The sequence below is a fragment of the Candidatus Rokuibacteriota bacterium genome (genome assembly GCA_030647435.1).
GTDB lineage: Bacteria > Methylomirabilota > Methylomirabilia > Rokubacteriales > CSP1-6 > AR37.
Genome location: JAUSJX010000008.1, coordinates 1 through 95340 on the forward strand (window position 1 = coordinate 1; position 95340 = coordinate 95340).

Consider the following 95340-nt stretch of genomic DNA (forward strand, 5'->3'; position numbering starts at 1 on the left):
TGAACTGCTTGCTCGCGTCCTCTACCCCGATCGTCGTCGCCAGCAGCCCCGGCCGCAGCGTCACCGCCGCCGCCCCCGCGGTCACCGTCCCCTGCAGGTCCACATCCGCCGCCACGATCGTCGCCGCACCACTGGACACCGCTGATCCTCCGTTGTTTTGGGAATAGGCGCCGGTGCCGTTGCTGTCACTGTCCGCGTTCGCCGTGTACGCCCCCGTCGTCGTCACATCCGCCGCCGCCCCCGCCAGCGTGATCCCATTGGCCGCCATCAGGTTGACCGCGCCCGACCCGGAGCTGAGCGCGTCAGTTGCAGTGATTGAGCTCGCCGCGCCTGCTGCGGTGAGAGTCACCGTTCCAGTGCCATTCGCCGAGATCGCTTCGCTCGTCGTGATGGAGGTACCCGTTGTCGTGACACTGATGGCGCCGTTGGAGGAGGTGGAAATACCGGTCAGGCTGCCGAGCGTGGCGCCGCCGATGTTCACAGGCAAGGTCGGCGAGGTGAAGAACGCGCCTCCGGATTGCGAGCGAGCCTCTAGATTGGTGACGCTCACGCGCATCGGCGCCCCAGCCGTGCCGATGCCGCCACCGCCGGCCGCCCCATTCACATCCAATGCGGCGGATGTCGCGGTGATCAATTCATTGGCCGATGTCCGCCGAATCCCGCTGCCGGCCGTGGGCCCATTGTTCACGACCAGGACATGTCCGGCACCGGCATTGACCCCCTCGAGCGTGATGTTGCCGCTCGTGCTATTCGTCAACCCCGCGCCGGTGTTCGTCGTGACCGTGATGTTCGCCCCCCCGGAGCTCAGCAACGTGCCCGCCGCCATCGTGATGGCCGCTGTCCCGACGTCGCGGTTCGCGTTCTGGACGCCGTTCGCCGTAGTCTCATTTGCCGTCAGGCTGATCGGCGCGTTGTTCGTGGCGACATTTGCATTGATGATGATGGAGCGCCCGGCCTGCGCCGTCAGGCCGATGCCGGCCCCGACGATTGAGACCGCGTTCGTGAACGTAATGTCGTTGTTGGCCTGCAAGACGACATTGGCGAGCGCTGCATTGATCGCCGCCGGCGCGATGGTGGCATCGGCGGCGGGGGCGTCGGTGAATTGATCCACGTCGGTCAGCGGAGCGGCTCCCCCCGTCGCCACAACGATATTGTGGGGATCGAGCAGGAGCGTGCCTGTCTTGCCCAGGGGCGCGAGGGCGTCCACGGAGGCGGCGAATCCCAGGCCCTCCTTGCCCGATACCTCGACGAAGCCGCCATTGCCCCCCGCCTCGCCGCCCCGCGCCACGATCTGCGCGCCGGAGGCAGCGGTCGTGTTCTTGTCGGACCAGGCCGTGACGCGGCCACCGTCGGCGCTGCCGCGGCCGCTGACGTCGATCGTGCTGCCCCCGAAGAGGATGGTGCGCTCGGTGGACGTGATGGTCACGTCACCGCCGCGCGCCTGGTCGGCGCCGCGCGCGTCGATGGTCCCCATCTGCCCCACGCGCTCGCCCAGCATCACCACCTGGCCCGGCGCGGCGCCGCGCTCGGCGGCCGACACGTCGATCGTGCCCGAGTTGGTGACGGCGCCCGCGACCGTCCCGGCGGGCCGTACCGCGCCGCTGGCGGTGGCTACGGCCGTGGCGTCCTCGCCGCCGATGAGGCGTACCACGCCGCCCTGATTGACGAGGGAGCGGGCCTGGATGATCCCGCTGTTATTGACCACGCTCTGGAGCACATCGCCCGCGGCCTTGGCCGTGAGCTCCACGCGTCCGCCGTCAGCCTGGATGCGCCCGTCGTTGCTCACGCGCGAGGCGAGCGTCCGGCCGTCGGCGCCAAGGGGCTGGCCCGCCAGCGCGCCGTCCACGGCGAAGCGGACGAGGCCGTCGCCGGCGAAGTCCACGGTGAGCTGCTGTCCGGAGGAGAGATGCACCGTTCCCAGCTGGGCCGAGATGGTGCCCTGGTTGATGACCGCGGGGGCCGAGAGCGCGATGAGGCCCCCGGGGGCCGCGGTCAGTGTGCCCTGATTGATGATTGTTCCGAGGCCTCCCGGGCCCTGCTGGAAGATGTAGCGCCCGGTGACGAGGTCGATATCCTTCATGTTGAGCGTGGTGGCGATGAGGCCGCCCACGTTCACCAGCGAGCCGGGACCGAAGCTGATCCCAGAGGGGTTATTCAGGATGATCCGGCCGTTGGCGGTGATCTGGCCGAGGATGGACGAGGCGCCGCCGCCGATCACGCGGTTGACCGCCACCGACATGGCGCCGGGCTGGAGGAAGCGCACCAGCTCATTGGCCGCAACGCTGAAGCCGCTCCAGTTAACGATGATGTTGGAGGTGAACTGCTGGATCTGCAGCGTCGTCGGATTTACCTGAGAGATCGACGCCTTGCCAGACACCACCTGCCCCCCCTGGGGCAGGGCCCCGGCAGGGCCAGCCAGCATGAGCCCGGCCAGCAAGGCTGCCAGCGTGCGCTTGATCCAGGATACCCGGGAGGCGTTTAGCATGGTCCTGCACATGTAGGAGCAAATGTGGTGCCGCTCCAAGATATATCCAGGATCGTCGTATTACCAAGTACTTAGGTTCGATGTCAGAAGGGTGACGGGGGCGGGAACCTCATAGGGAGGATTCTAACCGACAATTTTTGTAGCTCAGAACCACTTGACCGCAAGGAAATACACGTAGTTGTCGAGGCCGTTGCTGGTCTGGGGCCCGCTGGTGGGATTGATCACGGGCTTTGCCCACTCGACCTTGAGCAGGAAGTTATCGGGGACGGCGATCTGGGCTCCGATGCCGGCGCCGGTCAGCGTCTGGCGGCGCGGCTGACCCGGCTGGGGATTGATCAAGTTCGCCTGGCCGTTGTCGATGAAGCCGTAGAACTGCAGGATGTCGCCCCATTTCTTGCCGAGGAAAGCGGTCTTGTCGCCGAAGCCCGGCGCGTTCCAGCGGAACTCGAGGGTGGCCGCGTACCCGCGGTCCCCCGCGAACTGGGCGACGGGATAGCCGCGCACCGTCCCCTGGCCTCCCACGATGTACTGCTCGGGGGAGACCAAGCTGGTGCTCGCCCACTGCCCTCCCGCCCTAAGGAACACCGACGTGTAGGTCGTGATCTGCTGGGAGCGGGATGCTTCGCCCGTCAGCTTGGTGAAGGTGCCGCCGGCTCCGGGCACACTCGCGTGCGAGTCATTGCTGCCGTGCAGCCCACCCAGGAAGTCCCCCACCCCCTGGAAGAGCGTCAAGGAAAGGTTGTTGGCCCCGCGCCAACGGTCCACCGAGTCCAAGAAGCCCCCTACGGAGAAGACCCGCAGTCTGTCCTTCTGGGTCTGGCCCTCCTGCTCGGCCTCCAAGCTGTTGGTGAAGTCCTTGTAGTCGAAACCCGCCTGGCCGTAGAGGTTGAACTCGCGGCTGCGGACGAAGGGGTGGAGGAGGTAGAGGCTGCCGATGTCGCCGTTGCCGCGTACCGTGATATCACCGATGGTCGACCCGACGTCGGCGCCGACCTGCGAGTGGGTGTAGGCGCCGCCGATCTTGGTGCCGAGGGTGCTGATGGGGATCGCGTAGGACAGCCGCACGAGCCAGAGCGCCCCGCCCACGATGGACGTGAGCCCGCGAAAGGCCAGGACGTCGCCCAGACCTGACGGGTTGTTGAGGTTCAGCGCGACGCCGAAGCGCTCGTAGCCCGTTTCCGGGGAGCCGTAGTTGTTGGCGTCGATCGCGCCCGTGATGAGACGGTCCTTCTCCACGTCGAGGACGATGTCCGTGGTGCCCGTCCCCGCCCCGGGCCTGAGCGTGCTCTTGACGACGAGACCGGGCAGGTCGTTGAGGAGGAGGAGGCCCCGCTCGAAGTCGCTCGCCTCGAAGACGCGATCCGGGGACCGGGGCTCGACGTACCGGCGCAGGTAGTCGGCGCTGAAGTGGCGCAGTCCGGTGATGTCGATCTTCGCAACGCGCCCCTCGACAACGGCGATCTCGACCACGCCCCCGCGCATCTCCTGCGGCGGCACGTAGGCCCGGGCCAGGATGTACCCGTGCCCCCGGTAGAAGGCGGTGATGAGGGCGGCGAAGTCCTTGATCTGGGCGAGCGTCAGCTCGCGCCCCTCCCCCTCCGCCAGCTGGGCTTGAAGCTGCGCTTGGGGAAACACGGTGGCGCCCGTGACGACGAAGCGGGACACGACGACCCGCGTGTCGTCGGGGGAAGGGGCCTGGGACTGGGCGCGGGCGCCTGGCGCCAGGGCGGGAAGGGCCAGCAGGGTCAGAACCGAGGCCGCCAGATACCAGTGACGCCGGATTACTCTATGAGTATCCAGTGGGCCCTGCACTGGAGAAGTTTAACGCATTTGCCGCATCAGATCGCCAAAAACGATCCCTCACGGGCCCGGACGGCGGTAGAATGCGCGCGCCGTGCCCGTGTACTCCCACTCCCGACTCGGCGTCTACGAGACCTGCCCGCGCCAGTACCGCTTCCAGTACGTGGACAAGGTGCCGGTGCCCGAGGTCAGGACCGTGGAGATGTTCCTGGGCAGCCAGGTCCATTCGGCGCTGGAAGATCTCTACCGCGACGTGACGCGCGGGAAGGTCCCGCCCCTCGAGGAGATCCTCGACGGCTATCGCGCGCGCTGGGCCGAGGAGTGGATGGAGGACATCGTGATCCGGCGCGAGGGCGCGTCGGCCGGCGAGTACCGCCTCCAGGGCGAGGGGCACCTCGCGTCCTACTACGGCCGCTATCACCCGTTCGACGGCGAGCGCACCGTGGCCGTCGAGCGGCGCGTGATGTTCCCGCTCGCGGAAGCGCGGAAGATCTGGATGCAGGGCTACGTGGATCGTCTCTCGGTCACGCGGGACGGCCTCTGGCAGATCCACGACTACAAGACGGGGCGCTGGGTGCCGACGCAGGAAGCGCTCGACCGCGACCGCCAGCTGGCGCTCTACCAGATCGGCGTCCAGCGCGATTTCCCGCGCGAGGCCGAGCGCGTCGAGCTGGTCTGGCACTACCTGGCTCACGATCTCGAATTGCGCTCCCGCAGAGAGCCCGCGGCGCTCGAGAGCCTCGCGGCCGAGACGCTCGCCCTGATCGACACCATCCAGGCCGACACGACATTCGAAACGGTCACGGGCAATCACTGCGACCGCTGCTCCTACCGCAGCATCTGCCCCGCCTGGGCTATCCCCGCAGATCCTCCAGGAATTCTGACGCCGGATTGACGCCCGTCACCAGCAGGTGATCGCGCGCACGGGTACACACCACGTAGAGTAGGTGGCGCTCGGTGTCGTACACTTCCTCGAGGTCGCCTTCATCCGTGACTGCCTCGATCCGTGCTTGCAGCGGCAACACCTCGTCGTCACAGGCCATGACGGCCACCGAGCGAAATTCCAGTCCCTTGCTCAGGTGCATGGTTCCGACGGACACGTGGTCGCGCACCGTCTTCACGTCGTCATCGAGCAGCGCCGCGAGCAGCCCCGCCGTCTCTACCGCCGCGCGCGCCCTCGGTAGTTCGGCGGGGGAGCGGACGAAGACGGCCATTTCCCCAGGCGTCACGCCCTCCAACGCGCGCTCCGCCAGCCAGCGGCCCACCATCGTGGACTCTTCCTCGGCGCTGTCAAGCACGCGGATTACCGGGTCCGCCCCATTGAACACGGAGATCGCGCCGCCCCGGTCCTCCGTGTTGCCGTCCACGTCGGTGACGTGCTTTCCGAGCAGGCGGTCCGCCTGCGCCCTGATCTGGTGCGACGTCCGGTAGTTGATGCGCAGCGTCCCCGACCGTCCGCGGATGTCCACGCCGAGCGACCGCCACGAAAAGGGCAGTTGGAAGATCCGCTGCCCGAGATCACCGGCGAAGAAGAGGGCGTCCGGCCGGCCGCCGCCGAGCGCGGCGACGAAGCGGAGCTGCGCAACGCTCACGTCCTGCGCCTCGTCCACGATCACGAAGTCATATGGCAGCCGCTCACCCGCGGCGAGGTGCCCTGCGAGCCGGCTATACAAGTCCGCCTGCGTCACGAGCCTCCGCTCGTTCAGTCCCGCCCGCACCCGCTCGAAGATCGCCCAAAGCGCCTGCCGCTGCTTCTCCGGCAGCCGCGTCTTCCGCCCGAGGCGGGCCACGTCGCGGTACGCCTCCCACGAATCGATCTGCCACGCGTCCACGACCTCTCTCCACTCCGATAACAGAAAGGGCAGTGAGAACTTCTGGTCCACGCTCTCCAGTGCGACCTCGCGCACGAGGTCGCGCATCACTTCGCGCGACGCTACCTCCGCCCGGCCGAGCAGGCGGTCGTAGAGGCGCCGGGCGACCGCGTCCAGCGCATCCACGTCAATGCGCTCCCGGAGGCGCGGCTCGGTGCCGATCAGTCGCACGAGCTTGGTGCGCAGCGCGCTTGCCAGCGTCTCCGAGAATGTGGTGAGGAGAATGCGCGCGTCGGGGTTGGCGCGGGCCAAGTGCGCCGCGCGGTGGAGCGCGACGACGGTCTTCCCCGTACCGGCCGAGCCGGCGATGCGCGCCGGCCCGCCAAACCGGCGCTCCACCAGCTCGCGCTGCGCGGGGTGCAGAAAAACCGTCCACCGCTCCCACGGGTACTCCAGCGCGCGGGCCAGCTCGTCCACGTCGGTCACCACGCGGAAGCGGCGCCGCGCATCGGGGTGATCGAATGGGCCGGCCGCCGGCAGCGCGGGCCGCGGCTTGTGCGGCGTTCCTCCGGTCGCCAGCTCGAGCAGCGCCTCGGCGGCCTCCGCCGGTAGGTGGTCCGCCAGCCCGAGCACCGTGTCCTCGGTGGCCTGCCGCACGTCGGCCAGCCACTCGACCGGCACGCCATAACCAAGCAGCTCTTCGTCGGGCACGTGCGCGAGCAGGGGCTTCTTCGTGGCTACCGTCTGCGGCTGTTGGACATACGTGGGGAGGGTGATCTCCTGCACTCGCTCGCGGATCTCCACGAGCTGCGCCGCGCCCGTGGTGGGGTGCGTTTCCAGCTTGCGGCGCTCGGCCCACGCGTAGGCCTTGTCGTGGTGGTCCACGTAGCAGAGCAGCAGGCTGTCCGCCGTCCGGTGCACGATCAACCGGAGGTCACTGCCGACCCGCACCGACCAGAACCGCTTGTCCTTGGCCTTGGCGAGCTTGTGGAAGCTCATCCCGGGGTTGGCCGGATTCAATTGTAGGTCGAAGGCCGTGGTCTTGACCGCCTTCTGCTCGTCGCCGGTGAGCCGCGCGAGGCTGCCCGTGAATGTGTCAGCGATGCGAAACTCCATGGTGCTGCCGCTCACGTCACAGGCGGGAGTTTATGGACCGCAGCCGCGACGGTCTTGCACGCATTGATCAGGTCGGTAAGCAGGCGCTTGTCGATAGACAGGTCGCCCTCGTACTCTCCGCGATTGCGGAGTTCATGGCACCGGGCAAGTACCCGCCACACTTCAGGACCGAGCCCGAGCGTGTGTTGGAGGGCCTGAAACACGATGTATCGGTTCGCGGAGCGATACCCGGATCTGCGCAACGCCGCGAGGGATAGCGCATGCGCGGCGTTGTAGGCGAGGTCGAATCGGCTCTCCAGGGAATTTGCCTCGTTCTGCGCATCGGCAAGGCGCGTGAGGCCTGAACGCTCGAGCCCGGCGAACTCCTTCGCGTCCGGCGCCTCCTTGCGCAGGGGTTGGCCAGGCCCGCAGAGGTTTTCAAGCGGCGAGGTCACTCTCACCACCAATCAGCCACAATTTGGGTTGCGCCAGGACTCGCGTCACGAAGACATTGTCCTGTTTTACGCGCTTCGACAGCTCCTTGGACGAATAGATCGTGGGAGCGACTTTCCGTCCGAGTTGTGAGGACGCTTCTTCCAGCGCAGAGAACAGGTCTGCATATGTCAGGCGGTCGCTAATCACCATCAGATCGATGTCGCTCGCCGCGGTGTCCTGGCCTTTCGCGATCGACCCGTAAACGAACGCCGCGCGGATGCTTCGGAAGACGGGTGCCAGCGCCGCACGCAACACGTCGGCCAGCGCGAAGGTCTTGAGCACCAGCGCTCGCAGCTCCTCGAACACTGGCGAGCCGGCGTTTGCCTGATAGTGCTTCTGTTTGCCGACGCGGTTGACCGTCACGAGGCCGGATGCCTCGAGCCGAGCAAGCTCCCGCTGCACAGCGCCCGTACCGGAGCGTGCCAGACCGATCACCTCGTTTGCATAGAAGCTCCGCCGGGGATTGCCGAAAAGTACGCCCAGTACGCGCTGCTGCACCTTGGCGAACAGGGCGTCGGCCAAGCCCGAGGATGGAGTCCTGGGACGGGGCTTCCGTGCGGCGATCTTCATTCCCATAGTGGGTATAATACACCCCTATTTGGGTATATCAAACAACCCAGAGGAACCTTCACCCCTCGTCTTACGCAGCACCGCGTTGAGCCACACGTGCTCGTCAGACAGCCGATGTAGTTGCTTTCCTCGTGTAGTGCTTGTCGAACTCGGCAAGGACAGTCGGGCTATAGAAGTCCTTCTTACCGCTCTTGGGGTTATCCGGATCGAGATATCGACGTCTGACGAACTTTGGATCTGCCATGAGCGGTTTCTTGATCCCCGTGAACTTGTTGTTGATCTTGAAGTCGGTATACCGTTTCTTCAGCTGCTCGATCAGCTGTTGGTAGGTCCACTTGTAGATCTTCTTGAAATCGTCTTCGGTCAGCGTCACCTGGGGCGCCGATGGATCGTTCGTAATTGCGACCGCCATCGCACTGGCTGCGGTACTCCGCTTGAAGGAAAGGTTCACCTCGAGCGTCACGTTGAATGGGCTCTTTGCCCCCTGCGCCGCGGTGCTGGTAAGTTGGGCAATGTAAGCAATGAGCCGCGATTCGTCCTTTGACAGGTCGATGGCAGAGACCGAGTGTGGCGTATCGACAAAGCCGATCGGCATCAAGAAGAAATGACGCCCTGAAAGGTCGTGTTGAAACCATAGACGGGCCAGTTCAATGAAATTCCGGACGGCCGCTGTTCCCACCTCCAAGACCTGCTTTGCCAACTGCGGGCTCGCAATTACGAAGTGAACGGCATTGTCCCGAATCTCGGTCAGAGCTTCGAGGTTCACCTTGATCGCTCCATCCACCTTGATTGTTGTTCGATTTTCAAGCTCCGAGATCGTCTTCCAGAGGCCGTGACTAAGTGCGGCGCCTGAGCGGTTCCTCTTGAGATAGAGCTTGGTCGATAGCTCGCCGTTTTTCAGAGGCCGTCGCTCGAATACATACAGGCAGCGAGGTTTGTTCCCATGTTCGGAAAGCAGCTTAGCTTTCACAAGAAGTTCCCAGGCGTTCAACGCCAGGATCGCAAACGTCTCCTCTCGATAGGCGAAGGTCGGGCGGTTGTAGACTTCGATCGACGACACCAATGCTGCCTCCGCTTTCTGAAGAAACCGTACTGACCGGGCAAGCTTGGACATGGATGCGCCTTGCCTCAGAGAGCGGTATCACCCGTGGCGAAGGGCCAGGAAGACGTCCGGGTCGATGGTGTTGGCAGGGCAGCCCGGGTTCCGGTCTGAAGGCATGCCCGGGCCAACGGCTTTGGCGGACGCCAGAAGGACGGAGAAGTCGAAGTCGTTCTCCTCCAAGAAAGCTGACCCGACCGGCAGAGAATAGCCCGACGATTGCCCGCCCATACCCAAGAGGTCACGCGCAATCGCTGGAGGAGATCCATGGTCCGAGAATCTCTACTCACGCCACCCGGAACACCTTCATCACCTCGTCACCCAGGTGGTTGATCACCTTCACGGCGATGCGGCCCGACTTCGGCTTGTCGAAGGCGCGCGAGGTGTCGCTGTGGAGGGTGGCCCAGGCCTCCTCGTTGATCTCGGCCTTCAGCGTGGTCCTGAGCGCGCCGTAGGGGTCGTTGGCGCCGAGGAAGTAGGCGTGTCGGACGAAGAAGCTCTCCTCGTTGTAGTCGGTGTCGATGAACCAGCAGGCGATCCCATCGGGCCCGTCGCTGCGCACCTCGCCGGTGTTGGGATCGAAGACGTCGACACCGTTGACTTTCACCCGCATGCGGTCGCCCTCGGCAGGCAGGAGGGTGATGTCGGGCTCGCCGAAGATCACGAACAAATTCCCCTTGCCGGTGTTCTTGAGATCCTCGGCCATGTGCAGATCGGCGTTCATGCGCGCCTTGAGCACGGGAATGCGGCCGAGCTTGCTGAACTCCGTGGCGTGCGCCTCGTAATTGAACGCGCAGGCGATGAGCACGTCGAAGCCGGCGTCCCCCGCCTCGCGGGCGGCGGCCACCAGGTCGGGGCGGGTCACGGTGCCGAACTCCGGCCCGATGAAGATCGCGGCGCGCCGCTCGACGGCCGCTGCGCCCTCGCCCTCCATGTAACGCCCCTCGGCGGCAACGAGATCGCCCGGCCACGGCGCGAGCGCCGTGAAGGTGATGCGCGCGTCCTTGTGCGCCTGTTGCACACCGGCGGTACGCAGATTCTCGAGGATCATCTGCGGGAACGTCTGCCTGGCCGCGTACTCCGCGCGGGACTCGGAGGCCGGATCGATCAGCTCGTCGTTCTCGTCCACGCCGAGCACGCGGTGCGGCGACAGGCTCTCGACGGTGAAGGGGCCGGCGACGCGAACCTTCCGGTTGTCCGGGTAGGGCTTGTCGTAGAGGTACTCGAACTCCGCCTTGGCGGCGATGGAGGCGTCGATCTCCTTCTGCCGCGCGATGCGTGCCTGCCACCAGTCGGCGTGGAGCTTCTTCGCGACCTCGGACCACTTGGCATCGGCGTCGCGTGGGATCTCCCATTCCCCCCACTGTTTCTTCAACATGGCATTGAGCTTCTCGCGCAGCGGCTCCACCGTCGCCTGCCACTTCTCCCAGATGACGTCGATCTCGGCGTTGTTAGCGACAAACTTGAGGTTGATGTGCGGCACCCGCTCGTAGACGAAGCCGTGGCGGATGTTCCCGCGGATCGGCTGGGACGAGGGCGCGGTGCGGCTGACCTCGGCTTCCTTGAGCTGGCCTTCGCGCGAGTCGGCGAGCAGGTAGTACGGGTAGCGCGCACCCATGATGCGGGCGCGTGCCAACGCAAGCGCGACGCGCGAGGTATCGATGGTGATCCAGCGGCGACCCCATTGCTCGGCGACGGTGGCGGTAGTGCCGGACCCGCAGGTCGGGTCGAGAACGAGGTCACCGGGGTCGCTCGACATGAGAAGACAACGCTGGACTACAAACTCGTTCGTCTCGACGACGTAGCGTTGATCGCGGGCCCCAATCGTATCCGTCCAAGTTAAGTTGAGCTTGGTGGTGTCGTCATCCGACAGCTTCATCACGTATCGAAGGAAGTTGCCTTCGATCTCGAGACGATCGGCCTTTCCGATACGCTCGAGTTTCTCTATACCAGACGGGTAGCACTGACCCGGGGCGGGGGGCCATATTTTCCCACGAAATGGCACACCATACACGTCTTTCGGACTGAACGTCGGTGGCCACATCGACACTAGCCTGAGTGGGTCCCCTGCCGGGTTCTCATTCAGCTCTCTCGTCGACAACTTCGTGCGCGTAGTGACGTCAACTTGCCGCCAGTTCCAGTGAAAGTCGCCCGTGATGTCAATCGGCTTGAAAAGCCGCCGAAACTTCGTCCGCGATGCGTCTTTGCTGCACCAGATGATGTAGTCCCCCATCCGCTCAAGGAACGTCGCACCAAGTGGCATGGTCTTCTTGCGGAACCATATCAACCCGATGAAGTTCTCTTCCCCGAACACCTCATCTATCAGTGCACGAACCCGATGAACGTTCTCATCGCCGATCTGCACAAAGATTGACCCCGACTCCGCCAGTAGATCCCGCGCTACCGTCAGCCGGTCGCGCAGATACGTCAGGTAGGAATGAATCCCGTCCCGCCACGTGTCGCGGAAAGCCTTCACCTGCTCCGGCTCGCGCGTGATGTGCGCCGCGTTGCCGTCCTTCACGTCGCGACTCGTCGTACTCCACTGGAAGTTGCTGTTGAACTTGATGCCGTAGGGCGGGTCGATGTAGATGCACTGCACCTTGCCGCGCAGCCCCTCGCGCTCGGCCAGGCTCGCCATCACCTGGAGCGAGTCTCCGAGGATCATGCGGTTGGACCAGTTCTGGTCGTGCTGGTAGAAGTCGGTCTTGTCCGCGCCCTCGGGCAGCCCGTTGAAGTCGGCGAAGAGGTCGGGCTGCGCCCCGCTCGCGTCTTGCCGAGTGTCCCGCGTCTGGCGCAGCAGGTCGCCGATCAGGGCCTTGGGGTGCACCTTCTCCTGTATGTAGAGCGGCGGCGCGTGGACAACGAGGTCGCTCCAGTCCTGCTCGTCTTTACCGCGCCAGACGAGCTGCGGGTCCAGGTCTCGGTTGCGCCGCTCGTAGGCGACGCGCACCGGGTCCTGCGCCTCCTTCTCCAGCACGCTCTGGTACTCCGCGGTCGGGATGTTCCTGCGCGTCGCCTCCTCGTGGCGGAGGGCCTCGACGGTCTTGACGGAGGGCTGCTTGACCTTGCGGGGCATGGCGTCTACTCCCAGGCCAGATTCAGATCGATGGCAACCGCCGCGAGGCGCCTGTCGCGGGTCCACAGGCGAGCCGGGGCGGCGAGGGCCGCCGAGGCCAGCAGGTGCACGTCGACGAACCCGATGCCGCGCCCCATCAGGGCGCGCCGCTCAAGGAAGTCGAGCGCCTCGGCATGCGTGATGGGAGCCTGCCGAGCAGATCGGATCACTTGCCCTTCGCGCTTCGGGCGCGCCGGCGCGGCGGCACCCGGAGTGACGGCTCGGTGGCTCCCAGCCGCGCGAGACGCCGGGCGCTCTCGCGCTGGATCAGGGCGCGCAGGCCCTCGTGGATGAGAGCGGTGCGCTCCGTCATGCCCGTGAGGCGCAGCGCCTCACCGAGCAGGTCGTCGTCGAGGTTGAACGTGGTGCGCATGGCGCGCCTCCCGTCGTATGCACCAACCGTACATCAGATGATGATTCTGCCTCGCACGCAATCTGCAAGCAGAGGCGATCATCCCGTTCCCACGGCTCGCGCGGCCAGGGGATGCAGGACGTCGATCGCCCAGCCCAGATCCAGACGCTCCCCGAGCCAGCCCGGGCACGCCGTCCGCGCGTGGAGGCGGAGCCCCTGCGCGTCGTGCTGTGCCCGGAGGGCCTGAACCGGATCGACGGGCATCGCGACTGGCGGCGGGACCTCGGGCAAGGGCCGGCCGTTCGGCCGGCGGAACCGGAGCGCGCCGTCGGGCTGTCGATCGACCTGGTAGCCCTCCTCGTGGACCGCGCGGTGGTGCCGGCGACAGAGCAAGGCGAGGTTCGAGAGCGTGGTGGGGCCGCCTTGGGCCCAGTGGCGGACGTGATGCCCCTGGCCGAACGGGAGCCCGCAGCCCGGGAAGCGGCAGCCCCGGTCCCGGTGGAGGAGCGCTCGCCGCAACGCCGGGGGGATCGTCCGGGTCCGGGCCCCAATTTCCACGAGGCGCCCGTCCTGATCGTGCCGCATCACCACCCGGCTCGCGTCGCACGCCAGACGCCGCGACGTTTCCGCGGAAACGTGCGCCCCGTCCTCGAGAACGGACTGGCCGGGCTGATCCGGGTCCGCGAGCGCCGGGGCATCGACATGGACCACCACCTGGTACCGCTCTCCCGGCGCGCCGGGATCGATCCCGTGGTGGAGGGCCGTCTCCGCGAGCAGGGCCAGCGCGTCCGCCTGCTGCTGGGCCATGGTCGGGGCGTCCGCGGACGCGTCAGCCGGGCGGGTGGCCGCCCCCTCACCCCGCGCCCGCTGGTACAGCGTCTCGCGGGCGGCTGCCAATGCCCGCAGGAGCAGTGCCCCTACCTCCGGCGCGAGCCGCCCTCGAAGCACCACCGTGCCGTCCTCGTCCTCGTAAACGTGAAGCGCCCGGCTCGCGTGCTGCCGCGCGGTCTCCCGGGCCTCGGCCTGCCGGTCCACGCGGCGCCAGCCCCGCACGATCCGCTCGACGTGGGCGGCCGTGCCGGCCAGCCCGACCCCCAGCAGCCTCTCTTCCGTTTCCGGCGTGGCGACCCGGGTCAGGGCCCGGACCTTGGCGTACGAGAGTTCCCCGCGGGCGAGGGCCTGGGCCAGGAGCGGCAGCGTCCCGAGCGCGCGCGCCACGCGGACCTTCTCCCGGGCGGCACCGAGGTCGAGCCCCACCCGCCAGCTCAGCCAAGCGGCGCAGGAGCGGAATCCGGTGTTCCAGCCCCCTCGGGCGTTGAACTCGCGGATCAGGTCGAGGAGGCGCGCGGTGGCGGCCTCGAGGTGCGCCGACAGCTCGGCGATCTCGTCGCCCAGCCGGTCCAGGTTCGCGACGGGCTCCAGGGTAGCGGGGATGTCTGGCGAGTGGATCTCCATGGCGAGTCCCCCTTTATTAGGGCGACTCTACACCCGGCTTTCGGAGCCACCTGGGAGCGTCCAGGGCGGGCGATTCCGGGACGAGCGATGATTTTCGGTCCGATGACGCCCGGGTGCCCATCGCCGGGCCGGTGCGGGCCGCTGGGCCGGGATCCGCTGGGCGCAGCCGACACACGGCCATTCTCTCCGCACGAAGCTGTCAAGCGGAAAATGCAGGCGGCACGCCGCCGGCCCGGGCGATCATCTCGTCGAAGGCGCTCTCCACCTTCGCCTTGAAGTCGGATTCGATCTGGTAGATCTCGGTGAGCTCGGCGAACGCCCAGCGGCCGAGCGTGCCGAGGTTGTTGACGGCAGGCACCCAGTACGTGTCCATCGTGGCCTTCTTCTCCTTCGCGTCCTCGCGCCGGTAGCCCTTGATCTCGACGACAAGGTGCAGCAGGTCGTCGTCACCACGCCCGTCGTCCACCAGCACGATGAAGTCGGGGAGATAGCGCCGCATCTCGGAGCCGTAACGGTACGGCACCTCGAGGCCGAGGTTGTGGTTCTTCACGTACGCCTTGACCCTGGGATGCGACTCGGCTACGCGGCAGAACTCGGCCTCCCAGTCGCTGTCCAGCACTACCCAGCTCACGTGGCAGCGCGCGGGGTCCGTCTGCCAGCGGTGCGTCCTGGACGTGTTGAAGCGGACGTGCGCGGTAGAGCCCACCGGGTTGTACGAGTCGAGCACCGCCTTGATTGGGCGCTCGCCCGCGAACGCGGCCGTGATTCCCGCGGTGATGCGGTTGCACGCCATGTCCGCGAGCTCCTGGTATATGAGCTGCGCCGGGTAGGTGCCGCCCTCGCACACGAGGTGGTTGTCGAGCCACTCCCTGGTGACGCGCTTGAGCTGGCCGAACAGGTGTAGTTTGGGCGCCTCCCCCGCGTCGCGCCACTTGGTGTAAAGCAGGCGCTGGGTGAGGTGGAAGAGCAGCGTGGACGGCCGCATGTCCCCGAGATGCTCCAGGGTCAGGTTCACCCCCTCGCCGACGATGCCCTGGTTCCGCGTGATGGACGGGCCGACGAGGTCGGGGGTGAGCACGAGCGTCGAGTCGTCGTTGAACGTGGCCGTCAGCCGCTCCTCGGGCAGCTCCACGCGATAGCCCGCGACACGCGGGAAACGGATCTCGAGCGCGTCGCGCTCGGGGCGCACGGCCTGGACCTGAACCGTCTCGCGGGGCGGCTGCGGCGGCGCGACGACCGGCTTCGCAGTGAAGTCGAAGGGGATGCCGAGCACGTCGGCGTACTCCACGTTGAACAGCCCCTTGTCGGGCCCGTCCTCGTTCAGGTCGTACGATTGCCGGCGCAGCGCGCGCCCGATCACCTGCTCGCACAGGAGCTGCGTGCCGAAAGCACGCACGCCGAGCACGTGGGTCACCGTGTTGGCGTCCCAGCCCTCGGTAAGCATGGCCACGGAGACCACGCAGCGGATGGAGCCGCCCAACTGACCGCGCTTGCCAACCGTGTTCATCACCTCGCGGAGCAGCGTCACGTCGTCGATCTCCTTGCCCTTCTGCAGCTCACCGGCGAGCGCGCCGCCGCGCTCGATGATCTCGCGGCGGAAGCGGTCGATCTCGTCGGCCGCCATGCGGCGGAAGTCGTCGTCGAGCGCCTCGCCGCTCTCGAGCTGCTCGCTGTCGATGAGGATCGTGTGGGGCCGAGCGAGCGGGTTCCCGTATTCGTCGTCGAAGTTGCGGAAGAGGGCGAGGCGGCCGTTCTCCAGCGTGCTGGAACCGTCGTCGTTCTGCCGGTGAAAGCCGGAGACGAAGTCGTAGACTAGCTTGGAGGTTGACGTGTTATTGCAGACGATGATGAAGCAAGGAGGCACCGAGACCCGCCGCTCCTTCCACAGCTTGAACGTCTTCTCGTAGTGGCCGTAGAGCGCCTGGAGCGCCGTCTGGAGCCGGGTGGGAAGGGCGAGGGGATCGAGCCCCTCGGCCTTGCCGCGTCCCTTCTTTGGCATGTCTTTGCGGATGTTCTCCCACAGGTTGCGGAACATGGGCATGTCGTCGCCGGGGATGTTCTCGGCCACGGGGACGCGCGGCAGCTTCACGATGCCGCACTCGATGGCATCCATGAGCGAGAAGTCGCTCATCGTCCACGGAAAGAGCGTTCCCTCAGCGTATCCCGACCCGCGCAGGAAGAAAGGGGTCGCGGAGAGATCGATCACGCGCGCGAGCCCGAGCTTGCGATTCACCGTCTCCAGGCCGGAGATCCAGAGGCGGGCGGCCTCGTTGTTTCTCTCGGCCTCCTTTCGCTCGTCACCTTTCAGGTCATCGTCCCCGTCCTCGTCGCGCGGCTTCTCTCGGTAGCAGTGGTGCGCCTCGTCGTTGAGGACGAGAATGTTCTTCAGCCCCATCAGCTCCGGCATGACGCGCTGGAGCATCTGCCCTTCGGTCTCGAGCGTGTCCAGACCGTCGCCGACGCGCCCCTGGAGCAACGCGCGCCCGCCCTTCGAAAGCTCCACATGCTCGCGGCGCTTGAAGGCGTGGTAGTTGGTGATGACGATCTTGGCGCGGTTGACGTCGTCCAGCATGTCGCCCGGCACCAGCTCGCGGTCGGCATAGTAGCTGTCCGGGTCGTTCGGCTGGAGGACGCGCAGGCGATCCTTGATCGTGATCCCCGGTGTGACGACGAGAAAGCCGCGGGTGAAGCGCTTGCTCTGTGGCCGCCGGACGGCGTTGACGGTCTGCCAGGCGATGAGCATGGCCATGACCGTCGTCTTTCCCGCACCCGTGGCGAGCTTGAGCGCGAGGCGCATGAGCTCCGGGTTGGCGTCATTGTTCGCGTTCGCCAGGTGCTCGAGGAACCCTTTCCCCTGCCTCTCGTTCGGCGCCACCTCGGTGAGCCAGATCGCGGTCTCGACCGCCTCAATCTGGCAGAAGAAGGGGCGGACCCCGGTGAACTCGTGGTGTCGCCAGTGCTGGAGCAGCCGCGCCGTCTCCGGCGTCACCCCCCACGCGCTCGAGTTGTTGATGCCGCGCCACTGGTCGACGCGGAGGCGCAGCGCGTTGATGATCGGGGTCGGGTCGTACTGCTGCTTGGCGGTCGAGACGCCTGCCCCCTCGTCGAACACCAACCGCTCCTGCCCTGCACTTCGCTTGTGCTTCTTCGGCCTGGGGATGGGCGTGATGAACTGGGCCGTGCGACGCGTCTCGATGATCTCCCCGGTGGGCTGTCCCTGGGCGTCTAGCTCCCAGTAGCGCGCCGGGTACGCGTAGGGGGAGTTGAGGATCGGCCGTTCGAAGAACCGGTTATCCATGGTCAGAATCAATGCTGCGACGAAGCGGATCTGAGGTCACAGCGCGGATAAGGCACCGCATCTCGCGCCGATCCTGTCAGAGCCCTCGTGCAAAGTCAAACCGGGCCTTCGACCCGGCCGCCAGCGCCTCGTCACTTGCGGTTCGAAGGGTCTTGGCAAGCGGAGTTCCGCTGCCTGTGGCTGGCCTGATCCTAGCGGCGCTGGTGCACAACGGCATGTATCTGATAGCCATTGGGAGCGGCGCGGATGATCCTGTCGCTTACAGGATAAATAGGTTCACCGGGAGGTAACGTCAGTGGGTGTGTAAACGAAGAGAAGGCGGTGGATAGTGCATCTGGCCACACTTGCCCTTGCCTTGTCGCTCCTGGCCTCGCCGCTCGCCTCCGAAGGGCAGCAACCGGGGAAGGTCTATCGCGTCGGCATCCTCGCGGCGTCTCCCCCGGCTCACCAGGGTCCGCGGGCATCTGGGAGGCGCTTCTTCAGAGCCTGCGTGAGCTCGGGTACGTTGAAGGTCGCAACCTCACCATTGAGGGCCATCGCCGCTAAGATAAGTGACCGGTCAACCACAGGCCCTTGGGGCCTCTCCCTCGTGGAGGCGCTACCGAGGGAGCTCGTCCGTAGTCGGCAACACCAGCTAGTGTGCATGTGATCCGTAACCCCGCGTTTCTATTCGAGACGCTGGCTCGGATCATCGAAGTTATCTTAGTGGCGATGCCATTGAGGGCCGGTATTCGCGGGGCCGGGACGGACGGCTCCCGGGGCTTGCCGCGGACCTCGTGCGGCTGAAAGTGGACGTCATCGTCGCGCCCTCCACGCCTCCGGTCCGTGGCGCTGGATGCCCGACTCAAGGCCTTGGCCTCACTCTTCAGGAAGGAGGATCGGGGCGGCTGGCTGGAGCGAAAGGCCAGATCGAGGAACGTTTCTCCCTTGACTTGGGCGAAGGAATAGGTACCCTCGGTTTGCTGTGGGTAAAGACAAAGTTCGCCTAAAGAAAACGTCAGCTCAGCGCATCGTGCATGACATGTTCACAAAGCTCGCGCCGACTCTGCGCGTCCTTCGAAGCAAACAGCAGTTGTCGTTGCGGAATGTTGCTGACGCCGCCGGGATCACCCCAGGGTATCTCAGTCTGATCGAGCGCGGGGCTGCGGTGCCGTCCGTCGTCGCGCTTGAACAGATTGCGAACGCGCTCGGCGTATCACTGGCGCAGTTCTTCCAAGACGGGCGCGTCGCAAACGAAGCGCCGCGATATGTGGTTCGCCCCCACGAGCGCCGCGTGATGGTGTACCCCGATACCGACATTCGCCACGAACTGTTGGTCCCCGATTTTCGGCGGCCGCGGGCAACCGGATGAAGCCCCGGCGAGCCAGCCGCAGCAACAGCAAGCGGCACGAGCTAACCGCGAACTGCCCGTTGGGCCGCGCCCACTGAAATCGTCGGCAGACCTCCCGCGCGATCGCTTCGCGCAGCAGCCCCGGCCGCCCCTCGATGACGCGCTGAATCCGCGCGAACTCCCGCGCCCCGAGCCGACTGCCGCGATAGAAGACGGTTCGGGGGGCCCCGCTGCTGGCGCTTGCCGCGCTCTGGGTGACCGCCACCCGCTCACTGTGGCACACCGGGGCCGGCCGAGTCCAGCGCTTTCTGGCTATTCCCCCGAAGACTTCATGGGTTCGCGCCGATCATGACGAGGCCCTGGCAACTGACGCCATAGCACTTGACACAGCGACTGTTTGGGCAGATCCTCGGGCGCATGGAGCGACTCACGTGGCACCTCACCTGATCGCGAGCCGCACACTTGGTGCGAGGGCGATGAGGAGCGGGTTTCGAACCGGCGGAGGTGTCTCCGGAAGGCGCGGCCGGAGCCAAAATATTCAGACGAAAGGGGGTGAACTCGGGCCCTACTTCACGAAAAGGACTTCCGTCAACGGCGTTGGGAAGGGCGACCGAGCTGACCGGGGGATGGGCCGCTCGTTCGGCGCCAACGAGGGGACCGAACTGGGTCCATATCGGAAATCCCGGTTCACAGGTTCCGCCGGTCGAGTCATAGTTCAAAGAGTTCAATAATTGGGGGCGCTGGGGGAATGACGACCAGCTTGGTACCCTCAACCTCATCGCCCCGGCTAAACAGGAGCGAGTTCGTGAACTGGTCAAGACGGGCCGGGCTTGGGTCGCTGGCGCGCGACATCGGGCCGCACGCAGAAACGACGTACCACGTCGCCTTTCCCGTGAAGCATGAGCGGACCGACGTGGCATGGGACCGGTTCATCCATCGAAGCGGACGGGGAGTTGGTCTGGACATGGTCGAGGCTCCCAGAACTGAAGGAGGGAAATCCGGTCAACCTCGAAAGCGGGATGGTTGTCGGGTTCGAACCGAGTATCTATCGCGCCGGCTTTGCCGCCCGTGTGGAAGGTACAGTCCTGATGACTGCGGACGGTCCAGAAGTCTTGACGTCGGCGCCACCGCCACTTCGTCGACTCATCCGATAGAGAGCCGGCGACGCAGCGTTCACTGGGTAATATGGTGAGGGGGGCCAGTTATGGGCGCACAAGCACTCGACTCGAACCACACGAAGCCGCTGCATATGACCCGCCGCCAGTCCCTGATCGCGCTGGCAGGCGGCATCGCGGGTGCTGTGGGGCCGGCAGTGATCGGACGCGCGCAGCCAAAGGGCAAAGGAAAAGTCTTCATCCGAACCTCGGGCGGGTCGGCTGAGGAGGGCTTCCGAAAGGCGTGGTACGACCCGTTTACCAAGGAAACGGGCATCGAAGTCGTTTCGGCCGTGTTCGATGCGGCCAAAGTCACTGCAATGGTTCAGACGGGCAACGTCGCGGTCGATATCGGAACGTTCACAGCGCCCCAGCTCACCATTCTTGCTCGCAAGGGCGTCATCGAAAAGCTCGATCGCTCCAAGTTTAAACTGACAAATCTGAATGACATCGACCGCGTGGATGACTATTGGCTCTCGAAGAGCGTCTACGCGACCGTCATCGGGTATAACACCGAAGCGTTCCCGAATCGCCATCCAACAAGCTGGAAGGAGTTTTGGGACGTCAAGACGTTCCCAGGCCGCCGCATGCTTCAGGATGCGTCCAGCGAATACCCAGATCTCGAGGCGGCTCTGCTCGCCGATGGCGTTCCGATGAACAAGCTGTACCCACTCGATGTGGATCGGGCTTTCGCGAAGCTCAAGGAGATCCGCAAGTCGATTGCGAAGTGGTGGAATAGCGGCGCCGTCTCAGCTCAGATGCTTTCTGACCGCGCCGTGATCGTTGGGAGCATTTGGGAAAGCCGGATCACCCCCCTCATCCTCGCCGGGGCGCCGCTCGCGATCGAGTGGAATCAAAACATGCGTAACCTGTACGGCATGGCGGTTGTCAAGGGTGCTCCGAACCGAGACGCGGCCTATCTCCTCATGGATTACGGCCAATCGCCGAAGGTTCAGGCGGCGATCGTTCAAGAAGTTCGGATAGCGCCGCCCAACCGCAAAGCCTATGACTACATCGACGACAAGATCGCACGAACGTTGTCGACCTATCCTGACCATGCCCGTAGGGGCTTCGTAAACAACAGCGACTGGTGGGTCGACAATCTTGAGAGAGTCGCCGAGCGGTGGCGTGAGTTTCTGCTCGAAGGGTAGCTGTGCCCGCAACGGATTGTGCGGCGATCGCTAGAACCTTGGGCGCGACGTTGGGCACCGGAGCGGGGCCCATAAGATGTGGGCCGGGGATAGCGCCGCGACGACTACGCGCTGATCTTGGCGGTGGACGGGGCTCCGTCCACTTGGATCGCCTCTGGAAGGTCTTCGGGGCGCGCGACGGAAGCGCAGCGGTGTCTGACGTCACCTTGACGATCGACGCCGGGGAATTTCTGACGCTCCTCGGGCCTAGCGGCTCGGGCAAGACAACGACCCTTATGATGGTCGCCGGCTTTGTTCCGCCGACAAGCGGTGAAATCTATATCGATGGCCAGCCCGTGACGAAAATCCCCCCGCAACGGCGTAACCTCAGCATGGTATTCCAGAGCTATGCCCTGTTCCCGCACATGACTGTGGAACGGAATATCGCATTCCCCCTGGAGGTGCGCCGAACAACACGCACCGTCATCCGGGAGCGCGTCCGAGAGGCGCTGGAGATGGTGCAGCTCGCTGGTTACGAGCAGCGACGTCCCCATGAGCTTTCAGGGGGCCAGCAGCAGCGAGTGGCTCTCGCCCGTGCGCTAGCCTTTGAACCCCGCGCTCTTTTGATGGACGAACCGTTGGGCGCGTTGGACAAGAAGCTTCGCCAGCACATGCAACTCGAAATCAAACGCATTCAACGGTCACTTGGGTTGGCAGTCATCTATGTCACCCACGATCAAGAAGAAGCGCTGACGATGTCGGATCGGATCGCCATAATGAACGAGGGCCGAATCGAGCAGGTAGGACCACCCGAAGAACTCTATGATCGCCCGATCAACAGGTTTGTTGCCGATTTTGTCGGCGAGTCGAACTTCCTCGAAGGAACAGTGAGGGGGGTCGGCGAGGACGGTCTCGTAACGCTCGAGCACCCAAGCGGTCAAATCGTGCAGGCATTCCGGGACGGCCCAGTCCAGCGAGGCACGAAGGTCATCGCGGCGATTCGACCGGAACGGATTTCGCTCACAGACGCGCCGGGCCTCGACGGACCGGATGGCTGGCGGGGGCAGATCAGCGACATCATCTATGGTGGAGACTTCACGAAATACAAGGTCGATGTCGGCGGCCAGTACCTGATCGTGAAAGTCCAGAATCACGATGACGGCCATGCCCGGGCCGTCGGAGATATCGCCTGCATCAGCTGGGCGCCGCTCCATCTGAAAATCCTGGATGGCTGAGACGGAATGCCTGCACAATCGGCGCTGACTGAGAAGGCGACCCTCGGGAAAACGGCGGAACCGCCAGTGCGGGCGGCACGTTGGCAGGGGCGACATCAGGTGATGCTTGTGCCCCTCCTGATCTTCTTAGCAGTGTTTTTTGCCTATCCGCTGCTTGATACCTTTTTGCGGAGCATCGGAGCCCCTGATCAGCCTTTCACTTTAGCCCACTATCGACGAGTCATCGATCGTCCTGTCTATCTCCGACTATTCCAGATCACTTTCGAGATCGCCTTCAGCACCAGCGCCGTGACGCTCTTCCTCGGTTATCCTGTGGCGTACCTCATGACGCGCGCACGACCCCGCGCCTTGAGCCTCTGCCTGGTCTGCGTCCTGACACCATTCTTCACGAGTGTCTTGGTGCGCACATACGCGTGGATGGTCATCCTGAGCCCAGAAGGCGTCCTGAACCAGAGTTTGGCCAAGCTCGGCCTTGGCCGGGTGGAACTCATATACAACCGCCCGGGCGTTTTGATTGCGATGACGTATACCCTTCTTCCGTACATGGTGCTAACGCTTTACAGTGTCTTCCGCGGTATCGACCTAAAACTGTTTCTCGCTGCCTACAACCTCGGCGCCTCGGACTGGCAGGTATTCCATCGGGTGTTCTTGCCTTTGAGCCTCCCCGGCGTGGCAGGGGGTTTTCTCCTGGTTTTCATCCTTGGCCTCGGTTATTTCATTACGCCGAGTCTCATGGGCGGTCCTGGAGACCAGATGGTGGCGATGGTGATTTACGAACAAGTCGAAAGAACTTTGAACTGGCACTTTGCGTCTGCTTTGTCGATAATTCTACTCGTCGTGACTCTGGCTGGCTTCCTCCTCTATGATCGGGTGGTTGGCCTTCGCACGCTGCTCGAGAGCAAGTTCTAATGAGAGTTAGCGGATGAATCGCGCTTTCATTGGAATCCCTTCGACGCTCATCTTGATCTTCCTCTTACTCCCAATCATCGTCATAATTCCCATCTCGTTTAGCTCTGCTCAATATCTGACGTTCCCCCCTCCCGGCTACTCACTTCAGTGGTACCGTCGGCTTCTGGATCGCCCCGAGTGGGGTCGCGCACTCTGGGTGAGCTTCAGAGTCGCATCGCTAGCGACCCTCGCAAGCATGACTCTTGGGACCCTCTCCGCCTTCGCGTTAGTCCGCGGGCGCTTTTCGGGGAAGACGGCGCTGTATGCTGCGATTCTCGCGCCGATGACCCTACCGTCCGTCATTATCGGCCTTGGCTGCTACTTTCTCTTTGCGCGGCTCAACCTCGCGGGCACTGTCTGGGCTTTGGCTCTCGGCCATACCGTTATCATTCTTCCGGTCGTCGTCATAATCCTGTCGGCGACGCTCCAGAACTTCGACGAACGCCTTGAGCAGGCTGCGATTATCCTCGGTGCCTCGCCGCTGGTGGCCTTCCGTCGTGTCACCTTGCCGTTGATCAGTTCCGGGGTCATCTCGGCGGCTCTGTTTTCTTTCCTGCTGTCATTCGACGATCTTGTGCTTTCGCTGTTTCTCGCTGATCCGAGCTCCGTCACCCTGCCGATTCAGATTTGGAACCACACCGTGATGAAGATTGAACCCACCATTGCCGCTGTCAGCTCCTGTTTGATCGGTGTTGCAGTGATCATAGGGCTCCTCAGCAGAATCTGCGGCGCAGCTTGGAGCAGGTAGGCCCGACAGGCCTCCTCCGTGCGGAACCAGTCTTCGAACTCCAGCAGGGTCTCGGGGTAGTCCTTCCCCACCCCGTCATGCCCCCAAGAGGTTGACTCAAGTGGATATGCCTCTACTACCTAACTGGATATCGCACGCAGGGCCTTGTCCCTGATCTCTTCCTGGCTGTTCCCTCCGATAGCCGGCCTCTTCTCGTGACACGCGAGATCGATCTCGGAAATATCTTCGCCGATGTCGATGAGGCGTTGGTTGGGGGCTGGACTGTCTACAGAGATGACGCGGGAGCACCTGATGCTATCGATGTGATGGCGGATTTAATTCGCAAACAGCGGCAGGCGCCGGCGCGTGTTGGCGTTGAAGAGCGAAGCATCTACGTAACGGTGAATCAGTACAAAAGGTTTCAGGCGAAGTTCCCGAAGGCAACGTTTAGTGATACAAGTGCGCTGGTCGAAGGCCTACGACTTATCAAGTCCCCAGCCGAGCTCGAGTACCACAGACAGGCTGGGCATATCTCCGTGATCCGGATGCGATCGGCACTCGAGGCGTTGCGACCGGGTGTACAGAACGGTGACGCCGCCGCCGCAGGGATTGCCGCCCTCATTCGCGCCGGCTGCTCTACCCGCTCGGCGGCCTCCTCGTGTACGGCCCGCTCAAGGACAACCTCGGGATGCGCCGGATCCGCCCCGCGTATACGGCGGAAGAGGCGATCGGCCCGGAGACCTTCGTGTTCTTCCTCTCGCTCGGGATCAATGTCGCGCACCGACAGATACCGGATATCGGTTCGGCTTCGTGATGGACAAGCAGGGATGCCGGAGAACTCGTTAAGGGGCAACAACACGAATAAGGTGACCGCCGCTGAGTGACGTTCTCACAATTGCTGACGACCAGTTCGTCCGGAGGAGACACGTAATGGAGTCATCATTACTGACGAGAGACCTCAGGAGGTCCTATCCCGTCGTCGATCGCGGCGAAGGGATGTACTTGTACGACCGAGACGGCAGACGCTACATCGACGCAGTCGGCGGTGCTATGGTTGTGACGATAGGACATGGTGTCAAGGAAGTGGTGACCGCAGTGGCCGCTCAAATGGAGCGCGTTGCCTACGCCTACACGGGTCAATTCGTGACCGAGGCCCTCTTGTTGCTTGCTGAGCGCGTAATTTCAATGGCTCCCGCAGGTATGTCGAAGGTCTATTTCGTCTCGGGCGGCTCAGAGGCGAACGAGATAGCCATCAAGCTCGCGCGTCAGTACTTCGTCGCACAGGGACAGGAAAGTAAGTGGCGGGTCATTGCGCGGTGGCAGAGCTATCACGGTACTACAGGGATTGCGCTTTCCGCGACCGGACGGAGGCCGGCACGCCGAGGCTACGAGCCTTATCTGCTCGCGTTTCCGCATATTCCACCTTGCTACTGCTATCGCTGTCCCTTCGACAAAGCGTACCCTGATTGCCGAGTAGCGTGTGCGGAGGAGTTGGAACGAGTGATTCGGCTTGAGGGGCCGGAAACGATCGCGGCGTTCATCGCTGAGCCGATCGTTGGCACGTCGGCCGCGGCATTGACGCCGCCGCCCGAGTACTTCCAACGGATCCGTGCGATCTGTGACCGCTACAACATCCTGTTTATCGCTGACGAGGTCGTAACTGGCTTTGGTCGAACGGGAACGAACTTTGCCATCGAGCAGTTCGGCGTGACGCCCGACATGATCACGATGGCGAAGGGCGTGAGCTCCGGGTACGCCCCGTTGGGCGGAGTCATCATCCACGAGCGGATTGTGCAGGGCTTTCTCAAGAGCGGTGCGAGCCCGGTATTGCCGCTCACGTACGCGGGAAACCCTATGGCGGCAGCGGCGGGGTTGGCGGTCCTTGACTACATCACCGCCAACCGGCTGCTTGAGCGGGTGCGGGAGATCGGGCCGTACTTTTTCGATCGTTTGCGAACGCTTGAAACCCTCCCGTGGGTTGGGGAAGTCCGTGGCCGGGGACTCATGGCGGGCGTCGAGCTCGTGCAGGACCGGCCGTCCAAGGCGACGTTTCCAGAGCAGTGGCGTGTCGCACCGCGTGTCGTGGAGGAGGCCATGCGTCGCGGGCTCATCATCCTTCCGGGGCAGCCCGGCATGGTGGATGGAGTGGCGGGAGATCACCTTATGCTGACTCCGCCGTACATCGTGAAGGAGGGAGAGATAGATGAGATTGTTGCGATTCTTCGCGCTGCGATAGAGACGGTGGTCACAGAACTGGAGGCGGCGAAGCGGGCTGGATGAGAGTTGCGGGTGCCGTAAGTGAATAAAGCCCATTCTTGGGCGTGGCGCTGCCCTTGGGGGCCATCCTCACAGTGCTGACAAGGAAGGCCCAGGGGGGAAGACTCTCGGGCGAGGCGGGTCATGACTGAGAACGGGCTTTATGTTATCGAGAGTCATTAGGCGCCAGCGGGTTCGAGCAGGCGCGCCGCAGCGTCTTCACCGGAGCGGACGCAGTCGGAGATGCCGACGCCGCGGTAGGCGCCGCCCACCAGCGCAAGCCCCGGGTGAGCGCGAAGACACCCCTCGATGGCCTCGACGCGGGCCAGGTGCCCCACGTGGTACTGCGGCATGGCCTTGGGGTAGCGGCTCACGCGTGAGAAGAGCGGCGGCGCCGTCACTCCCAGCAGCTCTCCCAGCTCGGCGCGCGCGACGCGCGTCAGCGTATCGTCGTCGCCCTCGAGGATGGCCTCGTTCAGCGCGCCGCCCATGAACACGCGGAGCAGGGCGAAGCCGTCCGGGGCGCGGCCCGGGTACTTCACGCTCGAGAAGGTGCAGGCGATGATGGGGCGCCGCTCGATCTGCGGCACGACGAAGCCGAAGCCGTCGAGCGGATGCGGGATGTCGGCGCGCCGCCAGCCGAGCGTCACCGTCGCCGACGACGCGTACGGGATGCCGTCGAGCAGGTGCGTCAGTGACGGGTCCGCGTAGCGCAGCATGCGTCCGGCCTGATGCGACTCGGTGGCGATGATGACCGCATCCGCCGTCGCCGGCGGGCCGTCCCGGAGGCCGAGACGCCAGCCCGAGCCCTCGCGCGTGATGTCCGTGACGCGCGCCTTGAGCCGGACGGCCTCGGGCGGCAGGCGGGCACCCAGGACGCGGATCAGCTCCTCCATCCCCTCGGCGAACGTCACGAAGAGCGACCATCGCGCCCCGCTCGCGCCTGCCGCTCCGGCTGGCATCTTTCGCGCCCCGCGCCAGAGCCCGAGGATCAGGCTCCGCTCCCTGCGCTCGAGCTCGAGGAAGCGCGGCATGGTGGCGGCGAGCGAGAGCGCGTCGGGATCGGCCGTGTAGATCCCCGCCACGAGCGGCTGGGCTACCCGCTCGAGCGCCTCCCTGCCGAGCCTGCGAGACACGAAGGCTCCCAGGCTCTCGTCGGGATCGCCGCCGCGGGGCAGCACGAGATCCATCGCCATCCTGAGCTTGCCGGGCCAGGAGAAGAGGCCCGAGCGGATGAATGGCCCGAGCCGAGTTGGCGCCAGGAGCTGAAAACCGTCGGGCAGCGGGTGGAGCCGCCCGCGGAAGGCGACGTAGGTACGGCGGAAGCGGTCGTCGGTGCGCACCAGCCGGTCTTCGATGCCGAGTCGCTTGCAGAGCTGGAGCGCCCAGGGCTTCTCCGAGAGGAATGAGTCGGGGCCGCACTCGACCAGAAAGCCCTCGTAGCGATCGGTCTGGATGGTGCCGCCCAGCCGGTCACCGGCCTCGAAGAGCGACAGCTCGAGCCGCCGGCCACGCTCCCGGGCGAGCTCGACGGCGCGATGGGCGGCCGCCAGCCCCGCGATGCCGCCGCCCACGACCGCCAGTCTCACCGCGGCCCCCGCGTGACGAGATCGGCGAGCATGGCGATGAACGCGGGATGATCGTTGGCGGCCTGCGCCCGGTGGAAACGCAGGCCCACCTCGGCGGCGACGGCGCGCGCCTCGACGTCCAGATCGTAGAGGACCTCGAGGTGGTCGCAGACGAAGCCGATCGGGACGACGACGACGTCCTCGATCCCCTGCCCCTTCACGCCGCGAAGCGCGTCGCAGATGTCGGGCTCGAGCCACGGATCGCTCGGCGCGCCGCTCCGGCTCTGGTAGGCGACCTGCCAGCGCGCGTGGCCGAGACGGCCGGCGATCACGAGCGCGGCGGCCTCAAGCTGGCGCGCATAGGGCGAGCCGCTCGCCATGGCGACGGGAACGCTGTGGGCGGTGAAAACCAGGAGCGCATCCGCGCGCTTCGGCGCGGAGACCTGCGCGAGCGCGTCGGCACCGCGCGCCACCATGGCGTCGATGAAGCGCGGGTGCTCGGCCCAGGGCGGCGCGTAGGCGACCTCGGGAGCGCCGGCGCCCACCTTCTCGCGAGCCGCCTCGACATCGGCCACGTAGCGCTCCCACGACGCCTCGGTCTGGAAGGAGGAGAGGATGATGCCGAGCGCCCGGCGGCGGCCGCGGTCGCGCATTTCGGCGAGCGTCTCGTGCAGGAACGGGTGCCAGTTCCTCATGCCTACGTAAACGGACGTCGGAATGCCGTCCCGCTTCAGGGCCCGGCGGAGGCCCTCGGCCTGTCTCATCGTCAGCTCGTTGAGCGGCGAGCGGCCGCCGATCAGCTCGTAGTGGTGCGCGACCGCCTCGAGGCGCTCGAGCGGGATGCGGCGCCCCGCCGATACGATCTCAAGGAAGGGCCTGATGTCCTCGCGCTTCTCCGGCCCGCCGAAGGCGATCAGCAGGACCGAATCGAAGTCGCTCATCGAGCCGACAGCTCGTGCACGATGTCTACGAGCGCCTTCACGTTCTCGACGGGCGTTTCCTGGTGGACGCCGTGGCCGAGGTTGAAGATGTGGCCTGGGTGCTGCGCGGCGCCGTCGAGGATGGCCTTGGCGGCGCGGCGGATCTCGCCGGTGCTCGACAGGAGCACGGCGGGGTCGAGGTTGCCCTGCACCGCCACGTCGTAGCCGAGCCGCTCCCATGTCGGGCCCAGCTCGACGCGCCAGTCGAGGCCGATGACGCCGCCCCCCGCCTCCTTCATTAAAGGAAGGAGCGTGGCCGTGCCCACCCCGAAGTGGATAACGGGTATGCCTGGAGTCAGACGCTGGATGACGGAACGGCTGTGAGGCAGGACGAACTCGCGGTAGTCGGCCGGTGAAAGCGTGCCGACCCACGAGTCGAAGAGCTGCACGGCCTGGGCGCCCGCGGCGATCTGGCCATTGAGATAGTCCGCCGTGATGCCGGCGAGCCGTCCCAGCATCGCGTGCCACGCGTCCCGCTCCGCGCGCATGAAGCGCTTGGTCAGCAGGAACTCGCGGGAGGCGCCGCCCTCGATGAGATACGAGGCGAGCGTGAAGGGCGCGCCGGCGAAGCCGATGAGCGGGACGCGTTCGCCCAGCGCCTTGCGCGCGAGCCTGACCGTCTCGAAGACGAAGCCCACTGAAGCCGCAACGTCTCCCCCGCCGAGCCGCGCCACATCATCGGCGCCCCGGACGGGGCGCACGATGTGCGGCCCCTCGCCCCTGGTGAACTCGAGCCCGACGCCGAGCGGCTCGAGGACCAGCAGGATATCGGCGAAGAGGATGGCCGCGTCCACGCCCAGCCGCTCCACCGGCTGGAGCGTCACTTCGGCCGCGGCCTGCGGGTTCTTGCACAGCTCCAGAAAGCCGTGCCGCTCGCGCATGGCGCGGTACTCGGGCATGTAGCGCCCTGCCTGGCGCATGAGCCAGATGGGGGTGAACGCGGTCTGCCGGCGCCGGCACGCGTCGAGAAACACGGAGGGCGGTGCCATCGCCGCCGAGCGTACAGGCCGCCTCTGGCGCAGTCAAGGAAGCGGGCGTATGATCCTCTTTCGGCGCGCCGCGTGGCGCGCCAGCCGCGGGCGAGACTGTCACCCTTGGGAGGAGTCTCCGATGCCCTTCACGTCAGGCAAGCAGGCCTTCCTCGAGATCCTCAAGCAGGAAGGCGTCGAGATCATGTTCGGCAACCCCGGCACGACCGAGCTGCCGCTGATGGACGGCCTCGCGCGCGAGCCCGGCATCCGCTACATCCTGGCGCTGCAGGAGTCGGTCGCCATCGCGATGGCCGACGGCTACGCCCAGGCGAGCGGCAAGCTTGCCGCCGTCAACGTCCATACGTCCCCGGGGCTCGGCAACGCCATGGGCATGCTCTACGACGCCATGAAGGCGGGCTCGCCGCTCCTCCTCACCGCCGGCCAGCACGACCAGGCGATGAACCTGACGGAGCCCATCCTGTGGTCGGACCTGCCGCCCGTCGCGCGCCCCTACGTCAAGTGGTCCTACGAGATCACGCGGCTCGAGGACCTGCCGCGCGCCGTGCGCCGCGCCGCCACGACCGCCAAGGCGCATCCCACGGGCCCCGTCTTCCTCGCGCTGCCCGTGGACGTGCTGAACGCCGAGCGCCAGGTCGATCTCCTCGAGACGACGCGCATCGCCCCGCGCATCCGCGGCGACAAGGCGGCGATCGAGGCCGCGGCGGACCTCCTCGTCAAGGCCCAGCGCCCCATCCTGATCTCCGGCGACGCGGTCGCTCACGGCGATGCGCTCGCGGAAATGGCGGAAGTCGCCGAGCTGCTCGGCGCGCCCGTCTACGCCGAGTGCGTGCCCTCGACCTGCTCCTTCCCGTTCACTCACCCGCTCTACGCCGGCGCCTTCCCGCGCCTGGGCCCGCCGATCCGGGCGCTCCTCATGAAGCACGACCTTGTCTTCTCCGTGGGCGGCGACATGTTCACCCTCTCGCTGCCGTCGGACGTCGAACCGATGCCGGAAGGACTGCCGCTCATCCACCTGGACCTGGACCCGTGGGAGATCGGCAAGAACTACCCGGCCAAGGTCGCCATCCAGGGCGATCCCAAGGCGACACTGCCGGATCTGGCCGAGGCGCTCCGCCGGCGCCTCTCCCCCGACGCCGTCAAGGCGGCGAAGGCGCGCGCCGGAGAGCTCGGCAAGGCGCGCGAGGCCAAGATCGCCGACCTGCGCACCCGCGCCAAGGCCGAAGCCGGGCGCACGCCCATCACGCCGCTGTCCCTCGTGGCGGCGGTCGCCGACGCGGTGCCCGACGACGCCGTCGTCGTGGACGAGAGCATCTCCTCGGGCGGCGGCCTGCGCGAGCTGCTCAAGTCGCGTGACCCGAAGGGCTACTACGGCCTCCGCGGCGGCGGGATCGGCTGGGGGCTGCCGGCCGCGCTCGGCATCAAGCTTGCCCAGCCCGGGCGCCCGGTCGTGGCGCTGGTCGGCGATGGCAGCGCGATGTACACCATCCAGTCGCTCTGGACGGCCGCCCACGACTCGATCCCCGTCGTCTACGTCATCTTCAACAACGCCTCGTACCGCATCCTCAAGCAGCGGACGCTCGCGCTCAAGGGCTTCTCCGCCGAGGACGACAAGTACGTCGCCATGGACCTGGTCAACCCGCGCCTCGATTACGTGGGTCTCGCCAAGTCGATGGGCGTGGCGGGTGAGCTCGTGGAGAAGTCCGCCGACGTCGGGCCGGCCATCCACCGCGGGCTCGCCTCCAGCGGCCCGTATCTCATAGACGTCCGCATCGACGGGTCCTTTAAGTCTTGAGCGGCGGGCAAATCGTGAGCGGACGGCTCAAGGACAAGGTCGCCATCATCACCGGCGCGGGGTCGCGCGGCCCGGGGCTCGGCAACGGCAAGGCCGCGGCCATCCTCTTCGCCCGCGAGGGCGCCCGCGTCCTCTGCGTGGACGCCAAGCCCGAAAACGCCGAGGAGACGGCCAAGCTGATCGCCCAGGAGGGCGGCGAGGCCGCGGTCTTCACCGCCGACGTGACGCGCAAGGCCGAGTGCGAGGCGATGGTCAAGGCGGCGCTCGATCGCTGGGGCGCCGTGGACATCCTCCACAACAATGTCGGCATCGAATCGCGCAAGACGCTCTTCGAGGTGACGGAAGAGGAGTGGGACCAGGTCATGGCCGTCGACCTCAAGTCCATGCTCCTCGCGACCCAGGCGGCCGCCAGGCCCATGGTCGAGCGCGGGCGGGGTGCCATCATTTGCGTCTCGTCCGTCGCCGCGCTGCGCGGCCACGGCCGCACCGCCTACGCTGCCGCCAAGGCGGGCGTCATCGGCTTCGTCCGCACCTGCGCGGCCCAGCTCGGCCCCAAGGGCGTGCGTGTCAACGCGATCGCTCCCGGCATGGTCTGGACGCCGATGGTCGAGAGCGTCGGCCCAGAGCTAAGGGAGAAGCGGCGCAAGGCGAGCCCGCTCGGCACCGAGGGCGAGGGCTGGGACGTCGGCTGGGCGGCCGTCTCCCTCGCCAGCGACGAGGCGCGCTGGGTGACGGGCCAGACGCTCGTAGTGGATGGCGGTTTGACGCTGACAACGCGCTAACTCTCACTGGAGACCGGAAAATGGTGATGCCTTCGGGATGCACCTGGGACACGTGGGCGGGCCGATGGCCGATATGCGCAAGCTCTGGCGCTTCGCGGACGCCAACGGCTTCGACTGGTTCTCCTCCGCCGATCACTTCCAGGAGTCGCCGTACCGCGACGGTAACGGCCCCTGCTTCGAAGCGATCAGCACGATGACGGCCATCGCGCTCGACACCAGGCACGTGCGCGTGGGCTCGCTCGTGATCTGCGTCAACTACAGGAACCCCGGCGTCCTCGCCAAGGCCATCTGCACCATCGACCACCTCTCCGGCGGCCGCTGCGAGATCGGCATCGGCGCCGGCTGGCACCAGCACGAGTACGAGGGCTACGGCATCCCCTTCGAGCGCATCGGCATCCGCCAGGACCACCTCGAGGAGGCGGTGCAGATCCTGCGCATGCTCTTCGACCAGCCGATCTCAAACTTCAAGGGTCAGTACTTCCAGCTCAACGACGCGCGCTGCAACCCCAAGCCTCTTCAGAAGCGCCTGCCCATCTGGGTGGGCGGCCAGGGCGAGAAGCGCACGCTCCGCACGGCGGCGAAGTACGCCGACGGCTGGAACGCGCCCTACATCGACCCGCAGGTGTGGAAGGCCAAGAACGCGATCCTCGACGACTGGTGCGCCAAGGAAGGCCGCGACCCCAGGACGCTCGCGCGCTCCGTCAACGTCGGCTTCTACCTGGGCGCCGACGCCAAGGGGGTCCAGCGCGGCGAGGCGATCTTCAAGTCCCACTGGGGCGAGAACCCGGAGCGCAAGGGTTTCTTCCGCGGCACGCCGAAAGACGCGCTCGAGATGTGCCAGGCCTATCAGGCGGTGGGCGTCCAGCGCGTGAACCTCGCTTTCCGCGAGGGCCCCTACGACTTCGACGCGCTCCAGGGCTTCGTCGAAACGGTCCTGCCGGCCTTCGGCATCAAGCGGCCGGCCTGAGAGGAGACAGAACATGGCTGAAGGCACCCAGCTGATCCGCGGCCTCGAGGGCGTGGTCGCCGCCGAGACCGAGCTTTGCGACCTCGACGGCACGAACGGCCGCCTCGCCTACCGCGGCTACGACATCGACGACCTCGCGCGCAAGGCGACCTTCGAGGAAGTCGCGTATCTCCTCTGGATGGGCGAGCTGCCCAATAAGAGCCAGCTCGATCGCTTCATGGCCGAGCTGGCGGCGGCGCGACCGATCCCCGGCGATCTCGTCAAAGCCTACGCGCTGATGCCCAAGCAAACCGATCCCATGCGCGTGCTCCAAGCGTCCGTCGCGATCCTGGGCATGCACGACCCCGACACGAAAGACAACTCGCACGCGGCCAACCTGCGCAAGGCTGTGCGCCTGACCAGCCAGTTCGCCACGGCGATCTGCGCCCACCACCGAGTGCGCAGCGGCCAGGAGCCCGTGCCGCCGTCGAAGGACTTGTCGCTTGCGGCCAACTTCCTCTACATGCTGACGGGGAAGAAGCCGAGCGAGGTCACGACCAAGGCCTTCGACGCGAGCCTCGTCCTCTACGCCGAGCACGAGCTGAATGCCTCGACCTTCACGACGCGCGTGATCGCGGCGACCTTGTCCGACATGCACTCCGCCGTGGCGGGAGGCGTCGGCGCGCTCAAGGGCACGCTCCACGGCGGCGCCGGCGAGGCCGTGATGCGGACGCTGCTGGAGATCGGCAAACTCGACAACGTGGACGCCTTCGCGGACAAGGCGCTCGCCGAGAAGCGGCGTCTCATGGGCATGGGCCACCGCGTCTACACGGCCGGTGACCCGCGCGCGGCCATTCTCAAAGGCATGGCCGAGGCGGCGTGCCGGGAGACGGGGCAGGCGCTCTGGTACGACCTTGCGGTGAAGCTCCACGCCAAGGTCCACGCCGTCAAGAAGCTCATCCCCAACGTGGACTTCTACTCGGCGCCGCTCTTCTACTCGATCGGCATCCCCGTGGACCTTTTCACGCCGGTCATCGCGACGTCCCGCATCGCTGGCTGGACGGCCAACCTCCTCGAGCAGTACGACGACAACCGGCTGATCCGCCCGCGCGCCGACTACAAGGGCCCCGGCAGAAAACCGTTCGTGCCAGTAGAAAAGCGATGAGCCGGCCTCACACTCCACCCTCACCCTACCCTCTCCCTGGAAGGGAGAGGGGGGTCAGATCTACCCTCTCCCCCTGGGGCAGAGGGCCGGGGGCCAGATCTACCCTCTCCCCCTGGGGCAGAGGGCCGGGGGCCAGATTTCCCCTCTCCCCGAGTGGGGGAGAGGGCAGGGTGAGGGGGTAAGGTTCGCTGATGCCAGGAAAGAGCGTCGCGCGGAAGCTGTTCGAGTCGCACCTGGTCGCGGGCAAGACCGTGGCCGGCGAGGAGGTCGGGCTGCGCGTGGACCAGTGCCTGCTGACCGACACCAACGGCAACATGGCGTGGCTGCAGTTCGAGGCCATGGGCTTTCCGCGCGTGAAGCCGTCAAAGGTCGTCAGCTACATCGACCACAACGTCAACCAGACGGACTCGCGGAACACGGACGACCACCGGTATATTCAGACCGCGTCGAAGCGCTACGGCTCTTGGTTCTCCAAGCCAGGCAACGGCATCTGCCACCAGGTGCACTTCGAGACCTTCAGCGTCCCTGGGCAGTTCGTCCTCGGCACCGATAGCCACACGCCGCTCTGCGGCTCGACGGGCATGCTGGCCATCGGCGCGGGCGGACTCGACATCGCCGTCGCGATGGGCGGCGGCGCCTATCACCTGCCCATGCCCAAGGTGGTCCGCGTCTGGCTCACGGCCCAGCTCAAGCCCTGGGTCCACGCCAAGGACGTGATCCTGGAATTGCTGCGCCGCTACTCGGTCCGCGGCGGCAGCGGCAAGATCTTCGAGTACGCGGGGCCGGGCGCGGCGACGCTGTCCCTGCCCCAGCGCGCGACCATCTGCAACATGGGCGCCGAGCTGACGCTGACGACCAGCGTCTTCCCCTCCGACGAGGCGACGCGCAGCTACTTCGCCCTCCTCGGGCGCGAGAAGGAGTGGCAGCCTTTCGCCGCGGATGCCGACGCCGAGTACGACGAGCAGATCGAGCTCGATCTTTCGGCCCTCGAGCCGCTGGTCGCCCTGCCCTCGTCGCCGGACAAGGTTGTGCCGGTGCGCGAAGTCGAAGGCACCGCGCTCGAGCAGGTCATGGTCGGCTCCTGCACCAATTCTTCGTGGGAGGACATGTGGGCCGTCGCCCGGACGATCCGAGGCGAGCGCGTGGCGCCCTCGGTCTCCTTCGTCGTCTTCCCGGGCTCGAGCCGCATCCTCGAGATCATGTCGCGCGAGGGGCTCTTGACCGACCTCCTCGCCGCCGGCGCCACGGTGTCAGAGCCCACGTGCGGCTCCTGCGCCGGCATCGGGCACGTGCCCGCGGCGGGAGGCAAGAGCCTGCGCGCCTTCAACCGCAACTTCTCCGGGCGGAGCGGCGTCAAGGACGACCAGATCTACCTCTGCTCGCCGCTGACCGCCGCCGCTTCCGCTCTGACCGGCGTTATCACCGACCCGCGCAAGCGCGGCGCCGCGCCCGAGCGCCACTATCCGGCATCCCTCATCGCGTCCAACGCCGGCCTCGTGCCTCCGGCGTCGGAGAGCGAGGCGTCATCCACCACGGTGCTCAAGGGCCCCAACATCAAGGAAGTGCCGCGGGGGCGTCCCGTCGAGGCGACGCTCCGCGCGCCGGTGCTGATCAAGCTCGGCGACAAGGTCTCGACCGACGATATTTCGCCCTCGGGGACGGCCGCGCTCGTCTTCCGCTCCAACGTCCCGGCCATCGCCGAGTTCACCTTCAGGAACACGGACGCGGAATTCGTCGCCCGCGCCAAGGCCGCGGGCACGGGCGTACTGGTGGGCGGCGAGATCTACGGCCAGGGCTCCTCGCGCGAGGCGGCGGTGCTCGGCCCGCTCCACCTCGGCGTGCGCGCCGTCCTCGCCAAGAGCTTCGCGCGCATCCACCGAGCCAACCTGATCAACTGGGGGCTCGTGCCGCTCGAGTTCGACAACCCCGCCGACTACGAGGCGATCCAGCGCGACGACATGCTCCGCTTCGACGATCTCCGCGACGCGCTACTGGCGGGGCGGAAGATCGCGGTAACCAACGAGCGGACCGGCACGAGCTTCCAGACGCGCTGCGTGCTGACGCCGCGCGAGCGCGACATCCTCCTCGCGGGCGGTCTCCTCGCCCAAACCGCCGCCGCGAAATGACCCAAGCGCGCGTCCCCAAGTCTCCCTCTCCCCCACCGGGGGAGAGGGTAGGGTGAGGGGGCGATGACCCAAGCGCGCGTCCGCGCCGTCTACATGCGCGGCGGCACCAGCCGCTGCCTGGTCTTCCACGAGCGCGATCTGCCGCCGGCCGGCGTCGAGCGCGACTACATTCTGCTGGCGGCGCTCGGCAGCCCCGATCCCTACGGCCGCCAGCTCGACGGACTGGGCGGCGGCATCTCGTCGCTCTCCAAGGCCTGCATCATCGGCCCGACCACCCACCCAGGCGCCGACGTGGACTACACCTTCGCGCAGGTCGAGGTGGGCAAGGCGCACGTGGACTACACGGGCAACTGCGGCAACTGCTCCTCCGCCGTCGGGCCCTTCGCCATCGAGGAGCGCCTGATCCAGCCCATCGAGGGCGAGACGCTCGTGCGCATCCACAACACCAACACCAAGAAGCTCATCGTGGCGCGCGTGCCCGTGGCGGGCAGCGAGCCCGCCGTCCACGGCGACTTCGAGCTCCCCGGCGTGGCGGGCACGGGCGCGCGCATCGCGCTGGACTTCCTCGAGCCCGGCGGCGCGGGCACAGGCCGGCTCCTGCCGACCGGCAAGACACGTGAGATGGTCGAGGGCGTCGAGGCTTCGCTCGTGGACGCCTCCATCCCCATGGTCTTCGTCCGCGCCCGCGATCTCGGGCTCACCGGCACCGAGACGCCGCAGGCTGTGGACGGCGACAAGGCGCTCTGCGCGCGCCTCGAAAAGATCCGTGTCGCCGCCTCGCACCTCATGGGCATCCCGGGCAGCGCCGCCACGCCGAAGATCGCCATGGTCACGGCGCCTGTCGAGTACACGGCCCTCGACGGCTCGCGCGTCGGCCGCGAGCAGGCCGACGTCGTCGCTCGCGCCATCTCCATGGGCAACTGCCACCGCGCCTTCCCGCTCACCTCCTCCATGTGTCTCGCCGTAGCAGCGCGCATCGAGGGCACCCTGGTCCACGAGTGCTCGACTGCCAAGCCCGGCGCCGACGTGCGCCTCGGCCACCCGTCGGGCGTGCTGCCCCTCGACGCCGTCGTCGCCAAGCAGGCCGGCGAGTACCACGCCGAGCGCGTCACCGTCTACCGCACCGCGCGCCGCCTGATGGAAGGCTGGGTCCGCATCCCCTGATGGACCGCCGCGCGTTCCTAGGCCTCGCGGCAACCGGCGTGGTCGCGGCGCCCGGTGTCGCCCGCGCTCAACAGGCGGGCAAGGCCCACCGCATCGGCTTCCTGTCCCTGGGATCCGGCCCGGCCGCCCCGGTTGAGGCCTTTCGCGAGGGGCTGCGCGAGCTGGGCTATGTCGAAGGGCGCAACCTCACCATCGAGTACCGATGGGCGGCAGGCAAGGCGGGGCGCCTGCCGGAGATGGCGGCAGAGCTCGTGCGGCTCAAGGTGGAGGTCATCGTCGGGGTTACGACGCCGGTCATCGAGGCAGCCAAGCGCGCGACCAGTACCATCCCCATCGTCATGGCGGCGGTGGCCGATCCCGTCGGCAGCGGCCTCGTCGCCGGCCTCGCCCGCCCGGGCGGCAATGTCACGGGCCTGACCCTGATGTCCACCGAGCTCGTCGGCAAGCGGCTCCAGCTGGTGCGCGAGCTCCTCCCCAAGGCCACGCGGGTTGCGGTGCTCTCCTACCACGGTTATACCTCCGCCACGAGGCCCTACCTCGAGCAGATGCGGGCCGCGGCGCAGCAGATGGGGATCCAACTCGTCGTCCAAGAAGTGAACGAGGCTAGGGACCTGCCCGACGCCTTCACCGCCATGCAGCGCGAGCGGGCCCAGGCGCTCGACGTGCGGGCCAGCCCGTTCAGCACTGAAAACGCCAAGCGCATCGTGGAGCTGGCGGCGCAGCACCGCCTGCCCGCCATGTACGACGTTCGAAGCTTCGTGGAAGCGGGCGGGCTCGTCTCCTATGGGCCGAGCGGCCTCGAGATATTCCGCCGGGCCGCCTTCTACGTGGACAGGATCCTCAAGGGCGCCAAGCCCGCCGACCTGCCGATCGAGCAGCCCACGAAGTTCGAGCTGGTCATCAACCTGAGGGCGGCGAGGGCGCTCGGCCTGACCATCCCGCCGGCCCTGCTGGCGCGCGCGGACCAGGTGATCCAGTGATGGACCGGCGGGCATTCCTTGCTGGCACGGGTGCGGTGCTCCTTGCTGCGCCCCGCGCCGCCGAGGCGCAGAAGTCAGAGAAGAAGGCTCGCGTGGGAATTCTTGGCATCGGTCCAGCTCCGAGCCCACAGGAGCTGGCGAAGTCAGTCTCGACAAACCCGTTCTGGCTGTCGATGAGACAGCTCGGCTGGGTCGATGGCCAAAACATGGTCGTCGAGCGACGGTTCGGCGAATCAGCCGATCAGCTTCGCACAGGCGCCGCTGACCTCGTGCGCCTCAAGGTCGACGTACTGTTCGTTTCGGGCGCGGGCCTGGCAAAGATCCTTCAACTGGAAACGAAAACCATCCCCATCGTGGTCGGTCGCGCCGACAATGATCTTGTTGCCGCAGGACTCGTCGACAGCCTCGCAAGGCCTGGGGGCAATATCACAGGGTCACAGCTCCTCAACGATGATCTCATCCCAAAGCGTCTCGAGCTTCTCAAAGCGCTTGTACCGAATCTCTCAAAGGTCGCGCTCCTTCGAGAGGATGTCACAACCTCGGCACTCCCCCAGATACGCGCTCGGTTCGATGAACAGGTCGCGATCGCGGCTCGGAGCCTCGGCATAGAGGTTCATACGTTCATCGTGCGCCGAGCGGGGGACTTGGCTGCCGCTTTCCTCGGCATGAAGAAGAATCACGACCAGGGTGTAGTGGTGACGTCGCCAGCGTTTATGTTCGTGCATAGAAAGGCCATCGTCGATCTTGCGGCCGCGCATCGGATCGCCGCAGTCTATGACCTCCAGGTGTTTGTTGAGCCAGGTGGGCTCATGTCCTATGGAGTAAATGTTGCCGAGATGCAGCGACGTGCTGCGGTCTACGTGGACAAGATCCTCAAGGGGGCCAAGCCCGCCGACCTGCCTATCGAGCAGCCGACGAAGTTCGAACTGGTCATCAACCTCAAGACGGCGAAGGCGCTCGGCCTCACCGTCCCGCAGTCTCTGCTTTCGCGTGCCGATCAGGTGATCCAGTGATGGACCGCCGCGCGGTGCCCGGCTGTGCCGCCGCTGTTGTCGTCGCCGTCGTAGTCGCCTGCGGGTTCAGCTACGCGGCAGGGCAGTCGCGCGAATCCATGCCCCGCGTCGGCATGCTCACGCCGGCCCCGTCTGCGACAGCGAAGCCGTTGTGGGATGCGTTCCGCGAGGCGATGAAGGAGCTCGGCTATGTCGAGGGGAAGAGCGTCGTCTACGAGTACCGGTCGGCGGAAGGACAGCTCGATCGGCTCCCTCAACTGGCAGCCGAGCTGGTCAAGCTTCCGGTGAAGGTCATGGTGGTCGCGAACACTCCGGGCAACCTCGCGGCCAAGAATGCTACCGCGACCATACCCATCGTCATGGTGGGGGTCGGAGACCCCGTGCGGGTGGGGCTCGTCTCCAACCTGGGGAGGCCGGGCGGGAACATCACGGGGTTCACCACCCTCACCGGCCCGCTCACCGCCAAGCGGCTCCAGCTCCTCAAGGAGCTGGTCCCGACCGCCACACGCATCGGGCTCATCGGCAACCCCGGCGTCCCCAACACGCTGATCCAGATCCAGGACGCCGAGGCCGCCGCCCGTGAGTTGAAGGTTCAGCTCCGCGTCTTCACGGTCGAGGAAGCGGCGCAGCTCGAGCCCGCCTTCGAGGCGGCGCGGGGCTGGCGAGCTCAGGCCCTGATGCGCCTGGCCGAGCCGCTCCAGGCTTCCCTTCGGGCGCGGACGATCGAGCTTGCCGCCAAGACCCGGATCCCTGTGATGTACACGTCCCGGGCCGACGTGGAGGCGGGCGGGCTCATAGGGTATGGGGTCGAGCCCGTCGACACCTACAAGCGTGCCGCCGCCTACGTGGACAGGATCCTCAAGGGCGCTAAGCCCGGCGAGCTCCCCGTTCAGCAGCCCACGAAGCTGGAGCTTGGCGTCAACCTGAAGACCGCCGCGGCCCTGAACATCAAGATCCCTCAAGCCATTCTCGCGCGGGCCGACCAGGTGATCCAGTGACGGCGCGGAACATGACCGACTACGCGGCGACGATGCGGGACTTCCGCCTGGAAGTGCCCGCGCGCTTCAACTGGGCCTTCGACACCTTCGATGCGTGGGCGCGGGATCCCTCGAAGCTCGCGCTGCTCTGGGTGTCGGCCGACGGGCAGCCGCGGCGATTCACTTTCGCAGAGCTCGCCGAGCGCTCGAAGCGCTTCGCCAATGCGCTCGCGGGCCTCGGCGTCAAGCCTGGCGAGCGGGTCGTCGTCATGCTCCCGCGCGTCTATCAGTGGTGGGAGATCCTGCTGGGCTGCCTGCGCGCGCGCACCGTGTCCGTTCCCGGCACCACGCTCCTCACCACCAAGGACATCACCTATCGCCTCCAGGCCGCCGAGGCGAGCGTGGTCATCACCGACGAGGACAACACGCACAAGGTGGACCAGGTCCTGCTCGAGTGCCCGACGGTGAAGCACCGGATCGTGCTGGGGCGTGCAGGCGGAGGCTGGCAGGAGTACGAGCGACTGATGGGCCTCGCCTCGTCCGAAATGGCGCACCCGAGAAACGCGAGCGGCGACCCGATGATGGTCTACTTCACCTCGGGGACGACCGGCTTCCCGAAGATGGTGCTGCATACCCACGCGTCTTACCCCATCGGCCACATCATCACGGGCAAGTTCTGGCTCGACAACACGCCAGAGGACCTGCACTGGACGATCTCGGACACGGGCTGGGCCCAGGCCGCGTGGACTTCCTTCTTCGCGCCCTGGAACATGGGCGCGGCCATCTTCGTCTGGGACGCGCGCGGCAAGAAGTTCGACTCGCAGGAGACGCTCGCCATGTTCGAGCGCTTCCCCATCACGACCTTCTTCGCGCCGCCGACGGCCTATCGCATGATGGTCCAGGAGCCGCTCCGCAAGTACCGTTACCCGACGCTGCGCCACTGCATGGGCGCGGGCGAGGCCGTCAACCCCGAGGTGATCGAGGCCTGGCGCGAGGGCACGGGGCATCACATCTACGAGGGCTACGGTCAGACCGAGAGTGTGCTGGTGGCCGCGACCTTCCCGGCCACGCCGTGGAAGCCCGGCTCCATGGGCCCGGCCGCGCCGGGGCACCATCTCGCCATCGTGGGCGAAGAAGGGCGCGAGCTGCCGCGCGGCGGGGAGGGCGACCTCGCCATCCGCGTGAAGCCGGAGCGGCCCGTGGGCATGTTCCAGGAGTACTGGAAGAACGCGGAGGCCACCGCGAAATGCCACCGCGGCGACTGGTACATCACCGGCGACCGCGCGTCCATGGATGAGGAGGGCTATCTCTGGTTCGTCGGCCGCGCCGACGACGTGATCAACAGCGCGTCCTACCGCATCGGGCCGTTCGAGGTGGAGTCGGCCCTGGTGGAGCACGCCGCCGTCGCCGAAGCCGCCGTCATCGGCAAGCCGGACGCGCTCCGCGGCGAGATCGTCAAGGCCTTCGTGGTTCTCGCCCCCGGTCACACCGCCTCCGACGCCCTCGCCACCGAGCTCCAGGAGCACGTCAAGACGGTGACCGCGCCCTACAAGTACCCGCGCGAGATCGAGTTCGTCGCCGACCTGCCCAAGACCATCAGCGGCAAGATCCGCCGCACCGAGCTCCGCCAGATGGAGCGCGACCGGAGCAAGCCGCGATGACGCTCGCCCAGACTCCCTCTCCCTCGCTCTGGGAGAGGGCCGCGGTGAGGGTGCCGAGACTGCTCCTACTCGCCCTCATCTTCCTCGCGGCACCCCTCGGCGCCGAGGCGCAGCAGGCGGGGAAGGTGTGGCGGATCGGCTACCTTCAGACGTCGCCGCGGGAGGCCCAGCTCCACCTGATTCAAGCCTTCGAGGGTGGCCTCCGCGAGAGGGGTTACACGCCCGGGCGCGACATCGTGATCGAGTACCGCTTCGCAGATGGACGCGTCGAGCGGCTCCCCGAGCTGGCGGCCGACCTGGTCCGGCTCAAGGTGGACGTGATCGTCACCGGAGTCAACCCCAATACTATCGCTGCCAAGAAGGCGACGACCACGATCCCCATCGTGATGGCCGGCTCGTACAATCCGGTGGAAGATGGGCTTGTGGCGAGCCTGGCCCATCCTGGCGGGAACGTCACCGGCCTGACGCTGAATGCCGGCGCAGAGATCCAGACCAAGCGCCTGCAGCTTCTCAGAGAAATCAACCCCGAGCTCTCCCGCGTCGCCACCTTGTCGGGTATCGGCATGTCATACAACCCGTCTCAGGTGAGAGTCCTCGAGGATACGGGTCGCGGCTTGGGGATCACGATCCTGCCGGTCGAGTTCCGGGGGGCCGGCGATGTCGGAGATGCCTTCGCCAAAATCGGCCGTGCGCGGGTAGGTGGGCTCATCGTTTTTGGCGGCCCCCTCGTCCTCGAGCAGATGGCCAGAATCGCCAGCCTGGCGGTGAAGAGCCGACTCCCAGCCATCTTCAATGGCCGACAATACGCCCGCGATGGGGGCCTCATGTCGTACGGTGCGGACATTGCTGATCAGTGGCGGCGTGCCGCAGGGTACGTTGACCGCATCCTGAAGGGCGCCAAGCCCGCCGACCTGCCCGTCGAGCAGCCCACCAAGTTCGAGTTGGTCATCAACCTCAAGACCGCGAAGGCGCTCGGGCTCACGATCCCGCAGTCGCTGCTGCTGCGCGCCGACGAGGTGATCCAATGAGGCGCCCCCCTCACCCTGCCCTCTCCCCAGAGGGGAGAGGGATGCGGAGCCCGGAGGAAAGAGGCTAAGTCTGATGTTCACCGAAGAACACGGGATGCTGCGGAAGAGCGTGCGGGCCTTCGTGGAGAAGGAGGTCGCGCCGCACGTGGACGAGTGGGAGGAGGCGGGGCAGATCCCCAAGTCATTCTGGCGGCGGCTGGGGGAGCTGGGGTTCCTTGGGTTGGAGTTCCCGGTGGAGTACGGCGGGGCGGGCGGCGATTTCCTGTCGAGCGTGGTGCTGGGCGAGGAGATGGCGCGCTGCCGCTCGGGCGGCGTGGCCTTCAGCGTGCTGGTGCACACGGACATGTCCTCGCCCTGGCTCACACGCTACGGGACGGAAGAGCAGAAGCGGAAGTATCTCCCTGGCATCATCAATGGGGACACCGTGTGCGCGCTGGGCATCACCGAGCCTGGCACGGGCTCTGACATGGCAGCGCTCGCCACGCGTGCGGTGCGCAAGGGCGACCACTACCTCCTCACAGGCAGCAAGATCTTCATCACCAACGGCGTCTACGGCGACCTCTACTTCGTTGCGGCGCGGACGGCGCAGGGCACGCCCGAGCGGCGCCACGACGGCATCTCCATGTTCCTCGTCGAGCGCGGGCTGCCAGGCTTCACGGTCAGCCGCAAGCTCGACAAGATGGGCATGCGCGCCTCGGACACCGCAGAGCTGGCCTTCCACGAGTGCCCGGTGCCGGCGGAGAACCTGCTGGGCGTCGAGGGGCGCGGCTTCCAGCAGCTGGCGGCGGGGCTCCAGCGCGAGCGCATCATGGCTGCGGTGCTGGCCCTCTCCGGCGCTGCGCAGGCGCTGGAGGACACGATGGTCTATCTCCGAGAGCGCCAGGCTTTCGGCGAGCCGTTGAGCCGAAAGCAGGCGCTCCGGCACAAGGTGGCCGAGATGGGGACGGACATCGAAGCGGCGCGGCATCTGGTCTATCGCGCCGTGGCGTGCTACAAGGCGGGCGAGGACTGCATAACCGAAGTCTCCATGGCCAAGCTCTTCGCGACGGAGGTGGCCAACCGCGTGGCCTACCAGGCCGTCCAGATGCACGGCGGCTACGGCTACATGCGCGAGTTCCCGGTGGAACGGTTCTTCCGCGACGTGCGGCTCTGGACGATCGCGTCGGGAACCTCCGAAATCATGAAAGAGATCATCGCCAAGAGGCTGCTGACGTGAGGAGAACCTGACATGACCGCGAAGCTCCCGCTGCTGTACACCCACGTGATGGGCAGCCACGGCTTCCCCGGCTGGTTCTGGACCGCGCTCGACAAGATCAAGGCGGAGGAGTACGGGCAGACCGACGTCAGGGAGACCTTCGACGACGCGACACAGCTCGCGATCCGCGACCAGGAGCGGGCAGGGATCGACGTGATCTGCGACGGCGAGATGCGCCGCTTCTTCTTCGTCCAGAGCTTCTACGGCAAGATGGAAGGGCTGGAGGTCCTGGAGCCGCTGCGGAAGACCGGGCTCTACGCCTACGACAGCGTGCCGCGCTACCGGCCGACGCGGAAGATCACGGTACCCAAGGGCCTCGGCACGGTGGACGAGTTCAAGTACCTCAAGTCGCAGACCGACAAGCCGGTCAAGGCGACGTGCCCAGGACCCGTGACGCTGTCCATCCACGTCCAGACGCGGCCGGGCGACGCGTACAACAACGACCGCCTGGCGCTCTGCTGGGACCTGGTGCCGGCGGTCAACGCGGAGTTGAAGGCGCTCGCCGCGGCCGGCGCCGACTGGATCCAGGTGGATGAGCCCTCGGCCGCCATCGTGCCCGGCCAGGCGCCCGAGTACGTGAAGATGTTCAACGCCTGCGTGGAGGGCGTGAAGGCGAAGATCGGCTACCACGTCTGCTTCGGCAATCTCCTCTCGCGCCCGCGCGGCAAGCGGAGCTACCGCTGGATGTTCCCGGCGCTGCTCGAAACCAAGTGTCAGCAGTTCGTCTTCGAGTACGCCAACCGCGAGATGGCCGAGATCGAGATGTGGAAGGAGATCGGCGTGGACCGGGACATCGCCTGCGGAGTGGTTGACGTGAAGTCCTTTTACATGGAGACTCCGGAGGATATCGCGGAGCGGGTCCGCCTCTGCCTCAAGTACATCCCCGCCGAGCGGCTGTCGCTGATTCCCGACTGCGGGTTCTTCCCCGTGCCGCGGTGGGTGGCGTTCGAGAAGCTCAAGCGGCTGGCGGCCGGGGCCCAGTTGGCGCGCAAGGAACTGAAGGGCTAACTCTCAATGACGAGGGGGGGCATCATGGCGACAACGAGGCGCGAATTCCTCAAAGTGGCAGGCGGCGCGGCGGCCGCGGGCGCGGTCGGCTTCCCGGCGGTGGCGCGGGGTCAGGCGCGGCCCGGGGTGCCGTCCGACCCGGTCAAGATCGGCATCATCGCGATCCGCGCGGGCATCGCGGCGCCCGTCGGTACCGCCGGCCTGCGCGGGACGGAGTGGTGGGCCGAGCGCGTCAACAAGTCCGGCGGCATCCTCGGCCGCCAGGTCCAGCTGATCGTGGAGGAGGAATCCAACCCCAAGGACACCGTCGAGCGCTACCGCAAGCTCATCCTCCAGGACAAGGTCGAGGTGGTCATCGGCGGCATCTCCACGGGCGTGACGCTGGCTCTCGGGCCCGTCGCCGAGGAGATGGACACGCCGTGGCTCTCCTGGGACGGCACGACCCAGAAGGGCGTCGAGGAAACGATGCCGAATCCCAAGTGGGCCTTCAAGAGCGTGGACAACGAGGTCGAGGCCATCGTGGCCGGCACCCTCACGCCCAAGTACTTCAAGGGCGTCCAGACCATCGCCGGCATCAACAACGACTACTCCTACGGCCACGACTGCTGGGAGACCTACCAGGCCGTGCTCAAGAAGATGGGCATGAACGTCAAGCCGGTGCTGGAGCTGTTCCCGAAGCTCGGCGTGACGGACTTCACCTCACACATCGCCGCGATCCAACAGGCCAAGCCGGATCTGCTCATGACGTCGTTCTGGTCGGGCGACGCGACGATCCTCATGAAGCAGGCGGCGGCGGTCGGGCTCTTCAAGAACATGAAAGGCGTCTTCACCACGGCGGGCGGCGTCCACGACTCGCTCAAGAAAGAGTTCACGCCCGAGGGGCTCTTGCTGGGCTACAACACCATGTACTTCGACGACCCGAAGGGCTCGCCGCTGCTGAAGCAGTTCGTCCGCGAGTACAAGGCCAAGTACAACGAATACCCGGCCTACGAGTCCGACCACGCCTACTTCAACATCGAGTCGTACAAGGTCGCGGTCGAGAAGGCCTATGCGCAGACCAAGCAGTGGCCGACCAAGGCGCAGGTGGTCAAGGCGCTCGAGGGCGTTGAGGCCGAGTCGCTCTCGGGCACGCGTTCGTGGCGGCCGGACCACATTCAGATGTGCAACTTCTACCAGGGCTTGACGACCCACAAGAACAACTACGACTTCGTCACGATCAACCCCATCGAGGTCGTCTCCACCAAGACCGCGATGAAGCCCGCGGGCTCCAAGCTCCTCGACTGGATCAACGGCTGGAAGGTCTAATCTCCCACCCCCTCACCCTACCCTCTCCCCCTCGCGGGGGAGAGGGTGCCCGGTTCTCTCCCTCTCCCCTCTGGGGAGAGGGCCGGGGTGCGGGGAAGCCCCCTTCCCCCAGTCCATGACCGCGAACCTCGTGAACATCCTGATGGGCGGTGTGTTCCACGCCGCCATCCTCTTCCTGGTCGCCGCGGGGTTGCAGGTGGTCTTCGGCGTGCAGAAGATCTTCAACCTGGCGTGCGGCTCCTTCTACGCGCTGGGCGCGTACACCGGCGTCTCGGCCGTCGGGTACTTCACCGCGCATGGCGGGCCGCCGGCGCTCTTCATCATTCCGCTGGCGCTTGGCGGACTGGCGGTCGGCCTGGTGGGCGTCGTCGTCGAGCGCGGACTGCTTCGCTTCGTCTACGACCGCGACGAGACCTTCCAGCTCCTGCTCACCTTCGCGCTGGTGCTGATGCTGGAAGACCTGATTCGCATGACCTGGGGCACGGCACCTGTCTCGACCGGCGGGCTCTACCTCAACTACGGCCAGGCGCGGATCCTGGGCGCGACCGTGCCTGTCTACAACCTGATCGTCATCGCCGCGAGCCTCGCCATCGCGCTCGGCATCGGGTGGCTGCTCTCACGCACGGTTTTCGGGCGCATCATCCGCGCCGCCGCCGACAACCGCGAGATGGCCGAGGCGCTCGGCGTGGACATGCGATGGGTGTACGTGCGCGTCTTCACGCTGGGGACCATGCTGGGGACGCTGGGCGGCGCGCTCGTGATCCCGGCGACGGCGGCCATGAGCGAGATGGGCATCGAGCTGATCGTCGAGGCCTTCGCTGTCGTCGTGATCGGGGGGTTGGGCAGCATGCGCGGGGCTTTCGTCGGAGCCCTGGTTGTCGGCGTGCTCCGATCGGTCGCCATCTCCGTCTATCCCGAGCTCGAGATGCTGCTGATCTATCTCATCGTGATCGCAGTGCTCATCTGGCGACCGCGCGGGCTCTTCGGGACGGCTGCCGCGTGAGAACGCCCGTCGTCCTGTCGCTCGTGGGGATCGCCTTCCTCGGGCTTCCCGTCCTGGCGCCGACTTACTACGTCACGCTGATGCTGCCCTTCATGGCCTACGGCGTGGTCCTGCTCGGGCTGAACCTCCTCTTCGGCTACACGGGCCTCGTCTCCTTCGGCCACGCGCTCTTCATCGGCATCGGCGCCTACACCGGCGCGGTGCTGACAACTCATCTCGGCGTGCGCCACATGGAGCTGATCCTCCCGGCCGCCGCGCTCGCCGCCGCCGTCGTGGCGGCGCCCGTCGGCGCGCTCTGCGTCCGCTATGTCAAGATCTACTTCGGCATGCTGACGCTGGCCTTCGGCATGGTCTTCTATACTTTCTTGCTCAAGTTCTACAGGCTGACGGGCGGCGACGAGGGCATGCGCATGCTCCGCCCCTATCTCCTCGGCAGCGAGTGGTCGGGGTTCTCCAAGACGGCGTACCTGATCGGGCCGTACTACTACTTCTCTCTCGCGGTGCTCGTGCTCGCCACGCTCCTCATGTGGCGCATCGTCCGCTCGCCGTTCGGCCTGTGCCTGAAGACCATCCGCGACAACCCGCTCAAGGCCGAGAGCCTCGGCGTCAGCGTGCCGCGCTACCGCTGGTACGCCTTCATGATCTCGGCCGTCTACGCGGGCGTGGGCGGGGCGCTCCTGGCCACGCCGACGGGCAACGTGGACCCGACGCTCGCCTACTGGACGCACTCGGGCAATATCGTCTTCATGGTCCTGCTCGGCGGCTTCTCGTCCTTCTTCGGCCCGCTCCTGGGCGCCTTCGCCTTCATCTTCCTCCAGGACACCGTCATGTCGGTCTTCCCCTACTGGCGGCTCATCTTCGGCGCCGTGCTGGCCTTCATCGTGATCTTCGCCCCGGGTGGGCTCATGGGTCTCTTCGCGAGACGTCGCCGGCCGGTCGAGGTCTCTCGCGCGTGATCCTCGAGGCGCTGGATATCCGCAAGCTCTACGGCCCCTATGTGGCGCTCGACGGCGTGAGCCTGTCGATCCGCGAGGGCGAGTTCGTCTCTATCATCGGCCCGAACGGCGCCGGCAAGTCCACGCTCATCAACGTGCTGACGGGCGTCCTCCAGCCGAGCGCGGGCAGCGTGCGCTTCAAGGGCAAGGACATCGGCGGCATCGGGACAGTCGCGCTCACGCGGCTCGGCATGGCGCGGAGCTTCCAGCTGGTCCAGATTTTCCCCGAGCTGACGGTCCTCGAGACGCTCCAGGCCGCCGTCGTCTCGCGCCTCGGGCGCGGCGCCAGGCTCTTCGCCTCGCTCGCGGGCGACAGCCAGGTCCAGGCCGACGCGCTCGAGGTCGCCGCGCTCTTCAATCTCTCCGACAAGGCCCACGCCCTCGCGCGCGAGCTGCCCCAGGGCGACAAGAAGCTCCTCGACGTCGCCTCGGCTTTCGCGCTGCGGCCCGAGATCATCCTGCTGGACGAGCCGACGAGCGGCGTCAGCACGGCGGACAAGCACGCCATCATGGAGATCCTGGTGGGCGCGGCCAAGCGGATCGGGCTCCGCGCCATCATCCAGGTCGAGCACGACATGGACATCGTCTTCGGCTACTCGGACCGCATCATCGCGCTCCACCAGGGCAAGGTGCTCGCCGACGCGACGCCATCGCAAATCGAAGCCGACGCCAAGGTCGTAGACATGGTCGTCGGCAGGAGACGCTCCCCTCACCCTCCCCTCTCCCCAGAGGGGAGAGGGAATTCGGAACCCTCGCCTCCATTGGGGGAGAGGGAACCAGGTTCGGACCCCTCTCCCCCAAATGGGGGGGAGGGCCGCCGTTCGAGCCGAGACGCTCGCCTCGAGCGGGGAGGCGAGGGCTGAGATGGTGAGGGGGTAGGGCGCGTATGCTCATCGTCCAAGACATCGACGTGTTCATCCAGGCGAGCCACATCCTGCGGCGCGTGTCGCTGGAGGTGCGGGAGCGCGAGGTGGTCTGCCTCGTGGGGCGGAACGGCGCGGGCAAGACGACGACGCTCCGGACCATCATGGGCTACCATCGCCCCCGGGGCGGCGGCATCCGCTTCAACGACGTGCCGCTCCACGAGCGGCGCACTCACGAGATCGCGCGGCTGGGGCTGGGGTTCGCCCCGGAGGAGAGCGGCATCTTTCCCGATCTGACGGTGGCGGAGAACATCGAGATCTCGACGTGGACGCGCCCCGGCGGGCGACCCGCGGCGGAGCGGCTGGCCGCGGCTTACGAGATCTTCCCCGCGTTGAAGAAGTACATGACGCGGAAAGGCCCGGAGATGTCGGGTGGCGAGAGGAAGATGCTATCCATCGCGCGGGCGCTGGCGCTCGATCCGGACATGCTGCTGCTCGACGAGCCCTTCGAAGGGCTCTCGCCCGCCATCGTCCCCACGGTCGCCGCCGGCCTGGCCGAGATCACCCAGCGCGGCCACGCCATCCTGATCGCCGAATCGAACATCTACCACGTGCCGGACTTCGCCACGCGGCTCTACGTCATCGAGCGCGGCGAGATCATCTTCGCGGGCCGGCCGGACGACGTCCGGAGGGACGCCGCCGCCCTCCGCGCAATAGGAGGACACGCCTGATGGCCGCTCTCCCCCTCATCCCCTCCGCCGTCGTCGGCTCTCACGGCAAGCCCGGGTGGTGGTTCGCCACTGTCAAGAAAGTCGAGGCCGGCGACTACGGTCCCGGCGACCTGGACGAGATGTTCGACGACGCCGCCGACACCGCCATCCGCGACATGGAGAGGGCCGGCCTCGACATCATCACGGACGGAGAAGTCCGCCGCCTTGACGGCTACGTGGATTCCTACTACACGATCATGAAGGGCATCTCGCCCCTGCCCGTGCGCCGCAAGGCCGGACCCTGGGGCTACGACCAGCAGACGCGCTACGAGGCCGTCGGGCGCATCGAGACGCCAGAGGGCGGGCTCGGCATCGTCAAGGAGTTCGAGTATCTGAAGGCGCACACGTCGAAGGCGACCAAGGCGACCTGTGCGGGGCCGCTGACCTTCGGCTCGCGAATTCATCCAGGCAAGATGTACAAGGGCGTGGTGGACGTGGCGGAGCGCTTCGCGGAAATGATCAACGTGGAGCTGAAGGCTTTGGTGGCGGCGGGCGCGGACTTCATCCAGCTGGACGAGCCCGCGCGCGGGAACGTCTCGGGCGAGGAAATGGCGCGCCTCTTCAACATGGCGACCGAGGGCGTGAAAGCCAAGCTCGGCTTCCACATCTGCTTCGGCAACCGCTTCGGCCGCTCGCGCTTCGACCGGACGTATCGACCGTACTTCCCGGGCATCCTCAAGGCGCGCGCCGACCAGCTCGTCCTGGAGTTCGCCGGGCGCGAGTTCTCCGAGCTCGACCTCTGGAAGGAGTACGGCCAGGACCGCGAGCTGGGCGCCGGCGTCATCGACGTCAAGGGCTTCTACCCTGAGACGCCGGAGGACGTCGCCAAGCGCATCAAGCGCGTGCTCGCCGTCTGCAAGCCGGAGAAGCTCTACGTCAACCCCGACTGCGGCTTCGGCTGGTCACCCCGCTACATGTGCAACCAGAAGGTCCGCGCGCTGGCGGCGGGCGCCGTCCTGGCCCGCCAGGAGCTCCAGGGGAAGAAGTAGCCGCGGTGTCCGCCGCCTACACCTGGGGCACTGAGGAAGCGGAGAGGCGCCTCCCGTTCCCCTGCGACCGCTACCTGGAACAGGCCGAGGCCGCCTACTTCCGCGGGATCACCGTGCGGGCGCGGCCGGCGACGCTCTTCCGCTGGCTCTGCCAGATGCGCGTGGCGCCGTATTCCTACGACTGGATCGACAACGGCGGCCGTCGGAGTCCACGCACGCTCACGGATGGCCTGGAGGAGTTGGCAGTCGGCCAGTCCATGATGCGCATCTTCACCCTTGTCGACTTCGCGAAGGACCGGCACCTCACGCTCCGGATCAAGCACGGCACGGGCGCCTTCAACCTCTTCGGCGACCTGGCGATCACCTACCAGATCGTGCCCGAGACCGCGGAGCGCTGCCGGCTCCTCGTCAAGATCGTCACGCGCTACCCGCGCGGTCTCGCGGGCGCGCTCATGCGGTGGGGACTGCCCTGGGGCGACCTCGTGATGATGCGCCGCCAGCTTCTGAACTTTAAAGCCCTGGCTGAAGAAATGTCCTAGCCGGCTAACGCCCGAGCCGTAGATCGGGGTCAGGTCTTGCAATCCGACATCACAGACCGACAGCGACTGACAGACCGGGCAAAGACCGGTACAGCAATGTGTGAATGCAAGACCTGACCCTGCCTTCCCCTTACGCTTCGATTCGAGGACTTTCGGGCGCGGCGGGACGGCGGCTGGCTTTCTGGTACATGAGGCCGACGAGGAGCAGGACGACGCCGAGGACGAGCAGGGAGAGCATCCGGTACGCCGTCTTGACCGAGGCCATGTCCACGAAGAAGACCTTCACGATGGTCAGCCCGAAGAGGCAGAGGGCCGCGTAGCGGAGCGCCACCGAGCGCCGGAGAAAGCCCCACGCGAGCGTTGCGGCGGCGTAGGCGGTCCAGAGCAGCGAAAGACCGAGCTGCATCCGCCATCGGAGCTCGCTCGCTCTCGCGGACTGGCCCGGCGCGCGCATGTCCTTGATGGCGACGTCGAGGTACCGCGTCCACGCCTGGCTCAGCACGAAGAGCAGCACCACGGCCGCCGTTCCCGACAGCGCGCGCCCGACGGGATCGGCGTAGCGAGAGGCGCCCGAGGCGGCCAGGCCGGCGCCCGCTACGGCCAGCACGACGCAGGCCAGCACCCGCATGAGCGTGTAGATGTTCACGAGCTGCTCGGCGGAGGCGCGAGCCATCGTGTCGTCGGCGCCGAGCGTGCGCACGAGCACGGTGAAGGCCGCGAGCGGCACGGCGACGACGAAGGCTGGCGACGGCGCCACGCGCACGAGGAACCCAAGCACCAGCAGTTGGGCGATCAAAAGCCCGGCGGGCCAGAGTCCCTGCGGCTCGCGCCAGAGCAGGACCGAGAGCGTCAGCGAGGCCATCACCCACAGCGTGCTCCGGAGCCCCTCGCGGCTCAGCCTGAGCAGCTGGCCGGGCCGGAGCGCCAGCGCCAGCTGGCCCGCCAGCACGATGGCGGCCACGGTCAGCAGGTGCGCGAGGTAGGTCGGGTTCCACACGGGCGTCCAGTACGCCGAGCCCCACTTGTCGACGCCAACGACGCGGAACGCCGCGAGGAAGAGCGCGAGCGTGCCGCCCCACGCGGCCACGGGCGTGACCAGCCGCGGCGCGACGGAAAGAAGCACGGCGCCCTCGGCGGCCCACGCGAGCGTGATCCACGGGCCCTTGAGCGCAAGCGGCATGGCAAGCGTGAGGAAGACGCACGCCACGCCCATGAGCACGCCCACTGTCTCGTCGTCGTCCGAGACGCGGCGGCGGTAGAAGCCGGCGAGCGCGGTGTAGAGGATCGCCAGCGCCATGGCCGCCGGCGCCTCGAGCAACGGCCACCAGGCCTCCAGCGTCACGTAGACGGCCCAGAAATAGCCGGCCGCCGTGCCCGCGACGAACAAGAGATCCACCTCGTCGATTCGCCCTCGGTGCCCCCACGCGCGGGCGAGCGGCGTCAGGAGGAAGAGCAGGAAGAGCGCGGAGAGCAGGACGAGCCGCGCCACGGGATACGGCGCGTCGGCGTAACGCAGGAAGGTCGGCGCCAGGAGCAACACGGTGCCGGCCCAGGCCAGGCGATTGAGCGCCGTCCAGGTGCGGAAGCGCGCGATGGCCAGCACGAGAAGGTCGAGGACGACGAGGTAGCCCAGCAGGACGCGCTCGTTGGGCTCCGGCTGCGCAAGCAGCACCGGTGTCAGGAGTCCGCCCAGGAGCGCCAGCACCGCCGTCACCTGGCGCTCGGAGACGACGGCGACCCCGCTACCCAGCACGGTGACGATGAACATCAGGCCGAAGGCGGCGCCGGCCGGGAGGAGGCCGTAGTAGGCGTAGCCCGCGTAGAGCGAGAGGTAGCAGAGGCCGAGCCCCAGCCCTGAGAGCCCTTCCGACAGATACGGCACGTCACGGCGGCGGTGGAGCGCAAGTCCCGCGGTGAGGAGCGTGATACCCGCCGACATACCCAGACCCAAGCGGGCGCGTGGGCCGATCAGGTTGTTCTCGATGGACCACTTCACGAAGAAGGACGCGGCCAAGAGGATGGCGACCACGCCGACCCAGGTGGTCCAGCGCGCGCCGATGCGCTGCTCGAGGTCGAGCCTCGGCGCGGGCGCGGGCGGTGGCGCGGTGGCGTGGACGGCCGCGCCCTGAACGGCCGCGGCGGCCGCGCTCCATGCGGGAGACGGCAAGGGTTCGTGAGCCGACGGAACGGGCGCCGTCGGAGCGGGAGCGGGCGGGGCTTCAGGCTGGGGCTGGACGCCGTCGCGCTGCTGCTCGAGCGTCCAGACGCGATAGAGCAGGTCGCGGACCCGCTCCTCGAGCCCGGCGATCCGCTCCGCCGGCGTCGGCTGGCCCGGCCGGGGCTGGCCGTCGCGCAGCGCCTTGAGCGCCACGAACAGCGCGGCCACCGCAAGAATGAAAATCAGAAACGACATCCTGCCAGGAGCCTACACCAAGCGGGACAATTCCTCGGCCTCATTTCCGTTCCTCGACCTCGTTTCCGTCCGTCCGGAGACCGCTCGACGTCCGGGCCACACTCGGGGCATGTTCCTTGACCGCCTTCCCCGCGCGGGCTACTGTTTGCGCACGTTCCGACCGACCCGCCAGGTGGAGGCGACGGCATGAAGTGCTCCCGGTGCCAGCATGAGAACGCTTCCGAGGCGAGGTACTGTAACGCCTGCGGCGTCCGCCTCGATCTGACCTGCCCGTCCTGCGGCCACGGCAACGCTCCCAGCAGCCTCTTCTGCAACCAGTGCGGTCACGCCCTCAACGGGTCCGGCTCGGCAGCGAGCGCGCAGCGTTTCGTATCACCTGAGTCCTACAGCCCCAAGCATCTCGCGGAGAAGATTCTGACCTCGAAGGCCGCCCTGGAGGGCGAGCGGAAGCAGGTCACGGTCCTCTTCGCCGACCTCAAGGGCTCCATGGAGCTGCTCGCCGACCGTGATCCCGAAGAGGCGCGCAAGATTCTCGATCCCGTCCTCACGCTGATGATGGACGCCGTCCATCACTACGAGGGCACCGTGAATCAGGTGATGGGCGACGGCATCATGGCGCTCTTCGGCGCGCCGCTCGCCCATGAAGATCACGCCGTGCGGGCGTGCTATGCCGCGCTGCGCATGCAGGAGTCCGTCGCGCAGTACGCGGAGGGTGTCCTCCGCTCGCAGGGCGTGCCCATCCAGATCCGCGTGGGGCTCAACTCCGGCGAGGTGGTCGTCCGCGCCATCGGGTCCGATCTGCACATGGATTATACGGCGGTCGGTCAGACGACCCACCTGGCCGCCCGCATGGAGCAGATGGCGACGCCCGGCACGATCCTGCTCGCCCCCGCGACACTCCAGCTCGCCGAAGGCTACGTGCAGGTCGCCGCCCGTGGGCCGGTCGCGGTCAAGGGCCTGCCGGACCCCGTGGAGATCTACGCGCTCACCGGAGCGAGCGCGCAGCGGACCCGGCTCCACGCGGCCGCCGCGCGGGGACTGACGCGGTTCGTCGGCCGAGCCGCCGAGATCGAGCAGATCCGCCGGACGCTCGCCCTCGCGGACGACGGGCGCGGCCAGCTCGTCGCCGTCGTGGGGGAACCCGGTGTGGGGAAGTCCCGCCTCGTCTACGAGTTCACCCACTCCCACCGGACTCAGGACTGGCTCATCCTGGAAGCGGGCTCGGTGTCCTACGGCAAGGCGACCAGCTACCTGCCCGTCATCGACCTCCTCAAGAGCTACTTCAAGGTGCACGAGCGCGAGACCCACCGCGAGATTCGCGAGAAGGTGACCGGCAAGCTCCTCACGCTGGATCGCACCCTCGAGCCGATCCTGCCCGCCTTGCTGGCCCTCCTCGATGTGCCTGTCGATGACGCCCACTGGCAGGCGCTCGATCCCGCCCAGCGCCGGCAGCGCACCCTCGACGCCGTCAAGCACCTCCTGCTCCGGGAGAGCCAGGGGCAACCGGTGTTCGTGGTCTTCGAGGACCTGCACTGGATCGATGCCGAGACGCAGGCCGTGCTCGACGGCCTGATCGAGAGTCTGCCCACGGCCAGGGTCCTCCTGCTGGTCAACTACCGGCCCGAGTACCAGCATGGCTGGGTGAGCAAGACCTACTACAGCCAGCTCCGCCTCGATGCGCTCCCGCCCGAGAGTGCGGGCGAGCTGCTGAGCGCCCTCCTGGGCGACGACCCGGCGCTGGAGCCCCTCAAGCGACTGCTGGTCAGACGCGGGAACCCCTTCTTCATCGAAGAGAGCATCCGGACGCTGGTGGAGACGCAGGCACTCACCGGGGAGCGCGGCGCGTATCGTCTGACCCGGCCGATCCAGGCGATCGAGGTCCCGGCGACCGTGCAGGTGATCCTGGCGGCCCGGATCGACCGGCTCCCGGCAGAAGACAAGCAGCTGCTCCAGACGGCCTCGGTCATCGGCAAGGACGTGCCCTTCGTGCTCCTCCACGCCGTGGCGGAGGCGGCGGAGGATGCGGTGCAGCGGGGGCTCACGCATCTGCAGGCGGCCGAGTTTCTCTGCGAGACGAGCCTCTTCCCCGACCTTGAGTACACGTTCAGGCACGCTCTCACCCACGAGGTCGCCTACGGAGGCCTCCTTCACGATCGCCGCCGGGAGATCCACGCGGCCATCGGCGAGGCCATGGAGCACCACTACGCCGGCCGCCTGAGCGAGCAGGCGGAGCGGCTAGCGCATCACTCGGTGCGAGGGGAAGCGTGGGAGAAGGCAGTAACCCACCTCTGGCAGGCGGGACGAAATGCTAGAGCCCGGTCGGTATACCGGCAGGCGGTGGCCTTCCTCGAGCAGGCGGTGGAGATCCTCACGCGGCTGCCCGACACCGCCGAGAATGCGGCTCTCCGCATTGACCTCGTCTGCCGCGACCTGTCGGATCCTCTCGTGATTCTCTCCCAATACCCGCAGCTCCTCGAGCATCTGCGCGCCGCCGCGCTCCTCGCCGAGAAGGTCGGTGACCGCGCGAGACTTGCCGACGTGCTGGCGCGGACTGTCGGACCCCTGCGCGCGACCGGCCAAGACGATCACGCGGTGGAAATTGGTGAGAGAGCCCTTGCCCTTGCGAAGGAAGTCGGTGACGCTCGGTCGAATGCGCTCGCCGGAATGGAGCTAAGCTCCGTTCACTTCATCAGAGGCGACACGCGTCTTGCCGAGGCCCTGCTGACGCAGGCTTTGCTCGCGCTCGACTCCCTGCCGGCGGGAACCGGTGACCCCGATAGCGTTTGGCTCCGGCGCAGGATCCTGGAGAACCTCGTTCGGGTGCTGACCACGACCGGGCGGTACCAGGAAGCCGTCCGGCGCGGGGAAGAGGCCCTGCGCATGGCGGAGGACCTGGGTCACTCTGCCCCCATTGCGTGGACGCTCGGTCGGCTGGGTCGTGTCTAATGCTGTCGCGGTGATGTGAACAGGGCCATCGACCTGTGCACACGAAGCCTCGCGCTCGCCCGAGAACGGGGAGTCCACAACGTGATTCAATGGTCCTCCGCCTCCCTGGGTGTGGCTTACACGCTCGACGGTCGCACCACGGAGGCTGTCGCTCTGCTCGAGGAGGCGGTCGCGGCTGGAGAGTCGACGAGCAGCCTGGATCCTTACACGCTGGTCTCACTGGGACAGGCCTACCTGTCGGCCGGGCGCTCGGAGGACGCCTCGAGGTGCGCGCGGGAAGCCCTTGACATGTGTCACCAGCGGACCAGGCGCGAAGTGGAGGCCGACGCCCTCCACCTGATCGGCGACCTGGCCGCCCGGCGGGAGCCGCCCGCCTCCGAGGAAGCCATGGCGCATTACCGTCAGGCCCTTGCCCTGGCCGACGAGCTCGGCATGCGCCCGCTCGTCGCCCATTGCCATCTCGGCCTCGGCAAGCTCTACCAGCGCACCGGCAAGCGGCAGGAGGGGCACGAGCACCTCACCATCGCGACAACGCTGTACGGCGAGATGGACATGCGCTTCTGGCTGGAGCAGGCGGAGGCGATCATGGGTGCACTTCCGTGAGGAACTGCCGTGGCGTCATGACCCGGAGCGGCAGCCGGGCGCGCCGATTAATCCAGCGTCCGAAGTGCGCCACGTCGCCCGTCACGAAGTGGGTGGCGTGGGCGACGATTGCCACCGCGAGGAGTGGCCGATCCTTCGAAGACAGCTCCGGAGGCGTCAGGCGCTCGACGTCGGCCGGCGCCGCCTCTCTGACGACGCGAACGGCGGTAAGGCTCCTCCGTAGGGTGGGCAGCGCCGCCGGTCGCTTCGCCTCGAAATTCCTTTCGGCCTCGACGATCGCAAGGGGCGAGGTCAGGAGCGTGACGCGGCCGGCCGCTCCCAGCTCGATCAGGAGCGGCGAGAGGCCGTCCGGGCTGTATGCGGCGGTGAAGAGAATGTTGGCGTCGAGGAAAACACGGAGGTCAGCCACGACTGCGACGGCGCCGCACGCCCGCCTTCAGGCCCCAGCGCCGGCGGAGCGCCGCCCGCTCACGCGGGTTGGCGCGATCCGCCCCGACCAGGCGCTCGATCTCCTCGTCGGAATAGAGCGAGACTGGGGTCACCGCAGCGGGATCCAGGACGATCTTCCCGGCCTCCTCCCGCAGCAGCAGGACGGAGCCTGGGGCGAGCCGCAGGCGTGCGCGCACGGGTTTGGGCAAGGTGATCTGGCCCCGCGGAGAGACGATCAGGGTCGTCGTCGTGCCAGGCGTGCGAGAAGCCATCGATCCACCTCCAGCATCATATTAGCAGAATTTCTGCAATTCCGCCGGTCAGGAAGTGCGGGGCCTGTCGTGACTCCGGCATGAAGTGCCTCCGGTGCCAGCACGAGAACCCACCGCAGTCGCGCTTCTGCTTCGAGTGCGGCGCCCCCCTCGCCCCGCACACCCGAGTGACTCGGGCGGGGGCCATGCCAGCGAGCGCGTTGCGGCACAAGCACGTGCAGCTCGATCAGAGGAAGCTCGATCGCGCGCGACGAGCGCTTGGAGCGCGGACGGAGACGGAGACGCTCGACCGCGCGCTCGACCTCGTGGTGACGGAGGCCGACATCGACCACGCGCTCCGGGCGGGGCGCGGGAAAGGCAAGTTCCGCCGCGTCTTCTGAGATGCAATGCGAGAGACTTCGCCGCGATTCGCGAGGTCCGACGCTTCAAGCTAACCGTCGTGCCGGCGTGAGAGTCTGACGAGCCGGTCCATCGTCTCGCATGGCCTCGCCGCGCGCGCGCTATAATCAACCTCCCATGGACGCCCCGCTGGCCGGACTCCTCGTCGCCGACCTGACCCAGAACGTCGCCGGCCCCACCTGCACCCAGATCCTGGGCGACATGGGGGCCGAGGTGGTCAAGGTGGAGCGCCCCGGACGGGGCGACGACGCGCGCGCCTGGGCGCCGCCCTACTGGGGCGAGGAGAGCGCTACCTTCATGAGCGTCAACCGCAACAAGCGCAGCCTCGCCGTGGACATGAAGCAGGCCGACGGGCGCGCCGTCCTCGAGCGACTCATCGCCCGCGCCGACGTGCTCGTCCAGTCCCTTCGCGCCGGCGCCGTCGAGGAGCTGGGGCTGGGCTGGGAGCGGGCGCATGGGATCAACCCGCGGCTCGTCTACTGCTCGGTCACCGCCTTCGGCACTGATGGTCCGCTCAAGGATCGCCCGGGCTATGACCCGCTCATGCAGGCGCTGGGCGGCATCATGTCCGTCAACGGGCATCCGGGCCAGCCGCCGGCGCGCGTGCCTGTCTCCATCGTGGACATGGGGACGGGGATGTGGGCGGCCATCGCCATCCTGGGGGCGCTGCGCGAGCGCGACCGCACCGGCCGCGGCGCCAACGTGACGACGGCGCTGTACGAGACGGCGCTGGCCTGGAGCGTCTTCCAGATGAACCAGTACTTCGGCACCGGGGAGGTCCCGCAGCCCCAGGGCTCGGGCACCGCGATGATCTGCCCGTACGAGGCCTTCCCCACGCGCGATGCCTGGGTCATGATCGCCGCCGGGTCGGATGCGCTCTTCGCGAAGGCCTCCGAGGGGCTTGGCGTCCCCAGCCTGCCCCGGGACCCGCGCTTCGCTGACAACCCGGCGCGCGTCGCCCATCGCGCGGAGCTCTTCGACGCGCTCTCGGCCGTCACGCGCGCGCTCACGAGCGCCGGCGTGCTGGATCGACTCCAGAAGGCGGGCGTGCCGTGCGCGCCCATCCTCACTCTCGACAGAGTCGCCGCCGACCCTCAAACCGACGCTAGCGGCATGCTGGTCTCCGCCAAGCATCCGCGCCTGCCCGACTATCGCGCGGTGGGCCTTCCCATCCGCTGGGACGGCGAGCGCCCCGGCGTGTCGCGTGTCCCGCCGCTGCTCGGCGAGCACACGGCTGAGGTCCTCGCGGAGCTGGGATACGACCAGACCGCCATCACGGAGCTCGCCTCGCGCCATGTCATCCAGCTATAAGACGCTCAACGTCACGGCCGGGCCGGACGGCCACGTGGTCACCGTCGAGTTCAACCGGCCGGAAGCGCTCAACGCTATGAACACGGCCATGGGCGAGGACCTGCTGCGCTGCTTCGATGCCCTCCAGTGGGACAAGGCGGTGCGCGTCGTCGTCCTCACCGGCTCAGGCACCAAGGCCTTTTGCGTGGGCGGCGATCTCAAAGAGCGCCAGGGCATGACCGACGAAGTCTGGCGCGCCCAGCACGTCATCTTCGAGGCGGGCGCCGCGCGCGTGCTCCACTGCCCCGTGCCGGTGATCGCCGCGGTCGAGGGCTTCGCCATGGGCGGCGGCTGCGAGCTGGCCGTGCTCTCCGACTTCATCGTGGCGTCGGAGACGGCGGTCTTCGCCGTGCCGGAGGTGACGCTCGGCATCTTCCCGGGCATCGGCGGGACGCAGCTGCTCCCGCGCATCATCGGCGGGCCGCTCGCGAAAGAGATGATCTTCACAGGGCGTCGGGTCCCCGCGGCAGAGGCCAAGGCCATCGGCCTCGTGAACCATCTCGTGCCGGCCGGCCAGGCGCGCGCCAAGGCGCTCGAGATCGCGGCGGCGATCGCGGCGAACGGCCCCGTCGCGGTGCGCCAGGCCAAGAAGGCCATCAACTGGGGCAGCGAGACCGACCTCGAGACCGGCATGGCGCTCGCCATCGAGGCCTACAACGTCACCGTCACGACGGAAGACCGCTTGGAAGGCGTGAGAGCGTTCAACGAGAAGCGCAAGCCCAACTTCAAAGGAAAGTAAACACTATGTCTCTCTCCCCGCTGGGGAGAGGGTCGCAGTTCGAGCTGAGTCGCGAAGCGGCGAGGCGAGGGCTGAGTTAGTGAGGGGTCCTGTATGACTGACATGTCTTTCACGCTGACCGAAGAGCAGCGGGCCCTCAAGGCCGCCGTCTACGACCTCTGCAAGCAGTACCCGCCCGAGTACTGGCGCGACCTCGACGCCAAGCGCGAGTATCCGGACGCCCTCGTCAACGACCTGACCAAGGCGGGGTACCTCGGGGTGTTGATCCCGCAGGAATTCGGCGGGGCGGGGCTCGGGATCATGGAGGGCGCGCTGATCCTGGAAGAGATCAACCGCTCGGGCGGCAACGCCGGCGCCTGCCACGCGCAGATGTACATCATGGGCACGGTGCTGCGCCACGGTTCGGAGCAGCAGAAGAAGACCTTCCTGCCCAAGATCGCCACGGGCGAGCTGCGCCTCCAGGCCTTCGGCGTCACCGAGCCCAACGCGGGCTCCGATACGACGAAGCTCCAGACCACGGCGATCCGCAAGGGCGACAGCTACGTGGTCAACGGGCAGAAGATGTTCATCTCGCGAGTGCTCCAGTCCGACCTGATGCTGCTGCTCGCGCGCACGACGCCCGTGGACCAGGTCAAGAAGAAGACCGACGGGTTGTCCGTCTTCCTCATCGACATCAGGCATCTCAAGGGCAAGGGGCTCGAGGTCCGCCCGCTCAGGATGATGATGAACCACTCGACCAACGCCCTCTTCTTCGACAACGTGGAGATCCCCGCCGGCAGCCTCGTGGGACAGGAGGGCAAGGGCTTCTCCTACATCCTCGACGGCATGAACGCCGAGCGCATCCTGGTCGCCTCGGACTCGCTCGGGGACGCGAGGTGGTTCATCGAGAAGGCCGTCGCCTACTCGAGCCAGCGCGTCATCTTCGGCAAGCCCATCGGCGCGAATCAGGGAGTCCAGTTTCCCATCGCCAAGGCGCACATGGCGATCGAGGCCGCCGACCTCATGCGCACCAAGGCCGCCAAGATGTTCGACGCGGGGATCCCGTGCGGGCCCGAGGCCAACATGGCCAAGTACCTGGCCTCCGAGGCGGCCATCGACGCCGGCAACGCCTGCATCGACTGCCACGGCGGCTACGGCTTCGCCGAGGAGTACGACATCGAGCGCAAGTTCCGGGAGTCGCGCCTCTACCGCGCGGCGCCGATCAACAACAACCTGATCATGGCCTACGTCGGGGAGCACGTCCTCGGCATGCCGCGCTCGTACTAGCCGAGACGATGCGCGAGCCCTGTCTCCCCCTCACCCTGCCCTCTCCCCCATTGGGGGAGAGGGATCCGAACAAAGAAGTACTGCGTGATAAGACTATTCTTATCCCTCTCCCCCGTCGCGGGGGAGAGGGCAGGGTGAGGGGGCCGCGGTGAGCCTGTCTGAGATCGACCGCCTGTCCGTCACCACGGTGGTGGACAACTTCATCGACAGCCTGCGGGCAGACGAGAAGGTCGCCAAGCGCTTCAACCAACCGCAGGCGCGGCGCATTCCCACGCTCAAGGCCGAGCACGGGCTCGGCCACTGGGTCGAGGTGGCGCGCGGCGGCGAGACGCGCCGCATCGCCTTCGACTTCGGGCTCACCGGGGAGAGCTACACCCACAACTTCCTCGAGCTCGGGCTCGACGCGGGACAAGTGGACGCCATCGCCTTGAGCCACGGCCACATGGACCACTACGGAGGGCTGGGCGGCTTCCTCAAGACCTACCGCGGGCGGATGAAGAAGGACCTCGTCTTCTACGGCGGCAGCGACCACTTCCTACCGCGCTTCAACGAGCGCAACAACGCGCGCGTGTACATCGGCCGCCTGGATCGCGACGAGCTCGAGCGCTACGACCTCGACGTGCGCGTCGTCGAGACGCCCACGCTCCTGCCCGAAGGCGTGCTGCTGAGCGGTGAGATGCACGAGACGGCGCCCTTCGAGGTCATTCCCCCCTCGCTCAAGGTCGAGCGCGACGGCCTAGTCGTCCAGGACACCTTCATCGGCGAGCAGACGCTCATCGCCAACGTCAGGGGCCGCGGTCTCGTCGTCGTGACCTCGTGCTCGCACCGCGGGATCGTCGGGATCTGCCGTCACGCCGTCAAGGTTTCGGGCGTGCCAAAGGTCCACGCCGTCATCGGCGGCTTCCACCTCTCCGGCCTCGCCGGAGAGCGCATCACCCAGGTCGTGGACGCCTTCCGCGCACTCGGCGTGGATTACCTGATCCCGCAGCACTGCACAGGGCTCGAGGCCATTATCCAGATGGGCGTGCACCTGCCGAAGGAGCTGGTGGTAAGCTCGGTCGGGAGCACGTTCACCTTCGGAGCGTGAGGAGACACCATGAAGCTGCCCAAGCGCGTGACGGTCTGCGAGGTGGGGACGCGGGACGGGTTCCAGATCGAGCCCGACTTCATCCCGACCGCGCAGAAGATCGAGGTGGTCAATCTCCTTTCGGCCACGGGGATGCCGCGGATCGAGGTGACGTCTTTCGTCTCGCCCAAGGTCGTGCCCCAGCTCAAGGACGCCGAGGCGGTGATGGCGGGGATCACGCGGCGCCCGGGGACGCGCTACTCGGCGCTCGTGCCCAACGACAAGGGCGCTGTCCGCGCCGTGGACGCGGGCGTGGACGACATCCACACCGTGGTCTCGGCCAGCGAGAGCCACAACCTCGCCAACGTCAACATGTCCATCGCCGAGTCCATCGTCAAGTTGAAGGCGACGGCTGAGGTCGCGCACCGAGGTGGCAAGCCCGTCTACGCCGGCATCTCGTGCTCCTTCGGCTGCCCCTTCGAGGGCGAGGTGCCCGTGGCGCAGCTCGAGTCCGTCGTCTCGCGCTTGGTGGACCTCGGAGCGAAGGGAATAGGCCTCGCCGACACCACGGGCATGGCCAATCCGGCCCAAGTCTCACGAGTGCTCGAGCACCTGATGCCGCGCTTCCCCAAGGTCGAGTGGACCCTCCACACCCACGACACGCGCGCGATGGCGATCCCGAACATCCTGGCCGCCATGGAGATGGGCGTGACCAACTTCGACGGCTCGATCGGCGGGCTCGGCGGCTGCCCCTTCGCCCCCGGCGCCTCGGGCAACGTCTGCACCGAGGACCTCGTCCACTGCCTCTGGGCCATGGGTGTCGAGACGGGCATCGACCTCGACGCGCTGGTCGGCGTCTCCACGCGTGTCCAGGAGATCGTCGGGCGCGCGCTGCCGGGCCAGATCGTCAAGGCGGGCAAGTGGAGCCGGCGCTATCCCCTGCCCGACGGCGTCCAGTCGCGCCTGGCCGCGCGATGATCATGGACCACCACCCCTCACCCCGACCCTCTCCCCTGAGGGGAGAGGGAGCCCTCCGGAGCCCTCGCCCTTCTGGCGAAGCAGGAGCCCCTCGAAACCCTCTCCCCCATCGGGGGAGAGGGCAGGGTGAGGGGGCCTCGCGATGAACAAGCGCGCCGAGAAGATGCTGCGGCTGATGGACCGGGCCGTGACCGAGTGGCACATCCCCGTCATCGGAAAGGAGAAGGGGCGCGTGATCAAGCGGCTCCTCGCCAAGCACGCGCCCACGCGCGGCATCGAGGTCGGCTCGCTCTTCGGCTACTCGGCGATCCTGATCGCGGGCAACATGCCGCGCGGCGGCAGGCTCACGTGCCTCGAGAACAACCCGTACCTCGCCAAGTTCTGCCAGTCGAACGCCGACCACGCCGGGCTCAAGGGCCGCGTCAAGGTGGTCGTGGGCGACGCGCTCCGCGTGCTGCCGTTCCTGCGGGGCCCCGTGGACTTCATGCTGCTCGACGCGAAGAAGGAAGACTATCTCGACTACTTGAAGGCCGTCGAGCCGCGGCTCGTCAAGGGCGCCCTCATCATCGCGGACAACACCGGCATCTACCGCCGCGACGTGAAACCCTACCTGTCCCACGTGCGGGGCGGCGCTCCGTACACGAGCCGCGAGTACGACTTCGGCTTCGACTGCATGGAAGTCTCCGTGTTCCGCGGGTAGCGCGATATGTTCGGCGAACGCCACGATCCCGAGTTCCTCAAGCACCTCTTCGAGCGCACGGAGATCCTGCGCAAGCCCATCACCGGCATCATCGCCGGCTACCACATCCTGCCCTACATCCTCGTCGGCCCGCAGGAGGAGCAGCCGCACCGCTCCGTCGAGATCCGCGGCAAGATCAAGGTCTCGCCGCGCCTGGTGCTGGCGCCGGGGCGCGCCGGGCAAACCTACGGCGACCTCTTCAAGGAGCACGAGGTGATGGACGAGACGCTGGTGGCGCGCGTCTTCTCCTTCATGTACTCCTCGCGCCACCAGGTAACGCTCGAGAGCGAGGACCTCAACATCCAGCGCTCGGACCGCAACCCGCAGGCCCAGATCGAGCGGGCCATGGACGAGCTGGCGATGCGTGAGATCATCAACACCGGCGTGATCATGGCGCCCAACGTGCGGTTCTACCCGGTCTCCCTCGACCGCTTCATCACGGAGATCCTCGACCAGGAGTTCCGGCAATAGAATCACCCGCTCTCGAAGCGCTGACCTAAGGTGCGTGCCTATCTCGTCTCGCGCCTCGCCCAGACGGCGCTCGTCGTCTTCCTCTCGCTGACCGCCGTCTTCTTCCTGGTGCGGCTGTCGGGCGACCCGGTGCTGCTCTTCCTGCCGATGGACATCCAGGCCAAGGACGTCAACGAGTTCCGCCAGCGTCTGGGCTTCAACGATCCCCTGCCTGTCCAGTACGCGCGCTTCGTCTCGGGCGCCGTGCGAGGCGACTTCGGCGAGTCGCTCCGCTACAGGCGCGACGCGCTCCGCCTCGTGCTCGAGCGCCTGCCCGCCACGCTCGAGCTGGGCGTCACCGCGCTCCTCCTGACCTTCTGCCTCGCGATACCCGTCGGTATCTTCTCCGCCACCAGGCGCGGCAGTCTCTTCGACTACGTCGGCATGGGTGCGGCTGTCCTGGGTCAGGCCATCCCCGGCTTCTGGCTCGGGCTCATGCTGATCTATTTCTTCTCCGTGCGCCTCGGGTGGCTGCCGACAGGGGGCATCGGCGGCCCGGCCCATTTCGTCATGCCGTGCGTGGTGCTGGCGTCCTTCTACGCGGCGCGCATCGCGCGCCTCACGCGCTCGTCGGTCCTCGACACGCTGAACGAGGAGTACGTGCTGACGGCGCGGGCCAAGGGGCTCGCCGAGTGGATCGTGATCGGCAAGCACACGCTCAAGAACTCGGCCATCCCGATCGTGACGCTCGCCGGGCTCGAGACGGGCCAGCTCCTGGGCGGCGCCGTCATCACCGAGACCATCTTCGCGTGGCCCGGGTTCGGGCGGCTGACGGTCCAGGCGCTCCAGAACCGCGACTTCCCCGTCGTGCTGGCCGCGGTCTTCGTGATCTCGGTCACGTATACTTTGATTAACCTCGCGGTTGATCTTCTCTATGGATGGCTCGACCCGCGCACCCGCCGCGAGGTAGCGCTGTGAGCGGCGCGGCGCTCCGGCGCAACGGGCTCGGCTTCCTCGGCCTCACGCTCGCGGCGCTGGCGGTGCTGGCGGCGCTCGCCGCCCCGGTGCTGGCGCCTCACGATCCCGTCAAGGCCGACTTGAGCCAGGGCCTCAAGCCGCCGGGCACGCCGGGGCATCCCCTCGGCACGGATCAGCTCGGGCGCGACACGCTCTCGCGCGTGCTCTACGGCGCGCGCGTCGCGCTCTTCATCGGCCTCTGCACCGTCCTGCTGACCGCCATCGTGGGTGGGGTCCTGGGACTGCTCGCCGGCTTCTTCGGCGGCTGGCCCGGTCAGGCGCTCATGCGCCTCTGCGACGTCCAGCTCTCCTTCCCTTTCATCCTGCTGGCGCTGACCATCAACGCCATCGTGGGCCTCGGGCTGCGCAACATCATCATCAGCCTGGCCGCGGCGGGCTGGGTCGTCTATGCTCGCGTCGTGCGCGGCGAGGTGCTCTCGGTGAAGCAGCGCGACTACATCCAGGCCGCGGCGGCCCTCGGCACGGGGCGCGCCCGCATCCTGTTCCGCCACGTCCTGCCCAACGTAGCACCGTCCATCATCATCGTGGCGAGCCTGCAGTTCTCGCAGTTCATCGTGGCGGAGGCGGCCATCTCGTTCCTCGGCTTCGGCGTGCAGCCGCCGACGCCTGCATGGGGCAGCATGCTGTCCGAGAGCCGCGACTTTCTCTACATCGCGTGGTGGCTCGCGGCCTTCCCGGGCGCGGCGCTCGCGCTGACGGCGCTCGGCGTCAACCTCGTCGGGGACTGGCTGCGCGACGTCCTCGACCCCAAGTTCCGGGTGTAGGCGATGGCAGACGCCGCCGCCATCCGTCAGGCGAGACCCGAGGAGGCCACGCAGGTCTTAGCACTCTGGCAGGAGGCCGACGCCACGCCCAGCCCCACCGACACGCGCGACGAGGTGATGAAGCTCCTCGGCGAGGCCGCGGCCGTCCTGTTGGTGGCCGAGACCGACGGCAGACTCGTCGGCACAGTCATTGGCGGATGGGACGGCTGGCGGGGTAATATCTACCGCTTGGCCGTGCTCCCCGCCTACCGGCGGCGAGGCATTGCGCGGGCGCTGGTCGGCGAGGCCGAGCGTCGCCTGCACCGCATGGGCGCGAGACGGATCTCGGTCCTGGTCGAGAGCGATCATCCATGGGCAACGGACTTCTGGGACTCGCTCGCCGCGTCGGGCTACCGGCACGACGAGCGGATGCGCCGATACGTCAAGACACTCTAGGAACGAGGAGGACCGGCTGATGCGATTCCTGAAATTCTTCGTGGTGCTCGCGGCGCTCCTGGCCCCGGCGCTCCCGGCCGCGGCACAGAGCCGCATGAAGGCCGAGGAGGTCGTGGTCGCCTTCGCCGCCGAGCCGCGGACGCTCCTGCCGAACACCATCGTGGACTGGACCACCAACAACATGGTCGAGCACATGTACGACCGGCTGGTGGACCGGGATCCCAAGACCTACAAGCCCATCCCCATGCTCGCCACGTCGTGGAAGGTCGTGGACAACACGACGTGGGAGTTCTCGCTGCGCTCGGGTGTGAAGTTCCACAACGGCGAGCCCTTCGACGCCCAGAGCGTCAAGGCGACGATGGACTACATCAAGGACCCGGCCAACAAGACGCACTACGCCTCGCGCTGGAGCCTCGTGAAAGAGGTCCAGATCGTCGATCCCTACACGGTGCGCTTCATCACCGAGAAACCCTGGCCGGGGCTGATCGACCGCATCTCGGCGACCGACATGCTGATGATGCCGCCCAAGGCGCTGAAGGCCGAAGGCCCGCAGGGGCTCCTCGCCAAGCCGGTCGGCACGGGCCCATTCAAGTTCGGCCGGTGGGTGCGCGACGAGAAGCTGGTCGTCGTGCGCAACGACGACTACTGGAAGGGCAAGGCCGAGCTGAAGACCGTGACATTCCGGTTCATCCCGGAATTCAGCGCCCGGCTCGCGTCGCTCCTCGCCGGCGAGATCGACATCATGAAGGACGTGCCGCCGCACGCCACGGACCTCGTGGACCGGAGCGGCAAGGCGACGGTGCGCGCGACGGTCTCCTCGCGCATCAACTACCTGGCGCTGGTCACGCTGAAGCCCGGGCCGATGCAGGACATCCGGGTGCGGCAGGCCATCAGCCACGCGATCAACGTGGACGAGCTGATCCAGCAGGTGCTTCGCGGCCGGGCGAGCAAGATGTGCGGCCCGCTGTCGCCCATCAACGTGGACTTCTCGCCCAAGGTCCAGTGCCTCAAGTACGACGTCAAGCAGGCCCAGGCTCTGCTCAAGAGCGCCAACATCGACCCGGGCCGGCTCGTCCTGACGCTCGACACGCCCTCGGGCCGCTACCCGCTCGACAAGGACATCTCGCAGGCCATCGCCTCCCAGCTCGGCCGCATCGGCATCACGGCCAATGTCGTGGTCAACGAGTGGGGCACGCACCTCGACAAGATCAAGAACCGCGCCACGGGCGACATGTTCTTCCTCGGCTGGGGCCCGGCGCTCGATGCGCAGGGCACGATCGAGCAGCTCTTCCAGGGCTCGATGACCTACTCCTCCTACGGCGGCAACAAGCTGCTCGAGGACAAGATCGCCACAGCCATCACCATCGTCGACCCGAAGAAGCGGCTCGAGGCCTGGGCCGAGATCCAGCTCATCGTGGCGAACGAGGCGCCGTGGGTCTTCCTCTGGCAGCAGCACGACCTCTACGGCGTCGCCAACTGGATCGACTGGCAGCCGCGCGCCGATGAGAAGGTCTGGATGTACGAAGCCAAGATCGCGAAGCGGTAACGGAGCGGCCATGTCCATCACGGTCCTGACGAACGCGTTCCTGATCGACTGCACGGGCAAGGAGCCCGTCGACGGCGCCGCCGTCGTCGTCGAGGGCGAGCGCATCAAGGATGTCATCCGCTCGGGCCGTGTCGGGCCGCTCAAGGGCAAGGTCGAGACGCTCGACCTCAAGGGCCGGACGCTCATGCCCGGCCTGACGGACGCCCACGTTCATATGTGCGCCGTCGAGGGCAACATCGCCGAGCAGCACCGCTACAACCCGCCGAGCCTGATCGGGGCCAAGACGCTCCGGCGCATCGAGCAGGCGCTCCAGCAGGGCTTCACCACGGTGCGGGACGCCGGCGGAGCCGACTACGGCTTCCGCGAGGCGGTCTCGAGCGGGCTCTACCCTGGGCCGCGCATGCTGGTCTCCGGGCGCGTGCTCTCGCAGACGGGCGGCCACGGCGACAAGCGGCGGCGCGCAGAGTGGATCGAGCCCATCGACTGCTGCTACGGCATGATCGGCGCCATCGCCGACGGGCCCGACGAAGTCCGCAAGGCCGCGCGCGAGCAACTGCGCCGTGACGTGGACCAGATCAAGATCATGGCCTCGGGCGGCGCCATGTCGCCCTCCGACGAGCTGGACACCACGCAGTACACCGTGGACGAGATGCGCGCCGCGGTCGAAGAGGCGCGCGCCGTCGGCAAGTACGTCCTCGCCCACGCGTACTCGGGTTCGGCCGTACGCGCCGCGCTCCAGGCGGGTGTGCGCTGCATCGAGCACGGCAACCTGATCGACGAGGCCGGCGCCAGGGAGATCAAGAAGGCCGGCGCCTATCTCGTGCCGACCATGGTCACCTATGAAGCGATTTCGCGCGAAGGCAAGAGCTACGGCATCACCGAGCACCAGATCCAGAAGATTAACATGGCCCGCGAGAAGAGCGTCGAGGGGCTGACCCACGCCTACCGCGCGGGCTGCAAGATCGGCTCGGGCTCCGACCTGCTGGGGGACATGCAGGCGCAGCGCACGGTGGAGTTCGAGCTCAAGGGCCAGGTGATGAAGCCGATGGAGGTCCTCCTCTCGGCCACGCGCGTGAACGCCGAGATCTTCCGCATGGAAGACCGGATCGGCACGGTCGAGCCAGGGAAGTACGCCGACCTGATCGCGGTCAAGGGCAACCCGCTCAAGGACCTTCGCGTCTTCCAGAACCAGGACAACCTGCACCTGATCATGAAGGGCGGAAGCGCGTACAAGCAGACGTTGTGACGGCCGCCGCGGCCCTGCTGCTGGCCATCCTGATCTGGGCGTCCAACTCGATCATGGTCAAGGTGGTGCTGAGGGAGATCGATCCCCTCACCCTGACCTGGCTGCGCTTCCTGCTGGCCGCGCTCTTCTACGTCCCGTACGCCGCGGCGACCTGGCGGCGGGCGCCCCGCTACACCCCGCGCGAGTGGGCGCTCCTCCTGGTCGCGGGCGTCGCGCTCGTGCCCGCGTTCAGCCTGACGCTCTACTGGGCGCTCATCTACACCTCGGTCGCGAACACGGCGCTCGTGCGGATGACCGAGCCCGCCTGGGTGCTGCTGCTGGGCGCGCTGCTGCTGGGCGAGCGCGCGACGCGCAGGCAGGTGGCGGGGCTCGCGCTGGCGCTCGCCGGTACGGCGGCCCTCGTGCTGCTCGGGCGCCATCCGAGCGCCGGCGGCGAGCACGACGCCCTCGGCATCGGCTTCATGGTCGCCAACTCGCTGGCCTGGGTCGTCTACATCCTCTGCTTCAAGGACCTGCTGCGCCGCCACCGCGTGACGCAGGTGACCATCCACGCGGCGCTCGCCGGCACTGTCGCGCTCCTTCTCGTCACCGGCCCGACTCACGCGGTGACGGTCGCGCGCGCGGCCGCGGCCATGAGCCCGCTCGCCTGGACGCTCGTCATCGCGATGGCCCTCATCGTGACCATCGGCTCCAACCAGCTCTTCTCCTACGGCCTCCAGCGGGTGACGGCGGGCGCGGCCGCGACCTACTCCTACCTCACGCCCGTCCTGGCCGCCCTGCTCGCCTGGATCTTCCTCGGCGAGCCCATCACGGCCGCCGTCGCCGTCTGCGGCGCCGTCATCGCGGCGGGTGTCTACTTGGTGAACCGGGCCTGAGCCCGGCTCCAGCGCGTAGGATATACTGCGGCCGGGAGGAACAGCTCATGAAGCTATTCGCAAGGTGTTGGGCGGCGGCGGCGCTGCTGATCTTCACGTGGGCGCCGGCTGCCCCGGCTCAGCAACCGGTCAACCTGGCGTTCTCCACCCTGGACACCGGCAGCGCCTGGTACGTGTATGGCGCCACCATCGCCGAGCTGCTCCGGAAGTCCTTGCCGCCCGGCTCCAACATCGACGTCAAGCCGCGGGCGGGCGGCGTCGGCAATCCCCGGCTCGTGGCCAAGAACGAAACGCCGCTCGGGCTCTCCTTCACCGTGACCAACCGCTGGGCGTGGGAGGGCAAGGAGGCGTACGACACCAAGCTCGATAATCTGCGCGCGCTCGCCGGCGGTCTCGACACCTACTACCTCGTGGCCGTGGCGAGCAAGAAGTTACCGGTCAACTCGCTCAAGGAGATGAAGGACAAAAAGCTGCCCGTCAAGCTCGTCTCGCAGCCGGTCGGCTCGCTGGGCGAGTTCGCGGCGCGTCAGCTCCTTCGCGCCGAGGGGCTGACCTACGCCGATCTCAAGGGCTGGGGCGGCTCGACGGCCCACGTCGGCTACAACATCATCGTCGATTCGTTCCGGGACGGCCGGGTCGACATGCTGATCGCGGTGATCACGGCCAAGCATCCGTCGGTCAACGAGATCGCGAACTCATCCGACGTGAAGTTCCTCGGGCTCGACGATGAGACGATCCGGGGCCTCGCCCCGCTGGGCTACACGCCGGCCACCATGCCGGCCAACACGTTCAAGGGCCAGACGGAGCCGGTCAAGACCGTGGGCTTTCCCACCGTCGTCATCACCAACAAGGAATTGCCGGAGGCCATCGCGTACACGGTGACGAAGACGATTATCGAGAACAAGGACGCGCTGGTGCGCGGCCATGCCGGGCTCCAGGACTTCGACCCGGCCACGGCCTGGCAGCCCGCCAAGGTCGGTCTTCCCCTTCACGCCGGAGCCGAGCGCGCATACCGGGAGAAGGGGTGGATGAAATAGCCGCCGACCCGGTCGCCCGGAGCGCCCGATGGCTCGCCGGAGCCTGGTCGCTCTTCCAGCTCTACACGGCGGCACTGGGCACGTTCGATCTGCTGATCCAGTTGCCGGTGCACGTGGCTTCCGCGGTGGCGCTCGGCTTCCTGGTGCCGCCCAGTCCCGACTCGGCGGCCGCGGCCGCCAAGCTGGCTCGGCGCCCGACGTCGCTCCGGTGGCTCGACGCGGGATGTGCACTCCTGGCGCTGGCGTGCGCCGCGTACTATGTCGCCCAGAACGCGCGACTGACATCCCGCATGGCGCTGGTGGACGATCCCGCGCGCGGCGACGTCGCCGTCGGTGTGCTATTCGTGCTGCTCCTCCTGGAAGCCGCGCGCCGCCACATCGGGCCGTCCCTCGTGGTCCTGGCCCTCCTCTTCGTGGCCTACGCCTTCGCGGGACCCCAGCTGCCCGGCTTTCTCTCCCACGGCGGGGAAACCTTCCTCAAACTGCTCGATACGCAGATGCTCACCATGCAGGGGGTGTTCGGGGTGCCGACCCTCGTGTCGGCCACGTACATTTTCCTCTTCGTGCTATTCGGCGGCGTCATGTCGCACGGCGGCCTGCTGCGCTTCTTCACCGACAGCGCGCTGGCAGTCGCGGGGCACACGCGGGGAGGCGCCGGCAAGGTGGCGGTGATCTCGAGCGGGCTCTTCGGCACCATCAACGGAAGCGCCATCGCCAACGCGGTGACCACGGGCGCCTTCACCATTCCGCTCATGCGGCGAGCCGGCTATCGGCCCGAATTCGCAGCGGGGGTCGAGGCCTGCGCGTCCATGGGAGGCCAGCTCATCCCGCCGGTGATGGGGGCGGCCGCCTTCATCATGGCCGAGACGCTCGGCGTGCCCTATGCGACCATCGCGTTTGCCGCGACCATCCCCGGCATCCTCTACTTCGTTGCCGTCGGTGTGATGGTCCACTTCGAGGCGAAGCGCCAGGGGCTCCCCGTCATGTTGCGGGCGGACCTTCCGAGGCTCGGCGCGGTGCTCAAGCGCGACTTCCACCTGCTGGCCGCGCCCGCGGTGCTCGTGTATTTCATCGTAGAGGGCCGCTCGCCCATGTTCGCGGGCTTCTGGGCCCTCGTGGCCGGAGTGGCGGCGAGCTGGGTGCGGAGCGAGACGCGCATCAGGTTCGGACAGATGATGTCGATCCTGGTCGAGAGTGCCAAGAACGCGATGCCCGTCGCGCTCGCCTGCGCCACCGTCGGGATCGTGGTGGGGGTGGTGTCGGCCACCGGGCTCGGCCTCAAGCTGGCGAGCGGGATCCTCGGGATCTCCGGCGGGAACATGCTGGCGACGCTCGTGCTCACCATGATCGCGGCGCTGGTCCTAGGGACGGGGCTTCCCACGTCAGCCACCTATATCATCACGTCGATCATGGCCGCCCCGGCCCTGGTGCAGCTCGGCCTGCCGAAGCTCGTGGCGCACATGTTCGTGTTCTATTTCGGCATCCTGGCGGACCTGACGCCGCCCACCGCCATCTCCACCTACGCGACGTCCTCGATCGCGGGTGCCGACGTGTGGCGCACGCAGTGGACGGCCATGATGCTGGCGCTCTCCGGGTTCATCATCCCGTTCAGCTTCGCGTATGACCCCGCGCTCCTGATGCTCGGGTCGAGCCCCTTGGCGATCGTGTGGCGCACGCTGTCGGCGACGATCGGCATCGTCATGCTCGGCGCCGGGCTCATCGGATATTTCCACGGCCCGACGCGCCTGTGGGAGCGGGGGGTGCTGCTGGGTGGCGCCCTGCTCCTGATCTTCCCGGGCGCCATCAGCGACGTCCTCGGCGTGGCGTGCCTGGCCGCCGTCTGGCTGGCGCAGCGGAAGGCGCCCGCGATCGTACCGCGCCCGGCCTCGTGAGCCCGGTGTAGAATCCCGCCATGCCTCGACCGATGAGTGACGACGGGACGCGCCAGAGCCTCCGCGGCTTCGTGTCGGCGCTCGAGCAGGCCCAGCCTGGCGAGGTGGTGCGCATCAGCGAGCCCGTGGACCTCGCGTACCAGACCCAGGCGCTGGCGCTCGAGCTGGAGCGGCGGCGGCGGTTCCCCGTGCTGATCTTCGAGCAGGTCCGCGGCCACTCGATTCCCGTGGTGTCGAATGTCATGGCGAGCCGGCGAGGGCTCGCGACGGCTCTCGGTGTCGGCCTGGCGCAGCTCCCGGAGGAGTACGCCAAGCGGCTGAAGGAGCCGCTCAAGCCCGTCGTCCTCGACCGCCCGCCATTCCCTGTGGACGTCCAGCGTGGTGATGATGCGGTCGACCTGGGTGCCCTGCCCATCCCGACGTATTTTCCGGGTGACGGAGGTCCCTACCTGACGGCGGGGCTCCTCACCGCGCGGGACCCGGCAACCGGCGTGTCCACCGCGGGCTTCCACCGCTTCCAGGTCAAGGGGCCGAACCGGCTGGGAGTGAGCCTGCACTCGCGCCGGCGGATGTACGAGTTCCAGCAGCGGGCGGAAAAGGCGGGGCGGAGCCTCGACTGCGCCATCGTCATCGGGCTGCATCCTGCCGTCGGGATGGGGTCACTCTCCTATCCGGCGCCTGAGATCTCCAAGTTCGAGGTGGTCGGTGGGCTGTTCGGGGAGCCCATGCAGCTTCGGCGGGCGGAGACGGTCGAGCTCGACGTCCCGGCCTGGGCCGAGATCGTGATCGAAGGCGAGATCCTCGCCGGCGTGCGCGAGACTGAAGGCCCCTTCGGAGAGTTCACCGGCTACTTCTCCCGGCGGAGCACCGACAATGTGTTCGTGGCGCGCGCCATCGTGCTGCGGCAGGGCGCGTGGTTCCAGTCGATCGCCTCCGGACGGGCGCCCGACCACATCCTCCCGCTCGGCGTCCTGCGCGAGGCCGAGATCAGCAACGCGCTCCGCCGCGTGGTCCCGGGGGTGCGCGCCGTGCACGTGCCGATGTCAGGCGGCGCGTCGTTCACCGCGTACGTGTCGATCAAGCGGACGCGCCCCGGCGAGGCCAAGCACGCCATCTCGGTGGTCCTCGGCGTGGATCACTACCTCAAGCTCGTGGTCATCGTGGACGACGACATCGACGTGTTCGACGAGTCGGATGTCTTGTGGGCCATGGCGACGCGGGTCCAGGCCGATCGGGACCTGGTCGTCATCAGCGGGAGCCTCGGCGCGATCCTCGATCCCTCGGCAAGCCCCGAGGGGCTGACCGCGAAGCTCGGCATCGATGCCACTCGCTCCTTCGGCGAGGGCGGGGCGGAGAAGCTGGTGATGTCCGCCGAGCCCGCGGCCTGGGCGCGGGAGCTGGCCGACCGGATCGCGCGCGCCTGATTGCGACCGACGAGATGACCTTTCGGGCTGGCCACGAAGGCCAGCGCCTGCTTCGTGTTTCCCATGCGCTCAATGTTTCTGCGGAGATGACGGTTTCGCCGGCGCGTTGGCGGCGCTTACGCGATCTTCCTCAAAACGCATGACCTTCACCACCCGGTCACGCACTTTGCCAATAAGATCCAGGCGCACGGCCCAGTCGCCGAGCATTTCGAGGTCGAGGCGGGCTTCATACGAACCAGCCTCGCGGCCGACCGTCGCCTTCATCGGCCGTACATTGTGCATCATCGGCATCGACGGCATGTCGGCGCCAACCATCACCGTGACATCGGTCAGCGGCGCGTCGGTGCGAGCGTGCGTGAGGCGGATGCTGCAGTCATATTGCAACGGTTTGCCAGTCGGCTGACACGTCACCTCGGCTTTGGCTCGCACCTCCGCAGCGCTGAGCGCGCCTGCACAACAGACCACGATCGTCAGCGCAGAACATAGTTGCGAACGTGCTACTGCCGTCATGGGCACCGCGTCATTCGTCTCATCCGCCTCTCGCCGCCGGCTGCCGCGTCGATCGCAAGACCCGATCCCGAACACGACGCCACGCGCGTCCGATATGATGCACGACCGGTTCGTCAAGCAGGCCGCGCGGGCGCAAGATCAGCAGGATTGCGACCAGGCCGCCAAAGATGATCATCCGATAACCCGCGAACGCTCTGATCGATTCCAAGACGCCGATATCGATCAGCACGCCGAGCAGAGGGCCGAATGCGGTGCCAAGCCCGCCGATAAGGCCGTAGGCGAGGCTGTGCACGCCAAGCATCACGTCAAAGATACGCGGTTCGACATAGGTGGTCAGATGCGCATAGAGCCCGCCCCCCACTCCCGCGATAGCACCGGCAATACAGGCGGCGAGCGTCTTGTGACGGGCGACGGCGACGCCGTTCAGCTCGGCAAGCACTTCGTCCGCGCCGACCATTCGAAAGACAACGCCCAGGCGCGAACGCTCCAGCAGCATGAAGCCGGCCAATGCGGCGGCCAGCAGGCCGTAGATCACCAGCAAGAATTGCATTGGCCCGACCTCGTGTTCGAAGATATAGCGGATGTTGCCGAAGCCGTCGACGCCATTGGGACCGACCAACTCGCCGTCAATCGGAATCTGATACCGGAACAATTCGAACAGCAACCGCACCATCTCGGCGAATGCCAGCGTCGCTATCGCAAAATACAGTCCGTGCAGTCGGAGCGTCGGCACGCCGACCAGCACCGCCGCCGCGCCGCCGGTTGCGGCGCCCCATACAAGCGCCGCCGCGAGCGGCCAGCCCCACAGCGCGGTCGCGATCCCGGCAGCATAGGCGCCGATGGCGAAGAACGCCTGCTGCCCGAACGAGATTTCGCCCGTCAGCAACAGGAGATAGGCCGATAGCGCGAGGAACGACATGACGCCGATGTTTGAAAGCACGCCGATCAGATAATCGTCCATCGGTCAGGCGCTCCCGTGGTCGACCATTGTCTCGCGCGTCGGTGCCTCGCCAAGCAATCCGCCCGGCCGCAGCACCAGACACACGAACAGCAGCATATAGGCGGCGAGATCGCGAACTTGCGGCCCGAAATACGACTGGCTGTGCGCTTCCAGAACACCCAGCAGCAATCCCCCCAGAATCGCCCCCGGTATTGAGCCCAGCCCGCCGATCATCATGGCGATTAGGCCCTTGAACGTCGCCCACATGCCGAACATCGGGGTGATTTGTTGGTCGGTGGCGAGCACCAGGTAGCCGGCGATCCCGCCGATCGCGGACGCAACGGCAAAGGCCAAGCGAACGGCGGTCTTGACATTGATGCCGACCAGATGCGCGGCCACCGGATTGCCGATGATGGCGCGCAGCGCGAGGCCGTAGCGGGAGCGGTAGAGCAGCAGCTGCAACCCCGCTGACAATCCCAGTGCGCACACCAGCATGATCACGTGGTCGGCCCGCAACAGGAACGGGCCCAGTGCCAGCGGCGCACCGGTTGTGAGCGGCGGGAACGGATACGTGTGGCGCGGCAGGAGCAGAATGGCCGCCTGTTCGAGTTGCATCCAGATCGCGAAGCTCGACACCATTGATGCGATGCCGGCGCCGGCCGCCATCGGCGCGAAGCACAGCCGTTCGACATAGATGCCGGCGAGCACCGCGCCCACAACCGTCACGGCCGCGACCGCGATCGGACCGACGGCGAGATTCAGGTACACCAACGTGCCGAGATAGGCCCCCACCATGATCGATGGACCATAGGACAGGTTGAGCCGTTGCATGACGCCGAAGATCAGTGTGAACCCGAGCGCGAGCAGCCCATACGACGATCCGATCATCATCCCGTCGATCGAATTTTGCGCGAAGTCGATCATCGGCTGGGCCGGTGTCAGTTCGCGCCGCGGCGTGTCCCAAGATAGGCGCGCTGGATGACGTCATCCTCAGCGAGCTCGCCCGGTGTTCCCTTGAATGTCACACGCCCCTGTTCCATCAAAAAGAACTGATGCGCCACCTTGAGCGCCATGTGGGCGTTCTGCTCAACCAGAAAGATGGTGGTCCCGTCGCGGTTCAGTTCGGTAAGGATCGAGAATATTTCGGCTACGATCAGCGGCGCGAGACCGAGCGAGGGTTCGTCCATCAGCAGCAGACGCGGCCGCGACATCAGGGCGCGGGCCACCGCGAGCATTTGCTGCTCACCCCCCGAGAGTGTGCCGGCGAGTTGCTCGTATCGCTCGCGCAGGCGCGGAAAACGATTGCACATGCGTTCGATATCGGTGGCGATCTCCGCCCTGTCCCTGCGTTGATAGGCTCCGGCGAGAAGGTTCTCGCGCACGCTCATCTGCGGAAACACCAGTCGATTCTCCGGCACCAGCGCCACGCCTCGCGCGACGATCCGGGCCGGCGACAGGCCGACGAGCTCGGTGCCGTCAAGCCGGATCGAACCGCGGCGCGGTGTGAGGATGCCGGCGATCGTCATCATCAGTGTGGTCTTGCCCGCCCCATTGGGCCCGAGCAGGCAGGTGATCCGGCCGCTCTCGACGCCCAACGATACGCCCTTCAATGCTTCGATCTTGCCGTAGGTGGTGACAAGACCCGATACATCGAGCAAGGGACGCCTCACCCGCCCGTGGCAGTGCCGAGATAAGCCTCGCGCACCGCCGGATTGGCCTGGATCTCGGCTGGAGTTCCTTCCGCGATCTTCTGCCCAAAATTGAGCACCGCGATGCGATCGACGACCGACATGATCAATTCCATATGATGCTCGATCAACAGGATGGTGATGCCATCCTGGCGCAACTTGCGGATCCGGTCCTCGAGCTGGTCGATTTCCTCGGCGTTCATGCCTGCCGCCGGCTCGTCGAGCAGCACCAACGACGGCTTGGCGGCGAGCGCGCGGGCAAACTCGAGCCGCCGCTGCTCGCCGAACGCGAGATTGCCCGCCAACTCGTCTCGCTTGTGCCCAAGGTCGAAGAATTCCAGCATGCGGTCGATCTCGGCGCGGGCTCGACGCGCGCCGCCAAGCCAGCGTGTCACAAAGCGCTCCGCATCGCGGTGCTCACCGGAATTCTGAGCGACCCATAAATTCTGCCACACCGTCAACTGCCCGAACAGCCGGATGTTCTGAAACGTGCGCGAAATGCCCCGAGCCACGCGGGCGTGCGCCGACAGATCGGACATATCCGCGTCGCGGAACACCACGCGGCCCGCGGTCGGCGGGAACAAGCCGCAAATGAGGTTCACGATTGTGCTCTTGCCTGATCCATTGGGGCCGATAAGACCGACAATCTCGCCCTGGGCGACGGCGAGGTCGACGCCGTCGACGGCCCGGACTCCCCCGAAAGATTTAGTCAACCCGCTGAGGCCAAGCACCGGCGCGCTCCTTAATCCTGACAAACAGACGCTTCAGAGCGATGGTCGAGCCGGCATCGAGCAGTCCGCGCGGGCGCAGGTTCATCGCCAGCACGATCAGCCCCCCGAACAGCAAGTTACGCCAATCTCCGAGAAAGCGCAGGCCCTCGATCAAAAAGCCCTGGATGAAGATGACGGCGAGCGGCGTACCAAAGACACTTGAAAGTCCCCCAAGGATGGGATAGGCGATCGCGAAGGTAGCGAGAACCACGCCGAACTGCACGTGCTCGATATGGGTCGTGTAGTGCGCAAAAATCCCGCCGCCGAAGCCGGCTATCACCCCGCCGATCGCCATTGCCGAGACCTTCACCGCCGTGACGTTAATACCGGTGCTCTGTGCCGCAAGCTCGTCCTCGCCGACCGCCCGCAAAACCGCGCCGGCGCGGGAGCGGTCCATCCACCACAACGCGGCCATCACCAGCGCGACTGCGCTCCATACGAACAACACGACATCGAGCGTGCTCCAGCCGTGTTCAGGGAAATAGCGGATCTGACGGAAGCCTTCGCCGCCATGCGGGCCGATTCGGATTCCGCCTCGCGCCACTTGATAATCGAAGTTGAAGAAGAACAGGCGAACCGCCTCGCCGAATGCGACGGTGGCGACCACAAGCATCAGCCCCTTCACCCGCAATGCCGGAAAACCAACGGCGCAGGCGACCGCTCCCCCCGCGATCGCCGCCACGGCCAGCGCCGGGACGAGCGGCCACGCCGCGAGCACCGTAAGCATGCCCGCAACATAGGCGCCGACGGCAAAAAACCCCGCCTGCGCGAGGCTCACCTGGCCGGTCAACAGCACGCAATAGGCCGACAGTCCCAGCAGGGTGTGAACACCGATGATCTGCAAGAGCCCAAGATAGAAATCCATCGAGTTGTCCCCGGGCGCTCAGTCTCGCTCGGCCGACGCTGCAAACAGGCCACCGGGCCGGAATACAAGGAACACGAACAACAACAACATGATGTAGAGGTCGCGCTCCGAGACGCCGCGGAAGAACTGGAACAGGTTCTCAAGACCTCCGACCAGCAGGCCGGCGATGATCGCGCCGGGGATGCTGCCGAGGCCGCCGATCACCGTGACGATCAGGCCCTTGACGGTCAACGGCAGCGATAACAGCGGAGAGAGCATGCCGATGGCGGCCCCAATCATTGCGCCGGCGATGCCACCCACGACGCCGGTGATCACGAAGGTCAGCCCGTTCACGCCCGTGATGCTGATGCCGCAAAGCTCAGCTGCGACCGGTTGCTGTGACACGGCGCGAGTGGCGAGGCCGAGCTTGGTGCGATACAGCAACAACAGGAGTAGCATCATGCAGATGCAACCCAACACGAACACGAACATCAAATCGCCGCGCAGACTGAACGGTCCCGCCCGGATGATCACATCCGAAAACAGCGCGGGATAAGCGAGCGGCACGCCGGCCGTCGTGTGCACGATGATCTCGTCGATCAACAGCAGCAACCCGACGGTGGACATCAGAGTTGCGAGCGGGTTTGCCAGGGGGATGAATCGGAACGCGACGATGTAGACCATGCCGCCGATGAATCCGCCGCAGATTGCGGCCAGCAAAAAGACCAGCGGCGGCGGCGCCTTGATGCCGGCGAGTATCAACAAACTGGCGTAGGAGGCTCCTACGGAGGCGGCGGCATAGGACAGGTTGATCTTGTGCATCACGCCGAAGACGAGCGTGAACCCTATCCCCAGCAACGCATAGGTCGCGCCGAACAGCACACCGTCGGCAATCGATTGGATCGTGTCGATCGCGTCAAGAATATTCACGCCGGTGGCTCGGCCAACTCGTTACTTGCGCCGATGAGAAGCGCGCGCCGGACCGCGGCTTTCGCCGCGATCCGCGATTGCGCCGAGGGCGATCAGGACGCTGGCTTATAAAGAACCTGCCAGCTGCCGTCCTTGGCATGTACGAAAAGGAACGGCTTGATCGCTTCACGATCGGGCGTGCGTCCGACCTTGCCGAGAAGACCGGTGGTCTCCTTCAACGCCGCGAGGCCTTCACGCATCTTGACCCGATCAGCCGCCACGGTGTCGGGCCTGGCCATGATCTTTTGCGACTCGATCACGCCCTTGAGGATGTAAACGATTTCGTACGCGGCCGCACTGTGTAGGTCGGCGCTGCCGCCGAACTTGGCAACCTGCTCAGCGGCTTTCTTTGCCTCCGGCGTGACCGGAGCGAAGCTGGTCGGGATGATGATCCCTTCCGCCTGCTTGGCACAGCCCTGCAAGGTCTCGATGCTGGACGAGCTGGTGAGGCCGATCAGCAGCTTCGGCTTTACTCCCTGCCGTTCCATTTCCTTGAGCACGCCGCAGGTCGTAAACGGATGCGCCGAAATGGCCACGATATCAGGATTGGCGCGCTTCATCTCGCGCACCTGGGTCGAGAAGGTAGCGTCCGCGAGCAGCCATTCGCTCTGTCCAGCGATCTTGAGGCCGTTGGCCTCCGCTTGCGCCTTCATCACGCCGAACGTTGCGTTCGAATGCGCGAAGTCCTTCTCAACCCCGCCGTAGATGGTCTTGAGATCCGGGTGCTGGGTCTTCAGCCAGGCGAACAATGATTTGTACATTTCGAATTCGCTCGGCACGTTGCGGAACGACCACTCCGAAATCTTGGCGAGGCCGCCTTTCGCGGCCACATCGGCGATAATCGGGAACTGCAACCCGGTATCCGACGCATCGCCGACCTTCTTCTGCAGGATGCCGAACAGTGATTCCGCGACGTTCGAGCAGGTCGGCCCGACGGCCACGAACGCGTCGGTCGATGCGATGCGGCGGACCACGGAAATGCCTTCCTCGGCATTGCACCGGTCATCGAGAAACTCGATGGTGATCTTGGCCTTTGCGCCGTCGCCGAGCGTGACGCCGCCGGCCTTGTTGATCTCTTCCGCGGCCGCCTTCAAAGCGGCCTCGCTGTTCACGCCGAACACGCGAACCACGCCCGATTTGGCGCCGAAGCCGGTGATCTTTACGGTACGTTCCTGCGCGGATGCCGGCGTTGCGATGGCCGACGCCGCGATCATAGCCAGCGATGCGGCCAGTGCCGCGTACTTCTTGAGCATGGCGTTCCTCCCCTTGCCCGCGTGGATGTCATATGGGCTCGACCCATGCCGGCCGGTTTCCCCCAGCCGCTGAGGTTACCATGTTTCCCCAGCGGGCGTGCACGCAGCCGCTTTTCGCGACTCTTATGCTAGCCTGACGCCAAGCTGATCTTGCGTGTACCGCCACAACACTCGGCGGAGCCGCGATGGAGGAAGCGCCGGGCTCGCAAAACGACCCGATTCACAAAGACAGAGGCGGGGGGGCAAAACATGGGCAAGCGCAAGAAGATAGCAGTCCGTGCGCGATCGCAGGCCAAATCCAAAGGCGGTGCAGCCAAACGGACAACCCCGTCCGGCGAACGTCACGCCGGCCCGGGCGGCTTATTTGCGGGCCTGATACCTGACACGGCGAATTTTGCGCCGCTGACTCCGGTGTCGTTCCTGCCGCGAACCGCTGCGATTCACCCCGACCGTGTCGCCGTCATCCACGGCGCGCGGCGATACAGCTATCGTCAATTCTACGATCGCGCGCGGCGGCTGGCGTCGGCCCTGGCGCGGCGCGGTATCCGCGCCGGTGACACCGTTTCGGTGATGCTGCCCAACGTGCCGGCGATGGTCGAGGTGCATTTCGGCGTGCCGATGTTGGGGGCGGTGCTCAACACCATCAATACGCGGCTCGACGCGGCAACCGTCGCCTTTATCCTCAAGCACGGCGAGGCCAAGGCGCTGATCATCGACCGCGAATTCGCCGCCCAGGTCGGGCCCGCCTTGGCGCAGCTGAAGCGGCAGCCGCTGGTCATCGATGTCGACGACGAGCTTTACTCGGGACCGGGTGAGCGGCTTGGCAAGATCGAATACGAAGATTTTATTGCCGCCGGCGATCCGAATTTCGACTGGACGCCGCCGGCCGACGAGAGCAGCGCCATCGCGCTGAACTACACATCGGGCACCACCGGCAACCCCAAGGGCGTGGTCTACCACCACCGCGGCACATTCCTGGAAGCGGTCGGCAACATCATGGCTTGGCCGATGCCGCCGCGCCCGGTCTATCTGTGGACGCTGCCGATGTTTCACTGCAACGGCTGGTGCTTCCCGTGGTCGGTCGTTGCGATGGGTGGCACGCATGTCTGCCTGCGCAAGGTCGATCCGGCGCTGATCTTCTCGATGATCGCCGAGCACGACGTGACGCATATGTGCTGCGCGCCCACGGTGCTCAACATGCTGGTCAGCGCGCCAGCGGAACAAAGACGTGCTTTCGACCAAGTCGTCGATATCCAGACCGGAGGGTCGCCGCCGCCAGCCAAGGTGATCAAGAGCATGGAGGAACTCGGATTCCGCGTGACGCACATCTACGGCATGACCGAATTGCAGGGCCCTTCGACGCTGTGCGTGCCGCAGGATGGCTGGGTTGATCTGCCTCTCGAGGAGCGTGCGGCGCTGATCGCACGCCAGGGTGTGCGTTATCCGGTGGTGGAGGGACATATGGTCGCCGACCCCAAGACGCTCAAACCCGTGCCACGCGACGGCAAAACCATCGGCGAAATTATGGTGCGCGGCAACACCGTCATGCTCGGTTATCTGAAGAGCCCGAAGGTCACCGCGCAGACGTTCCGTGGCGGCTGGATGCATACCGGCGACCTCGCCGTCGAGCACCCGGACGGCTATATCGAGATCAAGGACCGCGCCAAGGACATCATTATTTCCGGTGGCGAAAACATCTCAAGCGTGGAGGTCGAGATCGCGCTCTACAAGCACCCCGCCGTGCAGCTCGCTGCCGTGGTGGCGCGACCCGATGAGAAATGGGGCGAGACGCCGTGCGCCTTCGTGCAGCTCAGGCCAGGGACGGCGGCGACCGCCGACGAGATCATCAATTTCTGCCGCGAACAACTGGCGCACTACAAAGCGCCGAAGTCGGTCGTATTCGGACCATTGCCAACCACCGCCACCGGCAAGATTCAGAAGTTTGTGTTGCGCGAGCGGGCGCGCGCTGAATGAGGAAGCCATGGCGCGTAAGCAACATAACGCTGTGACACGGTAGGTCCCGAGGGAGGACCAGGTTGCCTGGGTCCACGCCCTCGCCTCCGGCCGTGAGCCCGACCACATCCTCCCGCTCGGCGTCCTGCGCGAGGCCGAGATCCGTAACAGACGCCGCCGAGCCCATGGCCTGGGCGCGAGAAATCGCCGACCGGATCGCGCGCGCCTGAGGTCCGCTTTCGGTCACGGCCGGCGCCGGCTCATGCCCTCCCGGCCTTGACACAGACCGCGATCAGCAGCGACACGGCCGCCAGCGCTTCGACTCCAATCGTCAGATTCATCGTGAACGAATGCGACGACACGGGCGCGAGCACGTAGTGCTCGAGCCCGCCAAATCCAAGCGCGGCATAGACCGCGATTGTCATCAGGCCGGTCATCCGATAACCCGCGCGGTGCAACCAATAGCCGACAAGCCCAACCGCAGTTACTCCGCACCATGCGGCATAGACGCGAGCCGATGAAAGCCACCCCGGCAGGTTCGGGTATTCGTGCAGGAACACGGCGTTGTGAAGAAAGTGCAGAAAACTGGCCGCGCAATACGCGAGCATGAGAAACCGCAAAACAGTCTCAGTCACGATCGGCCTGAGCCCGCCTCCACCATGCGGCCGGTGGATACTTGGCGAACCGGGCCCGATCAGCCGGCGGCCACGGGCGCGGATGCCGGCGCGGCGGCCGAGGTCGGAATTCTGCCGGGCAGGAACGCGACGAAGAGCGTGGTCGAGGCGGAGATCATGGCCATCACCATGAGCAGCGTCGTGAAGCCGGCGGCCTTCACGGTGGGGCCGAGCAGGTAGACAGCCACCGAGCTCACCCCGAAGGACACCGCCAGCCGCATGCCCGACACGCGCGAGCGCATCCGGTCGTCCACGTACCGCACGATCATGGCGTCGATGAAGGGGATGGCGCCGAACACGAACACCATGAAGGCGAGCATCGCCGCGTAGAGCGGCCAGCCGGTGGCCTGGGAGGCGAGGGCGAAGAGCACCACCTGGGAGCCGGCGATGGGCAGGTAGATCCACTTGAGCGGGTAGCGGTCGATCAGCCGGCCGACGACCAACTGGGCGAGCGAGGCGATGGTGTAGACCAACGCGAGCAGCACGCCCAGCGTGGCTGGGTCGTCCACGAGCCCGGCCAGGCGCTCGGCGAGGAGCCTCCCGTTGCCGTTGGTCGTGAAGTTGAAGATCAGGCTGCTCGAGATGGCGGCAAGCGTCATCACGAGGAGCACGCGCGCCATCACCGACGGCGGAAGCTCCACCGTCTTCTGCGCCCGCCGGGCCGGCGCCACGTGCTCCCGCGGGGCGAGGAGCGCGAAGAGCGCGCCGAAGACGAGGGCAAGCCCGCCGGGGACTGCGAAGGCCACGCGCCAGCCGAAATATTTGACGAGGAACCCGGTCAACACCGCCGCCACCGCGATCCCCAGATTGCCGGCCAGACCGTTGAGGCCGATGGTGAAGCCCGGCCTCCGCGTGTTCTGCACCAGCATCGGGATGCCGACCGGGTGGTAGATGGACGCGAATACGCCCATCAGGGTGAGGACCGCCGCCAGCGACCACGCGTCCTTGGCCAGGGCCACGAGCAGTCCCGAGACGCCCATGCCGAGGAAGAAGACGATCATCATCGCGCGACGCCCCCAGAGGTCGCCGAGCCGGCCCGCCGGCAAGGAGCCGAGGCCGAACATGACGAAAGCGCCCACGGTGTAGGGCATCAGATCCTGCCAGGCCATTCCCCACTCGGCGGCGATGGCCGCCACGGCAGTGGCGAAGATCAGGAGGAAGAGGTGGTCCAGGGCGTGGCCGGCATTGAGCAGGAGCGCGGTCGGGCTTCCATTGGACATGGCGGTGATTCTACATCAGGTGACGCTCGCTGACGGGCCCTAGCGCGGATTATTCGTGAAGACATCGCCACCCTCACCCTACCCTCTCCCTCTCCGAGGGAGAGGGAGCCATTTCGAATCCCTCGCCCCCAGAGGGGGAGAGGGCCGCAGTTCGAGCTGAGCCGCTCAGCGGCGAGGCGAGGGCTGAGTAAATGAGGGGGCGGGTAGGACGCGCAACACGCGTTCATGAATAATCCCCGCTAGGCTCGGCACGCTTCACGCGACGCCCCTCCCCCACGTTGCCTTCAACTCGGCTTTTGAGTATCCTCAGACCGCGCTCCCGGAGCGCCCCGCTCCCACACCCTGACCCTGGAGGAGGAGCCCATGTCCCACCCTGAGTCCTCGAGCCATCTGAGCCGCCGCGAGATCCTGCGCGGGAGCGCGGTCGTCGGCGTCGCGCTGGCGCTGGGTCCCGCGGCCCCGGCCCTCGCCCAGAAGAAGACCGTGAAGCTGGCCTTCATCGGGCCGCTCACCGGCGGCACGGCCTCCAACGGCCTCGGCGGGCGCAACTCCTTCCTGCTGGCCGTGCAGGAGCGCAACGCCGATCCAAAGTCCAAGTACCAGTACGAGACCGAAGTGCTGGACGACGAGTGCAAGCCCACGGTGGCCGTGCAGGCGGCGCTCAAGGCCTCCTCCGATCCGCGGGTCGTCGCGGGCGTGACTCACTACTGCTCGGTCACGGCCATCGCGACCGTCGACACCTATCACAAGGCCGGAATGCCGGCCATGGTGTGGGGCGCCGTGCTGCCGGAGATCACCTACAGCCACGACTACATCGAGATCACCCGCGTCAACGGCACCATGATCAACCAGAACAACGTGGCCGCCGACTTCGCGGTCAAGGCCCTGGGCTTCAAGACCTTCGCGCTGATCCACGACACGACCGACTACGGCCGGGCGCATGCCAAGTGGTTCACCGAGTTCGTGGAGAAGGCGGGCGGCAAGATCCTCTCGGCCCAGGGCACGGCCAAGGACCAGAAGGACTACGCAGCGGAGCTCACCCGCGCGAAGGGGGACAAGCCCGAGGTGATCTGGTACGGCGGCCTCACTCCTGACGGGGTGCGGGTCAAGGTGCAGATGGACAAGCTCGGCGTCCGCGCCCAGTTCCAAGGCACCAGCGGCATCAAGTCCGACACCTACAACGAGACGGCGGGCCCGTCGGCCGAGGGCACGCTGGCCTTCGTCGAGGGCGCACCCACAGAGAAGCTGCCGGGTGGCAAGAAGTTCCTCGACGCCTACGGCAAGGCGGCCTTCAAGGAGCCGGCCGAGGCCTATGGCCCCTTCGCCTACGTGGCCGCCAACCTCGTCATCGACGCCATCGAGGCCGTGGGCCCCGACCGCGCCAAGGTGGCGCAGCGGCTCAAGCGGACCAAGAACGCCAACACCATCATCGGGCCCGTGGAGTTCGACGACCACGGCCAGAACACCGTCGCGCTCATCTCCAAGTACGTGAGCCAGGATGGCAAGTGGGTGCTCTGGGAGGACTCGGAGTACGCCTCGGGCAAGCGCACCCTGCCCGGGCTGAAGTACAAGAAGCTCTAGCCGGCCGCGCCGCGCGCGGATGCCGCCGCTGGAGCTGCTCCTCCAGCAGGCCTTCAACGGCCTGATGCTGGGGGTGATGTACGCGCTGATCGCCGTCGGGTTCACGCTGTTCTTCGGCGTGCTCGACGTCATTCACTTCTCCCACGGCGACATCTTCATGCTCGGCGCCTTCGCCGGGCTGTCGGTGCTGGCCGGGCTCCACGCGGTGGGCATCGGCGACGGGGCGGTGGCGCTGGCCCTGGCCTTCCTCGTCTCGATCCTGATCACCGGCCTCGTCGGGGTGGCGGCCGAGCGGGTGTGCGTCAAGCCCCTGGCGCGGTCATCCCCGCTGATGACGCTGCTGGCCACGCTCTCCCTCGGCCTCGTCATCCGCGAGTCGGTGCTGATCTTCTATCCGCGCGGCGCCGACCCCAAGCGCTTCCCCCAGCTCCTGCCCCAGGGCGGGTTCGAGCTGGGCGGCGTGGCCGTCCGTTACGAGAACCTGGCCATCCTCGCCATCGGCTTCTGCGCCATGGTCGCTGTCGACCTCATCATCAACCGCACGCGGATGGGCGCCGCCATCCGCGCCGTGGCCCAGGACCCCGAGGCCGCCCAGATGATGGGCGTCAACTTGGACCGGACGGTGGACGCGACGTTCTTCATCGGCTCGGGACTGGCCGCCGTGGCGGGAATCCTCTCGGGCCTCTATTACGGCGAGGTCCACTTCATCATGGGCATCACGGGCGGCGTCATCGGCTTCTCCGCGGCCGCCATTGGCGGGCTCGGCAACGTCTACGGCGCCATTGTGGGCGGGCTGCTCTTCGGCATGCTCCAGACCACGTCCGCCGCGCTGATCCCGCGGGGCTCGGAATTCCGCGACGTGGTCGCCTTCGCCGTGGTGATGCTGTTCCTCATCTTCAGGCCCAGCGGCATCCTCGGCGAGAAGTCGGTGGAGCGGGTGTAGCCCGTGCTGCTAGTCCTCCTGACCGAATCAGCCCTCTTCTTCCTCATCGCCGCGGCCGTGCTGGCCGAGCGCCCCGTTGCCCTCGCCGCCACCGGCGCGGCCATCCTGGTGGGCCTCGCGGCAACTCGCTTCGTCACGCCGCTCCGAACGGCACTCGGGAGGGCCTTCGAGCGCCACCACGCGACGGCGCTCGTGGCCGGCGCCGCCGGGGCCCTGGCCCTGCCCCTAGCACTCAGCGCGAGCCCCTACTGGACCTTCGTAGCCACCCTGGCCCTGCTCTACGTGACGATCGGGCAGGGGCTCAACTTCCAGATTGGGACTGCGGGAGTCCTCAACCTGGCGGGCGCGGCCTTCGCGGGGCTGGGCGGCTACACCGTCGGGTTGCTGACCGTGAGCGCAGGGTGGCCGTCCTGGCTCGCGGTCCTGGTCGGGCCGCTCGTGGCCGTCACGGTCGGCGCTGTGCTCTTCGTCCCCATCCTCAAGACCCGCGGCCACTACCTGGCCCTGGTCACGATCGCCTTCGTGTTCATCTTCAATATCCTGATGAACAACCTGGAGTTCACCGGGGGTCCGCAGGGGATCAAGAACATCCCGACGCTCCGGCTCGCGGGCTATCCCTTCACCACAAAGCCTACCGTGTTCGGCATCGGCCTGCCGGCCCACGCGAACTTCTACTACGCGGCGCTTCTCATGGCCGCCCTCACGACCTGGATCATCCGCCGCCTCTACGACTCCTGGCTCGGGCTGGCGCTCAACACGCTGCGCGACGACGAGATCGCCGCCAAGTGCTGCGGCATCTCCATCACCCGCGGCAAGCTGGTCGCCTTCTCCATCGGCAACTTCTTCATCGGGCTGGGCGGCGCCTTCTACGCCGTCATGGTGGGCTTCGTCTCCCCGCCCGACTTCGACTTCGGCTACTCCCTGGTCATGCTCTCGGTGATCATCATCGGAGGCGTGGACTCCATCCCCGGCGTGGTTCTGGGCGCCTGCCTGCTGGTGCCGCTGCCTGAGCGCTTCCGCTTCCTGCACGAGTACCGGCTGCTGCTCTACGGCGTGGTGATCGTGGTCATGCTGCTCTACCGGCCCCAGGGGCTCTGGCCCGCTGCGGTCAGACGGTATCGATGAGCGCCCTGCTGGAAACGCGGGGGTTGACGGTGCGCTTCGGTGGCCTAGTGGCCCTCGATGCCGTGGACGTAGCCGTCGATGGCGGCGAGACCCTGGGCGTCATCGGGCCCAACGGCTCGGGCAAGACCACCTTCTTCAACGCCCTCACGGGCCTCTACGCGGCCGCGGCGGGCGACATCCGCTTCGAAGGCCGGAACCTCGTCGGCCTCGACGCTCACGTCATCTCGCGGCTCGGCATGGCGCGCACTTTCCAGGCGAGCCGCCTCTGCCTGGGGCTCTCGGTCTTCGACAACGTGCTGATCGGCATGCACGCGCGGAGGCGGAGCGGCCTCGCGGATTTCGTGGTGCGGCGCGCGCGGTTCCTCGCCGAGATACGGAACGCCATCGAGCGGGCCGCCCACCTGCTCGCGCTGTTTAATCGCGAGCTGCCGGCGCGCGGCTTCGAGCCGGTGGGGCAGCTGCCCCAGATCGACCGCCGGCGCGTGGAGATCTGCCGCGCCCTGGCCTCCGAGCCTCGCCTGCTGCTGCTGGACGAGCCCTCGGCCGGCATGAGCCCCGAGGAGACGGCGGAGCTGATGAAGGATCTCCAGATCGTCCGCGAGGAAATGCCGGGACTTTCGGTGATCATCATCGAGCACGACATGTTCGTGATCGAGGGCGTGAGCCGGCGCGTCGTGGCCTTCAACTACGGGCGGAAGATCGCCGAGGGCTCCTTCGCCGCCGTTGCCGCCAATGCCGAGGTCCGCGAGGCCTATCTCGGCAGGGAGACCGCCCGTGCTTGAGCTGCGCGGGGTCAGCACCCGCTACGGGCCCATCACCATGCTGCGTGACGTGTCGCTCGCCGTGGGCCGCGGCGAGATCGTGTGTCTCCTCGGCTCCAACGGCGCGGGCAAGACGACGCTGATCCGCGCCATCTTGGGCATTGTCAGGCCGGTGGAGGGCTCAGTCTGGCTCGACGGCGAGCGCATCGACCATCTCCGCACCCATCAGGTCGTGGCCCGCGGGATCGCCGTGGTGCCCGAGGGGCGGCGGGTCTTCCCCAGGATGACGGTCGAGGAGAACTTGCGCATGGGCGCCTTCGCCGAGTGGAAGGCGGCTGATCTGGCCGCCCGCCACGAGCACGTCTATGGGCTTTTCCCCAGACTGGCGGAGCGGAGGAATCAGAAGGCTGCGACCATGTCGGGAGGTGAGCAGGCCATGCTGGCCATGGGGCGGGCGCTCATGAGCCGCCCCAGTCTGCTGCTGCTGGACGAGCCGTCGCTGGGGCTCTCGCCGCTCCTGGTCGAGCAGCTCTTCGAGATGGTGCAGACCATCAACCGCGGCGGGACGACCGTTTTCCTCGTCGAGCAGAACGCCCGCAAGACCCTTGCCATCGCCCATCACGGCTTCCTCCTCCAGAAGGGCGAGATCGTCGGACGCGGCACTGCGGCCGAGCTCGCCGCCTCCGAAGTGGTCCGCCACGCCTACCTGCGGGGCTGAGCGGCCCGGCGGGCCCTCACACGAGGATGAGCCGGGCGCCCTGGGACAACACCGAATCGAGCGGTCGCTCGGCGCCGCCCGCCGTCGTGAGAGCGTAGGCGACACAAAGCCCGTTCTCAGTCACGGGCGGCAGCCGACCGTCTTGGCACAGCGATTGGTCGCGCCAGATACCCCTGATGCTCCTCAGTTGGCGGCGGCGCGTTTGGACTTCAGGAGCTGATCACGCTTGACTCGGATCAGCCGAACGAGCTCCGCGTAGCCCGACTTCCGGATGACCCGGTCGAACTGTGCGCGGTAATTGCCGACGAGGCTGCTGCTCTCGACCGCGATGTCGTAGACCGCGGCGCTGGATAAGCTGGGCGCGCTGTAACTCTGTCGCTCGCCGGCGCGGCCGTCGCCGTGCACGCTAAGCGGTAGCTTTCTCGCGCTCGCTCCTGCGCATCAATACCGGAGCCAGACTTCGGCCGCGGGACCCGTTGGGCCGACCTCGTGGAGGCATTCCCTCGAGGCTCGGCAATGATCGTCTCGATCACGGGCGGCACGCTTCGAGCTATCGGAGACCGATCTCGAGTTCCTTGGCAGCAGTCTCTACAGCCTGCACAACCTCGTGCAGGAACTCGTTTCTGTCCGGGGATGGAGTCCGTCGGGAACCGGCGCCGCGCGATCGTAAACCTCCCGTGCGATGACCTCCGCCCTCTGGAACGTCGAGCCCGTTCCATGGAGCCGATAGGCCTTCTGCCACTCTGGATGCCGCTGCTGCCAAACACGGCGAGTCGCGAGGTTGATCAGATGGTGGCTTGTGCGATCAGCGAAAGTGTCGAATAGCTGCTGCTTCTCATCCTCTTTCGGCTCAGTGCCGTTCCAGCGGACCGGACCCTGAATCGCGACATAGATCCGCTTCTGAAGCTATAGTTAGACGCTTGATCCGGACCGCCAAGACTAGCCAAAAGGGAAGATATTATTCCCTTTATGCAAACGACACAGATATCATAAGTGGAGCCATGGCTGCCCCTTCTACAGTCGCGAGACGTTCCGATCAACCCAGGCGGCTTGGGCAGTTCGTCGACACTCTGCAGGGGCACGGCCGCTACACGTTCCTTCGCACCGAAGCCCTGGCGGCGCTCTCAACGGAGCCAGAGAACTTCAAGAAGGCGGCCCAGCTTCTCGTTCGCAAGCAACGTCTCGTCAGCCCGCGCCGCGGCTTCTACGTGATCGTGCCGGTCGAGCATCGGGCCGCCGGAGCCCCGCCCGCGACCTGGTTCATCGATGACCTGATGCGCGGGCTCGACGCACCCTACTACGTGGGCGTCCTGACGGCTGCCGCGCACCATGGCGCCTCTCACCAAGCGCCGCAGGAGTTCCAGGTGGTGACCACGCCTCCCCGCCGGCCGATCGCCGTCGGACGCAACCGCATCCGCTTCATCGTCAAGGCTCGCCTGGAGCGGACATCAGTCATCGAGGTGAAGACCGTAACCGGGACCATGCGGGTGTCCACCGCAGAAGCCACAGCCCTGGATCTCCTCCGCTATGTCGAGCATGCTGGGTTTCTCTCCAACGTGGCCACGGTCCTGCGTGACCTCGCCGAGGCGTGCCAGCCTCGGCGACTCGTGAAGGCCGCCGAGGCGGACGGTGAGCTCGCCTACGCGCAGCGGCTCGGCTTTCTGCTCGACCTGGTCGGCGTGGCGCGGCTGGCCGACCCGCTCGCCCAGTGGGTTGAGACCCAACGCCCGAGCCTCGTGCGCTTGAACCCGGCCCAAGCTGAGCGCGCTGCGCCTCGAGACCGTCGGTGGCGGCTCATCGTCAACGACTCCGTAGAGCCCGACACGTGATCCAGCCCGCCTACATCACGCATTGGGGAACCGTGGTGCCCTGGGCTGGCCCGGACCAGGTGGAACATGACTTGGCGCTCTCACGTGCGCTGGTCGAGATCTTCAGTGAGCCGACGCTTGCACGCTCGCTAGCCTTCCGGGGCGGCACCGCCATCCACAAGCTCGTCTTGTCCGCCCCTCAGCGATTCTCGGAGGACCTGGATCTCGTCCAGGTGGAGTCGGGCCCCATCGGCGAACTGATGCGGACGATCCGGCGCTGTCTGGATCCGGTACTGGGGCGGTCGAGCTTCGAAAAGAGCCCGATCAGCCACACGGTCACCTACCGGGTCGAGTCGGAGATCCCGCCGACGCGACGGCTCACAGTGAAGATCGAGATCAACACGCGCGAGCACTTCAGCGTGCTCGGCTGGCGACAGCGATCCTTCTCGGTCGAGAGCCCATGGTTTGCGGGGCGCGCCGACGTGCAGACGTACGAGACAGACGAGCTTTACGGGACCAAGATGCGGGCCCTGTACCAGCGCCGCAAGGGCCGCGATCTCTACGATCTCGCGCTCGGGCTCCAAGAGGGACTTCTCGACCCGGCCGCGGTCATCCGGTGCTTTCTCCACTACATGGAGCAAGAGGGGCATGCGGTCACCAGGCAAGAGTTCGAGAAGAACCTTCGTGCCAAGTCGGGCCGGCCAGACTTCCGAGGCGACATCCGCCCCCTACTGGCTCCCGGTGGGCGCTACGATCCCGACGAAGCGCTCGAACGAGTGATCGAGAATCTCATAGCAGGGTTGCCGGGAGCCTGAGGAGCACGTGTCCAGGGCCACCACCCTCTCCACATTTCCCGCCCGCGCGTTCAGCGCTGTCACGGACTCGGGCGCTGAGCACAGCTAACACAAAGCCCCTTCTCAGTCCCGATCGGTCTGAGCCCGAACTGGTACAGATTCCAAAGGGTGGCCAAACGTGCAGGTAGACCAGGCGCCCGGTCTGCCGCATCATGATCGCGGCCGGTGTATATTGGGTAACCCGGGCTCGCGCCCGACCCCATCATGAAAATCGGCCAGATTGAAATCCCCCAGCTCTGCCGCCTGGCGCCCATGGCGGCCATCTCCAACGCGCCCTTCCGGCTCATCGCCAAGGAGTGCGGCAGCGGCCTGACCACGACCGAGGAGATGGACGCCTTCGCGCTCCTGATGGACACGCGGCGCGCCGGGGACATGGCGGCGTACTACCCTCAGGAGCGGCCGCTGGCGATGCAGCTCCTGGGGCGCGACCCGCAGGCCCTCATCCGCGCCGCGCATCGCTGCGTGGAGCTGGGCGCCGACATCGTCGACCTCAACATGGGCTGCCCCATGCCCAAGATCACGGGCAAGGGCAAGGGTGCCGCGTTGATGAAGGACGTGCTGGGCAC

At 66.8% G+C, this 95340-nt stretch carries 84 protein-coding genes; 56 read left to right on the forward strand and 28 right to left on the reverse strand.

The features are described 5' to 3' along the window. Positions 1-2485, reverse strand: a 2485-nt coding sequence (locus Q7W02_01245) for a filamentous hemagglutinin N-terminal domain-containing protein (GenBank protein ID MDO8474812.1), incomplete at its 3' end; no start/stop codon positions are given. A gap of 144 nt (positions 2486-2629) precedes the next feature. Continuing rightward, positions 2630-4150, reverse strand: a complete 1521-nt coding sequence (locus Q7W02_01250) for a ShlB/FhaC/HecB family hemolysin secretion/activation protein (protein ID MDO8474813.1) — start codon at positions 4148-4150, stop codon at positions 2630-2632. Between the two features lie 229 nt (positions 4151-4379). On the opposite strand from Q7W02_01250, the gene Q7W02_01255 reads away from it, so the two are divergent. Continuing rightward, a complete protein-coding gene (locus Q7W02_01255; GenBank protein MDO8474814.1) occupies positions 4380-5180 on the forward strand; it encodes a PD-(D/E)XK nuclease family protein in 801 nt (266 codons plus the stop codon). Here Q7W02_01255 and Q7W02_01260 read toward each other — a convergent pair. From Q7W02_01260 to Q7W02_01300, 9 genes are all read right to left on the reverse strand, one after another. After that, positions 5140-7212: a UvrD-helicase domain-containing protein gene (locus Q7W02_01260; GenBank protein MDO8474815.1), complete on the reverse strand. Its 2073-nt coding sequence runs from the start codon at positions 7210-7212 to the stop codon at positions 5140-5142. The two genes, Q7W02_01255 and Q7W02_01260, sit on opposite strands and share 41 nt — an antisense overlap. 11 nt (positions 7213-7223) lie before the next feature. Continuing rightward, positions 7224-7646 carry a hypothetical protein gene (locus Q7W02_01265; protein ID MDO8474816.1) on the reverse strand — a complete coding sequence of 141 codons (423 nt, stop codon included), beginning with the start codon at positions 7644-7646 and terminating at the stop codon, positions 7224-7226. Then, entirely contained in the window at positions 7630-8262 is a 633-nt protein-coding gene (locus tag Q7W02_01270) for a nucleotidyltransferase domain-containing protein (protein MDO8474817.1), read from the reverse strand. The genes Q7W02_01265 and Q7W02_01270 overlap by 17 nt, the downstream gene beginning before the upstream one ends. 97 nt (positions 8263-8359) lie before the next feature. Then, entirely contained in the window at positions 8360-9370 is a 1011-nt protein-coding gene (locus Q7W02_01275; GenBank protein MDO8474818.1) for a DUF3644 domain-containing protein, read from the reverse strand. Positions 9371-9641: 271 nt separating this feature from the next. Next, positions 9642-12431 carry a site-specific DNA-methyltransferase gene (locus Q7W02_01280; GenBank protein ID MDO8474819.1) on the reverse strand — a complete coding sequence of 930 codons (2790 nt, stop codon included), beginning with the start codon at positions 12429-12431 and terminating at the stop codon, positions 9642-9644. A gap of 5 nt (positions 12432-12436) precedes the next feature. Beyond that, positions 12437-12640 (reverse strand): hypothetical protein, encoded by a 204-nt coding sequence (locus Q7W02_01285; protein ID MDO8474820.1) that lies wholly within the window; start codon positions 12638-12640, stop codon positions 12437-12439. Further along, on the reverse strand, positions 12637-12843 hold the full coding sequence (locus Q7W02_01290) for a type II toxin-antitoxin system VapB family antitoxin (protein MDO8474821.1): 207 nt from the start codon (positions 12841-12843) through the stop codon (positions 12637-12639). Before Q7W02_01290 ends, Q7W02_01285 begins: the two co-directional genes overlap by 4 nt. 78 nt (positions 12844-12921) lie before the next feature. Further along, on the reverse strand, positions 12922-14277 hold the full coding sequence (locus Q7W02_01295; GenBank protein MDO8474822.1) for a DUF222 domain-containing protein: 1356 nt from the start codon (positions 14275-14277) through the stop codon (positions 12922-12924). A 199-nt stretch (positions 14278-14476) separates the two neighbouring features. Further along, positions 14477-17575, reverse strand: coding sequence for a DEAD/DEAH box helicase family protein (locus tag Q7W02_01300; protein ID MDO8474823.1), 3099 nt, complete (start codon positions 17573-17575; stop codon positions 14477-14479). A 1021-nt stretch (positions 17576-18596) separates the two neighbouring features. On the opposite strand from Q7W02_01300, the gene Q7W02_01305 reads away from it, so the two are divergent. From Q7W02_01305 to Q7W02_01335, 7 genes are all read left to right on the forward strand, one after another. Then, the gene (locus tag Q7W02_01305; GenBank protein MDO8474824.1) at positions 18597-18926 is read left to right on the forward strand and encodes a helix-turn-helix domain-containing protein; all 330 of its coding nucleotides are present in this window, start codon (positions 18597-18599) and stop codon (positions 18924-18926) included. 1183 nt (positions 18927-20109) lie between these two features. Beyond that, positions 20110-21210 carry an ABC transporter substrate-binding protein gene (locus Q7W02_01310; GenBank protein MDO8474825.1) on the forward strand — a complete coding sequence of 367 codons (1101 nt, stop codon included), beginning with the start codon at positions 20110-20112 and terminating at the stop codon, positions 21208-21210. A gap of 191 nt (positions 21211-21401) precedes the next feature. Continuing rightward, positions 21402-22424 (forward strand): ABC transporter ATP-binding protein, encoded by a 1023-nt coding sequence (locus Q7W02_01315; protein MDO8474826.1) that lies wholly within the window; start codon positions 21402-21404, stop codon positions 22422-22424. 6 nt (positions 22425-22430) lie between these two features. Beyond that, positions 22431-23333: an ABC transporter permease gene (locus Q7W02_01320; protein MDO8474827.1), complete on the forward strand. Its 903-nt coding sequence runs from the start codon at positions 22431-22433 to the stop codon at positions 23331-23333. Between the two features lie 13 nt (positions 23334-23346). Beyond that, entirely contained in the window at positions 23347-24120 is a 774-nt protein-coding gene (locus Q7W02_01325; protein ID MDO8474828.1) for an ABC transporter permease, read from the forward strand. Positions 24121-24757: 637 nt separating this feature from the next. Beyond that, complete coding sequence (locus Q7W02_01330) at positions 24758-24913, forward strand: hypothetical protein (protein MDO8474829.1); 156 nt, start codon at positions 24758-24760, stop codon at positions 24911-24913. 116 nt (positions 24914-25029) lie between these two features. Then, a complete protein-coding gene (locus Q7W02_01335) occupies positions 25030-26379 on the forward strand; it encodes an aspartate aminotransferase family protein (protein ID MDO8474830.1) in 1350 nt (449 codons plus the stop codon). Between the two features lie 155 nt (positions 26380-26534). Here Q7W02_01335 and hemG read toward each other — a convergent pair whose 3' ends face one another. The 3 genes from hemG to hemE are packed head-to-tail and all read right to left on the reverse strand — an operon-like array spanning position 26535 to position 29892. After that, positions 26535-27944 (reverse strand): protoporphyrinogen oxidase, encoded by a 1410-nt coding sequence (gene hemG / locus Q7W02_01340; protein ID MDO8474831.1) that lies wholly within the window; start codon positions 27942-27944, stop codon positions 26535-26537. Further along, complete coding sequence (hemH, locus tag Q7W02_01345; protein ID MDO8474832.1) at positions 27941-28864, reverse strand: ferrochelatase; 924 nt, start codon at positions 28862-28864, stop codon at positions 27941-27943. Before hemH ends, hemG begins: the two co-directional genes overlap by 4 nt. Beyond that, complete coding sequence (gene hemE / locus Q7W02_01350) at positions 28861-29892, reverse strand: uroporphyrinogen decarboxylase (protein MDO8474833.1); 1032 nt, start codon at positions 29890-29892, stop codon at positions 28861-28863. Before hemE ends, hemH begins: the two co-directional genes overlap by 4 nt. Before the next feature lie 121 nt (positions 29893-30013). On the opposite strand from hemE, the gene Q7W02_01355 reads away from it, so the two are divergent. The 20 genes from Q7W02_01355 to Q7W02_01450 all read left to right on the forward strand — a co-directional run bounded on the left by Q7W02_01355 (position 30014) and on the right by Q7W02_01450 (position 52256). Next, positions 30014-31687: a thiamine pyrophosphate-binding protein gene (locus Q7W02_01355; protein MDO8474834.1), complete on the forward strand. Its 1674-nt coding sequence runs from the start codon at positions 30014-30016 to the stop codon at positions 31685-31687. A 14-nt stretch (positions 31688-31701) separates the two neighbouring features. Next, entirely contained in the window at positions 31702-32469 is a 768-nt protein-coding gene (locus Q7W02_01360; GenBank protein MDO8474835.1) for an SDR family NAD(P)-dependent oxidoreductase, read from the forward strand. Positions 32470-32506: 37 nt separating this feature from the next. Beyond that, the gene (locus Q7W02_01365; protein ID MDO8474836.1) at positions 32507-33436 is read left to right on the forward strand and encodes an LLM class flavin-dependent oxidoreductase; all 930 of its coding nucleotides are present in this window, start codon (positions 32507-32509) and stop codon (positions 33434-33436) included. Positions 33437-33449: 13 nt separating this feature from the next. Then, positions 33450-34580 carry a citrate/2-methylcitrate synthase gene (locus Q7W02_01370; protein MDO8474837.1) on the forward strand — a complete coding sequence of 377 codons (1131 nt, stop codon included), beginning with the start codon at positions 33450-33452 and terminating at the stop codon, positions 34578-34580. A gap of 191 nt (positions 34581-34771) precedes the next feature. Further along, positions 34772-36706 (forward strand): aconitate hydratase, encoded by a 1935-nt coding sequence (locus tag Q7W02_01375; GenBank protein MDO8474838.1) that lies wholly within the window; start codon positions 34772-34774, stop codon positions 36704-36706. A 63-nt stretch (positions 36707-36769) separates the two neighbouring features. Continuing rightward, a complete protein-coding gene (locus tag Q7W02_01380; GenBank protein MDO8474839.1) occupies positions 36770-37870 on the forward strand; it encodes a PrpF domain-containing protein in 1101 nt (366 codons plus the stop codon). Next, on the forward strand, positions 37870-38850 hold the full coding sequence (locus Q7W02_01385) for an ABC transporter substrate-binding protein (protein ID MDO8474840.1): 981 nt from the start codon (positions 37870-37872) through the stop codon (positions 38848-38850). The genes Q7W02_01380 and Q7W02_01385 overlap by 1 nt, the downstream gene beginning before the upstream one ends. After that, positions 38850-39863, forward strand: coding sequence for an ABC transporter substrate-binding protein (locus Q7W02_01390; GenBank protein MDO8474841.1), 1014 nt, complete (start codon positions 38850-38852; stop codon positions 39861-39863). Before Q7W02_01385 ends, Q7W02_01390 begins: the two co-directional genes overlap by 1 nt. Then, complete coding sequence (locus Q7W02_01395; GenBank protein ID MDO8474842.1) at positions 39863-40861, forward strand: ABC transporter substrate-binding protein; 999 nt, start codon at positions 39863-39865, stop codon at positions 40859-40861. Before Q7W02_01390 ends, Q7W02_01395 begins: the two co-directional genes overlap by 1 nt. An 11-nt stretch (positions 40862-40872) precedes the next feature. Next, entirely contained in the window at positions 40873-42501 is a 1629-nt protein-coding gene (locus Q7W02_01400) for an AMP-binding protein (GenBank protein MDO8474843.1), read from the forward strand. Between the two features lie 44 nt (positions 42502-42545). After that, on the forward strand, positions 42546-43529 hold the full coding sequence (locus Q7W02_01405; protein MDO8474844.1) for an ABC transporter substrate-binding protein: 984 nt from the start codon (positions 42546-42548) through the stop codon (positions 43527-43529). A 73-nt stretch (positions 43530-43602) separates the two neighbouring features. Then, the gene (locus Q7W02_01410) at positions 43603-44745 is read left to right on the forward strand and encodes an acyl-CoA dehydrogenase family protein (protein MDO8474845.1); all 1143 of its coding nucleotides are present in this window, start codon (positions 43603-43605) and stop codon (positions 44743-44745) included. 12 nt (positions 44746-44757) lie between these two features. Next, entirely contained in the window at positions 44758-45792 is a 1035-nt protein-coding gene (locus Q7W02_01415; protein MDO8474846.1) for a methionine synthase, read from the forward strand. Between the two features lie 24 nt (positions 45793-45816). Next, positions 45817-47097 carry an ABC transporter substrate-binding protein gene (locus tag Q7W02_01420; GenBank protein ID MDO8474847.1) on the forward strand — a complete coding sequence of 427 codons (1281 nt, stop codon included), beginning with the start codon at positions 45817-45819 and terminating at the stop codon, positions 47095-47097. Between the two features lie 115 nt (positions 47098-47212). Beyond that, positions 47213-48100 (forward strand): branched-chain amino acid ABC transporter permease, encoded by an 888-nt coding sequence (locus Q7W02_01425; protein ID MDO8474848.1) that lies wholly within the window; start codon positions 47213-47215, stop codon positions 48098-48100. After that, complete coding sequence (locus tag Q7W02_01430) at positions 48097-49056, forward strand: branched-chain amino acid ABC transporter permease (GenBank protein ID MDO8474849.1); 960 nt, start codon at positions 48097-48099, stop codon at positions 49054-49056. The genes Q7W02_01425 and Q7W02_01430 overlap by 4 nt, the downstream gene beginning before the upstream one ends. Further along, the gene (locus Q7W02_01435) at positions 49053-49958 is read left to right on the forward strand and encodes an ABC transporter ATP-binding protein (protein MDO8474850.1); all 906 of its coding nucleotides are present in this window, start codon (positions 49053-49055) and stop codon (positions 49956-49958) included. Before Q7W02_01430 ends, Q7W02_01435 begins: the two co-directional genes overlap by 4 nt. Before the next feature lie 23 nt (positions 49959-49981). Beyond that, positions 49982-50689, forward strand: coding sequence for an ABC transporter ATP-binding protein (locus Q7W02_01440; protein MDO8474851.1), 708 nt, complete (start codon positions 49982-49984; stop codon positions 50687-50689). Then, entirely contained in the window at positions 50689-51717 is a 1029-nt protein-coding gene (locus Q7W02_01445) for a methionine synthase (GenBank protein MDO8474852.1), read from the forward strand. Before Q7W02_01440 ends, Q7W02_01445 begins: the two co-directional genes overlap by 1 nt. A 5-nt stretch (positions 51718-51722) precedes the next feature. Beyond that, positions 51723-52256: a hypothetical protein gene (locus Q7W02_01450; GenBank protein MDO8474853.1), complete on the forward strand. Its 534-nt coding sequence runs from the start codon at positions 51723-51725 to the stop codon at positions 52254-52256. Positions 52257-52386: 130 nt separating this feature from the next. Here the strand turns inward: Q7W02_01450 and Q7W02_01455 are convergent, their stop codons facing one another. Then, positions 52387-54669 (reverse strand): DUF2339 domain-containing protein, encoded by a 2283-nt coding sequence (locus Q7W02_01455; GenBank protein ID MDO8474854.1) that lies wholly within the window; start codon positions 54667-54669, stop codon positions 52387-52389. A 186-nt stretch (positions 54670-54855) separates the two neighbouring features. Here Q7W02_01455 and Q7W02_01460 point away from each other — a divergent pair, with 186 nt between their 5' ends. Then, on the forward strand, positions 54856-57615 hold the full coding sequence (locus Q7W02_01460; protein ID MDO8474855.1) for an adenylate/guanylate cyclase domain-containing protein: 2760 nt from the start codon (positions 54856-54858) through the stop codon (positions 57613-57615). Positions 57616-57696: 81 nt separating this feature from the next. Beyond that, positions 57697-58218, forward strand: coding sequence for a tetratricopeptide repeat protein (locus tag Q7W02_01465; GenBank protein ID MDO8474856.1), 522 nt, complete (start codon positions 57697-57699; stop codon positions 58216-58218). Here the strand turns inward: Q7W02_01465 and Q7W02_01470 are convergent. Both Q7W02_01470 and Q7W02_01475 read right to left on the reverse strand, forming a co-directional pair. Then, complete coding sequence (locus Q7W02_01470) at positions 58199-58627, reverse strand: PIN domain-containing protein (protein ID MDO8474857.1); 429 nt, start codon at positions 58625-58627, stop codon at positions 58199-58201. The genes Q7W02_01465 and Q7W02_01470 overlap by 20 nt on opposite strands. Continuing rightward, positions 58620-58919, reverse strand: a complete 300-nt coding sequence (locus tag Q7W02_01475) for an AbrB/MazE/SpoVT family DNA-binding domain-containing protein (GenBank protein MDO8474858.1) — start codon at positions 58917-58919, stop codon at positions 58620-58622. The genes Q7W02_01470 and Q7W02_01475 overlap by 8 nt, the downstream gene beginning before the upstream one ends. A 185-nt stretch (positions 58920-59104) precedes the next feature. Here Q7W02_01475 and Q7W02_01480 point away from each other — a divergent pair, with 185 nt between their 5' ends. The 17 genes from Q7W02_01480 (at position 59105) to Q7W02_01560 (ending at position 76163) form a co-directional block, all read left to right on the forward strand. Further along, a complete protein-coding gene (locus Q7W02_01480) occupies positions 59105-59299 on the forward strand; it encodes a hypothetical protein (protein ID MDO8474859.1) in 195 nt (64 codons plus the stop codon). A gap of 136 nt (positions 59300-59435) precedes the next feature. Then, on the forward strand, positions 59436-60629 hold the full coding sequence (locus Q7W02_01485) for a CoA transferase (GenBank protein MDO8474860.1): 1194 nt from the start codon (positions 59436-59438) through the stop codon (positions 60627-60629). After that, positions 60613-61407, forward strand: a complete 795-nt coding sequence (locus tag Q7W02_01490) for an enoyl-CoA hydratase-related protein (GenBank protein ID MDO8474861.1) — start codon at positions 60613-60615, stop codon at positions 61405-61407. Before Q7W02_01485 ends, Q7W02_01490 begins: the two co-directional genes overlap by 17 nt. A gap of 102 nt (positions 61408-61509) precedes the next feature. Further along, positions 61510-62673 carry an acyl-CoA dehydrogenase family protein gene (locus tag Q7W02_01495; protein ID MDO8474862.1) on the forward strand — a complete coding sequence of 388 codons (1164 nt, stop codon included), beginning with the start codon at positions 61510-61512 and terminating at the stop codon, positions 62671-62673. Positions 62674-62821: 148 nt separating this feature from the next. Further along, a complete protein-coding gene (locus tag Q7W02_01500; GenBank protein MDO8474863.1) occupies positions 62822-63760 on the forward strand; it encodes an MBL fold metallo-hydrolase in 939 nt (312 codons plus the stop codon). 15 nt (positions 63761-63775) lie between these two features. After that, positions 63776-64717, forward strand: a complete 942-nt coding sequence (locus Q7W02_01505; GenBank protein MDO8474864.1) for a hydroxymethylglutaryl-CoA lyase — start codon at positions 63776-63778, stop codon at positions 64715-64717. A gap of 142 nt (positions 64718-64859) precedes the next feature. Next, a complete protein-coding gene (locus Q7W02_01510) occupies positions 64860-65417 on the forward strand; it encodes a class I SAM-dependent methyltransferase (GenBank protein MDO8474865.1) in 558 nt (185 codons plus the stop codon). A gap of 6 nt (positions 65418-65423) precedes the next feature. After that, complete coding sequence (locus tag Q7W02_01515) at positions 65424-65927, forward strand: hypothetical protein (GenBank protein ID MDO8474866.1); 504 nt, start codon at positions 65424-65426, stop codon at positions 65925-65927. A 30-nt stretch (positions 65928-65957) separates the two neighbouring features. Continuing rightward, positions 65958-66884: an ABC transporter permease gene (locus tag Q7W02_01520; GenBank protein MDO8474867.1), complete on the forward strand. Its 927-nt coding sequence runs from the start codon at positions 65958-65960 to the stop codon at positions 66882-66884. Beyond that, the gene (locus Q7W02_01525) at positions 66881-67708 is read left to right on the forward strand and encodes an ABC transporter permease (protein MDO8474868.1); all 828 of its coding nucleotides are present in this window, start codon (positions 66881-66883) and stop codon (positions 67706-67708) included. The genes Q7W02_01520 and Q7W02_01525 overlap by 4 nt, the downstream gene beginning before the upstream one ends. Positions 67709-67711: 3 nt before the next feature. Next, on the forward strand, positions 67712-68143 hold the full coding sequence (locus Q7W02_01530) for a GNAT family N-acetyltransferase (GenBank protein MDO8474869.1): 432 nt from the start codon (positions 67712-67714) through the stop codon (positions 68141-68143). Between the two features lie 19 nt (positions 68144-68162). Next, complete coding sequence (locus tag Q7W02_01535) at positions 68163-69689, forward strand: ABC transporter substrate-binding protein (GenBank protein ID MDO8474870.1); 1527 nt, start codon at positions 68163-68165, stop codon at positions 69687-69689. 10 nt (positions 69690-69699) lie between these two features. Continuing rightward, a complete protein-coding gene (locus Q7W02_01540) occupies positions 69700-70935 on the forward strand; it encodes an amidohydrolase family protein (GenBank protein ID MDO8474871.1) in 1236 nt (411 codons plus the stop codon). After that, positions 70932-71810 carry a DMT family transporter gene (locus Q7W02_01545; GenBank protein ID MDO8474872.1) on the forward strand — a complete coding sequence of 293 codons (879 nt, stop codon included), beginning with the start codon at positions 70932-70934 and terminating at the stop codon, positions 71808-71810. Before Q7W02_01540 ends, Q7W02_01545 begins: the two co-directional genes overlap by 4 nt. Positions 71811-71857: 47 nt before the next feature. Next, positions 71858-72847 (forward strand): TAXI family TRAP transporter solute-binding subunit, encoded by a 990-nt coding sequence (locus Q7W02_01550; protein ID MDO8474873.1) that lies wholly within the window; start codon positions 71858-71860, stop codon positions 72845-72847. Further along, on the forward strand, positions 72835-74739 hold the full coding sequence (locus Q7W02_01555; protein ID MDO8474874.1) for a TRAP transporter permease: 1905 nt from the start codon (positions 72835-72837) through the stop codon (positions 74737-74739). Before Q7W02_01550 ends, Q7W02_01555 begins: the two co-directional genes overlap by 13 nt. Before the next feature lie 20 nt (positions 74740-74759). Continuing rightward, positions 74760-76163, forward strand: a complete 1404-nt coding sequence (locus Q7W02_01560; GenBank protein MDO8474875.1) for a UbiD family decarboxylase — start codon at positions 74760-74762, stop codon at positions 76161-76163. Positions 76164-76232: 69 nt separating this feature from the next. Here the strand turns inward: Q7W02_01560 and Q7W02_01565 are convergent, their stop codons facing one another. From Q7W02_01565 to Q7W02_01600, 8 genes are all read right to left on the reverse strand, one after another. Further along, the gene (locus Q7W02_01565; protein MDO8474876.1) at positions 76233-76673 is read right to left on the reverse strand and encodes a FixH family protein; all 441 of its coding nucleotides are present in this window, start codon (positions 76671-76673) and stop codon (positions 76233-76235) included. Between the two features lie 19 nt (positions 76674-76692). Next, on the reverse strand, positions 76693-77634 hold the full coding sequence (locus Q7W02_01570; GenBank protein ID MDO8474877.1) for a branched-chain amino acid ABC transporter permease: 942 nt from the start codon (positions 77632-77634) through the stop codon (positions 76693-76695). A gap of 3 nt (positions 77635-77637) precedes the next feature. Continuing rightward, the gene (locus Q7W02_01575; GenBank protein MDO8474878.1) at positions 77638-78537 is read right to left on the reverse strand and encodes a branched-chain amino acid ABC transporter permease; all 900 of its coding nucleotides are present in this window, start codon (positions 78535-78537) and stop codon (positions 77638-77640) included. A 14-nt stretch (positions 78538-78551) separates the two neighbouring features. Further along, positions 78552-79271: an ABC transporter ATP-binding protein gene (locus Q7W02_01580; GenBank protein MDO8474879.1), complete on the reverse strand. Its 720-nt coding sequence runs from the start codon at positions 79269-79271 to the stop codon at positions 78552-78554. A gap of 8 nt (positions 79272-79279) precedes the next feature. Next, entirely contained in the window at positions 79280-80032 is a 753-nt protein-coding gene (locus Q7W02_01585) for an ABC transporter ATP-binding protein (protein ID MDO8474880.1), read from the reverse strand. Continuing rightward, positions 80007-80936 (reverse strand): branched-chain amino acid ABC transporter permease, encoded by a 930-nt coding sequence (locus Q7W02_01590; GenBank protein MDO8474881.1) that lies wholly within the window; start codon positions 80934-80936, stop codon positions 80007-80009. The genes Q7W02_01585 and Q7W02_01590 overlap by 26 nt, the downstream gene beginning before the upstream one ends. Before the next feature lie 18 nt (positions 80937-80954). Further along, positions 80955-81845, reverse strand: coding sequence for a branched-chain amino acid ABC transporter permease (locus Q7W02_01595; GenBank protein ID MDO8474882.1), 891 nt, complete (start codon positions 81843-81845; stop codon positions 80955-80957). A gap of 92 nt (positions 81846-81937) precedes the next feature. Then, positions 81938-83137 carry an ABC transporter substrate-binding protein gene (locus Q7W02_01600; protein ID MDO8474883.1) on the reverse strand — a complete coding sequence of 400 codons (1200 nt, stop codon included), beginning with the start codon at positions 83135-83137 and terminating at the stop codon, positions 81938-81940. A gap of 249 nt (positions 83138-83386) precedes the next feature. On the opposite strand from Q7W02_01600, the gene Q7W02_01605 reads away from it, so the two are divergent. Then, on the forward strand, positions 83387-85111 hold the full coding sequence (locus Q7W02_01605; GenBank protein ID MDO8474884.1) for an acyl-CoA synthetase: 1725 nt from the start codon (positions 83387-83389) through the stop codon (positions 85109-85111). A gap of 239 nt (positions 85112-85350) precedes the next feature. Here Q7W02_01605 and Q7W02_01610 read toward each other — a convergent pair whose 3' ends face one another. Further along, entirely contained in the window at positions 85351-85725 is a 375-nt protein-coding gene (locus Q7W02_01610) for a hypothetical protein (GenBank protein MDO8474885.1), read from the reverse strand. Between the two features lie 59 nt (positions 85726-85784). Then, positions 85785-86984 (reverse strand): MFS transporter, encoded by a 1200-nt coding sequence (locus Q7W02_01615; protein MDO8474886.1) that lies wholly within the window; start codon positions 86982-86984, stop codon positions 85785-85787. A gap of 363 nt (positions 86985-87347) precedes the next feature. Between Q7W02_01615 and Q7W02_01620 the strand changes: the two genes are divergently transcribed. From Q7W02_01620 to Q7W02_01640, 5 genes are read left to right on the forward strand one after another with little or no spacing between them, the layout of a single operon-like run. Beyond that, positions 87348-88565, forward strand: coding sequence for a branched-chain amino acid ABC transporter substrate-binding protein (locus tag Q7W02_01620; protein ID MDO8474887.1), 1218 nt, complete (start codon positions 87348-87350; stop codon positions 88563-88565). 19 nt (positions 88566-88584) lie between these two features. After that, positions 88585-89508: a branched-chain amino acid ABC transporter permease gene (locus tag Q7W02_01625; protein MDO8474888.1), complete on the forward strand. Its 924-nt coding sequence runs from the start codon at positions 88585-88587 to the stop codon at positions 89506-89508. Between the two features lie 3 nt (positions 89509-89511). Further along, complete coding sequence (locus Q7W02_01630) at positions 89512-90633, forward strand: branched-chain amino acid ABC transporter permease (GenBank protein MDO8474889.1); 1122 nt, start codon at positions 89512-89514, stop codon at positions 90631-90633. Next, the gene (locus Q7W02_01635; GenBank protein ID MDO8474890.1) at positions 90630-91415 is read left to right on the forward strand and encodes an ABC transporter ATP-binding protein; all 786 of its coding nucleotides are present in this window, start codon (positions 90630-90632) and stop codon (positions 91413-91415) included. The genes Q7W02_01630 and Q7W02_01635 overlap by 4 nt, the downstream gene beginning before the upstream one ends. Further along, positions 91408-92112 carry an ABC transporter ATP-binding protein gene (locus Q7W02_01640; GenBank protein MDO8474891.1) on the forward strand — a complete coding sequence of 235 codons (705 nt, stop codon included), beginning with the start codon at positions 91408-91410 and terminating at the stop codon, positions 92110-92112. The genes Q7W02_01635 and Q7W02_01640 overlap by 8 nt, the downstream gene beginning before the upstream one ends. Positions 92113-92295: 183 nt before the next feature. On the opposite strand, the gene Q7W02_01645 is transcribed toward Q7W02_01640, so the two are convergent. Then, positions 92296-92517 carry an ABC transporter substrate-binding protein gene (locus Q7W02_01645; GenBank protein ID MDO8474892.1) on the reverse strand — a complete coding sequence of 74 codons (222 nt, stop codon included), beginning with the start codon at positions 92515-92517 and terminating at the stop codon, positions 92296-92298. 596 nt (positions 92518-93113) lie between these two features. On the opposite strand from Q7W02_01645, the gene Q7W02_01650 reads away from it, so the two are divergent. From Q7W02_01650 to Q7W02_01660, 3 genes are all read left to right on the forward strand, one after another. Continuing rightward, positions 93114-93941 carry a type IV toxin-antitoxin system AbiEi family antitoxin gene (locus Q7W02_01650; protein MDO8474893.1) on the forward strand — a complete coding sequence of 276 codons (828 nt, stop codon included), beginning with the start codon at positions 93114-93116 and terminating at the stop codon, positions 93939-93941. After that, entirely contained in the window at positions 93938-94735 is a 798-nt protein-coding gene (locus Q7W02_01655; protein ID MDO8474894.1) for a nucleotidyl transferase AbiEii/AbiGii toxin family protein, read from the forward strand. The genes Q7W02_01650 and Q7W02_01655 overlap by 4 nt, the downstream gene beginning before the upstream one ends. Before the next feature lie 243 nt (positions 94736-94978). Further along, the coding region (locus Q7W02_01660) for a tRNA-dihydrouridine synthase family protein (protein MDO8474895.1) at positions 94979-95340 on the forward strand (362 nt) is incomplete at its 3' end.

Bases quoted from the DNA above. Each gene is read 5' to 3' on its own strand.
- Q7W02_01260 (MDO8474815.1), bottom strand. From the start codon at position 7,212: ATGGAGTTTCGCATCGCTGACACATTCACGGGCAGCCTCGCGCGGCTC.
- Q7W02_01270 (MDO8474817.1), bottom strand. From the start codon at position 8,262: ATGGGAATGAAGATCGCCGCACGGAAGCCCCGTCCCAGGACTCCATCC.
- Q7W02_01275 (MDO8474818.1), bottom strand. From the start codon at position 9,370: ATGTCCAAGCTTGCCCGGTCAGTACGGTTTCTTCAGAAAGCGGAGGCA.
- Q7W02_01280 (MDO8474819.1), bottom strand. From the start codon at position 12,431: ATGCCCCGCAAGGTCAAGCAGCCCTCCGTCAAGACCGTCGAGGCCCTC.
- Q7W02_01290 (MDO8474821.1), bottom strand. From the start codon at position 12,843: ATGCGCACCACGTTCAACCTCGACGACGACCTGCTCGGTGAGGCGCTG.
- Q7W02_01295 (MDO8474822.1), bottom strand. From the start codon at position 14,277: ATGGAGATCCACTCGCCAGACATCCCCGCTACCCTGGAGCCCGTCGCG.
- Q7W02_01300 (MDO8474823.1), bottom strand. From the start codon at position 17,575: ATGGATAACCGGTTCTTCGAACGGCCGATCCTCAACTCCCCCTACGCG.
- Q7W02_01305 (MDO8474824.1), top strand. From the start codon at position 18,597: ATGTTCACAAAGCTCGCGCCGACTCTGCGCGTCCTTCGAAGCAAACAG.
- Q7W02_01310 (MDO8474825.1), top strand. From the start codon at position 20,110: ATGGGCGCACAAGCACTCGACTCGAACCACACGAAGCCGCTGCATATG.
- Q7W02_01320 (MDO8474827.1), top strand. From the start codon at position 22,431: ATGCCTGCACAATCGGCGCTGACTGAGAAGGCGACCCTCGGGAAAACG.
- Q7W02_01325 (MDO8474828.1), top strand. From the start codon at position 23,347: ATGAATCGCGCTTTCATTGGAATCCCTTCGACGCTCATCTTGATCTTC.
- Q7W02_01335 (MDO8474830.1), top strand. From the start codon at position 25,030: ATGGAGTCATCATTACTGACGAGAGACCTCAGGAGGTCCTATCCCGTC.
- hemH (MDO8474832.1), bottom strand. From the start codon at position 28,864: ATGAGCGACTTCGATTCGGTCCTGCTGATCGCCTTCGGCGGGCCGGAG.
- hemE (MDO8474833.1), bottom strand. From the start codon at position 29,892: ATGGCACCGCCCTCCGTGTTTCTCGACGCGTGCCGGCGCCGGCAGACC.
- Q7W02_01355 (MDO8474834.1), top strand. From the start codon at position 30,014: ATGCCCTTCACGTCAGGCAAGCAGGCCTTCCTCGAGATCCTCAAGCAG.
- Q7W02_01365 (MDO8474836.1), top strand. From the start codon at position 32,507: ATGCACCTGGGACACGTGGGCGGGCCGATGGCCGATATGCGCAAGCTC.
- Q7W02_01370 (MDO8474837.1), top strand. From the start codon at position 33,450: ATGGCTGAAGGCACCCAGCTGATCCGCGGCCTCGAGGGCGTGGTCGCC.
- Q7W02_01375 (MDO8474838.1), top strand. From the start codon at position 34,772: ATGCCAGGAAAGAGCGTCGCGCGGAAGCTGTTCGAGTCGCACCTGGTC.
- Q7W02_01380 (MDO8474839.1), top strand. From the start codon at position 36,770: ATGACCCAAGCGCGCGTCCGCGCCGTCTACATGCGCGGCGGCACCAGC.
- Q7W02_01385 (MDO8474840.1), top strand. From the start codon at position 37,870: ATGGACCGCCGCGCGTTCCTAGGCCTCGCGGCAACCGGCGTGGTCGCG.
- Q7W02_01390 (MDO8474841.1), top strand. From the start codon at position 38,850: ATGGACCGGCGGGCATTCCTTGCTGGCACGGGTGCGGTGCTCCTTGCT.
- Q7W02_01395 (MDO8474842.1), top strand. From the start codon at position 39,863: ATGGACCGCCGCGCGGTGCCCGGCTGTGCCGCCGCTGTTGTCGTCGCC.
- Q7W02_01400 (MDO8474843.1), top strand. From the start codon at position 40,873: ATGACCGACTACGCGGCGACGATGCGGGACTTCCGCCTGGAAGTGCCC.
- Q7W02_01410 (MDO8474845.1), top strand. From the start codon at position 43,603: ATGTTCACCGAAGAACACGGGATGCTGCGGAAGAGCGTGCGGGCCTTC.
- Q7W02_01415 (MDO8474846.1), top strand. From the start codon at position 44,758: ATGACCGCGAAGCTCCCGCTGCTGTACACCCACGTGATGGGCAGCCAC.
- Q7W02_01420 (MDO8474847.1), top strand. From the start codon at position 45,817: ATGGCGACAACGAGGCGCGAATTCCTCAAAGTGGCAGGCGGCGCGGCG.
- Q7W02_01425 (MDO8474848.1), top strand. From the start codon at position 47,213: ATGACCGCGAACCTCGTGAACATCCTGATGGGCGGTGTGTTCCACGCC.
- Q7W02_01440 (MDO8474851.1), top strand. From the start codon at position 49,982: ATGCTCATCGTCCAAGACATCGACGTGTTCATCCAGGCGAGCCACATC.
- Q7W02_01445 (MDO8474852.1), top strand. From the start codon at position 50,689: ATGGCCGCTCTCCCCCTCATCCCCTCCGCCGTCGTCGGCTCTCACGGC.
- Q7W02_01455 (MDO8474854.1), bottom strand. From the start codon at position 54,669: ATGTCGTTTCTGATTTTCATTCTTGCGGTGGCCGCGCTGTTCGTGGCG.
- Q7W02_01460 (MDO8474855.1), top strand. From the start codon at position 54,856: ATGAAGTGCTCCCGGTGCCAGCATGAGAACGCTTCCGAGGCGAGGTAC.
- Q7W02_01475 (MDO8474858.1), bottom strand. From the start codon at position 58,919: ATGGCTTCTCGCACGCCTGGCACGACGACGACCCTGATCGTCTCTCCG.
- Q7W02_01480 (MDO8474859.1), top strand. From the start codon at position 59,105: ATGCCAGCGAGCGCGTTGCGGCACAAGCACGTGCAGCTCGATCAGAGG.
- Q7W02_01485 (MDO8474860.1), top strand. From the start codon at position 59,436: ATGGACGCCCCGCTGGCCGGACTCCTCGTCGCCGACCTGACCCAGAAC.
- Q7W02_01490 (MDO8474861.1), top strand. From the start codon at position 60,613: ATGTCATCCAGCTATAAGACGCTCAACGTCACGGCCGGGCCGGACGGC.
- Q7W02_01495 (MDO8474862.1), top strand. From the start codon at position 61,510: ATGTCTTTCACGCTGACCGAAGAGCAGCGGGCCCTCAAGGCCGCCGTC.
- Q7W02_01510 (MDO8474865.1), top strand. From the start codon at position 64,860: ATGAACAAGCGCGCCGAGAAGATGCTGCGGCTGATGGACCGGGCCGTG.
- Q7W02_01515 (MDO8474866.1), top strand. From the start codon at position 65,424: ATGTTCGGCGAACGCCACGATCCCGAGTTCCTCAAGCACCTCTTCGAG.
- Q7W02_01530 (MDO8474869.1), top strand. From the start codon at position 67,712: ATGGCAGACGCCGCCGCCATCCGTCAGGCGAGACCCGAGGAGGCCACG.
- Q7W02_01535 (MDO8474870.1), top strand. From the start codon at position 68,163: ATGCGATTCCTGAAATTCTTCGTGGTGCTCGCGGCGCTCCTGGCCCCG.
- Q7W02_01540 (MDO8474871.1), top strand. From the start codon at position 69,700: ATGTCCATCACGGTCCTGACGAACGCGTTCCTGATCGACTGCACGGGC.
- Q7W02_01550 (MDO8474873.1), top strand. From the start codon at position 71,858: ATGAAGCTATTCGCAAGGTGTTGGGCGGCGGCGGCGCTGCTGATCTTC.
- Q7W02_01560 (MDO8474875.1), top strand. From the start codon at position 74,760: ATGCCTCGACCGATGAGTGACGACGGGACGCGCCAGAGCCTCCGCGGC.
- Q7W02_01565 (MDO8474876.1), bottom strand. From the start codon at position 76,673: ATGACGGCAGTAGCACGTTCGCAACTATGTTCTGCGCTGACGATCGTG.
- Q7W02_01570 (MDO8474877.1), bottom strand. From the start codon at position 77,634: ATGGACGATTATCTGATCGGCGTGCTTTCAAACATCGGCGTCATGTCG.
- Q7W02_01575 (MDO8474878.1), bottom strand. From the start codon at position 78,537: ATGATCGACTTCGCGCAAAATTCGATCGACGGGATGATGATCGGATCG.
- Q7W02_01590 (MDO8474881.1), bottom strand. From the start codon at position 80,936: ATGGATTTCTATCTTGGGCTCTTGCAGATCATCGGTGTTCACACCCTG.
- Q7W02_01600 (MDO8474883.1), bottom strand. From the start codon at position 83,137: ATGCTCAAGAAGTACGCGGCACTGGCCGCATCGCTGGCTATGATCGCG.
- Q7W02_01605 (MDO8474884.1), top strand. From the start codon at position 83,387: ATGGGCAAGCGCAAGAAGATAGCAGTCCGTGCGCGATCGCAGGCCAAA.
- Q7W02_01615 (MDO8474886.1), bottom strand. From the start codon at position 86,984: ATGTCCAATGGAAGCCCGACCGCGCTCCTGCTCAATGCCGGCCACGCC.
- Q7W02_01620 (MDO8474887.1), top strand. From the start codon at position 87,348: ATGTCCCACCCTGAGTCCTCGAGCCATCTGAGCCGCCGCGAGATCCTG.
- Q7W02_01625 (MDO8474888.1), top strand. From the start codon at position 88,585: ATGCCGCCGCTGGAGCTGCTCCTCCAGCAGGCCTTCAACGGCCTGATG.
- Q7W02_01635 (MDO8474890.1), top strand. From the start codon at position 90,630: ATGAGCGCCCTGCTGGAAACGCGGGGGTTGACGGTGCGCTTCGGTGGC.
- Q7W02_01650 (MDO8474893.1), top strand. From the start codon at position 93,114: ATGGCTGCCCCTTCTACAGTCGCGAGACGTTCCGATCAACCCAGGCGG.